General features: G+C 54.4%; 95 protein-coding genes, 4 tRNA genes and 2 pseudogenes (2 of these 101 running past the window's edge). 47 read left to right on the top strand and 54 right to left on the bottom strand.

Annotation, left to right across the window (positions count from 1 at the left end; all coding sequences use genetic code 11):
* Positions 1-369: the 5' portion of a DNA repair protein RadA gene (gene radA, locus HFD94_RS11930; RefSeq protein WP_010253610.1), read on the bottom strand. 1,014 nt of this gene lie to the left of the window's left edge; 369 of the gene's 1,383 nt are visible here — the first part of the coding sequence; it begins with the start codon at positions 367-369; its stop codon lies off the left edge, out of view.
* Positions 370-382: 13 nt separating this feature from the next.
* On the bottom strand, positions 383-1,360 hold the full coding sequence (gene serB / locus HFD94_RS11925; RefSeq protein ID WP_033770935.1) for a phosphoserine phosphatase: 978 nt from the start codon (positions 1,358-1,360) through the stop codon (positions 383-385).
* A 107-nt stretch (positions 1,361-1,467) separates the two neighbouring features.
* Here serB and HFD94_RS11920 point away from each other — a divergent pair, with 107 nt between their 5' ends.
* A complete protein-coding gene (locus tag HFD94_RS11920) occupies positions 1,468-2,118 on the top strand; it encodes a YtjB family periplasmic protein (protein WP_010253606.1) in 651 nt (216 codons plus the stop codon).
* Positions 2,119-2,543: 425 nt separating this feature from the next.
* Here HFD94_RS11920 and yjjG read toward each other — a convergent pair whose 3' ends face one another.
* From yjjG to HFD94_RS11905, 3 genes are read right to left on the bottom strand one after another with little or no spacing between them, the layout of a single operon-like run.
* The gene (gene yjjG, locus HFD94_RS11915) at positions 2,544-3,224 is read right to left on the bottom strand and encodes a pyrimidine 5'-nucleotidase (RefSeq protein WP_010671712.1); all 681 of its coding nucleotides are present in this window, start codon (positions 3,222-3,224) and stop codon (positions 2,544-2,546) included.
* A gap of 18 nt (positions 3,225-3,242) precedes the next feature.
* Positions 3,243-3,683: a ribosomal protein S18-alanine N-acetyltransferase gene (gene rimI, locus HFD94_RS11910; RefSeq protein WP_010671713.1), complete on the bottom strand. Its 441-nt coding sequence runs from the start codon at positions 3,681-3,683 to the stop codon at positions 3,243-3,245.
* Positions 3,655-4,065, bottom strand: a complete 411-nt coding sequence (locus HFD94_RS11905) for a DNA polymerase III subunit psi (RefSeq protein WP_022625367.1) — start codon at positions 4,063-4,065, stop codon at positions 3,655-3,657. Before HFD94_RS11905 ends, rimI begins: the two co-directional genes overlap by 29 nt.
* Before the next feature lie 106 nt (positions 4,066-4,171).
* On the opposite strand from HFD94_RS11905, the gene rsmC reads away from it, so the two are divergent.
* The 4 genes from rsmC to HFD94_RS11885 all read left to right on the top strand — a co-directional run bounded on the left by rsmC (position 4,172) and on the right by HFD94_RS11885 (position 5,673).
* Positions 4,172-5,203 (top strand): 16S rRNA (guanine(1207)-N(2))-methyltransferase RsmC, encoded by a 1,032-nt coding sequence (gene rsmC, locus HFD94_RS11900; RefSeq protein ID WP_060681682.1) that lies wholly within the window; start codon positions 4,172-4,174, stop codon positions 5,201-5,203.
* 151 nt (positions 5,204-5,354) lie between these two features.
* Positions 5,355-5,441: transfer RNA gene (locus tag HFD94_RS11895), tRNA-Leu, on the top strand.
* Positions 5,442-5,471: 30 nt separating this feature from the next.
* Positions 5,472-5,558: transfer RNA gene (locus HFD94_RS11890), tRNA-Leu, on the top strand.
* Between the two features lie 28 nt (positions 5,559-5,586).
* Positions 5,587-5,673, top strand: a tRNA-Leu gene (locus HFD94_RS11885).
* 161 nt (positions 5,674-5,834) lie between these two features.
* Here HFD94_RS11885 and HFD94_RS11880 read toward each other — a convergent pair.
* Positions 5,835-6,119, bottom strand: a complete 285-nt coding sequence (locus HFD94_RS11880; protein WP_010251467.1) for a DUF1435 domain-containing protein — start codon at positions 6,117-6,119, stop codon at positions 5,835-5,837.
* A gap of 231 nt (positions 6,120-6,350) precedes the next feature.
* Here HFD94_RS11880 and HFD94_RS11875 point away from each other — a divergent pair, with 231 nt between their 5' ends.
* The 3 genes from HFD94_RS11875 (at position 6,351) to HFD94_RS11865 (ending at position 8,995) form a co-directional block, all read left to right on the top strand.
* On the top strand, positions 6,351-7,448 hold the full coding sequence (locus tag HFD94_RS11875; RefSeq protein ID WP_010671715.1) for a diguanylate cyclase: 1,098 nt from the start codon (positions 6,351-6,353) through the stop codon (positions 7,446-7,448).
* Positions 7,449-7,641: 193 nt separating this feature from the next.
* The gene (fhuF, locus tag HFD94_RS11870) at positions 7,642-8,436 is read left to right on the top strand and encodes a siderophore-iron reductase FhuF (RefSeq protein ID WP_010251473.1); all 795 of its coding nucleotides are present in this window, start codon (positions 7,642-7,644) and stop codon (positions 8,434-8,436) included.
* Between the two features lie 94 nt (positions 8,437-8,530).
* Positions 8,531-8,995, top strand: coding sequence for a YbaK/EbsC family protein (locus HFD94_RS11865; RefSeq protein ID WP_010671716.1), 465 nt, complete (start codon positions 8,531-8,533; stop codon positions 8,993-8,995).
* 155 nt (positions 8,996-9,150) lie between these two features.
* Here the strand turns inward: HFD94_RS11865 and HFD94_RS11860 are convergent, their stop codons facing one another.
* From HFD94_RS11860 to HFD94_RS11850, 3 genes are all read right to left on the bottom strand, one after another.
* Positions 9,151-10,137, bottom strand: a complete 987-nt coding sequence (locus tag HFD94_RS11860; protein ID WP_033759807.1) for a nucleoside hydrolase — start codon at positions 10,135-10,137, stop codon at positions 9,151-9,153.
* Between the two features lie 11 nt (positions 10,138-10,148).
* Positions 10,149-11,171, bottom strand: a complete 1,023-nt coding sequence (locus HFD94_RS11855) for a LacI family DNA-binding transcriptional regulator (RefSeq protein ID WP_167433162.1) — start codon at positions 11,169-11,171, stop codon at positions 10,149-10,151.
* 86 nt (positions 11,172-11,257) lie between these two features.
* Complete coding sequence (locus tag HFD94_RS11850) at positions 11,258-12,646, bottom strand: MFS transporter (RefSeq protein ID WP_010251485.1); 1,389 nt, start codon at positions 12,644-12,646, stop codon at positions 11,258-11,260.
* A gap of 580 nt (positions 12,647-13,226) precedes the next feature.
* Here HFD94_RS11850 and HFD94_RS11845 point away from each other — a divergent pair.
* Entirely contained in the window at positions 13,227-13,781 is a 555-nt protein-coding gene (locus HFD94_RS11845; RefSeq protein ID WP_010671720.1) for a histidine phosphatase family protein, read from the top strand.
* Here the strand turns inward: HFD94_RS11845 and HFD94_RS11840 are convergent.
* Positions 13,763-14,728, bottom strand: coding sequence for a hypothetical protein (locus HFD94_RS11840; protein ID WP_033769593.1), 966 nt, complete (start codon positions 14,726-14,728; stop codon positions 13,763-13,765). The genes HFD94_RS11845 and HFD94_RS11840 overlap by 19 nt on opposite strands.
* A 504-nt stretch (positions 14,729-15,232) precedes the next feature.
* Here HFD94_RS11840 and HFD94_RS11835 point away from each other — a divergent pair.
* Entirely contained in the window at positions 15,233-16,246 is a 1,014-nt protein-coding gene (locus HFD94_RS11835) for a glycosyltransferase family 32 protein (RefSeq protein WP_122889254.1), read from the top strand.
* Here the strand turns inward: HFD94_RS11835 and HFD94_RS11830 are convergent.
* Positions 16,223-17,140, bottom strand: a complete 918-nt coding sequence (locus tag HFD94_RS11830; RefSeq protein WP_122889253.1) for a LysR family transcriptional regulator — start codon at positions 17,138-17,140, stop codon at positions 16,223-16,225. The two genes, HFD94_RS11835 and HFD94_RS11830, sit on opposite strands and share 24 nt — an antisense overlap.
* A gap of 102 nt (positions 17,141-17,242) precedes the next feature.
* Here HFD94_RS11830 and HFD94_RS11825 point away from each other — a divergent pair, with 102 nt between their 5' ends.
* From HFD94_RS11825 to HFD94_RS11815, 3 genes are all read left to right on the top strand, one after another.
* Positions 17,243-17,632 (top strand): tautomerase family protein, encoded by a 390-nt coding sequence (locus tag HFD94_RS11825; protein WP_010251498.1) that lies wholly within the window; start codon positions 17,243-17,245, stop codon positions 17,630-17,632.
* 221 nt (positions 17,633-17,853) lie between these two features.
* Entirely contained in the window at positions 17,854-20,145 is a 2,292-nt protein-coding gene (opgB, locus tag HFD94_RS11820) for a phosphatidylglycerol--membrane-oligosaccharide glycerophosphotransferase (RefSeq protein WP_033770928.1), read from the top strand.
* Positions 20,146-20,363: 218 nt separating this feature from the next.
* Positions 20,364-20,867: a hypothetical protein gene (locus HFD94_RS11815; protein WP_122889252.1), complete on the top strand. Its 504-nt coding sequence runs from the start codon at positions 20,364-20,366 to the stop codon at positions 20,865-20,867.
* Positions 20,868-20,883: 16 nt separating this feature from the next.
* Here the strand turns inward: HFD94_RS11815 and HFD94_RS11810 are convergent, their stop codons facing one another.
* The 3 genes from HFD94_RS11810 to HFD94_RS11800 all read right to left on the bottom strand — a co-directional run bounded on the left by HFD94_RS11810 (position 20,884) and on the right by HFD94_RS11800 (position 23,724).
* A complete protein-coding gene (locus HFD94_RS11810) occupies positions 20,884-21,597 on the bottom strand; it encodes a GNAT family N-acetyltransferase (RefSeq protein ID WP_064690547.1) in 714 nt (237 codons plus the stop codon).
* Positions 21,598-21,831: 234 nt separating this feature from the next.
* Positions 21,832-22,338: an RcnB family protein gene (locus HFD94_RS11805; protein ID WP_022625353.1), complete on the bottom strand. Its 507-nt coding sequence runs from the start codon at positions 22,336-22,338 to the stop codon at positions 21,832-21,834.
* Between the two features lie 132 nt (positions 22,339-22,470).
* Positions 22,471-23,724 carry a serine hydrolase gene (locus tag HFD94_RS11800; protein ID WP_167433161.1) on the bottom strand — a complete coding sequence of 418 codons (1,254 nt, stop codon included), beginning with the start codon at positions 23,722-23,724 and terminating at the stop codon, positions 22,471-22,473.
* Positions 23,725-23,964: 240 nt separating this feature from the next.
* Between HFD94_RS11800 and HFD94_RS11795 the strand changes: the two genes are divergently transcribed.
* The 10 genes and pseudogenes from HFD94_RS11795 to HFD94_RS11755 all read left to right on the top strand — a co-directional run bounded on the left by HFD94_RS11795 (position 23,965) and on the right by HFD94_RS11755 (position 34,470).
* Entirely contained in the window at positions 23,965-24,633 is a 669-nt protein-coding gene (locus HFD94_RS11795) for a YecA family protein (protein WP_010671734.1), read from the top strand.
* Between the two features lie 181 nt (positions 24,634-24,814).
* Positions 24,815-25,408: a transcriptional regulator UhpA gene (gene uhpA / locus HFD94_RS11790; RefSeq protein WP_010251517.1), complete on the top strand. Its 594-nt coding sequence runs from the start codon at positions 24,815-24,817 to the stop codon at positions 25,406-25,408.
* On the top strand, positions 25,405-26,904 hold the full coding sequence (gene uhpB, locus HFD94_RS11785) for a signal transduction histidine-protein kinase/phosphatase UhpB (RefSeq protein WP_167433160.1): 1,500 nt from the start codon (positions 25,405-25,407) through the stop codon (positions 26,902-26,904). The genes uhpA and uhpB overlap by 4 nt, the downstream gene beginning before the upstream one ends.
* Positions 26,905-26,913: 9 nt before the next feature.
* On the top strand, positions 26,914-28,242 hold the full coding sequence (locus HFD94_RS11780; RefSeq protein ID WP_167433159.1) for an MFS transporter: 1,329 nt from the start codon (positions 26,914-26,916) through the stop codon (positions 28,240-28,242).
* A gap of 152 nt (positions 28,243-28,394) precedes the next feature.
* Positions 28,395-29,786, top strand: a complete 1,392-nt coding sequence (gene uhpT, locus HFD94_RS11775; protein ID WP_010251526.1) for a hexose-6-phosphate:phosphate antiporter — start codon at positions 28,395-28,397, stop codon at positions 29,784-29,786.
* A gap of 276 nt (positions 29,787-30,062) precedes the next feature.
* Positions 30,063-30,248 (top strand): annotated as a pseudogene (locus HFD94_RS23120) (HTH domain-containing protein); the annotation flags it as partial.
* 126 nt (positions 30,249-30,374) lie between these two features.
* Positions 30,375-31,580 (top strand): PRD domain-containing protein, encoded by a 1,206-nt coding sequence (locus tag HFD94_RS11770; protein ID WP_229518688.1) that lies wholly within the window; start codon positions 30,375-30,377, stop codon positions 31,578-31,580.
* A gap of 18 nt (positions 31,581-31,598) precedes the next feature.
* Positions 31,599-32,072, top strand: a complete 474-nt coding sequence (locus HFD94_RS11765) for a PTS sugar transporter subunit IIA (protein ID WP_010251532.1) — start codon at positions 31,599-31,601, stop codon at positions 32,070-32,072.
* A gap of 107 nt (positions 32,073-32,179) precedes the next feature.
* Positions 32,180-33,595, top strand: coding sequence for a PTS fructose transporter subunit IIC (locus HFD94_RS11760; protein ID WP_167433158.1), 1,416 nt, complete (start codon positions 32,180-32,182; stop codon positions 33,593-33,595).
* Between the two features lie 14 nt (positions 33,596-33,609).
* Positions 33,610-34,470 carry a ketose-bisphosphate aldolase gene (locus tag HFD94_RS11755; protein ID WP_060681657.1) on the top strand — a complete coding sequence of 287 codons (861 nt, stop codon included), beginning with the start codon at positions 33,610-33,612 and terminating at the stop codon, positions 34,468-34,470.
* A gap of 138 nt (positions 34,471-34,608) precedes the next feature.
* Here the strand turns inward: HFD94_RS11755 and HFD94_RS11750 are convergent.
* The 5 genes and pseudogenes from HFD94_RS11750 to HFD94_RS11730 form a co-directional block, all read right to left on the bottom strand.
* Positions 34,609-34,885 (bottom strand): annotated as a pseudogene (locus tag HFD94_RS11750) (type II toxin-antitoxin system RelE/ParE family toxin).
* Between the two features lie 3 nt (positions 34,886-34,888).
* Entirely contained in the window at positions 34,889-35,137 is a 249-nt protein-coding gene (locus HFD94_RS11745; RefSeq protein WP_022625341.1) for a CopG family ribbon-helix-helix protein, read from the bottom strand.
* Positions 35,138-35,442: 305 nt separating this feature from the next.
* Positions 35,443-36,243, bottom strand: a complete 801-nt coding sequence (locus tag HFD94_RS11740) for a CDP-diacylglycerol diphosphatase (RefSeq protein WP_167433157.1) — start codon at positions 36,241-36,243, stop codon at positions 35,443-35,445.
* Complete coding sequence (locus tag HFD94_RS11735; protein WP_167433156.1) at positions 36,240-36,665, bottom strand: hypothetical protein; 426 nt, start codon at positions 36,663-36,665, stop codon at positions 36,240-36,242. The genes HFD94_RS11740 and HFD94_RS11735 overlap by 4 nt, the downstream gene beginning before the upstream one ends.
* 129 nt (positions 36,666-36,794) lie before the next feature.
* Positions 36,795-37,151, bottom strand: a complete 357-nt coding sequence (locus HFD94_RS11730) for a putative T6SS immunity periplasmic lipoprotein (RefSeq protein WP_062759409.1) — start codon at positions 37,149-37,151, stop codon at positions 36,795-36,797.
* A 753-nt stretch (positions 37,152-37,904) separates the two neighbouring features.
* On the opposite strand from HFD94_RS11730, the gene HFD94_RS11720 reads away from it, so the two are divergent.
* A complete protein-coding gene (locus HFD94_RS11720) occupies positions 37,905-38,597 on the top strand; it encodes a LuxR family transcriptional regulator (protein WP_022625337.1) in 693 nt (230 codons plus the stop codon).
* 14 nt (positions 38,598-38,611) lie between these two features.
* Here HFD94_RS11720 and HFD94_RS11715 read toward each other — a convergent pair whose 3' ends face one another.
* The 7 genes from HFD94_RS11715 to zorA1 form a co-directional block, all read right to left on the bottom strand.
* A complete protein-coding gene (locus HFD94_RS11715) occupies positions 38,612-39,250 on the bottom strand; it encodes an acyl-homoserine-lactone synthase (RefSeq protein WP_167433155.1) in 639 nt (212 codons plus the stop codon).
* Between the two features lie 1,521 nt (positions 39,251-40,771).
* A complete protein-coding gene (locus tag HFD94_RS11710) occupies positions 40,772-40,987 on the bottom strand; it encodes a tlde1 domain-containing protein (RefSeq protein WP_167433154.1) in 216 nt (71 codons plus the stop codon).
* A 47-nt stretch (positions 40,988-41,034) separates the two neighbouring features.
* Positions 41,035-41,364, bottom strand: coding sequence for an endoribonuclease SymE (gene symE / locus HFD94_RS11705; protein WP_033759760.1), 330 nt, complete (start codon positions 41,362-41,364; stop codon positions 41,035-41,037).
* Between the two features lie 421 nt (positions 41,365-41,785).
* The gene (gene zorD / locus HFD94_RS11700; protein ID WP_167433153.1) at positions 41,786-45,028 is read right to left on the bottom strand and encodes a type I Zorya anti-phage system protein ZorD; all 3,243 of its coding nucleotides are present in this window, start codon (positions 45,026-45,028) and stop codon (positions 41,786-41,788) included.
* Positions 45,028-46,710: a type I Zorya anti-phage system protein ZorC gene (gene zorC / locus HFD94_RS11695; protein WP_167433152.1), complete on the bottom strand. Its 1,683-nt coding sequence runs from the start codon at positions 46,708-46,710 to the stop codon at positions 45,028-45,030. Before zorC ends, zorD begins: the two co-directional genes overlap by 1 nt.
* Positions 46,707-47,447: a type I Zorya anti-phage system protein ZorB1 gene (gene zorB1, locus HFD94_RS11690; protein ID WP_167433151.1), complete on the bottom strand. Its 741-nt coding sequence runs from the start codon at positions 47,445-47,447 to the stop codon at positions 46,707-46,709. Before zorB1 ends, zorC begins: the two co-directional genes overlap by 4 nt.
* A 13-nt stretch (positions 47,448-47,460) precedes the next feature.
* A complete protein-coding gene (gene zorA1 / locus HFD94_RS11685; RefSeq protein ID WP_167433150.1) occupies positions 47,461-49,650 on the bottom strand; it encodes a type I Zorya anti-phage system protein ZorA1 in 2,190 nt (729 codons plus the stop codon).
* Between the two features lie 355 nt (positions 49,651-50,005).
* Between zorA1 and HFD94_RS11680 the strand changes: the two genes are divergently transcribed.
* From HFD94_RS11680 to HFD94_RS11660, 5 genes are read left to right on the top strand one after another with little or no spacing between them, the layout of a single operon-like run.
* Complete coding sequence (locus HFD94_RS11680; RefSeq protein ID WP_167433149.1) at positions 50,006-51,715, top strand: type I restriction-modification system subunit M; 1,710 nt, start codon at positions 50,006-50,008, stop codon at positions 51,713-51,715.
* On the top strand, positions 51,705-53,081 hold the full coding sequence (locus HFD94_RS11675) for a restriction endonuclease subunit S (protein WP_167433148.1): 1,377 nt from the start codon (positions 51,705-51,707) through the stop codon (positions 53,079-53,081). Before HFD94_RS11680 ends, HFD94_RS11675 begins: the two co-directional genes overlap by 11 nt.
* A complete protein-coding gene (locus HFD94_RS11670; RefSeq protein WP_167433147.1) occupies positions 53,074-54,261 on the top strand; it encodes a DUF4268 domain-containing protein in 1,188 nt (395 codons plus the stop codon). The genes HFD94_RS11675 and HFD94_RS11670 overlap by 8 nt, the downstream gene beginning before the upstream one ends.
* Complete coding sequence (locus HFD94_RS11665; protein ID WP_167433146.1) at positions 54,261-57,395, top strand: type I restriction endonuclease subunit R; 3,135 nt, start codon at positions 54,261-54,263, stop codon at positions 57,393-57,395. Before HFD94_RS11670 ends, HFD94_RS11665 begins: the two co-directional genes overlap by 1 nt.
* Positions 57,396-57,426: 31 nt before the next feature.
* Positions 57,427-58,500 (top strand): Shedu anti-phage system protein SduA domain-containing protein, encoded by a 1,074-nt coding sequence (locus HFD94_RS11660; protein ID WP_167433145.1) that lies wholly within the window; start codon positions 57,427-57,429, stop codon positions 58,498-58,500.
* Between the two features lie 209 nt (positions 58,501-58,709).
* Here HFD94_RS11660 and HFD94_RS11655 read toward each other — a convergent pair.
* The 4 genes from HFD94_RS11655 to HFD94_RS11640 form a co-directional block, all read right to left on the bottom strand.
* Positions 58,710-58,794 (bottom strand) — tRNA-Leu (locus HFD94_RS11655).
* Between the two features lie 211 nt (positions 58,795-59,005).
* A complete protein-coding gene (locus HFD94_RS11650; RefSeq protein WP_167433172.1) occupies positions 59,006-60,037 on the bottom strand; it encodes a DUF1176 domain-containing protein in 1,032 nt (343 codons plus the stop codon).
* Between the two features lie 149 nt (positions 60,038-60,186).
* Positions 60,187-60,573 carry a hypothetical protein gene (locus tag HFD94_RS11645; protein ID WP_158149597.1) on the bottom strand — a complete coding sequence of 129 codons (387 nt, stop codon included), beginning with the start codon at positions 60,571-60,573 and terminating at the stop codon, positions 60,187-60,189.
* A 29-nt stretch (positions 60,574-60,602) separates the two neighbouring features.
* Positions 60,603-61,064 (bottom strand): hypothetical protein, encoded by a 462-nt coding sequence (locus HFD94_RS11640; protein WP_167433144.1) that lies wholly within the window; start codon positions 61,062-61,064, stop codon positions 60,603-60,605.
* A 377-nt stretch (positions 61,065-61,441) separates the two neighbouring features.
* Here HFD94_RS11640 and HFD94_RS11635 point away from each other — a divergent pair, with 377 nt between their 5' ends.
* A complete protein-coding gene (locus HFD94_RS11635; protein WP_122889234.1) occupies positions 61,442-62,455 on the top strand; it encodes an HNH endonuclease domain-containing protein in 1,014 nt (337 codons plus the stop codon).
* The gene (locus HFD94_RS11630) at positions 62,452-63,120 is read left to right on the top strand and encodes a bifunctional 2-polyprenyl-6-hydroxyphenol methylase/3-demethylubiquinol 3-O-methyltransferase UbiG (RefSeq protein ID WP_122889233.1); all 669 of its coding nucleotides are present in this window, start codon (positions 62,452-62,454) and stop codon (positions 63,118-63,120) included. The genes HFD94_RS11635 and HFD94_RS11630 overlap by 4 nt, the downstream gene beginning before the upstream one ends.
* 104 nt (positions 63,121-63,224) lie before the next feature.
* Here HFD94_RS11630 and HFD94_RS11625 read toward each other — a convergent pair whose 3' ends face one another.
* Together HFD94_RS11625 and HFD94_RS11620 are read right to left on the bottom strand one after the other, a co-directional pair.
* The gene (locus HFD94_RS11625; protein ID WP_052271154.1) at positions 63,225-64,220 is read right to left on the bottom strand and encodes a YsnF/AvaK domain-containing protein; all 996 of its coding nucleotides are present in this window, start codon (positions 64,218-64,220) and stop codon (positions 63,225-63,227) included.
* A 16-nt stretch (positions 64,221-64,236) separates the two neighbouring features.
* Positions 64,237-64,638 (bottom strand): DUF2382 domain-containing protein, encoded by a 402-nt coding sequence (locus HFD94_RS11620; RefSeq protein WP_010251609.1) that lies wholly within the window; start codon positions 64,636-64,638, stop codon positions 64,237-64,239.
* Positions 64,639-65,182: 544 nt separating this feature from the next.
* Between HFD94_RS11620 and HFD94_RS11615 the strand changes: the two genes are divergently transcribed.
* The 3 genes from HFD94_RS11615 to HFD94_RS11605 all read left to right on the top strand — a co-directional run bounded on the left by HFD94_RS11615 (position 65,183) and on the right by HFD94_RS11605 (position 67,153).
* The gene (locus HFD94_RS11615) at positions 65,183-65,692 is read left to right on the top strand and encodes a DUF2501 domain-containing protein (RefSeq protein WP_122889232.1); all 510 of its coding nucleotides are present in this window, start codon (positions 65,183-65,185) and stop codon (positions 65,690-65,692) included.
* 132 nt (positions 65,693-65,824) lie between these two features.
* A complete protein-coding gene (locus HFD94_RS11610; RefSeq protein ID WP_010251615.1) occupies positions 65,825-66,460 on the top strand; it encodes a hypothetical protein in 636 nt (211 codons plus the stop codon).
* A gap of 24 nt (positions 66,461-66,484) precedes the next feature.
* Positions 66,485-67,153 carry a MarC family NAAT transporter gene (locus HFD94_RS11605; RefSeq protein ID WP_010671772.1) on the top strand — a complete coding sequence of 223 codons (669 nt, stop codon included), beginning with the start codon at positions 66,485-66,487 and terminating at the stop codon, positions 67,151-67,153.
* Between the two features lie 43 nt (positions 67,154-67,196).
* Here HFD94_RS11605 and HFD94_RS11600 read toward each other — a convergent pair whose 3' ends face one another.
* The 3 genes from HFD94_RS11600 to HFD94_RS11590 are packed head-to-tail and all read right to left on the bottom strand — an operon-like array spanning position 67,197 to position 70,998.
* Entirely contained in the window at positions 67,197-68,459 is a 1,263-nt protein-coding gene (locus HFD94_RS11600) for a cytochrome c (RefSeq protein ID WP_010671773.1), read from the bottom strand.
* A 4-nt stretch (positions 68,460-68,463) separates the two neighbouring features.
* Complete coding sequence (locus HFD94_RS11595) at positions 68,464-70,233, bottom strand: GMC family oxidoreductase (protein ID WP_122889231.1); 1,770 nt, start codon at positions 70,231-70,233, stop codon at positions 68,464-68,466.
* A gap of 36 nt (positions 70,234-70,269) precedes the next feature.
* Positions 70,270-70,998: a gluconate 2-dehydrogenase subunit 3 family protein gene (locus HFD94_RS11590; RefSeq protein ID WP_122889230.1), complete on the bottom strand. Its 729-nt coding sequence runs from the start codon at positions 70,996-70,998 to the stop codon at positions 70,270-70,272.
* Positions 70,999-71,687: 689 nt separating this feature from the next.
* Between HFD94_RS11590 and HFD94_RS11585 the strand changes: the two genes are divergently transcribed.
* The 3 genes from HFD94_RS11585 to HFD94_RS11575 all read left to right on the top strand — a co-directional run bounded on the left by HFD94_RS11585 (position 71,688) and on the right by HFD94_RS11575 (position 76,188).
* Positions 71,688-73,259: an ABC transporter substrate-binding protein gene (locus tag HFD94_RS11585; protein ID WP_122889229.1), complete on the top strand. Its 1,572-nt coding sequence runs from the start codon at positions 71,688-71,690 to the stop codon at positions 73,257-73,259.
* A gap of 119 nt (positions 73,260-73,378) precedes the next feature.
* The gene (locus tag HFD94_RS11580) at positions 73,379-74,881 is read left to right on the top strand and encodes a helicase HerA-like C-terminal domain-containing protein (RefSeq protein ID WP_061703580.1); all 1,503 of its coding nucleotides are present in this window, start codon (positions 73,379-73,381) and stop codon (positions 74,879-74,881) included.
* Positions 74,882-74,907: 26 nt separating this feature from the next.
* On the top strand, positions 74,908-76,188 hold the full coding sequence (locus tag HFD94_RS11575) for a DUF445 domain-containing protein (protein ID WP_122889228.1): 1,281 nt from the start codon (positions 74,908-74,910) through the stop codon (positions 76,186-76,188).
* An 8-nt stretch (positions 76,189-76,196) separates the two neighbouring features.
* On the opposite strand, the gene HFD94_RS11570 is transcribed toward HFD94_RS11575, so the two are convergent.
* Positions 76,197-77,105: a LysR family transcriptional regulator gene (locus HFD94_RS11570; protein WP_167433143.1), complete on the bottom strand. Its 909-nt coding sequence runs from the start codon at positions 77,103-77,105 to the stop codon at positions 76,197-76,199.
* 101 nt (positions 77,106-77,206) lie between these two features.
* On the opposite strand from HFD94_RS11570, the gene HFD94_RS11565 reads away from it, so the two are divergent.
* Positions 77,207-77,842, top strand: coding sequence for an NADPH-dependent F420 reductase (locus HFD94_RS11565; RefSeq protein ID WP_122889227.1), 636 nt, complete (start codon positions 77,207-77,209; stop codon positions 77,840-77,842).
* Positions 77,843-77,990: 148 nt separating this feature from the next.
* Here the strand turns inward: HFD94_RS11565 and lptG are convergent, their stop codons facing one another.
* Both lptG and lptF read right to left on the bottom strand, forming a co-directional pair.
* Positions 77,991-79,067, bottom strand: a complete 1,077-nt coding sequence (gene lptG / locus HFD94_RS11560) for an LPS export ABC transporter permease LptG (protein ID WP_010251648.1) — start codon at positions 79,065-79,067, stop codon at positions 77,991-77,993.
* Positions 79,067-80,167, bottom strand: a complete 1,101-nt coding sequence (gene lptF / locus HFD94_RS11555; RefSeq protein WP_122889226.1) for an LPS export ABC transporter permease LptF — start codon at positions 80,165-80,167, stop codon at positions 79,067-79,069. The genes lptG and lptF overlap by 1 nt, the downstream gene beginning before the upstream one ends.
* Positions 80,168-80,435: 268 nt before the next feature.
* On the opposite strand from lptF, the gene pepA reads away from it, so the two are divergent.
* The 3 genes from pepA to HFD94_RS11540 all read left to right on the top strand — a co-directional run bounded on the left by pepA (position 80,436) and on the right by HFD94_RS11540 (position 85,332).
* The gene (pepA, locus tag HFD94_RS11550; RefSeq protein WP_010251654.1) at positions 80,436-81,947 is read left to right on the top strand and encodes a leucyl aminopeptidase; all 1,512 of its coding nucleotides are present in this window, start codon (positions 80,436-80,438) and stop codon (positions 81,945-81,947) included.
* Between the two features lie 65 nt (positions 81,948-82,012).
* Positions 82,013-82,471, top strand: a complete 459-nt coding sequence (locus HFD94_RS11545) for a DNA polymerase III subunit chi (protein WP_010251657.1) — start codon at positions 82,013-82,015, stop codon at positions 82,469-82,471.
* A 5-nt stretch (positions 82,472-82,476) separates the two neighbouring features.
* Positions 82,477-85,332 carry a valine--tRNA ligase gene (locus HFD94_RS11540; RefSeq protein ID WP_010671782.1) on the top strand — a complete coding sequence of 952 codons (2,856 nt, stop codon included), beginning with the start codon at positions 82,477-82,479 and terminating at the stop codon, positions 85,330-85,332.
* 51 nt (positions 85,333-85,383) lie between these two features.
* Here the strand turns inward: HFD94_RS11540 and HFD94_RS11535 are convergent, their stop codons facing one another.
* From HFD94_RS11535 to HFD94_RS11525, 3 genes are read right to left on the bottom strand one after another with little or no spacing between them, the layout of a single operon-like run.
* Positions 85,384-85,905 (bottom strand): hypothetical protein, encoded by a 522-nt coding sequence (locus HFD94_RS11535; RefSeq protein WP_122889225.1) that lies wholly within the window; start codon positions 85,903-85,905, stop codon positions 85,384-85,386.
* Positions 85,902-86,264 carry a tlde1 domain-containing protein gene (locus tag HFD94_RS11530; protein WP_010671784.1) on the bottom strand — a complete coding sequence of 121 codons (363 nt, stop codon included), beginning with the start codon at positions 86,262-86,264 and terminating at the stop codon, positions 85,902-85,904. Before HFD94_RS11530 ends, HFD94_RS11535 begins: the two co-directional genes overlap by 4 nt.
* Before the next feature lie 50 nt (positions 86,265-86,314).
* Entirely contained in the window at positions 86,315-86,794 is a 480-nt protein-coding gene (locus tag HFD94_RS11525; protein ID WP_010671785.1) for an Hcp family type VI secretion system effector, read from the bottom strand.
* A gap of 305 nt (positions 86,795-87,099) precedes the next feature.
* Between HFD94_RS11525 and HFD94_RS11520 the strand changes: the two genes are divergently transcribed.
* Entirely contained in the window at positions 87,100-87,600 is a 501-nt protein-coding gene (locus HFD94_RS11520; RefSeq protein WP_010671786.1) for a GNAT family N-acetyltransferase, read from the top strand.
* On the opposite strand, the gene HFD94_RS11515 is transcribed toward HFD94_RS11520, so the two are convergent.
* The 4 genes from HFD94_RS11515 to rraB all read right to left on the bottom strand — a co-directional run bounded on the left by HFD94_RS11515 (position 87,595) and on the right by rraB (position 91,322).
* Positions 87,595-88,380, bottom strand: a complete 786-nt coding sequence (locus HFD94_RS11515) for a histidine phosphatase family protein (protein ID WP_010251666.1) — start codon at positions 88,378-88,380, stop codon at positions 87,595-87,597. The genes HFD94_RS11520 and HFD94_RS11515 overlap by 6 nt on opposite strands.
* 10 nt (positions 88,381-88,390) lie before the next feature.
* A complete protein-coding gene (locus HFD94_RS11510; protein WP_122889222.1) occupies positions 88,391-89,719 on the bottom strand; it encodes a hypothetical protein in 1,329 nt (442 codons plus the stop codon).
* Positions 89,720-90,089: 370 nt separating this feature from the next.
* On the bottom strand, positions 90,090-90,851 hold the full coding sequence (locus HFD94_RS11505; RefSeq protein ID WP_010671789.1) for a tRNA-(ms[2]io[6]A)-hydroxylase: 762 nt from the start codon (positions 90,849-90,851) through the stop codon (positions 90,090-90,092).
* A 54-nt stretch (positions 90,852-90,905) separates the two neighbouring features.
* Entirely contained in the window at positions 90,906-91,322 is a 417-nt protein-coding gene (gene rraB, locus HFD94_RS11500; protein ID WP_010251675.1) for a ribonuclease E inhibitor RraB, read from the bottom strand.
* A gap of 160 nt (positions 91,323-91,482) precedes the next feature.
* Between rraB and argF the strand changes: the two genes are divergently transcribed.
* The 4 genes from argF (at position 91,483) to ridA (ending at position 94,678) form a co-directional block, all read left to right on the top strand.
* A complete protein-coding gene (gene argF / locus HFD94_RS11495) occupies positions 91,483-92,490 on the top strand; it encodes an ornithine carbamoyltransferase (RefSeq protein ID WP_167433142.1) in 1,008 nt (335 codons plus the stop codon).
* A 316-nt stretch (positions 92,491-92,806) separates the two neighbouring features.
* Positions 92,807-93,742: an aspartate carbamoyltransferase gene (gene pyrB, locus HFD94_RS11490; RefSeq protein ID WP_010251681.1), complete on the top strand. Its 936-nt coding sequence runs from the start codon at positions 92,807-92,809 to the stop codon at positions 93,740-93,742.
* A gap of 12 nt (positions 93,743-93,754) precedes the next feature.
* A complete protein-coding gene (pyrI, locus tag HFD94_RS11485; RefSeq protein ID WP_010251684.1) occupies positions 93,755-94,219 on the top strand; it encodes an aspartate carbamoyltransferase regulatory subunit in 465 nt (154 codons plus the stop codon).
* Between the two features lie 72 nt (positions 94,220-94,291).
* Positions 94,292-94,678: a 2-iminobutanoate/2-iminopropanoate deaminase gene (gene ridA, locus HFD94_RS11480; protein WP_010251687.1), complete on the top strand. Its 387-nt coding sequence runs from the start codon at positions 94,292-94,294 to the stop codon at positions 94,676-94,678.
* A gap of 76 nt (positions 94,679-94,754) precedes the next feature.
* On the opposite strand, the gene lplT is transcribed toward ridA, so the two are convergent.
* The 8 genes from lplT to HFD94_RS11440 form a co-directional block, all read right to left on the bottom strand.
* Complete coding sequence (lplT, locus tag HFD94_RS11475) at positions 94,755-95,945, bottom strand: lysophospholipid transporter LplT (RefSeq protein ID WP_010251689.1); 1,191 nt, start codon at positions 95,943-95,945, stop codon at positions 94,755-94,757.
* Positions 95,942-98,092 carry a bifunctional acyl-ACP--phospholipid O-acyltransferase/long-chain-fatty-acid--ACP ligase gene (gene aas / locus HFD94_RS11470; protein ID WP_167433141.1) on the bottom strand — a complete coding sequence of 717 codons (2,151 nt, stop codon included), beginning with the start codon at positions 98,090-98,092 and terminating at the stop codon, positions 95,942-95,944. The genes lplT and aas overlap by 4 nt, the downstream gene beginning before the upstream one ends.
* A 90-nt stretch (positions 98,093-98,182) precedes the next feature.
* Positions 98,183-99,568, bottom strand: a complete 1,386-nt coding sequence (locus HFD94_RS11465) for an efflux transporter outer membrane subunit (RefSeq protein WP_167433140.1) — start codon at positions 99,566-99,568, stop codon at positions 98,183-98,185.
* Positions 99,569-99,571: 3 nt separating this feature from the next.
* Entirely contained in the window at positions 99,572-102,673 is a 3,102-nt protein-coding gene (locus HFD94_RS11460) for a multidrug efflux RND transporter permease subunit (RefSeq protein ID WP_167433139.1), read from the bottom strand.
* Positions 102,670-105,897 (bottom strand): efflux RND transporter permease subunit, encoded by a 3,228-nt coding sequence (locus HFD94_RS11455; RefSeq protein WP_167433138.1) that lies wholly within the window; start codon positions 105,895-105,897, stop codon positions 102,670-102,672. The genes HFD94_RS11460 and HFD94_RS11455 overlap by 4 nt, the downstream gene beginning before the upstream one ends.
* Entirely contained in the window at positions 105,894-107,105 is a 1,212-nt protein-coding gene (locus HFD94_RS11450; protein ID WP_132499330.1) for an efflux RND transporter periplasmic adaptor subunit, read from the bottom strand. The genes HFD94_RS11455 and HFD94_RS11450 overlap by 4 nt, the downstream gene beginning before the upstream one ends.
* A 420-nt stretch (positions 107,106-107,525) precedes the next feature.
* Positions 107,526-109,265 carry a penicillin-binding transpeptidase domain-containing protein gene (locus tag HFD94_RS11445; protein WP_010251720.1) on the bottom strand — a complete coding sequence of 580 codons (1,740 nt, stop codon included), beginning with the start codon at positions 109,263-109,265 and terminating at the stop codon, positions 107,526-107,528.
* A gap of 279 nt (positions 109,266-109,544) precedes the next feature.
* Positions 109,545-111,818, bottom strand: coding sequence for a molybdopterin guanine dinucleotide-containing S/N-oxide reductase (locus HFD94_RS11440; protein ID WP_010251724.1), 2,274 nt, complete (start codon positions 111,816-111,818; stop codon positions 109,545-109,547).
* Positions 111,819-112,008: 190 nt separating this feature from the next.
* Between HFD94_RS11440 and galR the strand changes: the two genes are divergently transcribed.
* A complete protein-coding gene (gene galR, locus HFD94_RS11435; protein ID WP_010251726.1) occupies positions 112,009-113,010 on the top strand; it encodes an HTH-type transcriptional regulator GalR in 1,002 nt (333 codons plus the stop codon).
* 33 nt (positions 113,011-113,043) lie between these two features.
* Here the strand turns inward: galR and HFD94_RS11430 are convergent, their stop codons facing one another.
* Positions 113,044-115,343, bottom strand: the 3' portion of a protein-coding gene (locus HFD94_RS11430; RefSeq protein WP_122889215.1) for a family 20 glycosylhydrolase. 85 nt of this gene lie beyond the right edge of the window; 2,300 of the gene's 2,385 nt are visible here — the last part of the coding sequence; its start codon lies beyond the right edge, outside the window; the stop codon is at positions 113,044-113,046.

Raw genomic sequence — 115,343 nt, 5'->3', positions numbered from 1 at the left:
CATCCCCTCTGACAACCGGCACATCACCTGCAGCAGCAGCGTGGATTTGCCTGCGCCGGGGCTGCCGCCAATCAGAATGGCGCTGCCCGGCACCACCCCGCCGCCCAGCACCCGGTCAAACTCTTTGAAGCTGGTCGAGAAGCGCGGTAACGCCTCCAGGCTGATTTCAGAGAGCTTCTGCACCCGGCTGGTTCCGGCGCTGCCAGCATAGCCACTCAGGCGCTCGTTACGCGCAGCCGCGGGCGAGGCGGCAATGCGCACCTCGGTGATGGTGTTCCAGGCGTGACAGGCGCTGCACTGCCCCTGCCAGCGTGGGTAATCTGCGCCACATTCGTTACAGACAAATGCGCGTTTTGCCGCTTTGGCCAAATCAATACCTCAGTTAACGCTCTTCGTGGATCAGGCTGCCGGTGAGGATGCAGAACACCCCCATTAAATCGGCATGGCGAATGGTGACCGCAGTCTGCTCATTCACCTTAGGTTTAGCATGGAACGCAATGCCCAGCGCTGAGGCTTTGATCATCAGCAGGTCATTGGCACCATCGCCGATCGCCACCGTCTGTTCCGGCGCGATGTCAAAACGCTGCGCCAGCTTCTTCAGGGTATCGGCTTTGTATTGTGCGTCGACAATCGGTCCCAGCACGTTGCCGGTCAGTTTGCCGTCGCGAATTTCGAGTTCATTAGCCACCACCGCCGACAGATGCAGCTTGTCGCGCAGGTATTCGGCGTAGTAGGTAAAGCCGCCAGACGCGATGGCAACCTGCCAGCCCAGCGCCTGCAGCTTCTGCGTCAGGGTGGTTAAGCCAGGCATCAGCGGCAGGGCATCACGCACCTGTTTCAGAATATTGGCGTCCGCGCCCTGCAGCGTGGCCACGCGCTGACGCAGGCTGGCGGTGAAGTCGAGTTCGCCGCGCATCGCACGTTCCGTGACTTCCGCCACCTGCTCGCCGCAGCCCGCCAGTTTTGCAATCTCGTCGATGCACTCGATCTGAATCGCGGTGGAGTCCATATCCATCACCAGCAGGCCTGGCGTTTTGAGATGCGGGATTTTGCCCAGCGGCGCAACATCCAGTCCGGCGTCGTGCGCCAGCTTGCTGGCAAACGGCGTCAGCGATCCCGCCAGGCGAATCACCTGATACTCATCGACGTTCCAGGCGCTGACGATCACCATGGCGGCACCCAGCTGGTGCTGGTAATCGGTCAGCCGCTGCTTATCCAGCCCGCGGCCATACAGCAGCCAGCCGGTACGGCCAGCGCGATAATCCAGCGGCATCACTTCATCACCGCTAAGAGAAAGGGGCAAACCCGGCCAGAGGGAGACATCGGCGGGAAGATCGCACCAGGTTAAACGATTTGGCATCAGAGCTCCTGTAGGGACAACAAAACCACGCAAGAGGCTACCTTGTCTGCGCCGCTTCTGGCAACATAATCTCCAGGCTTTCTGTTGTGATATGACCCGGATGATTAATGGCTAAAACCGCACTGAAATTTCGCTTACATCGTACCGTGATCGTTCTCATCTCGATGGCGCTGCTGGTCGTGCTGATGCAGGGCGCATCCTGGTTCAGCCTCGGCCATCAGGCGGCGCGTTCTGAACAGGTCGAGGAGCTGGCGCATACGCTGACCAGCCAGGTGGCGTTCAGCCTTAAGCCGTTGATGGACAACAGTGAAAATAACCGGACTCAGATAGAAGCCATTCTTAATCAGATGACGGCTAACAGCCGTATTCTGGATGCATCGGTCTATGACGGCGACGGCAGCCTGGTGGCGCACAGCGGTGAAAACATCAATGTCCGCGATCGGCTGGCGCTCGACGGCCAGCGCGCGGGCAGCTATTTCAACCATCAGATTGTGCAGCCGCTGGCCGGAAACGAGGGTCCGCTGGGCTTTTTGCGCGTGACGCTGGATACCCACGTGCTGGTCACCGACTCACATCAGGTCGATAACACCACCAATATTCTGCGTCTGATGATGCTGCTGGCGCTGGCAATTGGCATTATTCTCTCACGCACCCTGCTGCGCCACCGCCGCACCCGCTGGCAGCAGTCGCCTTTCCTGCTCACCGCCAGTACACCGGTGAAAGAGGATCGGGATGAGGACGACGAGAAGAAAGAGTAACGCTCCGGCTGCGGTAAAGATAAAACAAGAAAGGCCCGCTATGCGGTAATGCCAGTCAGTTAAGATTAGATTTGTAAAGGCTGTCACGGTCAAACGTGGCAGCTTTTTTTTTATGGGCGAGCGAGCCTCAGTGCGGGCCAGCGCAGGCTGGTGCCGGGCAGGGGCAGGCAATCCGCAGCGCTGAACAGAATGAGTCTGCCAGGAGAGCCCGCAGGACGCGGGCGAAAGGCGGGGCGGCACAGGATGTGCCATCCCCGGCGGTCCGTCAGGCAGAGGAATGAAGTGAAGGAACCGCGCAGCGGCGCGAGGACCGCCAGCCCCTGCCCGGCACCAGACTGCGTTATCACCTGTCGCTTAACTGACTGACATTACCGCTGTGCGGGCCTTTTTTATGGGAAAGATGCTGATTTGCGAGGCGTCTTGCGTTAGCCGATGAGCAGCGCTTCCAGCTCGCCCAGCGATTTGACCTGCCAGGTGGGCTTAATATGTTCCGGCAATGGCCGGGTGCCATGATCGAGCCAGCAGGTTTTAATACCGGCATTCATGCCGCCCAGAATGTCTGACTCTGGCGTATCACCCACCATCAGCACCCGCTCACGATCCGGGTTGCCCATCAGATTCAGTGCGTAATCAAAAATCTCTGGCGCCGGTTTTGGCTGGCCGACCTGCTCGGAGATTACCAGCGCCGAGAAGTAATCACGGAAACCGGTGCGCTCCAGACGCGTCTGCTGCAGCGCAGTAAAACCGTTGGTGATGATGCCCATTTTCACCCGGCCATGCAGCTGATTCATCAGGCTGACCGCGCCCGGCAGCGGCGTGCAGATCTCTCCCATTGCGCTGAGGAAGCCGCTGTTGAGGATCTCCGGCGCAACGCTGAGCTTTTCGCTCCAGTGATTGAAACGCTGAGTCTGCAGCTGTAACGCGGAGATAGCACCGTTCTGATAATCGACCCACAGCGGCTTGTTTATCGCCTGATAATCGCTGTAATCCTGGTCGGTGAACTGCACGTCATAACCGGCGAACAGGCGCTGCAAACCGGCATAGGCGTCGAAATGAAAAAGGGTATCGTCGGCATCAAACAGGATGCAATCCCAGTTATCAATCATTAAAGCTCCTTAACACCGCTACGGCGTCAGTGCCATGAGAATGGCATCTTCACGGCCGCTGGCGGTGGGATAATAGTTGGGGCGACGACTGACCTGATTGAATCCAAGCTGCTCATAGAGCGCGATGGCGGGCAGGTTCGAGGCGCGCACTTCCAGCCACAGCGTCAGTACGTCGCGTTTGATCAACTCATCGATCAGATGCTGCAACAGCTGGCGGCCCAATCCCCGGCGCTGAAAAGCGGGATCGACCGCGATGTTAAACAGCGAGGCTTCGTCTAGTACCACCTGCGTAATCGCAAAGGCGGCCATTTGGCCGTCAACGTCGAGACGTAAATTGATAAAGCGCTCGCCCTGATTGCTGGCAAACGTCTTTTCACTCCAGGGAAACGCGTGGCTACGACACTCAATGGCGAAGGCCTGCGCCAGATCGTCAGGGGTGAGTAAAGAGATGGCTGTCATGGTTACACATCTGTTGCCAGAGCGCGCGTTTGGCGACGCCGCTGCTGATCAGTTCATTGAAAGAGGCGCTGGTTAATGCCACGCCATTGAAAGTCTGTTCGCTCTCTACGCCGAGCAGCCAGCCCGCGCAGTTCAGCGTCTCCGGCAGCATTTGCAGCTGATCCGGTGTCACGGTCATTACCTGAGCGGGTTGCAGATTGAGGGCATGCAGCACATCGCGCATCAGCGGTTCATGCAAACCGGGGGGCGCGTCAGCGACAATAATTAACTGCGTGTCCGGTGCCAGCGTGACGGCAATTTCGCCCTGAAGCACGCGCGGGCGGCGCAGTTGGTACTGCGTAATTCCCATTTGCTGTAAAAGCCAGTCGCGCCTGGACGTCATGGTGTTACCTGTTCTGCTGCCTGAATGCGACGCTATGCTAGCAAACCCATCGAACATGCGCCAACAAACCACTATAATCCCCGCTCAGATCTTACAGGAGCCCTACATGTCTGCTTTTACCCCGGCCAGCGAAGTCATTCTGCGCCACAGTGATGAATTTACCGCCCGCCATGTTTTATTTGCTGGCGATCTGCAGGATGACCTGCCCGCTCAGCTGGAAACCGCCTCGTCGCGCGTTCACACCCAGCAATATCATCACTGGCAAAACCTGAGCCGCCGTATGGGCGAGCAGGCGCGTTACGGAATGGTTGCGCAGGCCGAAGATGTGCAGGGCTGCGATACCCTGGTCTACTTCTGGACCAAGAATAAGCCGGAAGTGCAGTTCCAGCTGCAGAACCTGCTGTCGCTGCTGCCGGTGGGCTGCGACGTGTTCGTGGTCGGTGAAAACCGCAGCGGCGTGCGCAGCGCCGAAGGCATGATGGAGTCGTGGGTGAAGCTGGAGAAGATCGACAGCGCGCGTCGCTGTGGTCTCTACCACGGTCGCCTCGACAAACAGCCTGAATTCGATGCCAGCACCTTTGGTCACCAGTATCAGCTTAATGGTCTGACGATTCATACCCTGCCTGGCGTCTTCAGCCGTGACGGTCTGGATAGCGGCAGCGCCCTGCTGCTGTCGACCTTTACCCCGCACACCAAAGGTAAAGTGCTGGATATGGGCTGTGGCGCGGGCGTGATTGCCGCCTCGCTGCCTGCCCGTTCGCCTAAAGTGCGTCTGTGGCTGTGTGACGTGCATGCAGCGGCGATTGAAGCGAGTAAAGCGACGCTGGCCGCCAATGGCATCGAGGGCGAAGTCTTCGCCAGCAACGTCTTCTCTGACGTAACCGGTCGTTTCGACATGATTATCTCTAATCCGCCCTTCCATGAAGGCACTCAGACCAGCCTCGACGCCGCACAGGCGCTGATTCGTGGTGCGGTGAAGCACCTGAATACCGGCGGCGAACTGCGTATCGTTGCCAACACCTTCCTGCCCTACCCGCAGGCGCTGGATGAAGCCTTCGGCAGCCATGAAGTCATCGCGCAAACCGGCCGCTTTAAAGTTTACCGTGCCGTCTATGGTCGCGGTGCCAAAACGCGCTAAGGGTTTTTCCTGCCGTTAACTGCTTTGCCGGGCTGAAAACGTTGCTTTTTACAGCGATCGTTTCAGCCCGACGAAATAGTTGTTGACGCAAAGAGTAAAATCTCTAGAATGCGCCTCCGTGGTTGTAACATTCTCAAGGTGTTACGGGTATGCGAAGGTGGCGGAATTGGTAGACGCGCTAGCTTCAGGTGTTAGTGTCCTAACGGACGTGAGGGTTCAAGTCCCTCTCTTCGCACCAAAATCACAAGTTTCATATCGCGAGCACTGCGCGAAGGTGGCGGAATTGGTAGACGCGCTAGCTTCAGGTGTTAGTGTCTTAACGGACGTGAGGGTTCAAGTCCCTCTCTTCGCACCATTGCGGTGATATGAACAGACAACTCGATGCGAAGGTGGCGGAATTGGTAGACGCGCTAGCTTCAGGTGTTAGTGTCTTAACGGACGTGAGGGTTCAAGTCCCTCTCTTCGCACCAACGTTGTCATCTTCAGGCCTTTCCCGCTCATCTCTTCTGTTCCCCTGCGGTTTCGCTTTACCCCCTGCTCGTTTTACCTTTTCCAGTTGTTCTGTTTTCCGGTCGCTTTATCTTTTCCAGCCGCTTTACCCCGTGCGCCGGTTGTACCCACTCCGCTTATGTTAATTCAGATGAAAATTCACAGAGACAGCCGCCAGTCCGCCCGCTAACGCCAGACAGGATGGCAGCAGCAGATAGTGACGCAGCCGCTGGTTAAACAGCATCACGACAGTCAGCAGCAGCGCAACCGTCATCACCATCCGCCACTGGCTGAAGCTCGGTTCCCATAAGGCGAACAGCGGCAGCGCAATGCACGGCAGCAACACGCCCCACGCACTATCCAGCTTTTTACCCAGTGCCCAACTGACTCCCCACAGGCCGCAGGCCGCGATAATCGCTATCCCCATGACACAAACCTCAAATGATAAGCATTCCCATTATCATATGACAGTTTTGCCTGCACTGCAGCCTGTTTTTGTCACGCCCGGCAACGAAGATGACAGACCAGTTGGAAAATGCTAGATTGCGGCCGATAACACCTTTAATAACAGCAACAGCAATAATTTGCTCATTGTCTGGCAGAACCTGATTTTGCCGGCGTGCGCTTTGGTATTTCAGGGTCGTCACGAGTACTTATAATGAAATTACAATCCTATGAAGAGCTGAAGCAGAGTAAATACCGGCTTTCAGTGATGCTTTTCCTGTTTCTGAATATCGCCGTTTCGCTATTTCATCTGCTGCCAATAATGAGCAGTGAGCAAAGTGAGACGACCCTGCCGGTAATGAGTGTCGCGGCCTTTAGCGGCATTATGTTAATTTCCCTTTTAATATGGCCTAAAGTAAAACTTCCCCTGTTAAATCCTGTGGCGCTGCTGCTGGGAATGCTCTGGGCCTGGCATATTAATTATCGCTTTCATCAGGTGTTCTATTTTGATGGGGGCTTTCTTATTATCAGTTTGATCAGTGTGTTATTTATCAGTGCCATCGCCCTGAGCGATTATCTGGGGGCTTTTTGTCTGCATGTCACGCCACCGGTGCTCACCGTATTGCTGCTCGACAATGCACAGCACCTGCCGCTGATCCTGCTGACCATTACGCTGCCGCTGATTGGTTTCTCACTACAGCATCTGATGCGCCGCCGTGCCGACAACTTTACTCTGCGCCTGATGCATCAGCTCTACGAAGAGAAAGAGACATTCAGCGACCTCAGCATGCTCGACCCGCTGACCGGGCTTTATAACCGTCGTGGTCTTAAGAACCGGCTGGATAATATTCTGGAAAACCATGCTGGCAGCCACTATGTGCTGCTGCTGGATATCGATCACTTTAAGTCTTATAACGACAATTACGGGCATGCGATGGGCGATCAGGCGCTGGCGCGGGTCTCTGTCGCGATTCGTGATGCGGTGCGTTCACGCGATGTTGTCACCCGCTATGGCGGCGAAGAGTTTCTGGTATTGATGACCAATGTGAACAGTTCCATCGCCATGAAACTGGCAGAGCGAATCCGTCAGTACGTGCTGGATTTAGAAATCCCCCATCTTTTCAATGAAACCGTTTCAACCCACGTCACCATCAGTGCCGGCATCGCGCCTATTTATGATAATGAATTTGACCTGGCGGTCGCCAATGCTGACAGCGCATTATATGTGGCTAAAAATCAGGGCCGGAATACCATTCTCGCCTGGGAAGATTTACCCCGAAAACAGCATCACGCCGCCAGTGAACATGCCTAATTAAACGTAACGCCATCGGTAATAACGGAGGCTTCGGCGCGATATGCCCGGCTCTCTGCTGCTCTGTCCGATCGGATAACTGACCTCAAACCCGCCGTTTTCCCACCCGCAACGACGATTTTTTACACGACTTGTAGAGTTAATCAATAACGATTATCATTTGCTTTCTTATCTACACTTTTCGCGAGTCGTCATGGCAACCGTTTCAGCTCAGGAACAGCGTTTTAACGCTCAGTCGATGATCTTCCGGCAGAATGACCGTCCACTGGCGGAAAGTCTGCATGAGCGGCTGCAACAACAGCGCAGCTATCTGCTTGAATCGACGAAGCTCAGCCAGCCTGCTCCGCGCGACACGCTGACCCTCGCCGCCTGGTCACAATCAGAAGCCTTTACCCCAATTATTCAGCGCTACAGCGATTATCTCTATCGCGATCATCCTGATGCGGTTCGTGAAGCGAAACCGGTGCTGTCACTCTGGGCGCAATGGTATTTTGGCCTGCTGCTGCCAACACTGATCATGGCATTGTTGCAGGAGTCGCGTGCGCTGGACTGCTCGCCAGAGCATATCCGCGTCGGTTTTCATGAGAATGGTCATCCGGCCACTTTCTGGATCGATGTGCAGGAGGATGAAGAAGCGCGCTACCTTAACCCTCAGCAGCGTATCGATCGGCTGATTCAGCAGCATCTGATCCCGGTGGTTAATGGTATTACGCAGCATGGTGATATCAACGCCCGACTCATCTGGAACAATATGGGCTACTCATTCCAGTGGTTCCTGGGTGAACTGAAAAGCCAGATCGATGAGTCGCTGGTGCTGCAACTGGAGCAGGCGCTGTTCTTCAACCAGCGGCTGCTGGATGGCAGCGAAAATCCGCTCTACCGCACCATGATCCCACGTAATGGTGAACTGGTCCGTCGCAGCTGCTGCCAGCGTTATCGCATTCCCGATGTCGAACAATGCGGCAACTGCACCCTGAGCGGCAGCTAAACAGACTTAATTACGCTGAATTCTCCGTTTATCTCGTTTACAGGCACTGAGGCTTGTGGCAATTTTTACGCCTTCGATCAGCCTGGAGAGAAAGATGAGCCTGGAGTCCGTGCGCCAGTTCTTCGCCGAACACGCCCCTGAAATTGAAATTATTGAACTGGCCGAAAGCACTGCGACGGTCGGGATGGCTGCCCGCGCCCATGGCGTGACGCCAGGAGAGATTGCCAAAACCCTGTCACTGAAAGTGAAAAACGACGTGGTGCTGATTGTGACACGAGGCGATGCCCGGCTGGATAATCGCAAGCTGAAAGCGGCGCTGGGGGCGAAAGCGCGAATGCTGAGCGTGGACGAGGTGATTAACTGGACCGGCCATCCGGTGGGCGGCGTCTGTCCTTTCGGTCTTGAGAATCCGCTGACCGTTTACTGTGATGTTTCACTGCGCAGTTTCGAGGAAGTCCTGCCCGCCGCCGGCGCTATCCACAGCGCCGTTCGCATTACCCCACAGCTGATGGCTGAACTGACTAACGCCCGCTGGGTCGATGTGTGCGAAGCAATGTAATGCCGGGTATCAGCTCACACAAGCCCTGCACCTTCTGCCCGCGTCCTGATGCGGCTGACAAACTGACGGATACCGTCAGCGTTTGATGGCCACCGCGCCCTTCTGGAAACCGATCCGCTGCCGCCAGCACGCGGGCGAGTTAATCGCCCACGACATCAGGATTTCAGGCGCTTAAATGCCTGTTCAATAATCGATAACAGCAGCGTGTTATCGACACGATGCAGCACATGTACCGATGCGCCGCACTGCTCAGGCACGCCGACAGTGAGCCGAAGGGGCTGACGATAACGCCAGCTTTTGCCGCGCGTCGCACCGGGACGCAGTTCGATATCCACCCGGTAATCGATGCCTGAAGCGACCCGCTGATTCAGCAACCAGGCGACCACCAGCGCATCGTGGATCCAGCATCCCGCCAGCTGCCGGGTCGCCATCGAATAGTCGATCCACGGACGCAGCGTGTCGCGCACAAATTCGGTCAGTGGATGATCGACGGCGGTCAGGCGGGTCAAATCCTGCTGGGTCAGCAGCGTCTGCGTGGTGACATCCATCGGAACCAGCGTTACTGCTGCACCACTGTGCAGCACCTGATGGGCCGCTTCCGGATCCAGTCCAAAATTGGTATCTTTGATATAATCATCCAGCGTAAACACGCCGCCCATGATGACAATTTCTGCCACAGCGTCGGCCATGGCGGGATAGCGCTGCATTGCCAGCGCCACATTCGTCAGCGGGCCAATCGCCACCAGGGTAATCTCGCCCGGATTGTCGCAAATCAGTTTGCCGATAGCGTCAGCAGCATCAAACGCATCCGCCGCGACATCCGCTGGCTGGCGCACGCCCTGCCACATCTTACCCAGTGCAAGCTGATTGACCCGGTTATCCAGCGTCTCGCGCCACGGCGCAGGATCTTCCTGTAGCGCCTGCGTCGCACCCTGGATTACCGGGATAGATAATCCCAGCCGGACGATCAGATCTTTGGCGACGCGCGCGCCGACTTCACATGGCGTGTTACCGGCCACGGTGGTGATCAATTCCAGCGACAGTGCAGGTGAAGCTAAGGCCAGCGCAATCGCCAGCCCATCATCGGTGTTGGCACCCGCGATACCGTTGCCGGGATCGCAGTCAATAATAATTCTTTTCATATTTTTATAGGCTAACTCTGGCTTTGCGGCTCACAGCCGCAGGATTCACCGATTTCAAGGTAGTGTGGAAACTCCCTTAATTGCGCTTCGCTCTGTCCCTCTTTCAGCATATGAATCGCAGAGCGAGCCATCTCACGCAGTGGCTGGCGCACGGTCGTTAATGTCGGGACGTGAAACGACGAGTGATTGGTACCGTTAAAACAGACCAGCGCCACATCCTGCGGCACACGAATCTGATGTTCGGAAAAGGCGCGAAGCGCGCCAATCGCCTGACCTTCGTTGCTGGTAAACAGCGCACGAGGCACACGACCCCGGGCGATCATGGTTTGTGCCGCAGCGTATCCGCCCTGTGGGGTGTAGCTGGCGGGAAACATCAGCGATTCATCAATCGGCAGCCCGCGATCCTGCATGGCATCACGCCAGCCCTGAATACGATCCTGCGCGTTAAGCATATCGACCGGGCCGCTGATTATGCCGACCTGCTGATAACCATGACTCAAGAGATGTGCCGTCACCTGCCAGGCGGCCTGACGCTCATTGACCCGCAGCATGTTAACGCCCGGCTGAGGCTCAACCCGCTCCAGCATGACCAGTGGCGTACCGCTGGCTTTAATCAGGTCAATGTAAGGATGGCGATCGACGCTGTTGTAAAAGAGTCCATCGACCTGCCGATTCAGCAGTCCCTGAATTAACTCCAGTTCGCGCTTGCGGTCATCACCTGCATCACCCAGCAGCATGACGTGGCCGTGATTCATCGACTCCTGCAACAACACGTGCGCCATTGACGCCACAAAAGGATTGCCGATGTTGGGCACCACCAGTCCGAAGGTTTTGGTGTTGCCGGATGCCAGTGCGCGTGCTGCCGCATTTGGCCGGTAACCGGTGGCTTTAATCGCCTCCAGTACCCGCTGACGGGTCGCCTCGGCGACCGGACGAGGCCCGTTATTGATGACATAACTGACAACTGCCACTGAGGTGCCTGCCGCTTTCGCAACTTCACTGCGGGTCACTTTTCCCGTTAACGACTTAGGCACATCACGTTCCTCCATAAAAAAACAGGCCGCTTTACACGGCCTGCTGCTTTTCGCGCTATCCTGGCAGATGGCATCCTCAGGCAAAGCTAGATGGCATCTTCAGGCAGATTGAGATCCCGCCCTCGCGTTTCAGGCGCGACAAAGGTGGTAAAGAACCCAATTGCGGCCATCGCCGAGAAATAAACCGCAATCGGCCACCAGTGACCGGTATAAGAAAGCATAGCAGCGGCAATAAGTGGTGCGGTTCCGCCGGACAAAATGGAACCCAGTTCTTTAGCCACTGCCATTTTGGTGTAGCGATGATGAACGCCGAACATCTCCACGCCCCATGCCGCCTGCACACCAAAAATACCCAGCGACGCCAGCGCCATACCGACCACGATAACCGGGATCACCAGCATCGGTTCACGCGTGTCGAGCAGCGTAAAGGCGGGCCAGGCGTAGAACATCAGTAACAGACAGAACACGCGATAAACCACCCGGCGACCAAAGCGGTCAGAGAGCCAGCCCGCTAAAGGAATGATCAGGAAACCCAGCAACGACGCGAGGAACACCGCAGTGGTTGGTACGGACTTGTCGACCATCAGCACCTTCGCGACGTAACCGACGATGAAGCCCTGCGCCAGATAGGAGGGGCCATTTTCGCCGATACGCAGGCCAACCATGGTCCAGAAGGCACGGGTACGCTGGAAGAAAGGCCGCTGATCCACCACCGGAGCGGCCAGTACGCCTGCGCGTTCCGCTTCCATCTCCGCTTTTCTGCGCTCAAACACCGGCGTTTCGCGCAGATGACGTCGAATCCACAAGGCAACCAGCGCAATCAGTGCACTGCTGAGGAACGGAATACGCCAGCCCCACTCCAGCAGGCTCTGCTGATCCATTTGTACCACCAGCAACCAGACCAGCGAAGCCAGCAGTGTGCCGCTGTTAGAACCCAGCGCGATCACGGAGGAGATCAGTCCGCGACGCTCTGTGGGCGCATATTCACCCAGCATCACCGTGCCGCCCGATAACTCCGCGCCAGCGCCGAAACCCTGCGTAAAGCGCAGCAGAACCAGACAGGCAGGAGCCCAGACGCCAATAGAGGCATAGCTCGGGATTAAGCCGATCAACGTCGTGGAAGCGCCCATCAGAATGATGGTGGAGATCATCACCACCTTTCGGCCTTTGCGGTCACCGAGCCAGCCGAAAAAGAGTGCGCCGATAGGCCGGGCAACAAAGCCGACTGACCAGGTAGCAAAGCTGGAGAGCAGTGCCATGGCAGGGGTTGATTCCGGAAAGAAGACGTCGCCGAAGATAATACCGGCCGCCAGACCATAGAGCGCGAAATCCGCGTACTCCATTGCCGTTCCGAGCCAGCATGAGAAAGTGGCGCGCCAGAAATCTTTGCGGCCTGAAGGGGTGTTAAACCGCTCATCGGCGGCTGAAGTGGATGACAGTGATGCCTGCTGATTAACGGAGTTGTGTGCCGTCATAACCCTATCCCTGAATGAGTATGCAGATCGATAAACGCCCGTCCATGGGTCGATTCCCTGATAAAAGCGGAAATTCCCCGGTGACGACGTTCAGTTGACTAACCATGATGAAAGGTTAAAGGATTCCCTGGTGTTGGAATCTTGTTCTTCGCCCCATTTCGCCGGTGTATTTTTCACCGGTCGCTTAAACTTAGCGAATGTAACTTAACAATCGATGGGCCTACTGTGCATCGGGCACCGTGAGCAATCACTGGGAACCTAGTGTATCTACGCGCGTAGATAAATCAATAGATCCTGATGAAAATTATTAGTAAAACTTCACTATCACATCCCGTCATCACGCATTTTTAGCGCAAATTCAGCCAGTTACCCGCAACACATCGCCTGAAAAAAATTACCATCGACTATAAGTTACCATTTTCTCTTATGATTAAGCGTTATAAGACTAATTAAAATCCTTTCATCGGGCTCTGTTGTCGCACACGCCTGTGACCATGAGATGACAGGTGTATTTATTCTGAAAAATCGCTGTAAGCGCAGACAATACGTTACCCTGACAAAAAGGGCGGACAGAGATGCTATGAAAATTATCCTGATGCGACACGGTAAACCTGACCACCAGGCTGCGGGTCGCCAGAGCGTGCAGGCACTGGCAGACTGGTGCGAAGCCTACGATCTGTCACAGGTTAGTGACGGACCGCCGCCGCGCAGCATCGAAATTGCCCGTCAGGCTACGTTTATTGTCTGCAGTCCCCTGCCCCGCGCGCAATCCTCCCTGAGCCAGCTCGGTCTGCAGCCCCATGAGGTTGATGCCGTGTTCAGCGAAGTCGCCGTGCCACTGCTGCGAACCGGCGCGGTGCAGCTGCCTACCCTGTGCTGGCTGGCCCTGTTGCGGCTATTGTGGTTCTGCGGGTATGCGGGTGAAGCGGAGTCGCTGCAACATGCGCGCAGCCGCGCCTCCGCGGCGGCAGAGAAGCTGATCGATCACTCACGGCATGGCACGGTGCTGCTGCTGGGTCACGGCATCATGAACAAGATGATTGCGCGCGAATTACGTAAACGCGGCTGGCAGGCGGAGAAGCACGCCAGCAGCCGCCACTGGAGTTCCGCGATCTATCATCGTCCGTTTATCTGACCGATTGGAAAATAACCCAGCACCTCACAGCCCGTTCCGACACGCGGCGTAGCAATCACTTTACGCTGCGCCAGATCGATCACGCTCAGCGTGCCATCATCCTGATTGGCAATCAGCAGCTGTTGCCTGTCTGGCGTAAAACAGCCGTCCATCGGCATGTTACCTACCCGGATGTCGCCCAGCGGATTCAGCAGATCGTCAAACAGCGTCACCAGCGGTTCCTGATCCCCTATCGCCACCAGCTGCTCGCCATCGGCGCTGAAGCGTACCACCTGACAGGGCCGCTCATGACCCGGCAGCGTCAGGCGCTGGCGAATGCGGTGGCTTTGCCGATCGATCACATAGAGCAACGGTGCATCAGCGGCGCTGGCGACCAGATAGGGGTGCTTCGGAGAGGCAGCGATGCCCGCAATCGGACCGGGCAGCAGGATGGTGTCGATGACCCGCCCCTCTGCTTCACAGAGATCCACCACGGTGATGGTCGCATCCTCTTCGTTATCGGTGAACAGCTTGCGGCCGCTGGGTGACAGCGTCAGGCGATGCGCGTTGTGAGAAGGAATTGGAATGATTTTTTCCACTTTGTCGCTCTGCGGATCGATCACCGCCACTGCGGCACTCTGCTCACAGCAGAGATAGACTTTGCCATCGCGGCCCAGCTGCCCGCTGTGGGGTGCCCGCAGCGGCGACAGATCGATAAAGCCGCTGATCTCCCGACGCTGTAAATCGATAATCGCCACTTTGTGACCCGGATGCGGGTTATTACCATGAACGCCGTCGCCAAAAATGGGTACATAGGCTTTACCCCAGGGGGCCAGCATCAGGAGTTCATGCGGCCGCGGTGGAAAAGCGTTCAGTTCCCGCTCGACCGCGAAGGTTTCCGGATTAAGAAACAGGACGCGATTGCCCTGCTTATCAACCGCCAGTAACCCGTAAGATTCACTCTGCATGCGCGCTCCTTTCTCAGTAAGTTCTTCTTAAGCGTAGACAATCCTCTTCAGGCTGTCTGATTCCGCGGATTGATGAGCCGGGCTTACACCACCAGTTAAGTACAATAGCCACTGTTCCTGTGGCCCGGGCCGCAGGATAATGCGCAGGTTAAGAATAATATTCAGATATTCCTTAACTGCGTTTATTCCCGCATTTAAATAAATGATTAACAGTGACGACATTATTATTTTCATAACGTGACCGGATTATTTCCGTATTATCCTAAAGTCAAAAAAAGACATAGCTAATGTTTAAATAATGTTTTATTAAAAAGGTGCAGTGCAATTAAACAGCCGTGAGGAAACTATCGCGCGCTCCAGCACTGCGTCGCCACCAGGGAAAACTATTCATTAATTCCCGCACTCATCGGGATTGCAGCCAGTTTGCAATGTCGGCCGTTCCCGCCGTTGGCGGAACGGGCAGAGCCTGCACTATGACGGGAAAATAAAAATAACAGGTGTACCATGACTTCACATCGCCAACGTCCAGCGCATAAAATCTGGCGTAACTGGAAAAGAATATCGTTCAGTAGCCAGATGTTATGGAATAGAAAACAGCAGAGACTCTGTCAGGCACCGGAATATGATCCGGGTCAGGAAGATAATGTCGTATTGATCGCACAGCAGAAAGATCTGCCGGAGATTCCAAAAATCGTCTGGATGGTCTGGCATAACGATCACCTGCCTGCCTCAATGGCGCTGAATATCAGTAAAATCCGGCGGGACAACCCCGACCACCAGGTTTATCTGATTACGCAGCGCACCCTGTCGCAATGGCTGCCCGATCTTAACTTTATCTCTTCCGATCTGACGCTGGCACATAAAAGTGAAATCATCCGGCTTGAGCTGATTCACCGTTATGGCGGCATCGGCATCGATTGCAGCACATTGCTGTTTGAGAATCTCGCCTGGGTGCATCGCGTTCACGAAGCACGGTCAATGGATCTCATTGGTTACTATGGTGAGCAATCGACGCTGAATCTGCTTGCGCCGGTCACCGAGAGCTGGTTTCTTGCTGCCGCCCCGCAAAATCCGTTTATCCGCGAATGGCTGAAACAGCTGGCGCCGGTTAAAAACGTCGGTATCCGCAACTATTTCCATGAGCTGAAGAAGCGTGATGATTTTCCGCTGATTGTGCAGAATATGGAGAATCCGTCTCGTCAGCTCCTGTCGCTGGCGCAGCAGGTTGCGATGCGGGAATACCGGCGGGCGAATCTCTATCTGCGTAAAAGTGAAGCCAGCGCCTGGTTCTATCAGCGCCTGCATGCCGACAGCAGCAGCGCCTTTGCGCAGTCTGTGATGTTTCAGCAGCGGCCACAGACGCCGCCACCCATTATAAAATTAACCGGCAACGAGCGGCTGCATCTCGACTTCAATCTGCGGCTTGGTTTATATAACCGCAGCAGCCTGATTGGCGAGATGATGCACACCACGCCACCTGCGCTGGCATTGCCTTCAACGGTCAAAGCGCGCGCGTAGCCAGTGTGTAAACGTGGTGACCGCGCGGGGCACCTGCGCCGCCCAGGGTCGTACGATCCACAGGCGGGCGGCAAAGGCCTCAACCGGCTGCCACGCAGGCAACACCTGCTGCAATGACCCTGCTGCCAGCGCCTCCCGGGCGCTGAAATCGGGCAGCATAGCGATCCCTAACCCCTGCAGGGCCGCATCGCGTATCGACTCGCTGTTGTTAGTGGCAAAGCAGCCCTGAATCCGTATCTGGACCTGTTCGCTATCCGCGGAGGTGGTAAATCGCCAGCGCGGTGATTCGACGCCGCGTGGATAGTAAAGGCAGTTATGCTGCGCCAGATCCTGCGGCGACTGCGGTATCCCCTGTTCGTTGAGATAGGCGGGTGATGCCACCAGTAATGTCCGCGTGTCACACAGCGGCAGTGCCACGTGGGTTTCCGGCAGGGTGTCGCTGTGTCGAATGGCCAGATCAAATCCCTCGCTGCTCAGCGACACAATGCGGTCAGTCACATCCAGTTGCAGACGCACCTGCGGATAATCACGCAGAAACTCACCGATAATCGGCACCAGTTGCTGACGGGCAAACGCCACCGGTGCGGTAATGCGCACCAGGCCACGCACCGGCCCGGCGGTGTCCCGCACGCTGAAAAAACTCTGTTCGATGCGGGCAAAAGGCTCGCGTAGCTCCTCCACCAGCTTCTCACCGGCAGAGGTCAGCCGCACGCTGCGCGTAGTGCGTTGTACCAGCAACACACCGGCCATCTCCTCCAGCTCTTTGATTTTCTGACTCATCGCCGCCTTGCTGACGTCGAGCCGCTCTGCCGCGCGGGTAAAACTGCCCTGCTCTGCCAGTACGGTCAGCCAGTGCAGATGATCCCACAGCGTATCCGTTTTCATCTCTTTCATCTTGATTGTTCACTATAGTGAATAATCATTTCAGGCTACGCGCTTTTTCCCGCCGGATAAAGGGGTCACCATAGGGTTCTTAATCACCGGGAGGAATCCGCTATGCCACTGCTGCAATTTGATGTTATCCAGGGTCGTTCAGAATCAGAGCTTCGTACACTGCTGGATGCGGCACACCGCGCCGTGCTCACGGCCTTTAAGGTGCCGGAACGCGATCGCTACCAGATTGTTCAGGAAAACAAGCGCTATCAGATGGTGTTCCAGGATACCGGACTGGGATTCAGTCGTAGCGATAATCTGGTGATGGTGCGGGTCTATACCAGCCCACGCAGCAGTGAACAGAAACAGCTGTTTATGGCCGAGCTGGCGCGTGAGCTGCGTGAGCATTGTGGTGTGCAGGGCAACGATTTAATGATCAGCTTTATCACCAATGACAAAGGTGACTGGAGTTTTGCCGACGGCGAAGCACAATATCTCACCGGCAAACTCTGAAAATCGCCCTGACTTCTGCTCTGCTGACGGTGCGCGCCAGCCACCGTCACGCCTGATAACCTCACTTCTGAAATGACAATAAACCAATCTGCTCTTCACCGCACAAATCGGGCCGGATATGTTGCAGCCGGATTACAGCCAATATAGATTGTCGAAAAACCATCCCCCGAAGGTGGCCGGTTGCGTGAAGCCTCGCGTAGCCCTGAAGAGAGGATTTGCCGTTGTCCGAATTGGTGTCCGTCGCGTTGTTTCTGGCCGCTATTGCAATCTATTCCTGTAAAGCCGGGCGTAACAAATTCTGGTTTATTGTCGTTCTTATTCTGCTGGTACTTTTCGTTGTGCTGAACGCCACCCTCTATGCCAGCAACTATTTTACCGGTGACGGCATCAACGATGCGGTGCTTTATACCCTGACCAATAGCCTGACCGGCGCGGGCGTCAGTAAATATGTGGTGCCCGCGATTGGCCTGATCATCGTGCTGTTTCTGCTGTTCTGCCTGCTGTCGTGGATTCTGCGGCGGCGTAAGCGTCCGCATCACATGGGCTGGTCGCTGCTGGCCGCCGCCTGTGCACTCGGCTCGGTGCAGACCACCCCGGCCTTTCGCCAGGTCGCGACCCTGATTGTGTCGCATACCCAACTGGCAGATTCTGACTTCGACAACTTCTATAAAGTGCCGCGTAATCGCATTGAACAGCCGCACCTCAACGTGGTTTATATCTATGGTGAAAGCTTAGAGCGCACCTATTTTGACCCTATCGCCTTTCCCGGCTTAGCGCCGGAACTGAGCCGGCAGAAAGAGCAGAGCATCGACTTCAGCGAAACCGAACAGCTGCCAGGTACCGATTACACCATTGCGGGCATGGTCGCCTCACAGTGTGGCATTCCGCTGTTTGCCCCATTTGATGGCAATGCGTCCGCGTCGCTCTCCAGCTTCTATCCTCAGAACGTCTGTCTGGGCGACATCCTGAAAAACTCCGGCTACCAGAACTGGTTTATTCAGGGTGCCGATCTGCGTTTCGCCGGGAAAGATGTCTTCCTGAAATCACACGGTTTTGATCCCGCTAACCTTTATGGTTCGCAGGAGCTGAAAAGCCGCGTCGCCGATCCCACCTACCGTAATAACTGGGGTTATTACGACGATACGGTAATGGATGAGGTGTTTGAGAAGTATCAGGAACTCTCTCAGGCCGGTAAACCTTTTGCGCTGTTTACGCTGACCGTCGACACCCATCATCCTGACGGATTTATCTCACGCAGCTGCGATCGCAGGAGCTACAGCATTGAGGGCAAACCGAATCAGTCATTCAGTGCGGTCGCCTGCTCGCAGGAGCATGTGGCGCGCCTGATTGCGCGCATTAAAGCGTCGCCGTGGTTCAAAAACACCGTGATTGTGGTGAGCTCGGATCATCTGGCGATGAACAACACTGCGCATCCGTGGCTGGTCAAACAGCCTCGTCGCAATCTTTTCATGGTGATCCGTGGTGACAAGCCGCAGGCGGAATTGATGGAGGCGAAGCGCAGCACGCTGGATAACGGCGCCACGCTGCTCGATATTCTCGGCGGCGATAACGCGATTGGCCTGGGCCGCAGCAGCCTCTCATCGCTTTCACTCTCCACCCAGTTCGACGATATGAAGAGTAAGGTGGCGAGCTGGAAGCCCGACATTATCCAGCTGTGGAACTTCCCGAAGAAGATAGACAACTTCACGGTGGATCAGGCGAAGAATATCTTCAGCTTCTCGGGGACCACCTTCAAATTGCCGATTCTGTTCCGCATCAGTGATAAGCACGTTGAGCCGATGCCGGAGGGGGAATATTCGGCACCGCTGCGCTATCAGCTGGCGGATTTCGCCTCAGCCGATAAATTCCTCTGGGTGGATCGCTGTTTTAAAATGGCGCGACTCTGGCAGCCTTCGCTGGCACTCTCCGGCGATCTCTGTGTGGCGATGGGACAGCTCGGCGGCACGCCGTCGGTGACGCATGTCGACAAACCGCAGTGGAAAGGCAAAGTCCGTTTCCCCGAGGGCGCTATCAGCGATGCGCGTTACCAGCAGAACCTCGCGCAGATCCGTATTGAAGATAACAACATTCGCTACAGCGCCGATAGCTTCAGGCTTGACGTGCCTGGCGCACCGGAGAGTGTTAAAAGCTTCAGCGGCATCTCACGGCCAGAGAGCTGGGGACGCTGGTCTAACGCTAATCTCGCGCCCGAGGTTCATATCGACTATATCGATGCGCTGCCCGCGAAGTTCGATCTGGTGATCACCGCGCGTGCGTATGGCCCCAACGCGCACCGGGCGATTCCGGTGCGGGTCGGCGATCAGCAGCAACTGCTGTCACTGAGTGAAGAGATATCGACACATACCCTGCATTTTGATAACCCAGGCGCCAGCCATCGTCTGGTTATTGCACCGCCTGAACCGCAGCTGAGTAACACCGGCAATATCACCGGTCAGGATCCGCGCAAACTGGGCATCGGCATGGTTGAAATTAAAATCGTGCCACAGCCCTGACGCCCGCTTTTCTCTTTCCGACTCTGCGGATTTCCGCAGAGTCGCCTCATCCTGCCATCAGCTAAATGTTGCGAGACAGCCCGCACTCTGCTGCACGTTACTTGTTGTACTAATTGATATTTTTCGGCGAGACGCGCAAAATATAACCGGCTTAGTGGCGATACGTCTTTTGCCTGTCATGATGCCGTTATCGCTGAAGTGCACAGGGAGGTGTCGTGATGACAAGCACAATGATGAGTACCCACAAAGCCTTTAAAGCGCTGCAACAGGCAGGGATCGACGATCAGCAAGCGGAGGCGATGGTGGAGGTGTTTACTGATATGCAGCAGAGGCAGCCAGGCGGACAGATTGGAAAGCAACTCGGTCAGATTCAGACCAAAGCCAACCATATAGACATTCGGCTCGGCCAGCTTACAACCAAAGTCGATCAGATAGATGGGCAGCTTGGTCAGCTCACAACAAAAGTACATCAGATAGACGAGCGGCTTGGCCATGTTGAAAGAAAAACGGACAAACTGGCCATCCGTTTTAATCAGTTAGAAGCCAAGGTGGATAAGCTGGATGTCGCTCTCAGTGAAATGAATTTCCGATTAACTTCGGCTGTGGACAGCCTCAGAAATGACGTTGTTACTCTGACCACCGATATGCGCTGGATCAAACGGTTATCTATTCTCATGACCACCACCCTGCTGGCGGCGGTCCTGAAAGATATTGTAATGTGATCCCGTTATCACCCGGTCAGAGTCTGTCGCGCAGCGCCTCCAGCTTTTCGCGCTGCTGACCGTCGGCGGTAAAGTTCTCCTCCGCCAGCCAGCGCTTCAGGCCCTTTTTCACCTGCGGCCATTCGCTATCGATAAGCGAGAACCAGCTGGTGTCACGTGAACGCCCTTTGTAGATGATTGCCTGACGGAAATCGCCTTCATAACGAAAACCGAGACGTGCCGCTGCCTTACGGGAAGGGGCATTACAGCTATCGCATTTCCATTCATAGCGGCGATAACCCAGCGTCTCAAAGGCGTAACGCATCAGCAGGAAATGCGCCTCCGTTGCCATGCGGGTCTGCTTCAGCCGGGCCGAAAACATGACATGCCCGACTTCCATCACGCCATGTTCCGGCTGGATGCGCATTAACGACAGGCTGCCTACTGCCTGGTCGGTGGCGAGATCGATCACGGCAAAATGCAGCGGATCACGACTCATTTCAAGCTGTGCGGCATACGCCTGCCATGCCGGACGTTCGGTAAAGGGACCGGCAGGCAGGTAAGTCCAGTCACGCCCATCTTCAGCCAGCGCCCATGCCTCAAACAGTGCCTCAGCATGACGCGCCACACTGAACGGCTCCAGCCGACAAACTTCGCCAGTAAAAACCTGATGCTGGGGCAGAGGTCGGGGCTGCCAGTCTGGCATTGGCTCACCGACCGGCTGTCCGAACTGATTGGTATGTTGTGACATGTTGTCTCCTGGCTACAGATAGAGGTCAGTAGATTGCCACGATGCTGGCGGATTATGCACCTGGATTATTAGAAAAGGGTTATTCCGGCGCAGGCCGATGGCGGCTGTTGAAGCATCACATGAGGAGTCGTAGGAGAGGCAGAGCAGGAACAATCGCGGCGGGCAGGTGAAATTTCTGCTGGGAGCTAAAAAAAAGCCGGTCATCACGACCGGCTGATTTTAACCGCGCTTATTTTAACCGCGGAAGAAGATATCGCCCGATTTACCCATGACGATTTTGCCGGTGTCATTAGTAATAAGAATGTAATTGGCGTTGATATAGGCCCAGTGGGTGTTTTCCTGCGGAGCAGGCAGATTACGCTTTTGCCACTCATTGATGGTGTACGTTTTATCGGTGTACTTCTCTGGCACTGTGTCACCGATTTGATACTGTTTGTAGTCGATGATGATGGTGCTGAGGTCGTAATTAGGGTGCGCGCCGTTGGAAGGTGCTGGCGTGGTCGGCGTAATACCATCATTAGATTGTGAGCTGGTCGGCGCCTGGCTTTGCGCGGCACCGGCATCCGGCTGAACGCTGCCCGTATCAGGCGTAGCGGGCTGCGCATCCGGATTAGCAGGCTGAATCTGCGGCGGTGGCGGAACGGTATCCGTTGCTTCGCCAGCGGCTTGTACAGCGGGGATCAGGCTCAGCGAGCCAACCAGTAATCCCATTGATAAAAGTACACGTTGAGTCCTGCGCATAATGATTTCCACGTTGAATTTTGACAGTCAGGCTAAAGACAATGTTTATCGCACTTCAGTTCCGGCGCACTGACGCTATGTGTAAGGAAAAACAGCGCTATTCACTTTACTGCACACAGGCCAGGTAGCGGATCACTGTCCGACCACTTTATCCTGAGTTGCCAGATCGACCAACAACGCAATGCCTAAATAGTTACTCCAGTTAAAGCCGTTCTGCAGCACCACAATCGCATTGCCGTTACGTTTATCGTAGCCGATAAAACTGGCATAGCCGCCGATATAGCCCACCTGATAGGTGATCTGCTGCCCTTCGAAAGTGTCGGTCACCCAGGCGATATTCTGCGCCTGCGCGCCCTGCTGATACCACGCCTGATCTACCGCCGCGAAAGCCCGGTCCCGCGCAGCATCACCGGTAGCGCTGAGATGTGCGCGCAAATAAACACTCAGATCGCGCGCATTACTGTAGAGACTGGCCGCGGCCACCATGTTGCCGTGAAAATGCCAGTCAGGCGTCAGCGTGCCGCGGCGAATAAATTTCGGCTGATCGCCTGCATGGCCCAGCGCACGCAGCGGATAGCCCGCCAGCGTTTCCGGTACAAAACTGCTTTGGTTCATCTTTAACGGTGTGAAGATAAGCTGCGACGCCAGCGTCTGAATGTCCTGATGAAAACGCGTGCGCAAGATATAACCGAGCAGCGCATAGCCGAGGTTGGAGTAGTGTGGCATGCGTACCGCAGGTGCAGAGAAGTCCGCCAGATAACTCAGCAGCTTGTCGCTATCAAGATTGCCATAGAAGTTCTCGCCGGTGTCCAGATAACGTACGAACTGCTGCAGCATCGTCAGATCCATATCCTGTCGCGGCAGACCCGAGGTGTGCGTTACCAGCTGCAGCAGCGTGATGCGCTGCGCGTCAGCGCTGAGGCGAACGCCTTCCGGCAGAAGATCGGCCAGTGTATCGCTCCAGCGCAGCTTACCCTGATCAACCAGCTGGATAATCACTTCTGCCGTCACGCCTTTACTCAGCGATCCCAGCGCAAACAGGGTATCGGGCGTGATCGGATAGCGATGCACACGATCGGTGACGCCAAAAGAGTAATAGCGGGTCGGGCCACCGCGATGAATGACCGCAATGCTGATGCCGGGAACCTGCTTCTGTTGCATGTAATGCTGCACGATGTCGTCGACATTTTCATGAAAGGTGGCGTGTGTCAGATAAACGCGGTCGCCCACCGGGGCGGAGGTTTGCGACAGGGTTCCACATCCCGCCAGCAGGAAGATAAAGGCTGGCATGAATCGCGTCATTAATCTGCTGATCCACTGGCCGCCAGGGGTCAGCCGTGCAAGGGAGACTGCAACAGCCGGCCTGCCAGTAAATCCATTTTTCATATATTAATCATTAACTTATTATTATTTAACACGCAACTGTCTGGCTGGAGCGCAAAAATGTACCATAAAGTGCTGTGGGCTATCGCCTGCACAACGGGATGAAAGTGGTGCTAAACGCGGTTTAATCACCGCAGCATGCCCGAACAGGGTTAGCTGTGTTGCAGTCCACAAGGGTGTACACTGCTGCGGTTTTAAGGCTCAACGCCGCTGAAATTTTTGAAATGCCCGGGAGGCAACCGCATGAAAGAAGGCCCACTGTCCGAAAAAGAGCTGCAATGGCTGGAAGATATGCTGGAAAAATATGGCAGCGAAGCATCGATTATTGATGTCTCCGAGCTCGACGGCCTGCTGACTGCCGTACTCTCCGGTCCCGTCACCGTCGAGCCAAGCCAGTGGCTGGTGGCACTGTGGGGTGGCGAGAAGCAGATCCCAAAATGGAGCAACGAGCGTGAAATGACGCGCTTTATGTCGCTTTGCTTCCAGCATATGAATGATGTGGCTGACCGCTTATCTGAATTCCCTGAGCAGTTCGAACCGCTTTTTGGCATCCGTGAAATGGAAGGTCTGGAATTTACCGTGGTGGAAGAGTGGTGCTTCGGCTACATGCGCGGTGTCGCGCTGACCGACTGGACTGCCCTGCCGCAGGACCTGCAACCCGCGCTGGACGCCATCGCTCTGCACGGCGTGGAAGAGAATCTTGAAAAGATCGATGCCATGACGCCGGACGAGATGGAAGCCAGCATTGAAGCTATACGTCCTGCTGCGCTGGCGCTGCACGATCACTGGATCTCCCAGCCAGAAGCGATCCCCGTTCCCCAGAAGCCTGTCGCGGCAGAGAAACTGCCCGGCCGCAACGATCCCTGCCCGTGCGGCAGCGGCAAAAAATATAAGCAGTGCTGTCTGCACTGATCGGCTCCTTAGCCTCACGATCTGCCGGGCGGCGATTCAGCCCGGCATGCTTCTCTCACGATCCACGACAGTTTGACCTGCATCATTCTACCCACTCCCTGACCTGAATAGACTGCTCACGACTTGAACAGCTTCGTGCTTATCGCTAAGGTAAGCGCGATTTTACCCGCCAGGAATAAACATGATCACCATCGCGCTTATTGACGATCACCTTATCGTCCGCTCCGGCTTTGCCCAGTTGCTGGGCCTGGAATCGGATTTCCAGGTCGTAGCGGAATTTGGTTCTGGCCGTGAGGCGCTGGCAGGTTTACCGGGCCGGGGCGTTCAGGTCTGTATCTGCGATATTTCGATGCCGGATCTCTCCGGTCTGGAGTTGCTGAGCAAGCTGCCGACGGGCCTGGCCACCATCATGCTGTCAGTCCATGACAGTCCGGCCCTGGTGGAGCAGGCGCTTAATGCCGGTGCGCGTGGATTCCTCTCTAAACGCTGTCGTCCCGATGAACTGATCGCGGCGGTGCGCACGGTCTCCACAGGCGGCTGTTATCTGACACCAGAGATTGCGATCAAGCTGGCCGCTGGTCGGCAGGACCCGCTGACCCGACGCGAACGTCAGGTGGCGGAAAAACTGTCACAGGGCATGGCGGTAAAGGAAATTGCCGTTGAGCTGGCGCTGTCACCGAAAACCGTACATGTCCACCGCGCGAATCTGATGGAGAAGCTCGGCGTCAGCAATGATGTGGAGCTGGCGCGCCGCATGTTTGATGGCTGGCAATGAGCCCCTGTGTTTCGCGGCTGATCTCCATTGTCGCCAGCTTTTTCATCTTCTCGGCGGCCTGGTTCTGCCTGTGGAGTATCAGCCTGCACCTGGTGGAACGCCCGGAGCTGGCGGTGCTGCTATTCCCGTTTGGCCTGCGTCTGGGGCTGATGCTGCAATGTCCACGCACTTACTGGCCGGTGTTGCTGGCAGCTGAGTGGATCATGCTGATCTGGCTGGCGAAGGTGGTCGCGCTGGCGCATCTGCCGCTGTTAATGGCGGGCAGTGTACTGACGCTGCTGCCGGTGGCGCTGATCTCCCATTACCGCCATCAGCGTGACTGGCGCACGCTGCTGAGCCAGGGCGCGGCTCTGATCGCCGCAGCGCTGCTGCAGTCCCTGGCGTGGGCGGGACAGCAGGAGATGCTGAACGCCCTGCTGTTGACGCTCACCGGTGGTCTGACGCTGGCCCCGACCTGCCTGGTCATCTGGCACTACCTCACCAGCACCCGCTGGCAGCCGCTGGGACCGGCGCTGGTCTCGCAACCGGTCAACTGGCGCGCCCGGCATCTTATCTGGTATCTGCTGCTGTTTGTCATCAGTCTGTGGTTGCAGCTTGGCCTGCCCGCTGAACTGTCGCGCTTTACGCCATTCTGTCTGGCGCTGCCGATTATTGCGCTGGCCTGGCACTACGGCTGGCAGGGTGCGCTGATCGCGACGCTGATGAACGCAATCGCGCTGATCGCCAGCCAGACCTGGCACGATCATCCGGTCGATCTTCTGCTTTCGCTACTGGCACAAAGCCTGACCGGCCTGCTGCTGGGTGCCGGTATTCAGCGGCTGCGCGAGCTGAATCAGTCGCTGCAGAGTGAGCTGGCACGCAACCGACGCCTGGCGGAACGGCTGGTCGAGACAGAAGAGAACGTGCGCCAGGAGGTGGCACGCGAACTGCACGATGATATCGGTCAGACGATTACGGCAATCCGCACCCAGGCGGGCATTGTGCAGCGCCTGGCGCCGGAGAATGGCCGGGTGATCCAGAGCGGCGTCCATATTGAGCAGCTCTCTCTTGGCGTCTACGATTCAGTGCGGCGACTGCTGGGACGTCTGCGACCCCGTCAGCTAGATGACCTGTCACTTGAACAGGCAGTTCGCTCCCTGATGCGTGAGATGGAGCTGGAGGATTGCGGCATCGTCAGTCACCTTGAGTGGCGTATTGATGAGACGCTGCTGAGCGAAGCGCAGCGCGTCACGCTGTTTCGCGTCTGTCAGGAGGGGCTGAACAACATTGTGAAACACGCCAGCGCCAGCGCCGTGATGCTCAAAGGCTGGCAACAGAATGGTCGCGTTTTGCTGGTGATTGAAGATGATGGCTGCGGTCTGCCGCCAGGTTCCGGTCAGCAGAGCTTTGGTCTGGTCGGGATGCGCGAACGCGTGAGTGCGCTGGGCGGATCGCTGACTATCTCCTGCACCCATGGAACCCGCGTCAGCGTGCATCTGCCGCTGCGTATGGCCTGAGGAACCACCGTGTTTAACTTTCTGAAAACGCCCGCTAACGCCGCTCCGCTGCAGGACAAAAGTGAGATTGACAGCCGCTATCGCTACTGGCGACGGCACATCATGTCGACCATCTGGATCGGCTATGCCCTGTTCTACTTTACCCGCAAAAGCTTCAACGCGGCAGCGCCGGAAGTGATCGCCAGCGGCGTGATGATGCGCACCGATATCGGCCTGCTGGCGACGCTATTTTACATCACCTACGGCCTGTCGAAGTTCTTCTCCGGCATCGTCAGTGACCGCTCCAACGCCCGTTACTTTATGGGGCTGGGGCTGATCGCTACCGGCGTGGTCAATATCCTGTTTGGCTTCTCGACCTCACTGTGGGCCTTTGCGCTGCTGTGGACCATCAACGCCTTTTTCCAGGGCTGGGGCGCGCCGGTCTGCGCGCGCCTGCTGACCAGTTGGTATTCACGTAACGAGCGCGGCGGCTGGTGGGCATTATGGAACACCGCGCACAACGTTGGCGGTGCGGTTATCCCGATCGTTATCGGCGCAGTGGCGCTGCACTATGGCTGGCGAATCGGAATGATGATTGCGGGCGGTTTAGCGATTCTCGCCGGACTGTTTCTCTGCTGGCGTCTGCGCGACCGGCCTCAGACTGTCGGCCTGCCCGCGGTAGGCGACTGGCGACAGGATGAGATGGAGATGGCGCAGCAGCAGGAAGGCGCAGGTCTGAGTCGCAAAGCGATCCTGACCCGCTACGTGCTATTCAACCCCTATATCTGGCTGCTGTCGTTGTGTTACGTGCTGGTCTATGTGGTTCGCGCGGCGCTCAATGACTGGGGAAATCTCTACATCTCCGACACGCTGGGGGTAGATCTGGTCACGGCCAACTCGGTAATCACCCTGTTTGAGCTGGGCGGTGTGATAGGCGCACTGGTCGCGGGCTGGGGCTCGGACAAGCTGTTTAACGGCAACCGTGGCCCGATGAACCTGATTTTTGCAGCCGGGATTTTGCTTTCCGTCGGCTCACTGTGGCTGATGCCCTTTACCAGTTATGTGATGCAGGCAGCCTGCTTTTTTACTACCGGTTTCTTTGTCTTTGGCCCGCAGATGCTGATCGGCATGGCGGCAGCCGAGTGTTCCCATAAAGATGCGGCAGGCGCGGCAACCGGCTTCGTCGGCCTTTTCGCCTATCTTGGCGCGTCACTCTCCGGCTGGCCGCTGGCGTGGGTTATCGACGTCTGGCACTGGAGCGGCTTCTTTGCGGTGATTGCCACGGCGGCGGGGATATCCGCCCTGCTGCTGCTGCCGTTTTTAAATGCTCAGGCACCGCGGCCCCTGCCTGAAGCGTGATACGCCTCTCCTTTTTGCCCCGAGTGGGGCAAAACTAAGAAATTTTCCTGGTTTCGCCTGGATGCTGTCTCAGGCCAGTCTGGCGGCAGGTTTTTACAATGCCAGCCATTCGCTGCCTATTGCAGCTATTCCAACCAGGAGAATCCCCTTCCATGCTGGCATTCCTCAAACAGGTGCGCAGACCGACGCTGGATCTGCCCATCGAACTGCGGCGCAAGATGTGGTTCAAGCCGTTTATGCAGTCCTATCTGGTGGTCTTTATCGGCTACCTGACCATGTATCTGATCCGCAAAAACTTCAATATCGCGCAGAACGATATGATCACCACCTACGGACTGAGCATGACGCAGCTGGGGATGATCGGTCTGGGCTTCTCCATCACCTATGGCGTCGGTAAAACCCTGGTCTCCTATTATGCTGACGGCAAAAACACCAAGCAGTTCCTGCCGTTTATGCTGATCCTCTCGGCCATCTGTATGCTGGGTTTCAGCGCCAGCATGGGCACCGGATCCGTCAGCCTGTTCCTGATGATCGCCTTCTATGCCTTAAGCGGATTCTTCCAGAGTACCGGCGGCTCCTGTAGTTACTCCACCATCACCAAATGGACGCCGCGCCGCAAACGGGGTACTTATCTTGGCATGTGGAATATCTCCCACAACCTCGGCGGTGCCGGTGCGGCGGGCGTTGCGCTGTTTGGCGCCAATGTGCTGTTCAACGGCCACGTAATTGGGATGTTTATCTTCCCGTCTATTATCGCGCTGATTGTTGGTTTTATCGGCCTGCGCTACGGCAGCGACTCTCCGGAGTCTTATGGCCTGGGCAAGGCCGAAGAGCTGTTTGACGAAGAGCTGAGCGATGAGGACAAAGAAGCTGAAGATGAGTCGATGACCAAATGGCAGATCTTTGTCGAGTACGTACTGAAGAACAAGGTGATCTGGCTGCTCTGCTTCGCCAACATCTTCCTCTATGTGGTGCGCATCGGGATCGATCAGTGGTCAACGGTTTACGCCTTCCAGGAGCTGAAGCTCTCTAAAGAGGTGGCGATTCAGGGCTTTACCCTGTTTGAAGTCGGCGCACTGGTGGGCACACTGATGTGGGGCTGGTTATCCGATCTGGCCAATGGCCGCCGTGCGCTGGTCGCCTGCGTCGCGTTAGCGCTGATTATTGCCACGCTCGGGATCTATCAGCATGCCAGCAACCAGTATGTCTATCTGGCGTCGCTGTTCGCCCTGGGCTTCCTGGTCTTTGGCCCGCAGCTGTTAATCGGCGTCGCCGCGGTCGGCTTTGTGCCGAAAAAAGCGATTGGCGCAGCGGATGGTATCAAAGGCACTTTCGCCTATCTGATTGGTGACAGCTTCGCCAAACTGGGCCTGGGCATGATTGCCGACGGCACGCCGATATTTGGCCTGACCGGCTGGGCGGGCACCTTTGCCGCACTGGATGCCGCCGCCATCGCCTGTATCTGCCTGATGGCGCTGGTTGCGGTGATGGAAGAGCGTAAGATTCGCCGCGAGAAACGGCTACAGCGTTTGAAGATGGCGTAAAGATAAAATCTGGCCCGGCGTAAGCCGGGCTTTCCCGCCAGGTTCTGCCCTCAGCCATTGATGTAGCCCCACCAATCTGATCACTGCCAGTCAGCCCGCCAAACCCTCCCATCCCCTTTCACTTATTCTTTCACCTCGTCCCCGATTATTTAAGAAATTCACTGTCAGGTGGTCAGCCTGACCTCCAGGTTGTGGCCATGTTTTAATATTTACATGGCATAGTGCCTTTGCTTAGATGATAACTGACAAGGCGAATAACAGATTAAGCGGAACCTGATGATGATGAAGGCGCTGACTGAACGGCAACTGACGATTATGCGACAGCTTATTTCTCATAACAGTTATGTGAGCCTGCACGCTATTTCAGAAAAAACGTCTATTACACCCAGAACTCTACGCCGCGATATTGCAGACATTAACGAAAAACTTTCTGACCAGGGAATCAATCTCAGCGGAAAAAGTGGGAGAGGGATCACAATTAAATTCGCTGATGCGCAGTCGGAAATAGCCGCGCGCCGGATTTTCTCTGTCGAGGTGGATGATTTCAGCAGCAACTTCAGGATGCTGAAAATAGCATCGGATTTATTAATGCTTTCACCAAAAAGTTCCTCCATCAGTGAACTGGCGGATAAATATTTTATCAGCCGCGCCTCGATAGTGAATGATTTAAAAACATTAGAAGCATGGTTACATCAGTTTGATTTAACCTTATTAAAAAGCCGTGTCGGAACCAGCATAAAAGGCAGTGACCATAATATTCGCATGGCGATGAAAGCGCTGGTGTTAAAATCGATTTATAACCGTCAGGACATGATGGAAAGCCGTCTGGATGAAAGCACGCTGCAGGAGCTTTCAGAGAAGTTTGGTCAGCAGGCTGTCCATTTTACCCTGCAATTAATTAATTTTATTGAACAGCAACTGCAATATACGATAAGCGATCCTTACTACATCAATTTATTTACGCATATTCTGGTGCTGATCCACCGCAGTCACTCGCCGATGCACAGGACCGACGCCCGCGCGGTGTCGATGAACCGGGTCAGCGACCATCACGCCTGGCAGGTGTCACTGGCGGTGATAGAGCGCATTGAGACCGCCTACAACACGGTACTGGTGGCCGAGGAGTCTCACTCCATCTATCAGTATCTGGTCTCCTCCGGTAAGGCGGGTGGTGAGTCACCACAGCACGATGACTCGCTGATTTCGGAACGTGAAACCCGCTTTGCTGAGGCGCTGATCGCCCGGGTGGCGCAGCGCATCAACATTGAAATCACCACCGACCAGAACCTGCAGGCGTCATTGTCCTCGCATATCAAGCCGATGCTGAACCGCCTCAGATATCACATTCGGATTAAAAATCCGCTGCTGCATGATATCCAGACCGAGCTGGGTACGGTGTTCGCCGCCGTTAAAGCGGTAATCAGCCAGCTGACGCAGGAGTACAGCCTGGATGAAATCAGTGACGATGAGGTGGCTTATCTGACGGTGCATATTCAGGCAGCCATCGAAAACAGCATCAAGGTAAAACGGGTCTTGCTGGTCTGCTCCAGCGGTCTGGGCACCTCGCAGCTGCTTTACGGACGGATTATCCGCGCCTTTCCCGACTGGAAGATTATCGACATCGTGCCAGGGAAAAATATCGCTGACTCCCTGAAACGACATGAGTGTGACGTGGTGATTTCCACCATCCGGCTGGAACCGCTGGAAAAACCGGTGGTGTATGTCTCGGCCCTGTTCTCGGCGAAAGATATCGCACGGGTAACAGAATGTCTGGTATCGAATTCGATTAATTAATGATAATGGAGAAGCAAAATGACGACAGCCGTGGCTATTAACGAAGTATTAAAAGAAGAGTGCATTATTCTCGATGTCGATTGCCAGACCAAAGAGCAGATTATTTCTCAACTGACCGACCTGCTCTGCCAGACCGGGGCCGTCACCGATAAAGTCGCTTTCCTTAAAGATGTTTATCTGCGTGAGGAATTAGGCTCCACCGGATTTGAAAATCATATTGCTATTCCGCACGGTAAATCTGCGGCCGTCGCCAAAACCCGCATTGCCGTGGGTCGTTTACGCCAGGATATTCCGTGGGAGACCATCGACGGCACTAAAGTCCGGCTGGTTATTCTGTTCGCAGTAAAAGAGTCCGATAAAGATGTGGGCCATATCAAAATGCTCGCCAAAATATCCATTGCGTTAGGCGATGAGGATGTTGTCGAGCAATTACTTAATGTCCCGCATCGCGAAGAGATGTTTCATTTACTGTTATCCCGATCGGGAGCCTGAATAAACCGGAGAGCAGCATGAATTAAAAAATAAAGGAGGTATTCCAGGTTGTAGCCATCCCTTCAGACCGAAAAACATAAATATAAAATTTTCACTGGAGAACATTTATGAACATTATTGCCATTACCGCCTGTCCTACAGGTGTCGCCCACACCTACCTTGCCGAAAGTAATTTAAAAAAAGCGGCTAAAAAACTGGGCCTGAATGTATTAGTTGAAACCCAGGGCGCGATTGAAAGCGAATATATTTTCAGCGAAGACGATATTCATCGGGCGGACGTCGTGTTAATCGCCGCAGATAAAAAAGTTGAGATGGCACGCTTCCAGCATAAAAACGTGATTGAGGTGCCCGTTACCCGTGCCGCGAAGGACGCTGAAGGCCTGTTAAACGCCATTGTTAACGGCGAACTGGCTCCGAGGCTGGTAGACGCTGCGCCGCAGGCCAGTGCATCTGAACCGGCTAACAGTGCCCGTGAGGCGTCCGGTTCCCGTTCCTGGATTTCAGAGATTTATGTGCACCTGATCACCGGCGTGAACCTGATGATCCCGTTTGTGGTGGCGGGCGGCATTCTGATCGCACTGAGTTTTTCATTCGGGATTACGGCGGCCACACCAGGGGACGCTAATTTCAGCCCGATAGCGAAGATGCTCTCTGACATCGGTGGCGGTTCGGCCTTTGCCCTGATGCTACCGATTCTGGCGCTGGGGATCAGCCAGTCTGTCAGCGGCAAAGCGGGCATCGTGGCGGGCGCCGTGGGTGGGATGATGGCGATCCACACCGGCTCCGGCTTTCTCGGCGCGCTGATTGCCGGCTTCCTGGCCGGATACATCACGCTGCTGATCAATAACCATATCCATCTGCCCAAAGCGGTCGCCGGACTGAAACCTATTTTAATCGTGCCTCTGTTAAGCGTGCTGCTGACCGGCGCACTAATGGCGCTGCTGATTGGTGAGCCGATCAAAATGCTGCTCGGCTGGCTGACCGACTTCCTCAGTTCGCTGGGTAACACCAATGCGGCCATTCTCGGCCTGCTGTTCGGCATGATGGTGGCCTTTGATATGGGTGGCCCGCTGAATAAAACCGTCTGTATGTTTGCGATTGGCCTGATGTCGAGCGGGGTCTACGGGCCGATTGCCGCCTGTATGGCGGCGGGCATGGTGCCACCACTGGGCATCGCGCTGGCAACCACCCTCTTCCGCCGCAAATTTACCGAGCAGGAGCGCGAGACCGGCAAGGTCACCTACATCCTCGGTCTGTCATTTATTACCGAAGGCGCGATCCCATACGCGGTCGCCGATCCGCTGCGCGTCATCCCGGCCATCGTGGCGGGCTCCGGATTAGCGGGCGCCCTGTCAATGATGCTGGGCTGTGCTTCCCGCGCTCCGCACGGCGGCATTTTCGTCATCTTCATTCCTAACGTGATCAGCAATGTCATGGGTTATCTGTTTGCGATTGCCGCAGGCAGTTTGCTGACAGCGCTGATCCTGCTGTTCCTGAAAAAAGATATCTCCGTTCCTGCATAACAAGGATAAAACCTATGCTTTACAACATGAAAGATCTGCTCAGCGTTGCCCGACAGCATCAGTTTGGCGTTGGCGCGTTTAACATCGCCAGCGCGGAGTTTGGACGTGTGGCGGTTGAGACTGCCGAGAGACTGGATTCACCGCTGATTCTGGAGATCCATCCTGAAGAGATGGCCTTTACCGGCCCGGAATTTATCGGCTATCTGCGGACGCTGGCGATTCAGGCGCGCGTGCCGGTGGTGATCCATCTGGACCATGGCCGCTCGCTGGAAGAGGTGATGAAAGCGATCTACGCCGGTTTTACCTCGGTAATGATTGATGCCTCTTCTCATCCTTTTGAGCAGAACATTGCGCTGACGAAGAAGATTGTCGAGATAGCGCACACGATTAATGTCTCTGTGGAAGCGGAGCTGGGCACCATCGGTGTGGCGGAAGGCAGCGGCGAAGGCGGCAGTAACGAGATTCTCTATACCGATCCGCAGCAGGCCGAGACCTTTGTGCGCGAGACCGGCACCGACACGCTGGCGGTCGCCATCGGCACTTCGCATGGCCTCTATCCCAAAGGGAAGCAGCCGAAGCTGGATATCGAGCGCCTGCAGCAGATCCGTAAGGTGGTTGATATCCCGCTGGTGCTGCATGGCGGTTCGGGCAACAAAGACAGCGAGGTCGCGGAATCGATCCGTTATGGCGTCGGTAAAATCAATATCTCCAGTGATATGAAGAAGGCGTTCTTCGTGGCGCTGGAGCAGGAACTGAAGCTTGGGAGTCACGAGCCTAATTCCCTCTTTGTTAAACCGATGCAGGCGGCGAGTGAAGTGGTCGCGGCGAAGATGGCGCTGTTTAGTTCGGTGGGGAAAGCGGCGTTGTATCGGTAAGGGGTTGGTGGGGGGATTGGTTGCGAGTTGAGTATGGGAAAGGCACTGATGGATCGGTGTCTTTTTTGGGTTTTGAGAAGTGAGCTTTAAATAAGTATCAGGTCAGTAAGCAACAGCCATCAATGAAAAGAGATCTGCTCATCGCTCTTCTTTTGTATGCCAGAGATCCACGATGTAGATGGCATTATCACGAAGTTCGTAGTGAATCTCGTAGTCATCCAGTATCACCTTTCGAACTTCCCGAGGTTCATATCGAACCTGCTGTATGCCGATTGCTGGGTGTGCCTTGAGGCCAGCACTGCCGGTTATCAGGCGGTCTAAGACATCATCAGCATGCTGGCGGCTGTACTGAAGAGCAAAACGGTAGATGCGTTCCAGGTCATCCTGAGCTTTAAGCCGTCCAGTAAATTTCCATTTATCAGCTTTTCTTTAAACGATTACCAAATTCAACAAGGTCAGAGTGACTTACTACACGCCCGGCATCTACATCGGCAAGACCAGCCTGAATGCTCTGATGACGCCGTTCCCTTTCAGCCAGCATGGTGGTCAACGCTTCCTTGATGATCCAGCTTTTAGAACGATCCAGCTCCACAGCCAGATTTTCTACAGCATTAGCCAAATCGGTGGGTATTTGTGCGCTAATGGTCTGTTTTGTAAGAGAACCCATAGTGATCACCTCTTTTAATAACAGTTAATAACTTTTATTAAGTCTAACTTGGGTTTGTCTATAAAAACATCAGAGCTTATTTTGCGGGCAGCATCCTGAGGTTTGTTTCGCACTAATTGTCACCTATGGACTGGTCTGATAAATGACTATGCGATCTCACTATATTGGGCGGACACGAACCTGTTTCAATGTTTACGAAACCGATGGACGGGCGATCGTCCTCGTCAGTCGGGTTCTTGCTGGCAGAGCATTTGATTACAGCAGAGTGGCTGGGTCGGTGAAGGATTAAGGGTGATAAGGTTTAGTTACTTCCCGACTGCAACGTCAGCTGGCGGCGCTGAAAGAATAGCGCAGCGTTTATCCAGCAGCGACTCAACGGAAGCCCGATTGCCCTTATCCCAGCCGCGCCGGGTAGTTAGCAGGATAAACCCTTTCTCTCCCGAAAACGTCGCCGGAATGAGCGCCACACCAGACTCTGCCAGCTGCGGCGGCGACAGCCGGAAATGGCGTGCTACGGAGGAGACAGGATAGATCCCCATCGCCGTCGGCTGCATAACGCGACGGACGTAGTAGGTGTGGTTCAGCAATCGGTCGGGCAAGGGTCGCCAGTCATTATTAATAAAGGGGCGCTCGGCCTGAAGCTGGCGATAGACATCTTCCCGCAGGCAGGTCAGATGAATATGCAGTTGATTCTGGCTGCGGCCATAAGCGGAATTCAGCGCCATGCCGAGGCGATCCTCAGGCACTTTAGCGCCATAGGCCGCCATCAGACGATAACGCATTAACCAGGCGTAGCCGAAATAATCGGGACGTCCGGGGCGCGACAGCGCAATGCTCTCAATGCCGGACATCGCCACCGTAGGCACCAGAATAAAGTGCAGCCTGTGGCGAGGATTCTGGATGATGCTGTAGCCCTGCGTGTTGTCCTGCGGCAGATAGATTTGCTGGCAGGGAGCCGGATCGCGACGATAGTGATAGTTATTCATGCAGAGGTCATGCGTGACCGTCCACAGCGCGTCAGAGCGAGCGCATCCCGCCAGCAGCAGCACGATGACCAGCGACAGAGAACGGCATCGCCACAACAATTTCCCGTTCAGGCTACTCAATTATTCAGAACCCTGGTCAGCTCAACCTCATGGGTTGTGGGATTAAAGTACAGATAGAACTGATCCCCATCCAACTGATCAGGCCTTGCCCATATTTCCTTCTCGCCCAGACTGCGATTTTGCTTCATGTATCCCAGCTTTTCGAGATAAGCCTGCAGCGATGCAGTATCTGTAGCCCCCTTAAATATGATGCTATTTGAAGGTGAGTAACCGTCGCCAGGGTGCGCTTCAAAATAGTAGTTGTCCGTTATACGCGGCGCGTTTTCAATGTCCTTGTCTGTCAGTGTGTGATAGCTGAAGAAGTCATTTTCTTTATAGACAGTCGTTTCATCAGAGCCCGATGCAACAAGCCAGACAAACAAGCCAATGAGAATGAGGACGGTGGCAGCCACAAGTGCGGACCACTTAAACAGGTTTTTCATTGCCTCGCCCCCATGAATAAGAGTGATGTCCCATCATTGGTAACTACCTTAACTACCGCAGATGTGAAGTCGTTAAGCCTGGCCTGATGACATGCGTGCGTTTATGAGAATCAAAGGGCCGTTATGCCCCTATTCTTTTGGATAAGAAAAATCAGCAGTGACTAAATGCGACGCTGATTTATCAGATTGAACATCATAGGCGAAATAGTAACGATCTCCAGTTGTGAACTTAAATCCAAACACAGGAAGGCACTCACCTTTTGGAATATAAACAGGTTTGTCATCAAAAACCTTGTGAAGGGAGTTGCTTTTATCGCTGTTGATTTGAATGGCAGTAATCCTTTCTTGTGGCTCCAGTGGCGACACCACACAAACTTGCTTGTCTTTGATAAATGCCGTTGTAGATTCGCGCTCCACCATTCGGTCGCCAGGCCCAGGGCATCCCGTTAAGAGAAATACGACACCCAGCATCATCATGTTTTTCATGATTAACGCCCCTTCCCTGTTACGATTTTCTGAGAAAGCGTGGGGACATCCTGCAACATATCATTGCCCCTGTACATCCCCATGCCCCTGGCCTCTGATAGAAAAACCACTTATCAATCCCATAAACCAGTAGTAACCAATAGTGAGCTAAAATAGAGGCTTGCTGTTCAGGAGAGTAATCAGATTACCGGCCTACTTACACGACCTGATGTGCCTCCTGCTGATTAACACTCGCTTGTCATCACCTATATGGCCAGTGAAAGCGCAGACGTTAAGCCGGCTGCAGGGTTGACCTGAACGTTTGCCATCAGGCCCTATGTCCGAAACCCACAGGGGTTAGCGCAGCAGAACTGACGACCCGGTAACGCCGGGGAGCCGAAGGGGAGCATAAGCATCAGGATTTAAAAACCGTCAGCAGTCAGATACTGACTCGGTGTCTGTTTAATTACGCCTGCCAGCATGATTTTTGTTATGAAAAATGCTGCTGTCGGTTCACTCCAGTCAGCAATAACTTAAAATCGCGAATCATTATTCGAATGTTCCTGCTGTCCCCGCAGATTTTTGTGAATCCCGATAATTCATCTGTAGTCTTGTAAGCTGGTCTTTCCATCCGTTTTGTAAAGCAAAAATATCCAGGATATTGCTGGCAGATGTGATTTGCACTGTCCTTTAACTGGTTTAAAATACGATTAGCAACAGCTAACGAAGCGGATTATACTGGTTTATCCACTCATCCCGGAGGTAGAAACTGACGTGAAGGATACATACTACAATGATACAAGAATCAATTTGTTAATCCAGAATGAACTGAATGCATTCTTTGAGGATTACAAGGGTATTATCTATGCCTACGCCATTATGAACAAGAAAGACCCTTCACAGATGCGTATTATTAATAACAACCCTGAGTGGTTCGATATATACCTTGAAAGAAAGTATCAGTTTATTGATCCTGTCATCATTCAGAGTTTACGTTGTGTTGAAGATTTTTTTTGGGAAAACAACGTCATTCTGTCAGGCGGCTACAATCTCACGCGAATTTTCAATGAAAGTTTTCAATATAATATTTTCCAGGGGCAGACATTCCCTCTGCATGACTACCTGAACAACCTGGCTTTGCTATCCATTATCAGTCAGAAAGATTCTGGTATTGACATGGAAAAAAATCGTTCGAAAATAGTTAGTTTTCTTATTAAATTGCATCAGAAAACGCTTAACTTATACAGTCAACACCATCAGAAAAAGAACGTTTTTTTGTCACCGCGTGAGCGCCAAATACTTAAGTGGGTCGGCGCCGGGAAAACATACGCCGAAGTTGCGGTCATTTTATCTATTGCGGAACGCACCGTAAAATTTCATATGGGCAACGTCATGAAAAAGCTCGGAGTGAATAACGCCACACATGCGGTAAAACTAGGGACGGAGCTCCGGCTGCTGGACAACTGAGTCAACATTACTGGTTAAAGATGGCGTAAATGCCGGGACATCTCACGAAGCCAGCCACTGGCTTTGTCCCTGGTGATAATATCTTCCACGATGCTCATGCTGGCAGGCATGAAAATGTAGTAGATAACTTCCCCTTTTTCAGAAAGGCCTTTCTGAATAACTTCTATTTTCCAGTTCGCATGGCGAAATATTGCATACATGCCGCGACTTGCCACAGCGTACATCCCCCGATAGTTTCTCTTCATGCAATAAAAAATCATTGCAAGGAATAATACTTTACTGGCGGGCAAGCCATGCAGGCCTGCAGAATCACGTCTTTCTTTATCTAAAAACAGCCGGCTAATCTCACAACAGGGGATATCTGTGGGGAGACCACTTATACCCTCGAAATATTCATGAAAAATTTCGCTCATCATCGTCGGCTGTGTCGAATCTATAAACCGTGCACCACATAGCAACTTCCCGTTATGCATGCCCAGCAGGTAAGTCGTATTTTCGTTGTCAAATTGATCCTTTTCCATGCCGTCAATACATTCGACTTTCCAGTCGAGCCTCTCACGAAATGTTTTTTTTCTGAGCCGGTAGAGTTCGGTTGATAATTCTGGCGGAAATTCATCGTAATCACGCAAAAAAAACTCAATAGCAGAATTCATTCATTCATTCCTGATAATCACACATGGGAACCATTACCCCTGTCTTTTAAGACAGCTTTTATTACACCTGCGCAGACCCTATACTTAAAAAAGTACCTGACCACCGGGCACTCACCATGCTTAGCGGTCAGGAGGTCAAAGACCAAGTCAACACCAGGGAAAACCCACCCGCGATTATCTGATATTTCAGGTACCGGGTACAGAGTGCAATAAGCGCTCAAACGATAATTATATTAAAATACGAAAAACATCAATTAACTATAGTTTAATTATTGCCCTTTATAATTTTAAGGGGCAAGCTTTCCTGTTGCATTGACTAAAGCAACTATTATCTAATCTGTGATACAGGTTAACCGGGGGTTTCCCCGTCTGACACTTATCAGTTGCTGAAGACATGGCCACCAAACTGTTCAGCCGTTATACGAAGCCCCTCACTATTATCGTTACAGATACCGCCAGCAGTGAGTAACGGCCGACGTTTTTGATGTTAAGCGTTCCGTAGGTTCTTGGCTGGCTATCTCCCGCCTCCCTCGCGGAACTGCCTTAATGAGGTTGGTGCAGGTTTTCCGTCAGAGCGTAAGTGATCGCGCTTACTCACTGCAGTGATTAAACGCACCGATAATGTTTCCGCTCCACCGAATCTGAAGGCATTTTCATTGCCGAAAATTAACTTACCTTTGTCAACAATGTAAAACAGCCCGGCGGACAGAACAGACACATCATTCAGGCATACCACATCACCACACTCTATCATGGCTTTTAATTGTTCCTTTGACCGCTCTCCGTGTCTGGAAAGCGTTCCGGCAAGGGGATACCTGGATTGTGGTTTGATATTGACGTTATAGCGCTGGTGATGTCAGCGATCATCAAACTGGTAGTCCTGTCCGGCGTGGCGCCATGCAGCAAAAGGGCTTATGATACGTTCAAACGATTCCGGCGAAAGATTATTCCTCGACAGACAAATAAGACGGTTTTCTGGCAGGCTCAATCCCGTATAAACATCCCTGTGTTTTCTCTTTCATTCCCAGGGGGATAATCGGACTGCAGGAAAGTAAATTAAACAATCAGGCAACGAAAATCCGATGTCCCGGTGGTGGATACACCAGAAAACAGTGAGCAGGTTACAATGCAACTCAATCAATTGCGCATGCACGTATTTTTTGGCAAGAAAATCTAAGAGTTAGCCGTACATGTTATAATAATTTAATGCACAATGTGAGCGAATTTACATGATTCAATTTATAAGTAATTTTTTTACTTCTGCCAGAGCTAATTCACATCTTATAAAATCATTGCTTAGTGTTAAGTCGCTTCTCAATGACTCTGACTATAATCTGATAACCGATGAGCGTTATCATTGTACAGATCACTAATAGCGCAATCCCCACGAAACCCTCAATATCGCGTTGATTAAATAGCTTTGCTAACTCTGTCCAAAACTGCTGCTCTCCTTGTGTCGATGGATCTGACGGTCTTACCAGAAGGAACGTCATTACAAACAAAGATACTGCGATAAGGATTCTAAACCCCGCTGGGACACGTTTTGCTTCCATTTAAAACCACCTCAATTGTGCCAAAAGACATTAGTCCATTACGTAATTTCACTTGTGAAGTAGAGAGTAATGCTTGCCGAATAGCGATGAAATCAGTTCTGTGTTGCAAAGTGATACAACCTAAAGATACACCAAGAGGCCCGCGAGGATGTAGTCTGAAATTCCCTCGCTCTACTTTACGCATCCTGATAGTTAACCGCTCCCGATACGATGTCGGGAGCGGTTTTACACTCAGACGACTTTCTGTTTACCGGCAATAACCTGAATAAACTCCTGAACCTGCTTTTGTTTCCGCGCCGACAACTTGCATACCTGGCGCAGAGACTGCATCAGTTCGCTCTCCTGCCGGGCGGTGAGCACAATACAACCTTCCATTACCTTTACATCTACTGCTGTGCCAGTGGCAAAACCGGCAGCTTCCAGCCATTGTCCTTTCATGGTGATGGCGGGTATCCGGCTGTAATCCGGATAGCGGCTTGCATAGCTAACGGTTAATTTCCGGTTATTTGCTGGCGAGACTTCTGGTTCAGACAGTTGTGCAATAGAATGGGCGTCAGTCATGATTACTATTCCCTATAAATAGTGATTGTGATTAGCGGCGCGGGTGTGTTGGCGCACATCCGCACCGCGCTAAATACCTGTATATATCATCAGGAAAGAGAAGAAAGTCCAGCTAAAAACAGAGTGAAATAAGTAAGTTATAAAATCATTTTAATATAAAGCGTAAGTTTTTTCTGGCAGGAAATAATAATAAGCGCACCAGAAAGGTGCGCAAAGAAAACAACAATAAGAATTTTTTTACACGGAGATTTTTTAACTGTACTGACTGCACATTTGGATTTAATTTTTTCTAGCAACGCTAGCAACGCTAGCAACGCTAGCGACGCTGTAGACAGCCTATCAGATTTTAAATACTTTTCATCGATTAATGCGCGAAGTAAAAGCTACAAATTACCATTTATTCGATTACTGAAAAGTACAGCTACGCCCCTTTTAAAACGTTCTCAAAATCTGCACTATTCAAGTCAGGAGTAGCGCAGAGCATATCCCTGGCTAATGCCCGACGACGCTGAAGGAGTTCGTCTAGTGTTTCTTCGAATGTTTTTATTTCAGAATCCCTAACCGTCGGGTAATAGACAAAAACCTCTTTAGTTTGTCCAATTCGGTACGCCCTGTCAGTTGCCTGATCTTCCTTAGCTGGATTCCAGCAGCGCGTGAAATGAATAACATGGTTAGCTTTCTGGACGTTAACCCCAAATCCAACTGCGACTGTAGAGAGAATAATTACACCAAAACCCGGCTGGGACTGGAAATCATCAATCAATCGTTGGCGACTATATTGGCTCTGACTTTTAGTACTGGTGTCGCCATTGATGATAACCGGACGGAAGCCAAACCGCTGCTGAATCGCATGCTGTATCTCGCGTTGTAGGTCTCGTAGTTCAGTGAAAATAATCACCTTGTCTTTACTGGTGTGCTTAATTTCATCAAGCGTTTTCAACATCCAGTTAAGCTTTGGTGACCCTTCCCTATAGCGAGGCTCTGGGTTAACAACTGCTGGATGCGCACAAATGAGCTTGAGTCGATGTAATAACCCTAACATCCCTGTACCAGCCTGTTGCATACCCTCACTTAACGCTTGTTGCTGTTGCCAGGTGGCGATAGAGGAAAGATACAACTGCTTTTGAGGTCCGCAAAATTTTAGCTGTTTACAGTTTGTCACTTCAATTTTTTGCGGCAGATCACGTGCAACCTCTTCTTTGGTTCGGCGTAAAGTCTGTGGTTCTATCAGCGCCCGCAGGCTTTCCAGCCGTTCCGTATCGCGGCCATCTTCGTTCTCGATGGGGCGAACATAATGTTTACCAAATTCATTTAGTGCCCCTAACAATCCTGGCTGGGCAAAATCAAATAAGCTCCACAGGTCGACAAGTGTGTTTTCGACAGGCGTTCCTGTGCATGCCACTTTAAACCTGGCTTGTACCGCGTTGGCCGCATGTGTAATTAAAGCAGCTGGGTTTTTTATTTTTTGTGCCTCGTCGCACACCATAATGGACCACGGCTGGCGTGCCAGAGAAAACTCCTGGTCGCGAAGCATTTCGTAGGTTGTCAGTATGATTTTCGCCTCACCCTGCCAGCCAGGTTTAAGCAGGTTTTTGATCCCCTGAGACTGCAGATGAGCAGGGATAGTCTGTTTGGGATATTTCACCGCTTTAATGGTCTCGCCATACAATTTCAATACCGGTATTCCTGCGGTATAGAAGAAATTGTCCAGTTCACGTTCCCAGTTATCTAAAAGAGAGACTGGAGCAACAATGAGACTTGGCGGTTCTTGCGGGAATTTTTCAATGAACCATACCAGAAAGCTCAGAATTTGCAGCGTTTTCCCAAGCCCCATATCATCTGCCAGCAGGCAACCTGCGGTTTCCTCCGGAGAGCGAAGGAAGAGTTGCTGGAGCCAGGCTACGCCTTCACGCTGATGGTCCTTGAGCCGAATATGCTCTTTAAGGCTCAGAGGAATTTCAGGTTCTGAATGACGCGCATTGAGAAGTGAATTGCGGCGCTGTTTAATGTAGGCCGCTTCTTCAATATTCTGCTCAATTTTGAGTACGGCTCGGGCTTCTTGATCGGCAATGTTTCCCTGGGATTCATTTGCCGTATTCTGTTGTTTTTCCCAGTTTTTACTGAAGATTTTAGCGGTATCCAGCGGTAATTGACTGTCATTCCATGGCGCGGTGACATGCGTTTCACCAGCAGCTTCTGCCAGAGTAATTCTCTCCTGCAGTTCACCAAAGTGGTGAAGGTTTTCAGGTTGCCAGCCAGCCAGTGTTTCGACTGAAAACGCGGAGAAATCGATGTCATCAGGAAGCCAGTCTTCACTCTGCGCTTTGGTCAGCCAGGGAGAAGAGATTTTTTCAAATTCACCGATGCCAATCACGCGATCGCCATATTTCGCAATATCCAGCACATCGCTAAATTCTTTTCCTTCAATTTCTTGCTGCCAGCGAGTTAGAAGGGCCTGGCAATCGTGCCACTGCTGTTCAGTGAACCGACTTAATTCCAGCTCATAACCATGCCATGACCCTGCAGGCATCTGTGCAGCGAAGCTGATACCCAGAGCCTGAACAAATTTATCCAGCTCCCATGGGGCGGAGAAGAGGAATGACACCTCCGGTTGTGGTACTGGCGAGACCGGCTCCAGAACTAACGTTATATCCTCTATTTTTTGCTCATCATTTTGGCGAGGCTGAAGCTTGAAATGATGAAAGAAAATCCTGGCATCAAACAGCGCCTGTTCATGTTCTTCAGGGGCAATAACACCGGCGGCATCTTCACCAAGGAAGGTATAAGGGTTGCGAACAAAGGAAAGCGCTTCACTTCCGGCCACTCGACGGCCTGGGATCGAGTGTATTGAATTCAGGACTTCTTTCACTTCGGGAGGGATGATGACGTGGCTGAGTTCGCCATTCTCGCCGGGGATACGATAGCTATCGTGAACCTGCGAATTCTTGTCAAAACTGCCCAGCCAGTTAGCAGGCTGGTCCTCGAAATGGGGCTCAATTTCGATAACAGCAGTATCGGCAACCGTTGCTTTACGCAGCCGTAATGACAATGAAGTTGGTTTGACGACATGCGTTTTTTCTAAATAATCATCAAATTTTGCGGCTGCTTGCTTCGCACATTTGCGGATAGCGGCCCATCCCAACTGGTTAGTGGTTTCACCAGGAGTCTGATTTTGCTGTGCACTGAGTTGTTCTGTTGCCTGTATGAGTGCCCAGTTTTGCCGCGATAACAGGGATTGCTGATTTTCATGGGTTAAAATGGCACCGGTACGACTGAAACGGATCGGCTTGCGGGCTGGAAGCGTGGCCCATTCAGCAATCCAGACGCGAAAATCGCTATCGCTTAACGCACCTCGTGAACTCAGACTTGCGCGTAAAGGCAGTACGTCAGGTACACCGATAAGAGGCAGGCTGCTGGCATGTTCCTTATCCTCCAGCAGGCGATATAGTGCGTCCCAACTCAACAACCACCGGTCTGTAAGTGATATCAGATAGTCTTCTTCAGCCAGTTGTTCAAGCCAGGATGCCAATGCCCAAAGCTGCGAATTATCAACCAACAATAGCGGAAAGCTGAGTCCGTTTTCCTCAACCTGGTATTGATTCTTTAGGTGGCGTTCTATCTGCTGACGGTTTCCCGCCAGTTTACTTAACAGACGTTTCAGCATTATTTGATCCAATAACGATGTGGTTCTTTTGTCACAGGCGCAAAACCTAGTCGTAACAATTCTCTTTCTATTGCGTCATCAGGCATTTTAAGCTGTACGGACAGCACTCCGCCTTTTTGTCGATTATCGCTGACGATACATGAAGCATCTTCAACCAGATGCTGTATAGCTGTATCTCGCAATGGGTTGATGATTTTGATGTCGGACATAGAGGCGGGAGAGGACGCTTTTTTATCGACAAACTTGACGGGTTCTTCTGCCATCCACCGAATGCCCAACTTGCGTAGCTCATCGTCGTATTTCAACATCCAGCCGGTTATACGGACTTTGTTATATCCTTCAGCACGAGGTGCATGGGGCAGCCTGAGCGCGCAGCGTCCCTGATCTTTTAAATGAATATTGATATCAAGCGTGCGTGATTCAGGATTAAACGGCGAGTGACCTATTCGATAGGCATACATCGCATTACCTGTCCCGGAAAACTCAACGAACAGATAATCGTTGATCTGCATAATCATGGCGTTATCAAAGCTGCGTCCGCCTCGTAAGTAACTCAAACGTCCCTTATTCTCTTCGCGGAATTTCACGAAATCGCTGCCCCGATCTTGCCAGGCATCAGGTCCCATGACGATACGGGTAAATCCCATCTGGTTAGCGAAACGCAGCCAATAGTGCAATCGTGCCTGATCAACATCGCCATTACCCCGCAGCAATTCAAAGAAATGCATCAGATCTTGTTTAGCCAGCCAGCCCCGGACCATCGCAGCCACTGGCTCAGAGACATACTGATGCCATTTATTCTGCTGGCTTTTTAGTTGCGGATTATCCCAGTATTCCAGCGCGGCCTGCTTCAAAGCTGAATGAGCCTGATCACGATATATAGAATGGTAATAGCGAGTCAGGATCGCAGTTATGATGTCATCACGGAAACGTACCCACTGGGCAGCCAGGCCTAACAACCAGCTAATTTTGTCCAGAAACTGGGGATCGTCGAGCGTGTCCAGTTGCGCCAAAAGCACTGTGAAAATACGTTTCCACAACCAACTGCTATCAGGAATTTGCGCGATTTTTTCTAATGATGAGAGTGAATTGTTATCCCCCGCAAGTAACTGTCTGGAGATCACGCCTCCTGCCTGAGGAGTAAAAATATCGTGATAAAACTCAATGGTTTTCATCCACGATTTTTCTCGTCGTATAGCTGCTTTCACCACCAGGTAACCCTGAGCTATATGATTACGCAGTATGCACCAGTGTGGATTTGTCTCAGGTGATGGGTTCTGGTAAGCAAAATAGCTTGAACAGAGTGCGGCCCAGTCTCGGCGTTTTAGGGTTTTAGTTTCAAGCCGCTTTTTGATTGCATTGTTTACTTCAGGGAAAAACGCATCATCCTCAAGCAGTATTGGCCGATCTGGATATGATGGGTCATTATCGGCGAGCCCATAAAACACCATCCGCCACTCTCGCTCTGTTAGTTCTTGTGCAAGGCGAAGGCGACGCAGGGCCGCCAGCCGCATTTCTTGCGGCGGTGAAGGGATTTTATCTGCCTTATCAAAACGCTTTTCCATGTCGAGAGCAGCGGAGGCCAGCGCTTGGAAATCGTTATGCAGATAATGGTCATCCCGTTGTCCGGAAGAGAGTCTCGAGGCAATGCGTTGAGAAAGAGAACTTAGTGCAGGCGTCATAGTGGCATTACCAGCTGGCAAACTTCTTTATTAACCACCGAAGGGAAATCTAACTCATTGAGTCCATCACGTTTATCCTTAAGCCCAAAGAACTGCATGCGTAACTCAACACGGCGGCTAGCTTCCTTGCTCTCTTTCGCATTATTAAACGAAACGCCACCTGCCAGAAAAAGCTTACGAATCTGGATTTGCTGCTCTGTAGAAATGCTGTTTTGCAGAGGACTGCGGCTATCAAGCAAACTGCACATAACCCACTCAGAGCGCTGAAGGGAAAGATGTAAGTTGTAAAGATACGAACCATCGGTATCGGTAAATCCTTCAATGACGATCTGCTTAAACCACTTCTTGCCTTCTTCACTATCAGCTGCATCCAGCACCAGGGGGACGACATCCTGCAACGCTTTTTGCCCTTCAGCGTTAAGGAAAAACCGGTTGTGATCGAAACGACCTGCCTCGCCGAAGCTGATACGGTTATCGTGGCAGTCGACCACGATGGTTTTGTTCACATTTCGGGCATGAAGCTCAAGGCGTTCACATAATCTGGCGATATCCTTTCCCCTGACTTTTTCCCCTTCCTCCGCACGTTGAATACGCTGTGTGACAGAACTCAATGACGCTACCATAACCACCAAAAACAATACCATCATGGCCGTCATCAAATCGGCATAGGAGATCCAGAAGGGTTTCTCTGCTTCATCGCTGCGGCGTTTCTTAACGCCAAATGCATTTCCAAACATCAGCTGTCACCCCTTAGGCACGAACGCGTGACAGGACATCATCAAGCTCGCTGACGCTCTCTCCAATCTGTTCAACAGAACCCGCGAGCAGAGTAGAGGCCTTCGCCATTTCGACGTCCAGTTTACCCAGCGTTTTATCCAGGCTGCGCAAAACACCTTCAGAGAAGTCTTCAAACCCTTTCCCGAGCACATCACTGACATTTTCCATAAAAGCCTGTGCTTCACGGTTATAGCCCTGCAGACGCTCGCCATGTAGCTGAAGATCGGCGATGAATTTGTTGCGGGTGGTTTGTTCAGACTGCGTATTTGCGGCGAGCAGCTCCAGCATGGCAATGGATTTGCTAACAGCTTCCCGGTTGTTACGATAATCAGCCACAACAGAAGTAAGTTCGCTGGTGGCAAGGGAGAGTGATGAACCGGCCGATTGCGCTTTATTCAACACGTCAGCGGTAAGGTGGTTTGCTTCCGACACCCGATCACCTGCATGTTCAAAGCGTTCGGCAGCCAGACGCATTTTGTCCGCGCCGTTTTGCATATCCTGAATTTGTCGGTTGGTTAGTTCTGCGAGCAAGCGAAGTGTTTCTGTCGTTCCCTGATGCTGGTTGGCAACAGTATCGATCAGTTGTTTAATCTGATCGTCTACATCACTCATCACACGTTGCGTCTGTTCGTGCAGTGACTGCTGATTCGCTTGCTGAGTCGCTGAAATCTGTTGCTGACCCTTATCAATCTGCCCAAACAGGCTACCCATTTGTTCAGTAAGCGACTCGACAGAGGCTGCCATTTTTTCCATTGTGGCGCTTTGTCCCTGCTGCACTGAATTCTGAATGGCTTGAATAAAGGCGGTCATATGTTCTGCCTGGGCTTTTTCTCGCGCCTCACTATCAGCGAACATTTTTTCCAGTTGGCGAGCCATTCGTTCACCGGCACCTTCACCTTCCGCGCCAATTTTAGCCACCGAGGCCTGAAGGCTGGTGAGCATGTCATTCATGCCAGCCTGCATAGCTTGCTGGCCAGTTTTCATCTCTGATAACAGTTGCTCAATGAGCTGCGCGCTGCCCTGGCGGGAATCATCGCTCACCTGACGCATGTCCTGTAATAACGTGGCAAAACCGGTTTGCATTGTTTGAATAGCGCCAACGGTTTGCCCCATCATGTCGTTCAGGTTTGTAAACTGCTGACCAAAGGTGGTATCAAGTTTCGCCATAAATGCGGTCAGCACATCCTGGAGCATATTCTGTACCATGCCACTTTGATCGCCGCTGGCGGTCTGAACTGCACCCGCGATTTTTTCCAGCGGTGACTTTAGACTATTTTCAATTGCGCCACTGACCTGGTCGGCAAACTGTGCACCTGATTCGCGGTAGGTGTTGCTTAATGTATTCGCCAGGCGTTCATTTTCAACTTTCTGGCTCTCGGCGAGGTGCAGCAGCATATCGCGAAGATCGGTGACCAGACTCTCTTTCAGATGACGCGCCTGGGTTGCGCTTTCGTTGCTGGACTTTACCAGTGAGGCGAGATATTCCTCACCTACGCCGCTGATATAGAGCTTGTCGATGGAAGCGGTAAACTTTTCCAGATGTTTGTAGCATTTCGCCAGAGAGAACTTCTCCAGCCAAGTGACTAAAATGGAAGCGAAAATCGCGACGGCAGAGCCGAGGAAGGCGTATAGCACATCGTGCAGCAGGTTATTGACGCTGCTGGTGACCTGCTCCGGCGTGCTGGGGTCAAAGTGATTCAGGCCAATCATTAGTCCATAGAATGTCCCGATAATCCCCATGCCAGTAAGTATACCGGGAAGATGTTTAAAAAACTCGGTGTTGAGTGGAATATCCACCAGCTGCTGCTCAGAGAAAAAGCTTGCGCTTGGGGCAGTAGCGCGAATTTTGACAATTTTTTCTTCACTACCGACCAGCTCATATTGCGGGTGAAGAGAGTCAGCAAACTCGTTCCAGGCATGTTTTAGCTCGGGCTGTACAAATAAACTTTTCAGATGCTGAAGTTGATCTTCAGGTTCATTGTTTTCAACGTTATTAACTGACTGAGTATATTTTTTCAGACGTTTAACAATCACAACTGATTTGAAAAGATAAAAGATCATAAAACAGATAAAAGAAACAAAGACCAGACTGATGACAGTTAGTGGCACCATATAAGGTTGCACAGATGTTAGCGCCAATAAAATGGAATTAAGCCAGGACATAGTTTTACCTGTTAGATAAAAAAGACGACAGGATAACCATCGGCAACATTTTGATTACCTTTAATCAAAATCGACGCGCGGCTACCCACTTTTAACATTCTTCAAATTTATCGTTTCGATGCCACAGGACTGGCCTGGATGCTCAAAGAATGAGCTGGGTTGCAAGTCACAAGGGCTGAAGTCGCATACGGAACGGCGGTTTAGTTTCCTATTATTCACCTCTCAAATGCAAACTTCTTTATGCGGTGGCGTTTGTAATGATTGTCGTTCCGGGTATCATTTTGCGAACTGCATTCCAAATCTGCATTTGTAATAAGCGTGACTGCTTTTCGCTACGATCTACCCCGAGGATTTCATGAACAACCCTGAACGACAGTTTCTTACTGAGCTGGATAACAAATTCTGGAAGGCGGCTGACAAGCTGCGCGCCAACATGGATGCCGCCAACTACAAGCATGTGGTACTGGGGCTCATCTTCCTGAAGTATGTTTCAGATGCCTTTGAGGCTCGCCAGCAAGAGCTGATCACCCTGTTTCGAGATGTCGGCAATCCTGACAACATTTATGCCATGTCGCGCGATGATTTCGATTCTGATGAAGAATATGCCCAGGCTATCCGGGACGAGCTGGAAATTGAAGATTACTACACCGAGAAAAATGTTTTCTGGGTACCGAAAGCTGCCCGTTGGGAAATGCTGAAAAACAAAGCCATGCTGCCGACCGGCACGGTACTGTGGGTGGATGAAACGACCGGGCAGGAGGTCAAGCTGCGTTCTGTTTCCTGGTTGGTGGACAATGCGCTGGATGAAATTGAAAAAACCAACCTGAAATTAAAAGGTATTCTGAACCGCATCAGTCAGTACCAACTGGGCAATGAAGTGCTGACTGGTCTGATTAACACCTTCTCTGATGCTAACTTCAGCAACCCGGAATACAACGGTGAGAAACTCAGCTTAAAAAGCAAAGATATTCTCGGCCACGTTTACGAATATTTTCTCGGGCAGTTTGCGCTGGCGGAAGGCAAACAGGGGGGCCAGTACTATACCCCTAAAAGTATCGTGACCCTGATTGTCGAAATGCTGCAGCCCTACAACGGGCGCGTGTATGACCCGGCGATGGGTTCTGGCGGGTTCTTCGTCTCCAGCGACCGCTTTATTGAAGAGCACGCCGGCGAGAAGAACTACAACGCCGCCGAGCAGAAGCGCAATATTTCCGTTTACGGCCAGGAATCCAATCCAACCACCTGGAAGCTGGCGGCGATGAATATGGCCATTCGCGGCATTGACTTTAATTTTGGTGCCAAAAACGCTGATACCCTGCTGGACGATCAACACCCGGATCTGCGCGCCGACTTTGTGATGGCCAACCCGCCATTCAACATGAAAGAGTGGTGGAACGCGAAGCTGGAAAACGACGTACGCTGGAAATATGGTACTCCACCGCAGGGCAACGCCAACTTCGCCTGGATGCAGCACATGATCCATCACCTTGCGCCGAAAGGCTCGATGGCGCTGCTGCTGGCCAACGGTTCGATGAGTTCTAACACCAACAACGAAGGTGAAATCCGTCGTAACCTCATCGAAGCGGATCTGGTGGAATGTATGGTGGCGCTGCCAGGACAGCTGTTTACCAATACTCAGATCCCGGCCTGTATCTGGTTCCTGACCAAAGATAAATCAGGCGGCAACGGTAAAGCTCACCGTAAAGGCGAAGTGCTGTTTATCGACGCACGCCAGATAGGCTATATGAAAGACCGCGTGCTGCGTGATTTCACCCGCGAGGACATTGCCAAAATTGCTGATACCTTCCACTCCTGGCAGATGGATAAAGATTACGAAGATGAGGCCGGGTTCTGCTTCTCAGCAACGATTGAAGATATCCAGAAAAACGATTTTTTGCTGACCCCGGGGCGCTATGTCGGCGCTGCCGAGCAGGAAGAAGATGGCGAACCCTTTGCCGAGAAGATGGCCCGACTGACTGCGCAGCTTAAAGAGCAACTCGAAGAGAGTTCGAAGCTGGAAGCGCAGATTAAGGTGAATCTGGGGAGGCTGGGTTATGAGTTCTAAGTTTCGTAAAGTCAAATTAAAGGATATTACAACTTTTAAATATGGGAAAACCATTAGGAAGCAAGATATCCAATCCTACGGTGAATACCCTGTTTTTAGTGGTTATCAAGTAGTGGGTTATCTTCCTGACTATATGTATAAAGAAGAGCAGCTCATAATAGTATGCCGAGGCGCGGGGGGCACTGGTGACATAAAAATGAGTCCCAGCTTTTGCTCCATTACAAACCTGGCAATCATTATAAGCTGTGATGAAACAGTTATTGATAAAGGTTATCTATACTGGAAATTGCTTTTTTCTGATACTTACTCACTAAGAACGGGTTCCGCTCAACCTCAAATAACAATTAATAGTCTAGAATCCTTTGAGATTGAGATTGAAACTGATGTGAGTAGACAACGAAAGATAGCATCAGAATTATTTGATATAAATAATAAAATAAGAAACAACTTTGTTATAAACCAAATTCTCGAACAAATGGCGCAAGCCCTGTTCAAAAGCTGGTTTGTTGATTTTGAACCGGTAAAAGAAAAAATAGCTGTGCTGGAAGCGGGCGGCTCACAGGAGGACGCGACGCTTGCGGCTATGACGGCGATCTCCGGAAAAGATGATGATGCTCTGGTGGTTTTTGAGCATGAGCATCCTGAGCAATATGCTGTGTTAAAAGCCACGGCAGAACTGTTTCCGTCTGCGATGCAGGATAGTGAACTAGGGGAAATCCCAATGGGGTGGAATGTCTTACCATTAGAAAGTGCAACCTCATTGATAATTGACCATAGAGGAAAAACACCAAAAAAACTCGGGGGCGACTGGTCAGAAGACGGTTATCCAGCAATATCTGCAAAAAACATAAAAAATGGTCGATTAGTACGACATGACGCCATTAAATATGTTGATGCAGAGCTATATACAAAGTGGATGAGAAATGTGCTTCTTTCTGGTGATATTTTGATGACCTCAGAAGCTCCACTCGGTGAGTTACTATACTTAGCAAAGAATTCTAATTATTTATTAAGTCAGAGGCTCTACGGAATTCGAGCCGATAATAATATTGTATCGGGTTGCTATCTTTATTTATGGTTGCAAAGCGCTCGCGTCAAAGACGATATCAATGGTCGAGCTACAGGTTCTACTGTGGTTGGAATTCGTCAATCCGAGCTGAAGAAAGTAAACGTTATGGCTCCCAAAAAGGCTTTGATTGAGTCATTTTCTAGTTTGGCAGCTTACTATTTGGCAAAGATTGAGTCTAATGAGAAGGAAAACATCGTACTTGAAAATCTCCGAGACACCCTTCTCCCCAAACTCCTCTCTGGCGAAATCACCCTGCCAGAAGCCGAGCAGGCAGTAAGAGAGGTGGAGAGTGTATAAAGTCGATACACCCACTAACAGCCTGCACTCCCTACAGGAAGTCTCTTTCAGCAGCCTGGGTTTTACCGAGAGGGGCAATCTGCAGGAATGGCTGGCGCAGAATCCACAAGCGCTAACTCGCGATAATGATGATGAGCTGCTGATTATACAGAAAGAATTCGCCGGATTTGACGATACCAAAGAGCGCCTTGACCTGCTGGCTCTAGACAAAAAAGGTAATCTGGTGATCATTGAGAACAAGCTTGATGATTCTGGTCGCGACGTTGTCTGGCAAGCGCTCAAATATGCCGGGTATTGTGCCAATGTGCGCAAAGAGCAAATTCTGCAGATCTTCCAGCTTTATCTGGATAAATACGAGCCAGAGGAAAATCGTCCGGCGGCAGAAGTGCTTGCTGAATTCCTCGAATATGAAACGCTGGATGAAGTTTTAATCAACCAGAGCCGTACACAGCGAATCATCATGGTTGCGGCCAGCTTTAGCAAAGAGGTGACCAATACCGCTCTGTGGCTGATGCAGTTTGGTCTGCGTGTACAGTGCTTTAAGGTTAAACCTTATAAATTTAATGACGATGTATTCGTTGATATCCGCCAGGTGATTCCTACGCCAGAAGCTGAATCCTACATGATCGGCATGGCGCAAAAAGAGGCGGAAGAACAATCTGTTAGCGGCGGGGTGAAACCCGTTCAACTGATGCGAAAAGCCTTCTGGACAAGGATGCTGGAGCGCCTCAAATCCAGCACCTGTAACTTATATAACAATATCAGTCCATCCACCGATCATTGGCTTAGTGCAGGTTCTGGTATTAGCGCCGTATCCTATAGCCTGATTTTCAGTAAAAAAGAGATTCGGGTTGAGCTGTGGATTGCCAAAGCCTCCGCAGAGAGCAATACCTTTGCTTTTAACTGGCTGCTTGAGCGCAAAGAGGTAATTGAAAACGCGTTTGGCCATGCGCTTAAATGGGATCCTTTGCAGGGTAAAAAATCGTGTCGGATTTCCTATGCCAGCCCGGCTATCAGCCTTGATGAAGCTAACTGGCCTGAAATGATCGACTGGCTGCTGGTAAACCTTACGGCGTTTGAAAAAGCATTCGCTCCCTTTATTGCTCCACTGAATATGGCGCTCAAAGAGATTTCAAACGCGCCGGAAGAAATGGAAGAAACCGAGACAGAGGAAGCCTGATGCTGAGCGAAGACGATTTAGAACAGCAAAGCCTGCAATGGTTTGCTGAATTGGGCTGGGAAGTACTGCACGGACCAGATATTGCGCCTGATGGCAGTAATCCGCTGCGTGCTTCGTTCCACGATGTGTTTTTACGTCCAGTGTTACTGGAGCAGTTGCAAAAGATTAACCCACACCTCCCGGTTGCCGTGCTGGATGAAGTGATACTACGTATCGCTCATGCGCAAAGTCCGGATCTGGTCGTCAGTAACAAAACCTTTCATCACCTGCTGCTAGACGGTGTGCCGGTGCAATACAAGCAGGACGATAAAGTTATCCACGATAAAGCACTACTGATGGACTTTAACCAGCCGAAGAATAACCGCTTTACGGTGGTCAATCAGGTTGCTATCCAGGGAACGAAGCAAGTACGTCGCCCGGATGTCATCAGTTATATCAACGGCCTGCCAGTAGCGGTAATCGAGTTAAAGAGTCCAGTTGATGCCAATGCCGATATCTGGGCAGCATTCAATCAGCTTCAGACCTACAAAAACGAACTCAGCGACCTGTTTATCTGCAACGAAGCGCTTGTGGTCAGCGACGGTTATAACGCCCGTATTGGCTCTCTTACCGCGAACGAAGAGCGCTTCCTGCCGTGGAAAACGTTGACCAATGAAGACGACAAACCGCTATTTGAGTGGCAGCTAGAAACGGTTATTAAAGGGTTTTTTAACCGTGAACTACTGCTCGACTACATTCGTTATTTCATTCTGTATGAAAGCGATGGCAAACGACTGATTAAAAAGATTGCCGCTTACCACCAATTCCATGCAGTGCGTGAAGCAGTGGCAGCGACAATTGTAGCCTCTACTGGTAAATACGTACCGCTACGCAGCAACATCACGCCAGGCAGTAAAAAAGCGGGCGTAGTCTGGCATACGCAAGGTTCAGGTAAGAGTATTTCGATGTGCTGCTACGCTGGTAAACTGCTGCAACAGGCGGAAATGAACAACCCGACCATCGTGGTAGTAACTGACCGTAACGATCTCGACGGACAACTTTTTGCCACGTTCTGCCAGGCGCAAGATTTGCTTAAGCAACAACCGCTACAGGCGAACGATCGCGACCAGCTCCGCGAGATGCTTAATGCCCGCGAATCTGGCGGAATTATTTTTACCACCGTGCAAAAATTTGCTCCGCTGGACGACGAACAAACTCATCCGGCGCTCAATCTACGCGGTAATATCGTCGTCATTTCCGATGAAGCTCACCGCAGCCAGTATGGCCTTAACGCCACGCTGAATCGGGAAACGGGCGCCTATAAGTACGGTTACGCTAAACATATGCGCGATGCGTTACCCAATGCATCGTTTATGGGCTTTACCGGAACACCGGTATCTTCCGAGGATAAAGACACCCGCGCAGTGTTTGGTGATTACGTCTCTATCTACGATATTCAGGATGCTGTGGAAGATGGCGCAACTGTGCCTATCTACTATGAATCACGTCTGGCAAAACTTGACCTCAACCATGAAGAGCTGGAAACACTGTCTAATCAGGTGGATGAGCTAGTCGAAGACGAAGAGACCGATCAGAAAGAGAAAACCAAAGGCGACTGGAGCCGCCTGGAAAAACTGGTAGGCTCTGAACCGCGCATTAATCAGGTGGCTGCCGATTTAGTTCAGCATTTTGAGGCCCGTAACGCAACGATGAATGGCAAAGCAATGATTGTTGCCATGAGCCGTGATATTTGCGTTAAGCTGTATGATGCGCTGGTGGATCTACGCCCGGAATGGCACAGCGATGATGTTGAGAAGGGTGAAATCAAAATCATCATGACCGGCTCAGCTTCCGATAAAGTAAATCTCCAGCCTCACATCTATAATAAGCAGACTAAAAAACGCCTTGAAGCACGGTTTAAAGATCTTTACGATCCGCTAAAGCTGGTGATTGTGCGCGATATGTGGCTTACCGGGTTTGATGCACCATGCTGTCATACCATGTATATCGACAAGCCGATGCGCGGGCATAACCTGATGCAGGCTATTGCACGCGTCAACCGCGTCTTTAAGGATAAACCAGGCGGTTTGGTGGTGGATTACATCGGTATCGCCAATGAACTAAAACAGGCATTGAAAATCTATACCGATTCTAAAGGCAAGGGACAGACGACTGTCGATGCCCGTGAAGCTTTCGCTATTCTGCTGGAAAAGCTGGATGTAATTCATGGGATGTTTGCTAAAACACCCACCGATGCCGGGTTTGATTACACCGGTTTTGCAGAGATGCCCCAACGATTTTTACTCAAAGCCGCAGACTACGTGCTGGGCCTTGATGACGGTAAAAAGCGCTTTTTTGATGTTGTGCTGGCAATGAACAAAGCATGGTCACTATGCAGCACACTGGATGAAGCTCAATCTCTACAGAAAGAGATAGCATTTTTGTCTGCGGTGAAAGTGGCAATAATCAAGCTGACAACAACCGACAAGAAATTCAGTCAGTCAGAGAAAAATACGCTACTCGGTAAAATTCTCGATAACGCTATTGTTGCGAACGGGGTAGATGATGTGTTCGCACTGGCAGGTCTGGGAAAGCCAAATATCGGATTGTTGTCAGACGAGTTTCTGGAAGAAGTGCGTGAAATGCCGCAGCGCAATCTGGCAGTGGAACTGTTGGAGAAACTGCTAAATGACGGCATTCATGCCCGTACTAAAAACAACGTGGTGCAGGAGAAGAAATACTCAGATCGCCTGAAAGCCGTGCTGCTCAAATACAACAACCGCGCCATTGAAACTGCCCAGGTCATTGAAGAACTGATCCAGATGGCAAAAGAGTTTCAGGAAGCAATGGCGCGTGATGAGTCGCTGGGGCTAAACCCGGACGAAATTGCATTCTACGATGCACTGGCGGAAAACGAGAGTGCAGTGCGAGAACTGGGTGATGATGTTCTTAAGAAACTGGCTATCGAGGTTACGTTGAAACTTCGTAAATCAACGACCGTTGACTGGCAGGTTCGGGAAAGCGTACGGGCGAGATTACGGATTCTGGTACGTCAGACGCTGCGTAAGTATAAGTATCCGCCTGACAAAACACCCTATGCCGTTGAACTGATACTGAAACAAGCTGAAGTCGTATCGAACAGCTGGACTAATTAGGCAGTGCTATTTAATCCAATATGGAGGCGCAATGAAGGTAAGTGATTTTATTTTCCAATTCAAAATAAATGGTTTTTCGGGAGAGGATGCACTATGTCGCACCCGAATATTTGCTAATAATAATAACCTATTTGCGTTACTAACGGACTTAGGTGATAAAAGCGGCCCAACCAGTGTAACTAATTCTGTAGAATATATCCGCGAACAGCTAATCGACAAGGGCTTTATAGATGAAAACACAGTTATCATCGAGCATTATGAAGAACATTTTTCAGGTTATGGTACTTTTGATATTGTTACCTTCGACAAAAAAAATTATCCGTCATGGAAAAAAACAACATTAAACAAAACACAGGCACTGTTTAGTTGTTCTCATGAGGAATTACTTGACAAGACATTAAAAAATAAAAGGCTTTTTAAACAAATAGAAAACCTTCATAATAAGATCTATCCTTTCACAAAAAAAACTCATGTTGAAGATAGCAATGTAATTACTAAACGACTCCAATTAGCAGAGAATTCTATAAAAAAGGACGAAATATTAGACTTCATTCATTCAGCCCCAAGTGAACGTGAGCTGGCTAATTTTTTAAAAAGAGACTTGTCTTTTTTTGCAAAATATTACGCACAACCAACTGAGGAATATATTATCATACCGGAACTAAGCGTTGCTGATGGTTTTGTTGATTATGTTCTTCTGTCTGGTCGTTCACGAATGGATGTTACTTTCATAGAAATAAAAGGTGCAAACTTTAACCTTATGAACCAATCTGGTTATAGTAATTTGTCGCAGAAGACAAATGAGGCAATACAACAAGTAAGAGATAGAATAACCGCTGTTTATCGAGATTATCCTAAATATAGAAATTATTTCCATGAAGTTAGAGAAAGCATTGAAAATAAAAGTTACTTTAAAACTTCATTGGTTGGCCCCAGAGGTAAGTTGTCCGTCGACCCCGATAAAGATATAAATATCAGAAGTGTTGTGATTGCTGGTCGCTCTATCAATGATCTTGAAGAAAGTAAGCAGCGCCATAATGTAGAGGTCACTTCGTCTCCACCTATCAGGTTAGAAAGCTGGGATAGTTTAATCAATAAATATTAGGTAGCCTGTTTCAGATTCATTTATCCGTTAAAATGGTAATAGGGAGACATGATGATAGAATCAGAATTCATAAATGGTTATTTTAGCGTAAACGAATTTATGTAGATTGGCTCCTAATAATTTTTTTGAAAAAAATGCCACAAAGAGCTTTGTGTCATAAATCCCAGACACAAAAAAAGCCGCCCTTGAGCGACTTTAATTTCCATACCTGGTGCCGAAGGCCGGAATCGAACCGGCACGCCTCGCGGCGGTTGATTTTGAATCAACTGCGTCTACCGATTTCGCCACTTCGGCACTGAAGGGTATGCGGAAAACGTTGAGGATTATACCGTTACCCCCTGTTTCCGCAACCCTTATCGGCAGGCAGAGGTGCAACTGCTGAAAAAAACGTCTTTTGGGTTCTCAGGTTCACCTGCCTACATCCTTGTCAGAAATTACTCTCTCACCCTCGCCCGCTGTAAAGCAGTCGCTTCAGCCATCATGTTTCACTGGCATATCAAAAGCTCTAACCCGAAACAGCCTTAACATCCGTTACCAGCGTAGGCAAATCCCAGGTTCCGCCCGCATGTATATAACGGCACATGCCGGTCCCGCCGTCGTAGCTTTTGCGGAAAGCCTTGCCGTCCCATACCCAGCTCTCCTGGCTCATGCAGTCGCCGATGCCGCGCCCTTTCTGCACACTGGTAATCTCGCCCTTGTCATAATCCGACCCGGAAATGGTCACCAGCTCAGGCTTGCCTTTGAGTTGGTTATCAATGACCCAGTAGCCATATCCTTCGTTATAGGCGGCTCGCCAGCAGAGCGCTGAAAGCAAAGCATGGCTGTCGTCCAGTGGCGTAAGTGTGAGTCCATCGGTTTCCGGATCGCTGTTTTCTGCAGGTGAATACAGGCTGTCGCACGTGTCATCGTCATTATGATTGACCGTTGAAAGCAGTCGGGTTTTCAGCGCGTCCATTTCCGGAGCGGTCAGCAAACGGGGTTCGCCGCTGAGGGTTTTCGCTGCCTGAATAACCGGTGCGGGTACAGCCTTAGCTACACTGCTTTCCGGCTTATTGCCCTTTTTGGTGAGCGCACCTGGCGTGCCGATACGGCCCTGTACGTCGTCCGCTTTCAGCAGCACGGCATAAGCGCCCTCGCCGGAAAGCAGGAAAGGCTTTGTTCCGCCTTTAAATTCGACTTTACCGTTACCTTTGACGGCACTGATTACCGCAGAGGTCTGGCTGGCCGAAAGCCGCCAGTTGTCATCAGCCGCGACAAGATCACCTGCTGATTTCCCGTCTATCCACAGCGTCAGCTTTTCCGCCGGTTTGCTGTCATCTTCGGTGTCGCCCAGCGTCGCCTCTCCCACTGTCTCCGTTCCAGGTCCAGCGGCACGGGTGAGCAGGATGGAGCCGGATGGATCCTCTTCTTTGGCATAACCCGCAATGCGACAGGTCAGGGTGTTATCACAGACAACTTCCCAGTCTTTGTGCTCAAGCGTTTTTCCGCTCTGGGCGGCCTGAGCCGACAGGGAGAGCGTCGCCAGCACGAAAAGCATCGGTTTACAGTTCACTTTATTCCCTCAGGTTGTATTTCTGATATCAGCACAGGTATCACTCTTTCACCATCGGTGTGAAGGAACCCAAAGCTATTGTTAATCGCCGCCAGGCTTTGAAAAAAGGCTACGCCCCGTCCTGGGCGATGCGCCTATCGTGTAACTCTCTCTTTTTTGTTAAGCGCTTCAACCAGCACGCTATGCAGCTGGCCGACAGAGAGATCGCGGATGACAGGCGCAGGAATACCGCGCAGTCGTCTGCAAAGATAAACAATGCCAAAAAAATCGATGCCTTCACTATGGAAAAGATATTCGTTTTCTTTCAGAGAGAACGCCTTCCTGAAACCACCTTCTTCTGCAGAAAAGCTCACGCCGAAAACTTTTTCGGCCTCCTCCAGCAATTCAACACCATCATCGCCGGTAATCCCCAGATCCTTTTCCAGCCAGGTATTTTCATCGATTATTTCACGTCTGCATCCTGAAAAATCGCGGACAAAAGCGATAACGTCCGCCATTGAGGGTTCCATATCATTGCTCATGCTAAAGCGCTCCGCGCTATCCTGCCAATTTACAGTCGCCCTAATGTCATTTCCTGCACCTCGGACGCTGGATTGGCCTCTTTCACGGCGGCAAGAAAACCGGCAAAATCCCGATTAAAAAGGGTGTAGTTGTTCAGGACTCTGAACTCCCTTTCGGTGCTATAAGACCCGGTGACATAACGAACCAGCCATACCCGGCGACTGCTGACTTCAGTTCCGGTGACTTTTATCCTGATAATATTTTCCAGCGGAACTTTGCAAAGTGTTTCGCCTTCACGCTGCTGATACAGGAAGTCGCTGTCATAGTAATAATCTTCCGTGTTCATGCCCAATTTTTTCAATATCGGAGTGTTAGCCGATATCTTTTTCATCTCGCCAGGAGAAGGAGGGAGCCCTTTTTTAAAGGGCAAAGGCTTGAAGCAATACCAGATGAGCAAAATGAAGAAAGCTAACGACAGCAGTGAGAAAATAAAATAAACAAACTGATGCATTTAAATGAACCGACCTGTTCGGATAGCTCCTGATTATATCGAAGAAGATATGACGCCGTTATCCGTTTTTACCGCACTGCCCGATCATCTTTCAGTGCAGTACGATCTGTCTGACGAGTGCCAGTTCCAGACAGCGCTGCGCACCTGCCGCACAACTGAGTTGCCTGAATAAATCCGGCTATGGCCCAACGTTTTAGCCTGAGCATCCTCCCTCTACTAACCTCTCAAGCTGATGTTGTCTTGATTGTCTTACAGCGCCTGTTCGCCCTTAGAAACGCCCAAACTCCTCCCCACCTTTACGGTTTACATTTACCGGCATTTGTTATGTGATCCTGTTACGTGATTTTTTCGAGCTGTCTCGCAAAACAGGATCCTGCATGCGCTTTTACCAGGCCGATCCCCGCCTTGAAAACTACTGGCGCGGCGTTATCCTTTTTGGCAAAAATGTCGCCTCCTATAAATTTGCGCTTGCTCATGCGCTTTATGACCTGAAGCAGCCGGACAACGACCTGATTACGCTGGAAGCGCTGGCCGTGCCTTTTGTGCGGCATTTGTGTGCCCACCTGCGCCATGCACCAAAGCAGATCACCAGCAAAAGCAGCGAGTTTCTGGAGGCATGCAGACAATTCAACGCAGGCGAAATCAGCGAAGAGCAGTTAATTGCTATTACCGTTAAGCGCGGGTTCGCTAACGTCATCGATGCTTTTCATAATGTGAATCACGCCGAGATCGACAAACGCTTTTTCCTGGATGAACGGCGAAGCCATAAAGGCATTAGGCTTACGGATAACTTTTATCAGCTGACGGAAAACGAACAGTTTGCCAGTCTGAAAGCGGAAACGGATGCCAGATGGCGGCTGGTAGAAGAAGCCTGGGCGATGAACGTTTCACATAACCTGATTGCGGTTGATTATGACGATAATGACAAGATGCTTTTCAGTCGCCAGAGCGGTCGGCGCGTCACCATTACCAGCTGCCGCAGCAGCCTGAACGGCTACCAGAAAGGCCGGTGCTTTTACTGCTTCCGTGCCATTGGCGTGACGGGTGGCGAAGAGAACCTGGCGGATGTCGATCACTTTCTGCCGCTGATGCTCAGCGAGCAAATCGGCAACCTCAACGGCGTCTGGAATCTGGTGCTGGCCTGCCAGACCTGTAATCGCGGTGCCCAGGGTAAATTTGCACGTATTCCCTCAATAACACTTTTGCAGCGACTGCATGATCGAAACGAATACTTTATTAACAGTCATCTGCCACTGCGGGAGACGTTAATCCGCCAGACCGGCGCAACGCCGATGCTGCGGCACCGCTTCCTGCAAAACAGCTGGGATACGGCAAAATTTTCTCTGCTCCACGAATGGCAGCCAGCGGCACAGGGAGACAGCCTGTTTTGAACAATGAAGATTATTACCGGCAGAACGCTCAGCGGTTTTTTACCGATACGGTAAGCGTGGATATGTCTGCGCTTTACCCGCCTTTTATTGACTGCCTGCCGCCGGGTGCTCGCATTCTCGATGCAGGCTGCGGTTCAGGCCGTGACGTTAAAGCCTTCAGCGAAATGGGTTTTATCGTCGAAGCCTTTGATGCCTCGGCGGAGCTGGTTGCGCTGGCCCGCCAGTTATCCGGAAAGCCTGTAGAACAGATGCGCTTTCAGGATGTTGATGCGGTTGAAAGATATGACGGTATCTGGTGCTGCGCCTCGCTGCTGCATGTTTCCGAAGCTGAACTACCCGGCGTCATGACAAAACTGGCCATGGCGCTGAAGCCTTGCGGCGTAGGGTATCTCTCTTTTAAATATGGCCGCGGCGAACGGGAAAAGGACGGACGCAGATTCACAGATATGGATGTGGCTGGATTACAGAAACTCATAGATGGGGTAAACACACTCGGCGGTGACATTCTGACTACAAATAAGATAGGGATAAAAAGAGAGGCTGGCTCTGAGGGCATAATGGGGAACAGGTTCGCTATTGAAACAGAAAAAACCTGGCAGACCGGTGATGTACGAGCGGGACGCGGCGACGAAGTCTGGCTGAATGCGATTATCAGGAAAAAATAACGCAAAAGAGCCAACCTCTCGGTTGGCCCCTTCTTGCATCTTGCATGCTCAGCATCGGGCATCAGCGGTGCCCATCAGCGCCTGTTGTTGTCAGGATAAGCGCCTCAATGCGAGTGGTCGTGCAGTTTGTTCCCGACCTTATCCTTCACTTCGCTGGCTTTCTCACTCACCTTCTCAGTCAGGCTCTCTTTGTGGTCACGGTTATGTGCACCTGGTGACTGCGTGCCTGCTGCGGCGGTCGCAGGTTTTACCCCTGCGGTTGTACCCGGCAGTTCGCGCTCCAGACCACCTCGTGCATGGTCGATATCCACTTCCTGACGACGCACCGTGTCGTTAATCGTCTCGGTACGATCGCTGCCGTCGGTACGTACCACTACTTCTTCTTTCACGTGGGTCGTTTTGTTGATTACCGGCTGCTCATGGGTCTCAGCGACCTCGACGGTTTTCTCGGACCAGTCCACTTCACCAGCCAGCGCGGGTTCATTCACCGAACGGCGGAAGATGTCAGCGTGCTGCTCATGCAGCGAGATGTCTTCAGATACGGTATCGGTCACGGTATAGCGGCGTACGCGGGTGGAGCCTTCGCTCACCAGACGTTTACCTACTTCCACCTGCTCTTCGGCAAGACGCAGAATGTCAGCTTCGCTCTCATCACCGGTCAGTGAGGTGCGTCGCGGTTCAACCTGGCGGTCGTTGGTCTCACCGGCAAACTGCTTGCCTGCCGTCGTCGGGTTGATGCCCGGCGCGGTGGTGCCATTCTCAACTGAGCTTTGCATACGTGACGGAACGTCCACCGAGTCATGAGAATGGAGAATGGTCATGGCGCGAGCCAGCTTCTCCTCTTCGGTGCGGATGGTCAGCACTACGCCGCCCTTGTCCATCGCTCTGGTGTAAACATCGGCCTGCTCTTTATCAACGGAGTGACCAAACAGACGCTGCCAGATGCTTGGATGGCGGATAGAGTGTCCTTCCTCCTGTAAACGTTCTCCACTGATAAGACTGATGTCCCGATCAGAAAAGCCTGCTTTCACGAGATTTCTTTTCGCGGCCTCTGCCTGATTTGCAGAATCGAACAGTGTTACGATTTTTTCATGTGCCATGATAGGTTCCTCTCTGTTAGCTAATTTGATCGTCATCTCTTTCAACGTTCACCTGCTGCTCACGTCGGGTCACCACTTCCTGAAAAGGAACATTCTCCTGCACTTTTCGGATGTGGATCTCCTCTTTAAGCACCAGCTTTCTGACGATTTGGATTTCTTCCTCTACTACCGGGACAATCAGTACACCGTTCTCTTCCCTGATTTCGGGCATCGTTTCAACGGGTTGCGCTTTCGCTACATGCTCAACCTCAACCTTCTCCCGGTTAAGCAGTGTACTGATGACCTCGTCATGCTCAGTTGTGGAACGGGTAACACGGACATGTCCATCCACAATCTTTTGCTTCGTCAGGGCTATTTGCTCTTCAGCGAGTTTAAGCGTGACCTCTGCATTATTATTGTGCTCTGGCTGTCCAGCCATAATATCGCTCCCGTTAAATTAAATATCTGCCACAACTGCCTGACACAGTGATTAAGCATGAACACTCTGGCTGATTTCGCAAGCCGGAATAATAAAAAATTCCGCTAACTCAATTTAATTACGGTACAAAAAACCGCATCAAAAAACAGCAATCTGGCTTAAATCACCGCTACGATAAAAATAAAAAATAACTAAAATACATTAAGTTATATTAAGATGATTTCGCAGGTAAATATTACCAGACCAGACGCAAGCGCTTAGAAAACACGCTATAAGCAAAGCGGTAACTTTAATTTAAACCAGGACGATTCCTGATAAACATCGTGAGGATATTAAATAATGTTTCCGCGGGATGTGCTTATTACTGCCTTCAGTTAATCACTTCACAGAATAATAACACCCACAAGCATCTGAATATTTTATCGCTCTTATTACAGAAGATTCCCAAAGTGCTATTTAAGACGCTTTTTATAAAAGGAAGTCAGGAACTTTCTGCCCGTCAGCCTTTCTTAGGAAAACTGAATAAGCACATACCGAGGTTGAAATGAAGCAAGCACAACGCAGTGCGTGGGGATGGGGACTGGCGGCACTTCTGGTCGCAGGCAGTGCATCAGCGGCAAGCTGGCAGGATCAGCTGAGCAGTGCAGCATCGCAGCTCAGCCAGCAGAACAATGGCAGCACCACCGGCACCACGCAGCAGAATGGCGGCATGTCGCTTTCTACCATTACCAGCATGCTGGGCGGCGGCGATAAAGCGGTCAGCGCCAACAGCATGACCAACGCCGCCGGTGTGATGCAGTACTGTGTCGAACATAACGTGGTGAAAAACAATGTGCAGTCGGTCAAAGATCAGGTGCTGAGCAAGCTCGGTCTGAACACCACCACCTCGCAGGAACAGAAAACCGACTACACCCAGGGCGTGGCCGGTCTGCTGAATACCGGTAACGGCCAGCAGTTGAATCTGCAAAGCCTGAGCAACTCGCCGATGGGTGAGAAGCTGAAAACCAAAGCCTGTGACGTGGTGCTGAAGCAGGGCAAAAACTTTATCTCCTGATCTCCTTCCCTTCTCTCTCCCCTCTCTGCTCTGAGGGGAGCGTTAAACGCCCCCCATGCTGTGACGCCTGACATTCCCTTAACCTGGGGTTGAGCGCTATAGTGTTGTTTTGATTTCTACAGGACAGCACGCATGAAAGGCATCAACATCGCACTTTACTTCGACCCCGATCAGATTCAGGCCTGCGTTCACGAACAGGACGACAGCTATGTCACCAAAAAATTCGAGTATGACGATGGCGTGATTGAAGAGATCTACCAGTGGCTGGAGCAGTACGAACCCAAACGTACTCACATCTGCGTGATTGAAAACGAAACCGCCGAGCTGCTGGCCGATGAGCTGGTCGACAGCGGCTTTCGCGTCCACCAGGTCACCATGCATCAGCTGCTGAGCTGGTTCGCTACCGAGCCGCCTTCCACGCCAGACGGCACGCCAATGCGCGCCATGCTGCGCTTCCTGGAAGATGAACATCCGCGTGAATATGAGTCGCGCACGCCACAGACCGAAGCGCTGATGGAGATGTTCGACGAGCTGGACGCGCTGGAGATGGTGGATGACGCCGACGATGAAGACGCGCTGCCAGGCGATCTGCTGCGCGCCATGAAGAAGCACAAAATCACCGCCAGCGCTGCGGCCCAGCGTCTGCTGCCGGACATCAACGAGCGTATCCGCGAACATCTGATGCAGTATCCCGAACTGATGACGCCTGAAATCCTGCAGGACTTCTTCCCTGAACTGCTTGAGGCGCTGGAGCGTCCGAAGCACTAATCACCACGGAAAAGGCGATTTGTCATGCTGGAGTTAATTAAAGCAGTCAGCCTGGGGCTGGTGGTGATCCTGCCGCTCGCCAATCCACTCACCACCGTGGCGCTGTTCCTGGGGCTGGCGGGTGAGATGAACTTCCAGGAGCGCAACCGACAGGCGCGCCAGGCTTCAATCTATGTCTTCGCCATCATGATGGTGGCGTGGTATGCGGGCAGCGCGGTGCTGAATACCTTCGGCATCTCCATTCCTGGCCTGCGCATGGCGGGCGGCCTGATCGTCGCTTTTATCGGTTTTCGGATGCTGTTTCCGGCTAAACCTGCCGGCCATTCTGTCGAAGCAAAGCAGAAACTGGATGAGCTGGATGAAGCCAAAGAGCCGGTGAATATCGCCTTTGTGCCGCTGGCGATGCCGAGTACGGCCGGGCCGGGTACCATTGCGATGATCATCTCCTCTGCCTCGACGGTAAGAAGCGGCGTCGACTTTCCGGCCTGGGTCATCACCGTCGCGCCAGTGCTGATCTTCCTGCTGGTGAGTCTGATCCTGTGGATTTCACTGCGCAGTTCGGGTGCCATCATGAAGCTGGTGGGTAAAAGCGGCATTGAGGCGATATCGCGCCTGATGGGATTTTTACTGGTCTGTATGGGCGTGCAGTTTATCATTAACGGCGTGCTGGAAGTGGTGCGCACCTTTCACTAATCCGGGATTTCCCCTCTCCTGACGGGCAGAGGGGAAAGCTCGATTACTTCAGCGTTTTACGCACTTCAGCAACCTGATCTTTGCTCACCGCTGGCGCGGTGTTGCTCCAGCCCTGACGAATAAAGGTCGCCAGCTGCGCCACCTCTTCATCACTCAGACGCTGACCAAAGCCTGGCATCGCCAGTTTCGACGGGGCCTTCGCAGTGGAAGGCTGCTGTGCGCCGGCCAGGATGGTGTGGATCAGACCGGTTGGATCCTTGGCATTGACGATCGTCGCCTGATCCAGCTCCGGGAAGATCCCCGGGGCGCCTTTGCCGGTCACGAAGTGACAGGCACCGCAGTTATCCAGATAGAGACGCTCGCCTTCGCTCAGGTTCTTCGCCGCGGTCAGCTTCGCTTCCGTTGCCTGCTGCGCCTGCACGTTGTACGCCTGCAATGGCGGGTTGCCGCCCAGGAACTTCAGGTAGGCCGCGATGGCTTTCAGATCGGCGTCGGTCATGTGTGAGCTGCTGTGCTCAATCACCGAGGTCATCTCGCCGCCCACCGCCGCTTTATCGTTACGGCCGGTCTGCAGGTAGTCCACCACTTCCTGCTCGCTCCAGCGTGGCAGGCCACGCAGTGACGGCACATCCCAGTTATTCAGGCTGCCGCCTGCCAGGAATTTATCGTCACCGCTATCCAGCGCTTTCTCGTTCATGCCCAGACCGCGCGGCGTATGGCAGCTGCCGCAGTGGCCCAGACTCTCCACGATATAGGCACCGCGGTTAACCTCTTCAGAAGCGCCACCAATCGGCTGGAACGGCTTATCCGAGGCGAACGCCCAGTTCCAGAAACGCATGCCCCAGCGCTGGCTGAACGGGAAGCTCAGATCGGTTTCCGGCGGCTGTTCTGCACTTGGCTGCACGCCTTTCATGAAGTAGACGTAAAGCGCGTGGATGTCGGCATCACTGATTTTGGCGTAATCAGGATAAGGCATCGCCGGATAGAGATGCGAACCGTCCGGTAATACCCCTTTGCGCACCGCGTCAGAGAACTGCTGCTCGCTGTAGTTGCCGATGCCGTGCTGCTTATCGGGCGTGATGTTGGTGGAGAAGATGGTGCCAAGGTTCGACTCAATCGCCAGCCCGCCGGAATAGTCAGGCTTGCCAGGCAGTGAGTGGCACGCCATGCAGTCGCCCAGCCGCGAGAGATATTCGCCCTGCTTAATCAGTTGCGCTTCATCTTCGGCGTGAACTGGCAGCGCAAATCCGCTGGCTAACAGCACCGCGTTGGCAAAGATAAAAGATTTCAGTTTCAGCTTATTCATGCGCTTATGCCTGTACCAGTGGGCCGGGATTTTTCAGATACTGATCTTTGATCGCCTGTGCCGCCATCAGGGTGATCGCACCGATGGTATCGGTCGGGTTCGCCTGGAAGTTCTGCGGGAAAGCGTTACCGCCCGGCACAAAGACGTTATGCACGTCCCAGCTCTGCAGATACTTGTTCAGCGCCGAGGTTTTCGGGTTATCGCCCATTACGGCACCGCCCACGTTGTGGGTAGAGACATATTTGGTCAGATCGAAATCCGCGCCCATTGGCAGGAAGCTCATGCTCATGCTGTCAGGGTTCAGCTCTTTCGCGATATTGCCGACGATGCCTTTCAGGTGCTGCTGAAGTTTCAGCTCATTCTCTTTCCAGTTGAAGGTCATGCGCAGCAGTGGCAGGCCACGGTGATCGTTGTAGTTCGGATCGAGATCCAGATAGATATCGCGGTAAGACTGACAGGTGGTGGTGATGCTGATCTTCATCGAATGACCGTACCACTCCTCCAGACCTTCCTTGTATCCCATGCCCCAGGTCGGCGTGCCTTTTGGCAGCGCGGTGCTGATCGGCGTACCGGTCGCCTGTGAGCTGTGGATCTTCGCGCCACCCAGGAAGCCGAGTGATGGGCCGTCGAAGTTGCCTGGCGAGATGTCGTTGAACATCTGGCCGGTCGCGCCCGCCGTAGCGTACGGATTGAAGTTTTTATCTTTGAAGAACAGCGTCGCGCCGCCGTTGGACAGGAACGCGTAGTTACGCCCTACCACACCTTCTTCGGTAATCGGGTTGTAAGGCTTGCCGATGCCGGAGAGCAGCATCAGACGCACGTTGTAGAGCTGGAAGCTGCTCAGCACCACGATTTTCGCTGGCTGGAAGCACTCGTTGCCCTGTGCATCGATGTAGATCACGCCTTTTGCGGTTTTCTTATCATCGTTCAGCACGACCTTGATCACTTCCGCATTCACTTCATAGGAGAAGTTCGGCATACGCTTCAGTGAATCCATTACGGCGGTCTGCGGCGACGCTTTGGAGTAGTTCAGGCAGGGATATTTACTGCAGTAGCCGCAGTAGTTGCACGGCGCGATCTGGTTGCCGTACGGGTTTTTCCACGCACGCGACACACAGGCCGACGGGTTCGGGAACGGATGGTAACCGAGTTTGGTCGCCACCTCTTTGAACATCACGTTGTTCAGCGTGTCATCCAGCGCAGGCAGCGGATAAGGCTCAGAACGCGGGCCTTCAAACGGATCGCCGCCTTCCAGAATTTTGCCGCGCAGGTTGCCGGTGTTACCCGACTGGCCGCAAATCAGTTCGAATTTATAGTAGTAAGGTTCGATCTCTTCCCAGTTGAACGGGAAGTCCATCACCCGCATATCATCCTGCAGAATGCCCGGCTTGTAAGCCTCGTCGACATAGGTCTTCAGTTTGATATCGGTTGGTGTCGGACGGATCAGTACCGCCGTCCAGTGCAGACCGGAACCGCCTACGCCGGTGCCCGGTGCAAACGCACCCCATTTACGGGTTGGCAATGCCGTCTGGCTGCTGTTGTAGCGGACGGTGACCGCCACTTCGGCGGGGGTGGCAAACACTTTATTGCGCACCGCATAGGCGTATTCATCCGCCGGTTTCGGGTAGGCGAACTCGTCATAATCGCGATCGCCGCCGCGCTCAAGGGCGCGCACATCCAGACCTGCCAGTGCCAGCTCGATGCTCATCAGCGAGCCTGCCCAGCCGAGGCCGCAGACCACGACGTCGACTTCTTTTTTAGTAACCTGTGCCATGATAATCCTGTTTCAAATACCTGATGTGGACGCGCCCTACGCGCGTTCGCCCTTCACACTGACCGGACCCAGCGGATAAGGAACGTTGTGCTGTTTCACCCATTCGGTGAAGCTGGCACGCGCGCCGGGGAAGCCGATGGCGATCCAGGCTTTCATGCCTTTATTACCGCCGTACATCGGGTCAGCAAGGTAGCCATGCTTGGTATCGGAAAGCAGCTGGCTGAAGAGATGCGCAGGCTTAAGATCGGCTTCGCCCAGTGCAGCAAAGTCGATCTCGTTTTTGTTTACCTGGGTCAGCACCGCATCTTTCTCTTCCAGCGTCAGCGCATGAAACGCTTTCTGATGGGTGTTCTGCGACCACTGATTAATCAGCCGGATACCGGTCTGATACATCTGCTGTGGGCGGAACGGGATCTGGTAACCCATGGTTGCGGGCGCCTGCGTATTGAACGGCCCCTGCATGTAGATTTCGCTGCCAAACGCTTCGCTGTGCAGCTGCTGATCGATAAAGATCGGCACGTTAGTTTCCAGCGCGCCCGGCGCTTTGCCTTTGCCGCCTGCCGGAATCAAACGGTCAGTGGCGGCCAGGATAAACTGCCACTCATCGGCACTAAAAAAGATCGGTTTGTAATCGGCTAACTCCGGTGCGGCCATCTCTGCCGCCTGTGCCGCAGTAATGCCTTTGAAGACCAGTTCACTTAATGGCAACGCCAGCAGTGAACCGAGCAAAAATTTACGCCTGGTGGTGGGTTTTTCTAAAAGCATATCCGCACGACTCTCATCTGCTAAATACCCGCTTTATTTGTTATGAAGCTGAAAGGCTGAGTGCAGGCGGAAAATTCCCCGCAGAGATCAACGCACGCGGCACAGACGACGGCAGAACAGACAAGGGCAGGTAGAATTATGGTTCGGTGACTAACGGAACTTATCGGTTAATAACCTGGCAATCTTAGGGATATAAATATGTCTGGATGTAAAAATTGAATTTAAGATGTGTCTTAGTAAAAGTTTATCATGGTGTTGCGAAAGGGTTGCGGAGAGGTAAAAGATTTACAGCGCGGGAATCGGGGGTAAAACCGCATAAACATCGGGTATTTAACTCTTTTAACGCAGGAATGAGGGTTATTATTTTCGCTCTGTCATCATCACGCCAGATAACCGATAAAAAAATATCATACTTCCATACAAGAGAATGATTCTCACCGTTAACACTATAGTGACTTTGATAGTCATACAATCAGACTGTGCGCAATTTGTGATCGGCTGAGTAAAACCGGCTTTATTCCGCCCGCTGTAAAATGACAATAAAATAATTACTGACCGTCATTATCTTATTTTGTCTCTTTGCCTGAATGACTACGCTAATAATTGTGCAAAGCTCATAAGAAACCCGCATTTGGAGATTATCCGGCGCCCGATAGAGTAGAGCTATCAACGACTCAGGATAACCCTCCATGCGAAAAACACTCTTGTCCCTGTTTACGGCTCTGGCACTGGTTCACCCGGCACACGCCGCCACGCCTGGCGACACGCTGGTAATTGCCGTTCCGCTTGATGGCATCATCAGTTTCGACCCGGCGGAAAGTTTTGAGACCGTCAGCAACAGTAGCCTGCGCAATATCTACCAGACGCTGCTGGAGCCGGATCATCAGAATCCGCAGCAGCTCTCGCCGCTGGCTGCCACGCGCTGGCAGGCAGGCAAAACGCCTCATAGCCTGGTGTTTGATCTTAATCCGCAGGCCCGCTTCGCCAGTGGTCATCCCGTGACCGCACAGGATGTGGTCTTCTCATTAACCCGTGCAGTAAAACTCAATAAAGCGCCCTCTTTTATTCTGGGTGAATTTGGCTGGACGCCAGAAAACATCGATCAGCAGTTCACGGTAATTAATGACCACCAGCTTGAACTGCGCTGGCCAGCGGAGATCGGCAGCGATCTGGCGCTGCGCCTGCTGACCGCGCCAGTCTCCTCCATCGTCGACAGCAAACTGGCGCAGCAGCACGCCAGCAACAACGATTACGGCAATAGCTGGCTGAAGGTGCACTCCGCCGGCAGCGCCGCCTATGCCATCAAACAGTTTGTCCCGCTGCAGGCGCTGGTGCTGGAAGCCAATCCCAACAGCATCCGGAAGCCGCATCTGAAGCGGGTATTGCTGAAAGGTGTGGCCGATCCGGGCAGCCGCCGTCTGCTGATCCAGCAGGGTGATGTGGATGTCGCCTATCAGCTCGGCCCGGATCAGATTACCGCGCTGAAGAACACCGCCAATGTGCGTATTGATGCCTTCCCTTCCAGCCTGGTTTACTACCTGGGCTTTAACACCCAAAGCCCGCAGCAACCGGCGCTGGGGAATCCGGCGTTGTGGCAGGCGGCGCGCTGGCTGGTTGACTATGACAGCCTGGCGAACCAGCTGCTGAAAGGTCAGTACCGCATTCATCAGAGCTTCCTGCCGGACGGCTTCGATGGTGCGCTGAACACGACACCATTCCATTACGATCTGAAAAAGGCGCAGGCGATACTGCAAAAAGGTGGCATCAAACCTGGCACCCATATCGCGCTGACGGTGGTGAACCAGCCACCTTACATTGATGTGGCGCAGGCACTGCAGGCCAGCTTTGCCAAAGCGGATGTGCAGCTTGATATCCAACCGGTGGCGGAATCGGAGCTGTGGAGCAAAATGCGCAGCCAGGACTTCCAGGCCATCTTTACTTACTGGGGCGCGGACTACATCGATCCCAATACCAATGCCAGCACCTTTGCCTATAACGTGCCGGGCGGCGGCAAAACCCTGGCGTGGCGCGTCGGCTGGACGATTCCGGAGCTGAGTGCACAGACCCGCGCCGCCGCCGGAGAGAGCGATGCGGTGAAACGTCGCAACCTCTACACCGGGCTGCAAACCCGCATCCAGCAGGATTCGCCGTTTGTCATGCTGTTACAGGGCGCAACCCAGGTGGCGGTGCGCAGCAACCTCAGTCACCTGCAGCAGGGCATCGGGGTCAGCCTGCTCAATTTTGAAGAGGTGCAGAAGTAAACCACTGTTGCAGGCCGCTGCTCTTCGGGCAGCGGCCTTTTTTTGGTGAATAGTTCTCCTCCTGTGCCGCTCCGGCTTGCTATCCTTCAGGCATAACCCAATGCCTGAGAGTGGAAATCATGACTTCCCCGCTACTGATTGCCCGTACGCCAGACGTCGAACTTCATCTGTTGCCGCAAATGGCCAACCGCCACGGCCTGATCACCGGCGCGACCGGCACCGGTAAAACCGTTACGCTGCAGAAACTGGCTGAATCGTTCTCCGCCAGCGGCGTGCCGGTCTTTATGGCTGACGTTAAAGGCGATTTGACCGGCGTGGCGATGGCTGGCCAGTCCAGCGAAAAACTGCAGGAGAGGCTGGCGAAAATCGGCGTCACCGACTGGCAGCCGCAGAGTAATCCGGTGGTGCTGTGGGATATCTTCGGCGAGAAAGGTCATCCGGTTCGCGCCACCGTCTCCGATCTCGGGCCGCTGCTGCTGGCGCGACTGCTGAATCTGAATGAGGTGCAGAGTGGCGTATTGCAGATTATTTTCCGCATCGCCGATGATCAGGGTTTGCTGCTGCTGGACTTCAAAGATCTGCGCGCCATGACCCAATACATCGGTGACAACGCCAAAAGCTTCCAGACCCACTACGGCAATATCAACAGCGCCTCGGTCGGCGCCATCCAGCGCGGGTTACTGACGCTGGAGCAACAGGGCGCGGAGCACTTCTTTGGTGAACCGATGCTGGATATTGCCGACTGGATGCGTGTCGACAGCAACGGCAAAGGCGTCATCAACATCCTCTCTGCTGAGAAGCTCTACCAGATGCCGAAACTCTACGCCACCAGCCTGCTGTGGCTGCTTTCGGAGCTTTATGAGCATCTGCCGGAAGCGGGCGATCTCGATCAGCCAAAGCTGGTGTTTTTCTTTGATGAGGCGCACCTGCTGTTTACCGACGCGCCGCCGGTGCTGCTGGAGAAAATAGAACAGGTCATGCGGCTGATCCGCTCCAAAGGGGTCGGCGTCTGGTTCGTCACCCAGAACCCGGCGGATATTCCCGATCGGGTGCTGGGCCAGCTCGGCAACCGCGTTCAGCACGCCCTGCGCGCCTTCACCCCCAAAGATCAGAAAGCGGTAAAAACCGCCGCCGATACCCTGCGCGCCAACCCAGCGTTTGACAGCGTCGAGGCGATTCAGGCGCTGGGCACCGGCGAAGCCCTGATCTCCTTCCTGGATACCAAAGGCAGCCCGTCGGTGGTAGAACGCGCCATGGTCATTGCGCCCGGCTCACGTATGGGTCCGGTCACAGGCGATGAACGCAACGGGCTGATCAACCATTCACCGCTCTATGGCAAATATGACAGCGAAGTTGATCGCGAATCGGCGTTTGAGAAGCTGCAAAAAGGGTTTCAGGCCGCCAGCGATCAGGCCAGTGCGCCCCCGGCGAAAGGCGACGACGTCGCGGTAGATAACGGCATTCTCGGCGGGCTGAAAGAGATCCTGTTTGGCCGAACCGGCCCGCGCGGCGGCAAGCACGATGGCGTGGTACAGACCATGGCGAAAAGCGCCACGCGCCAGATTACCAATCAGATCATCCGCGGCGTACTCGGCAGCCTGCTGGGTGGTCGTCGCCGATGAAACCGGCTCTCTGCTAAGATCAGGATATGGATAAACAACACGAACTGAAACGGACGAAACGTCTGGCGCTGCTGCTGTTACTGCTGGCTGCAATTACCTTTATCGTTACGCTTTTTCTGCCGCCCGGCTTCTGGGTCAGCGGCATAAAAGCGATTGCGGAAGCTGCGATGGTCGGCGCGCTGGCGGACTGGTTCGCGGTGGTCGCACTGTTCCGGCGCGTGCCGGTGCCCTTTATCTCGCGTCATACCGCCATCATTCCGCGCAACAAAGATCGTATCGGTGAAAACCTCGGTCGCTTTGTGCAGGAGAAGTTTCTTGATACCGACTCGCTGCTCAATCTGATTCGCCGTCACGATCCTTCCAACCTGCTGGCGCAATGGCTGAATGCGCCAGGCAATGCTGACCGCATCGGACGTCATCTGCTGCAGGTCATGCGCGGCTTCCTTGATCTGACCGATGATGCGCGGATCCAGACCTTCATGCGCCGCGCAGTACATCGCGCCATCGACAAGGTCGATCTCAGCCAGACCAGCGCCCTGCTGCTGGAGAGCCTGACGAAAAACAACCGTCATCAGGCGCTGCTGGACGCGGCAATCGAACAACTGCTGAAGCTGCTGCACAAGCCCAGTACCCGCGAGTTTATTGCCATGCAGCTGGTGCGCTGGCTCAAACGCGAGCATCCGATCAAAGCCAAAATGTTGCCGACCGAATGGCTGGGCGAGCACAGCGCCGAGCTGGTGGCAAACGCGGTCGATTCCCTGCTGGATGATGTGGCGCTGGATCAGGGCCATGAGCTACGCCTCGGCTTCAATCGGGCGGTCGACAAACTGATCGTTAAACTGCAGAACGACCCGGAGATGGCTGAACGTGCCGAGGAGATCAAAGGCTGGCTGAAAGAAGATGCCTCGTTTAACCGCTACATCGGCGAGCTGTGGAATGATATGCGCAACTGGCTCAAAGCGGATCTCAGCAGTGATGACTCACGGGTGCAGGAGAAAGTGCGCGGTGCAGCCTTGTGGCTGGGAGAAACCCTGGCGGCCGACCCGGCGCTGCGTGACTCGATGAATCAGCATCTTGAACAGGCCGCACGCAGCGTTGCGCCAGAGTTTGCTGGCTTCCTGACGCGCCACATCAGCGACACCGTGAAGAGCTGGGATGCACGCGACATGTCGCAGCAGATCGAACTCAATATCGGCAAAGACCTGCAGTTTATCCGCATCAACGGCACGCTGGTTGGCGGCACCATCGGGCTGATCCTCTACCTGTTGTCGCAGCTGCCCCAGTTACTCCCGCTGCTGAGCGGATAACCGCCTGGTTAGCCGGATTGGGGTGGATAGAGGCCAAACTCGGTGATAATGGCGCTAACAAAGCTGCGGATTCTCACCGTCTGGCGGCGACCCGCCGGGATCAGCACATGCATGGGTCGTGCTGGCCCGGCATAATCGGGCAGCACCTGGACCAGCCGGCCCTGTCTGATCTCTTCAGAGAGAATGGTAGCCGGCCCCAGAGTAATGCCATAACCCTCCAGCGCCGCATGCAGGAGCGCTTTCCAGTCATTCGACCGCATGCGCCCCTGCGGATGTACCTCTTCAACCTTACCGGCCTGGCTGAATACCCAGCGGCAGGGTTTTGATGGCGACCAGATGCCATAAACGAGACAGGCGTGGTTCACCAGCTCTGCTGGCGTGGCGGGAACACCGTGCCGCGCCAGATAGGCTGGCGACGCGCAGGCTATCAGCCGGTAGGGCTGCAGTGGATGGGCGATGATCGAACTGTCCGCCAGCGCACCAATCCGGATCACCACTTCATAACCCTCTTCAAACGGATCGACCAGCCGATCGCTGAGTTCAAGATCGACCTGCGTTTCCGGAAACCGGTCAAGATAGCGGGTCACAAACGGTGCCAGGCTAAAAGAACCAAACGTGACCGGGGCGCTGACCTTCAGCGTACCGGACGGCCGCTGCTGCATATCCAGCGCGATCGCATCCGCTTCCTGCACCTCTGCCAGCACGATTTTGCAGCGTTCGTAATAGTTGCGGCCCACATCCGTCAGGCTTTGTCGTCGGGTGGTGCGATGCAGAAGCAGCGTACCGAGATGCTTCTCCAGCATGGCGATATGCTTCGCCACCATCTGCGGTGAGATTTGCAAATGCCCGGCTGCGGCGGCAAACGAGCCCGATTCCGCGACGGTAACAAACACGTTCATGCTGGTAAGCCGATCCATGATTCCCTCCTGTTGGTTGTTTATATTGCGTCTGTTTGTCGATTTATTCACCTCCTGTTTTTAATTAAGGTCAGTGCGTGAAACTCATCGAGGAGAAACGTATGAAAATAGGCATTATCGGCGCAGGCTTTGTTGGCCGGGCGATTGCAAAACTGGCGATTCAGGCGGGACATCAGGTGATGCTCAGCAACTCGCGCGATCCACGAACGCTGTTCAGCCTGAAGCCGATGATTGGCTGTGAAACCGGCACCGCCACCGAGGCCGCAGAGTTCGGCGACGTGGCGGTGATTGCCGTGCCGCTCACGGCAACGGAACAACTTCCGGCCACAGAATTGCGGGGAAAAATCGTGCTTGATGCGGTCAATTACTATCCCGACCGCGATGGCGAAATTGAAGAGCTGCTCAATGGCCGCATCAGCACCAGTGAACGGCTTGCCCGCCTGCTTCCTGACAGCCGCGTCACCAAGGCATTCAATGCTATCCGCATGACCGATCTTGAAACGCAGGGCCTGCCGCCGGGCGATGCCAACCGGCAGGCGTTACCGCTGGCGGGGGATGATAGCGAAGGGAAAGCGACCGCCACGGCATTATATGAAGTTTTTGGATTTGATGCGGTGGATGCGGGAGCATTAGCGGAAGGCTGGCGTTTCGAGCGTGCGACGCCCGCCTATTGCGTAGCCCTGAACAGAGAGCAACTCACCAGGACACTGAAAGAGACGACCCGGCACTCCGCATAAACAGGGCATCAGCGCAGAATAAAGCCGCTGAAACCGCATCTTCCAGACGGAGACCAAACGTAAAGCGATGGAAGCCTGCCCTGAGCCTGAACACCGGTCACAAAAAAGGCCGCTTGCGCGGCCTTTTCTTTTACTGCATTCATTGCGCTTAGCGCCGCTTAATCAACATAAACATACTGATAGCGAAGAACGCAAAACTCGGCAGAATCGCCCCCAGAATCGGCGGCAGACCGTAAACCAGACTCAGCGGACCGAAAATCTGGTCCAGCACGTAGAACAGGAAACCAAAGCTGATACCGGTTACCACACGCACACCCATCGACACGCTACGCAGCGGACCAAAGATAAACGACAGCGCCATCAGCATCATCACCGCCACCGACAGCGGCTGGAAGATTTTGCTCCACATATTCAGCTGATAACGTCCCGATTCCTGGCCGCTCTGCTTCAGATATTTGCTGTAGCTATGCAGACCGCGAATCGATAACGCGTCAGGATCCAGCGCAACCACACCCAGCTTGTCCGGCGTCAGATTGGTTTTCCACTCGCCACTCAGACTCTGTGAACCGGTAATCTGCTTAGGATCGGTCAGGTTAGACTCATCAACCTGCGACAGTATCCAGCGCTTCTTAGCCGCATCCCAGGTCGCCGTCGCCGCGTAACGCACACTCTGCAGACGACGCTGATCGTTAAAGCTGTAGATGCTCACGCCATCAATTTCGTTGTCGCCTTTAATGCGCTCGATAAAGATAAAGCTATTGCCATCTTTCGCCCACAGACCGTTCTGCGTCGACACAAGTGCGCCACCGTAAAGCTGCTGCGCCCGGTAGTTACGCGCCATCTGCTCGCCCGAGGGCGCAACAAACTCGCCAATCGCCATGGTCAGCAACACCAGCGGAATCGCCGTTTTCATCACTGACAGCGCAACCTGCATGCGGGTAAAGCCCGCCGCCTGCATCACCACCAGTTCACTGCGCTGCGCCAGCGCGCCCAGTCCCAGCAGTGCGCCCAACAGAGCCGCCATCGGGAAAAAGATCTCAATATCTTTCGGTACGCTAAGAAGCGTGTAGTAACCGGCGCTCAGCGCGTTGTAGCTGCCCTGTCCGGTCTTGCGCAGCTGATCGACGAACTTGATGATGCCGGAAAGCGACACCAGCATGAACAGCGTCAGCATAATGGTATTGAAAATGGTTTTACCGATATAGCGGTCAAGTACGCGAAACATCAGACCGACCCTCCGCGGGTAAAGCGGGCGCGAATCCGACGCATCGGCACCGTATCCCACAGGTTAAGGAGCACCGCCAGCACCAGATAGCTGATATTCACCACCCACATCCAGAGCGCCGGATCGAGCCGCCCTTTCGCGCCGCTCGACTTCAGCGAGCTCTGCAACAGGAAGAAAATCAGATAGAGCATCATGGCGGGCAGCATCGACAGCACGCGCCCCTGACGTGGGTTCACCACGCTGAGCGGCACCACCATCAGCGCCATCACCAGCACCGAGAACACCAGCGTCAGACGCCAGTGCAGCTCGGCCTGAAACTCAGGTGTCTTATTCGCGAACAGGTCGGTCAGGCTTGCCTGTTCTGCATCGTTAGGATCGAGCGTTGCCGCTTTATAGCCTACGATGGCCTGATAATTGGTGAAGTCGGTGATACGGAAATCACGCAGCAGAGCGGTGCCCTCAAAACGGGTGCCTTTATCCAGCGTCACCACCTGCGAGCCATCTTTATGCTGCTCCATGTGACCGCTGTCAGCCAGCACCACCGACGGTCGCGCGTTACCCTTTGGCCGTAACTGCGCCAGGAACACGTTACCAAAGTTGTTGCCCTTCACATCCTCGACAAACAGTACGGCGCTGCCGTCACTGGAGGTCTGGAACTGTCCGGCGGCCATTGCTGCCGCGCCCGGGTTCGCTTTGGCGTTCTGCGTCACCTCATCCTGATAGCGGGATGACCATGGCCCCAGCCAGATGACGTTCACGGCCGCCACTATCGAGGTAAACAGCATCAGCACCATCGCTGCTTTCACCAGGACGGTCTTACTCAGGCCGCAGGCATGCATCACGGTAATTTCACTTTCCGTGTAGAGCCGCCCCAGCGTCATCAGGATCGCCAGAAACAGACTTAAGGGCAGTATAAGTTGTGCCATTTGAGGCACACCGAGTCCTAACAAGGTCAGAACGAGGTTTGTCGGCACTTCGCCATCCACCGCGGCACCCAGGATCCTGACTAACTTCTGACAAAAGAAGATGAGTAGCAGGATAAACAGGATAGCCAGCTGGCTTTTGAGCGTTTCCCGAACCAGATATCTAATGATGATCACGCTTAGTACGCCTGTGAAAACTTGTCTTTTTGCAGGAAAATCGCTAGTTTCAACGCTTATCAGCCATTTTTCTTCATCAATGGCCGTCGCCGTAGCTAAATTTGTATGAAAAACGCGTCCGGGTGGTGAAAAAACAACATCTTGTCACCCTGATTCATTATGACCTCCAGCAGCAGAATGTCATGCTGCGACGATGAATAAATGGGTCATGAGCGCGCTACATTCTAGCGGCAGCAGCGGCCGTTGTCTTTAAGATTCAGGAGAGTGCATGGAGTTCAGTGTAAAAAGCGGAAGCCCGGAAAAACAGCGCAGTGCCTGCATTGTCGTTGGCGTTTTCGAACCGCGTCGTCTGTCACCGATTGCCGAGCAACTGGATAAAATCAGCGACGGCTACATCAGCGCCCTGCTGCGCCGCGGCGAGCTGGAAGGAAAAGTGGGCCAGACACTGCTGCTGCATCATGTGCCAAATATCCTGTCCGAGCGTATTCTGCTGATTGGCTGCGGTAAAGAGCGTGAGCTGGATGAACGCCAGTACAAGCAGGTCATTCAGAAAACCATTAACACGCTCAACGACACCGGCTCAATGGAAGCGGTCTGCTTCCTGACCGAGCTGCATGTCAAAGGCCGCAACACCTACTGGAAAGTGCGTCAGGCAGTAGAGACCTCCAAAGAGGCGCTCTACAACTTTGACCAGCTGAAAAGTAACAAAGCGGAACCACGTCGTCCGCTGCGCAAGCTGGTCTTTAACGTGCCGACCCGCCGTGAACTGACCAGCGGCGAACGGGCGATCCAGCATGGATTAGCAGTCGCGGCCGGTATGAAAGCGGCTAAAGATCTCGGCAACATGCCACCTAATATCTGTAACGCCGCCTATCTGGCGTCACAGGCGCGTCAGCTGGCGGATGCCTTCAGCAAAAATGTCACCACCCGCGTCATCGGCGAACAGCAGATGAAAGAGCTGGGCATGAACGCCTATCTCGCTGTCGGGGCCGGTTCGCAAAACGAATCGCTGATGTCGGTAATTGAGTACAAAGGCAATCCGGATGCGGAAGCACGTCCGATTGTGCTGGTGGGCAAAGGGCTGACCTTTGACTCCGGCGGCATCTCCATCAAGCCTGCCGACAGCATGGACGAAATGAAGTATGACATGTGCGGCGCGGCCGCCGTCTATGGCGTGATGCGTATGGTGGCAGAGCTGAATCTGCCGCTGAACGTGGTTGGCGTGCTGGCGGGCTGTGAAAACATGCCGGATGGCCGGTCGATGCGTCCGGGCGACGTGCTGACCACCATGTCTGGCCAGACGGTTGAGGTGCTGAACACCGATGCCGAAGGCCGCCTGGTCCTGTGCGATGCGCTGACCTATGTTGAACGTTTCGATCCGGAAGTGGTGATTGACGTCGCGACGCTGACCGGTGCCTGCGTGATTGCGCTGGGTCATCACATCAGCGGCCTGCTGTCGAACCACAATCCGCTGGCGCATGAGCTGATCAGCGCCTCGGAGCAGTCAGGCGATCGCGCCTGGCGTCTGCCGATGGCGGATGAGTTCCAGGAGCAGCTGGAGTCCAACTTTGCCGATATGGCGAACATTGGTGGCCGTCCCGGCGGCGCGATTACCGCCGCCTGCTTCCTGGCACGCTTTGCCCGCAAATATAACTGGGCACACCTGGATATCGCCGGTACCGCCTGGCGCTCCGGCAAGGCCAAAGGCGCCACCGGACGTCCGGTGCCGATGCTGTCGCAATTTCTGTTGAATCGGGCAGGATTGAACGGCGACGATTAAGCGCCCTCTTTTCTGACAGCAAGGGCGGATATCATTCCGCCCTTGATCTTCTGATGAGCAAACCGATGAAAAACGCAACCTTCTACGTGCTGGAAACCGATGCAACGAGCGATGGCCTTAGCGCCGTTGAAGCGCTGGTGTGCAATCTGGCGGAAACACGCTGGCGGGCCGGAAAGCGGGTGTTGATCGCCTGCGAAGATGAACAGCAAGCCATTCGTCTCGACGAAGCGCTGTGGCAACGACCGGCAAACGCCTTCGTGCCGCATAACCTGGCGGGTGAAGGCCCGCGCTACGGTGCGCCGGTTGAGCTGGCATGGCCACAGCGTCGCGGCAGTTCACCGCGCGACCTGCTGATTAGCCTGCTGCCCCACTTCGCAGATTTTGCTACTGCTTTCCATGAAGTGATAGACTTCGTTCCTTACGAAGACACGCTCAAACAACTGGCGCGCGACCGCTATAAAGCGTATCGCAGCGTTGGATTCCAATTGAATACGGCAGCGCCACCACAGCCGCAAACGACATAGCAGAAATGGAAAAGACATATAACCCGCAAGATATCGAGCAGCCGCTTTACGAGCATTGGGAAAAGCAGGGCTACTTCAAACCGAATGGCGATACCAGCCAGGAAAGCTTTTGCATCATGATCCCGCCGCCGAACGTCACCGGTAGCTTGCACATGGGTCACGCCTTCCAGCAAACCATCATGGACACCATGATCCGTTACCAGCGCATGCAGGGGAAAAATACCCTGTGGCAGGCCGGTACTGACCACGCGGGCATCGCCACGCAGATGGTAGTTGAGCGCAAAATTGCGGCTGAAGAGGGCAAGACGCGCCAGGACTATGGCCGTGATGCGTTCATCGACAAAATCTGGCAGTGGAAAGCAGAGTCCGGCGGCACCATCACCCGCCAGATGCGCCGTCTGGGCAACTCCGTCGACTGGGAGCGCGAGCGCTTCACCATGGACGATGGCCTTTCCAACGCCGTGAAAGAGGTGTTTGTTCGCCTCTATAAAGAGAACCTGATCTACCGTGGCAAACGCCTGGTGAACTGGGATCCAAAACTGCGTACCGCAATCTCCGATTTGGAAGTGGAAAACCGCGAGAGCAAAGGCTCGATGTGGCATATCCGCTATCCACTGGCTGACGGCGCAAAAACCGCCGACGGCAAAGATTACCTGGTGGTCGCCACCACGCGTCCGGAAACCCTGCTGGGTGATACCGGCGTCGCCGTTAACCCGGAAGATCCACGTTACAAAGATCTGATCGGCAAATTTGTGATGCTGCCGCTGGTTGGCCGCCTGATCCCTATCGTTGGCGACGAACATGCCGACATGGAAAAAGGCACCGGCTGCGTCAAGATCACCCCGGCGCATGACTTCAACGACTATGAAGTCGGCCGTCGTCACAAACTGCCGATGATCAACATCCTGACCTTCGACGGCGATATCCGCGACCGTGCTCAGGTGTATGACACCAATGGCGAAGCCAGCGATGCCTGTTCCGATGAGATCCCGGCGGCTTTCCAGAACATGGAACGCTTCGCGGCGCGCAAAGCGATTGTTGCCGCTGTCGATGAACTCGGCCTGCTTGAAGAGATCAAACCCCACGATCTGACCGTGCCTTACGGCGACCGTGGCGGCGTGGTTATCGAGCCGATGCTGACTGACCAGTGGTATGTGCGTACCGCACCGCTGGCGAAAGTCGCGGTTGAAGCCGTTGAAAACGGCGACATCCAGTTTGTACCGAAGCAGTACGAAAACATGTACTTCTCCTGGATGCGCGATATTCAGGACTGGTGTATCTCCCGTCAGCTCTGGTGGGGTCACCGCATCCCGGCGTGGTATGACGACAACGGTAACGTCTATGTCGGTCGCACCGAAGACGAAGTGCGGGCTGAGAACAACCTGGCCGCCGACGTCGCGTTGCGTCAGGATGATGACGTGCTGGATACCTGGTTCTCCTCAGGTCTGTGGACCTTCTCCACCCTGGGCTGGCCGGAAAACACCGAAGCGCTGCGTACTTTCCATCCGACCAGCGTGCTGGTCAGCGGCTTCGACATCATCTTCTTCTGGATTGCCCGCATGATCATGCTGACCATGCACTTCATCAAAGATGAAAACGGCAAACCACAGGTACCGTTTAAAACCGTCTACATGACCGGTCTGATCCGTGATGAAGAAGGTCAGAAGATGTCGAAATCCAAGGGCAACGTGATTGACCCGCTGGATATGGTCGACGGCATTTCACTGGAAGCGCTGCTGGAAAAACGCACCGGCAACATGATGCAGCCACAGCTGGCGGAGAAAATCCGCAAACGTACCGAGAAGCAGTTCCCGGACGGCATCGAGCCATCAGGCACCGATGCGCTGCGTTTCACCCTGGCGGCGCTGGCCTCTACCGGTCGCGACATCAACTGGGACATGAAGCGACTGGAAGGCTATCGCAACTTCTGTAACAAGCTGTGGAACGCCAGCCGCTTTGTGCTGATGAACACCGAAGAGCAGGATTGCGGACAGAATGGCGGCGAAATGACGCTGTCGCTGGCAGATCGCTGGATCCTGACCGAGTTCAACAACACGGTGAAAGCGTACCGTGAAGCGCTGGATAGCTACCGTTTCGATATCGCGGCTAACCTGCTGTATGACTTCACCTGGAACCAGTTCTGCGACTGGTATCTGGAGCTGACCAAGCCGGTCATGAACAGCGGCAGTGAATCTGAACTGCGTGGCACCCGTCATACGCTGGTTCACGTACTGGAAGCGCTGCTGCGTCTGGCGCATCCGATCATTCCGTTTATCACTGAAACCATCTGGCAGCGCGTGAAGGGGCTGAAAAATATCAGCGACGACACCATCATGCTGCAGCCTTTCCCGCAGTACGATGCGGCGAAAGAAGATGCCGAAGCGAAAGCGGACATCGAGTGGATGAAGCAGGCGATCGTGGCGGTGCGTAATATCCGTGCCGAGATGAACATCGCACTGAGCAAGCCGCTGGATGTGCTGCTGCGTGACTGCTCGCCTGCGGCACTGCGTCGCGTTGAAGCTAACCGCAACTTCCTGTCGCGCCTGGCGCGTCTGGAAAGCCTGACCATTCTGCCTGCGGGCGAGAAAGGTCCGGTGTCTGTGACCAAACTGGTTGAAGGCGCAGAGCTGCTGATCCCGATGGCGGATCTGGTGGATAAAACCGCTGAGCTGGAGCGTCTGGCGAAAGAGCTGGTTAAGCTGGATGTGGAAATCGAGAAGATCGAGACCAAGCTGGCGAACGAAGGCTTTGTTTCGCGCGCCCCGGAAGCGGTGGTGGCGAAAGAGCGCGAACGCGTAGCGGACCTGCAACAATCAAAAGCAAAACTGATTGAACAGCAGGCGGTCATTGCGGCGCTCTGATTGATTCCTCGCGCTGAAAAAACCCCGCGCTCTCGCGCGGGGTTTTTTATATCATTTTTTCGATGACACCCTTCCCGTCCTTGTTTCAGCAGCAAGATGATCATGACTCTTTTCTAATACAGACAGGCATCTTTTTTCCGGGTCACTTTCTGACGTTAACTGAGTAAGCGCCGTGCGGGCTTTTAAAAAGTACGCATCTGTTTCATCCGGAGTCGGCTCAATAAATGGCATGCCGCATAGCTTATTAACATTGCCTTGATTAACGTATTTCATTACCGCGCCAGGATTTTCAGGTAAGGCATAGGCCATCGCGATGTCCAGACCTTCCTGAAAAGAGGTTGCGCCTAAGAATGGCGATCGATTAAGAATGGGGTAAAGTTCAATCCAGCGTGTCCGGCCCTGAGAAAGATATTCTGTTATCTTGTCATAATCAGCATCTGAAAGTGAACTGCTGTCGTTATTGCGGGATGCCGTAATCACTTTATCTGACAAAACATGTTCTGCAGAATTGAACCTTCCTGATGAACAGGAGACGGAAAACAATGCTAATAGCAAAATAATGAGCCATTTCATTTCACTATTAACTCCCTGTCGCCGCTATCCGCAATACTTTTTCTTACATTGAAAGACGCGACAATACAGCCATTCGAAGCGGTACCAAAGCCGTTATCTCCATGAATAAGAAATCCGGCGCGACCACACATATTGTTACCCGCATAAGGTATAAGACGGAGAACAAACCGTCCGGCTGTAGGATGCTTTGCCATAGGACTGGCAATCTTATACTTTCCTGCTGGCAAAGGACCTTTGTTCACCTCACATGCTAATGCAGGATCGTCTTTATATCCTTCAGCCCCGGCATATAACGCATCGAATTTATAGACACCATCTCGTGTAAAAGATCGCTTTCTGACGTCATAGACCCATGTCATACACGCTCCTTAAAATGACTCACAGAATTGCTGCGCCATTGATAGTTGAATTATGTGCGTTCCTTCCATGAATCGGAGTGCTGAATATTGCCATCACAGTATTTCCAGGTGATTTTTTCGTAGCGCAGCGTTACTGACTCAAGATGGTTCATATTTTCAATGGATTTGATGTTATGCATGAGTGGATTAACCGACACCACTTTCACTCCTTCAATGAACATATTGAAGTACTCCTCTTCCTGGCCAGCGTGATTAATACGGTACCATTTTATTTCAGCTGACCTGAGTGTTTGCCCGGAGGAGACTGCTTTATAGAGATAAGGGCTGGATGAGTCGAATTCTTTTTCGAATTCTAATGCACTATGAACACGCGTCCCTGTGAGTTTACCGGTGTGAGGATCGACCGGTATGCTCAAACCATGCATGAAACTAAGTACTTCAATACTTCCTTCTCGATGTTGGACGTCAACTGATCCTTTGATATCTGCGCCACCATCATCTTTCAGCCATAGGTAAGCTGGAATTGCCATGAAATCAATCCTTTAATTAGCGTTAAAGGTATTAACTTACAGGAGTAGCAGTCAGCATTTTTGATTCACATCAATTAAGACAAACAAATTGATTGTGAAGTAATCAGCACTATTAAGACCAGAAGATAGAAACAATTCCTTATTACTGAACATAGTAAGGTATAAATGATAAAACAGATTTTCAAGTGACATTAAAAAACATGACGCTTTTAAAGCCTCCCTGCATTGTCAGGAATATTGCTTTTACATGACGATAATGTTACTTCTGGTAAATGTCTAACCGATTTACATAGCTCAACTCCCACATGATTTCTGACTCTCAGCACCTCCAGGTGCGGCCGATTACTGCCGCCGATAATCCGCATATCGCCCAGGTGATCCGCGACGTTTCCGCGGAGTTCGGCCTGACGGCTGACAAGGGCTACACCGTTTCCGATCCGCAGCTCGACCAGCTGTTTGAGCTCTACAGTGCCGAACAGAGCGCCTACTGGATTGTTGAGTATCAGGGCAAGGTGGTCGGCGGCGGCGGTGTTGCGCCGCTCGCCTGCAGCGCGCCCGATATCTGCGAACTGCAAAAGATGTACTTTCTACCAGAGGTGCGCGGTCAGGGTCTGGCTCGCGAACTGGCGCTGCGGGCGATAGAACATGCACGCAGCCACGGTTTCCGTCGCTGCTATCTGGAAACCACCGCCAGCCTGACGCGGGCTATTAAACTTTATGAGTCACTCGGCTTTGAGCATATCGATAGCGCGATGGGCTGCACAGGCCATGTCGACTGCGAAGTGCGTATGTTGCGGAAGTTATAAGCCGCGCTCTACGTAACTCATATCGTTGATGGATTCAATCACGAACTCTCCGCTGTCGGTATAGCGCAGCCGGGTTACGCTCGCATTGTCCAGCGTCTGGTTTAACGACGTATCGCCAAGCGCCTGCAGTAGCGCTGTAATCGCCAGGCCATGCGTGACCACCAGAACGTTACCGCCGCCCTGCTGCCGGGCCTGCTGCGCTATCTCAGTCAGACTATCGACCATTCGCTTCGCAACCTGCTGGTAGCTTTCGGCCATGCCTGCTGATTTAATGCCTCTCAGTGCCGGCGTGCCTGACGCTTCCGCCTGCCGGATAGCGTCTATGATCCTGTCGACATGAACCTTGCCTTTGCCATAGGCCTCCATTAGCGCCGTATCGGATGCAAATCCCAACTGATGGGCGGCATCGTTCAACATATTATTATTCAGATCGCCCTCATACAGGCCAAAGCCCACTTCCCGCAATTCCCGGCGTTCGTTCAGCGGCAGCGGCGTTTTCCATGCCTGCATCACAAGCTGCGCGGTTTCTCTCGCTCTGCCAGCATCGCTGGACCAGACGGCGATAAACGGGATCGTCTGCAGACCGCGTCCCAGCTTTTGCGCCACCTCTACCCCCGCTGGCGTTAGCGGAGTATCTGCCCATCCCTGCGCGCGATGCACCGTGTTGAACATCGTTTTACCATGCCGCGTAACGTAGAGAGTGACATCGGCGGCAAAGGCTTCGCCTGCGACAGCCCCAACCACAATAAGAATCAGCAACGCTTTAAAAATTCTTTTCATCGTATTTTCCTTATCTGAACAGATTTAATTTATATTCAACCGCGATCTCTGCAGAAAGGCTGGGAGAACGCATATATTTCCCTTGCGCATTAAAAACCGGGGTTTCTTTATTATTCTTATATGACCAGCCATAACCGAATAGCGTAAAGACCGATAAATCCTTCAGGACCGGATGGGGTTCGATGAAGCGGTTTATGAGCGCGACTTCCCCCGAACGTATACGCGTATTACGATAATTAAACTGTCCATAGTTAATCTGAAATCCGCTAAAAATGCCTTTTGAAATTTCAAATTCCGTCTGCGACACCAGCGCCAGTTCTTTATCACGGGTATAATCTTTTCCGGCAGAGGTCAGGGCGTTGAAACGCCCACGGGTATTTTTTGTCAGCGGGCGCACATAATATCCCACCGCATTATGTTTGGGTGCCGAAGTCCAGGCGGCAGCGAATTTCTGTGTCCATCTGTCGTTAATCCAGTCTGCTTCACCGACATAGTGCCACGCGTGGTTATCGTACGATCTTTTGCTGGCCGCCATGCTTTTATAATTTTCCAGCCCCTGACTGCCATAAATTTGAGAGGACAAGCGCCAGTCCGGCGAGAGCGAATAATTCGCTTCGATAACATGACGCCGCTGGTAGGCTTCCGCTTCGCCAAATGCGTAGGCGAGACGTCCGCGATCACCGGTATAGCTCAGTGCGCCGGTATAGATCGCATTAATTTTTCGTCGGTCCTGGGTTTGCAGGGCAAGACTCTCCGGCGAGTCGTGGCGAAGCGTTTTGGTCACGTAAGCCAAATCCAGCCGTATCTTCTGCACGTTCAGCGCGCCGCTATAGCCTGAGTAACTGTTGCGTGACAAGCGGTCCGTGGTGGTCAGCACGCCGATGTTTTTTAACTCCTGCCAGCCCGCTTTTCCTTTAAATCCCGCATTCGCGTCCCCCAGCTTCACTTTCAGATAGCGTTCACCAAACTTGCTGAAGCCGTGCGCGTCAGCTTTTTGCTGATGACCGCCGCTGTCGTAAAGCAGGCCGCGCGTGGCAAAGTAGTCGCTGGCTCCCAGCCTGATCGCTCGGGTATAGGTTGCATCGAAACCCAGCCAGTCCCACTGATAGCCGGAAAGAAAATTCAGGCTTGCCGCCTGTCCCCAGGCATTATGAACAGCGGCAGGCTGCGCTTCATTTTCCTTGAGATACTTCCAGTGATTACGCAGTCTGAGATCGAGTTGCGAATCACGCAGGAAAGCATTGTCAGAGAACGATAATGCGTCGGAAAAGTCAGCCCATGCGCCAGGTGGCTGCAAAAACAGTAAAATAAATAACGGAATACCGCGCTTTCCCCTCATGTTAATGACTCCTTCCATTAAATGCTTATTAGCAAAACTGGCCGGGCGAAAAAAGTCGCTGATTCTTTTCCCCGGCTATAGCCGGTGCAAAAAAAAACCTGATTCACAACCCTCTCTGGCAAAGAGGCGTTATGAATCAGGTTTTGCTTGAAAAATAACAATCCTAATCCGGCAAGAACACTATAGTTATTCCGCAAAGAAAAAACAGAAGAGATAAAATATTTTGTGAGGGGTCACTCAAATTATATTTTTCGGAGGTAACGCGTTCATATTAGATTAACAGTTAATACTTATCTTTTTATTATTAATAAAATCAACCCGGTTCAATATAAAAAATAAACGGCCATCGTAAGAGCGCCGTTTACTCTAATCAGAACGCCGGTACGCCGCTGTGAAAGCGTAATTCGTTGTCGGGTTCGCTAATTAACCGCCCTTCTGTTGCCCCAATCACCTGCACCCGCGGCGTGATATCTCTGGTGGCAATCTGCGCCGCCAGGGTTAAATAGTCCTGATAATGCCGCGCCTCTGAGCGCAACAGCGACAGATAGAACTTCGCCAGTTCGTCATCAAGATAAGGTGCCAGACTGGCGAAACGCTCGCAGGAGCGCGCCTCGATGTAAGCGCCGCATATCAGCTTATCCACCAGCGTTTCCGGTTCATGGGTGGTGACTTCGCGCAGCAGCGATTTGGCATAGCGGCTGGAGGTGATCTTCTGATAGACCAGCCCGCGCGACTGCATAATTTCCCACACCTGATAGAAGTGATGCAGCTCCTCTTTAATCAGCAGCACCATCTTCTCCACCAGCTCATCCGCCCACGGCAGCGCATTGCGCACGATGATACGTTTTGTCAGGTTCTTATGGGCGTTGATAAAGTCGCTGTCGCCATCTTCGCGGAAGATAAAATCTTCATAAGGTTTCAGCCACGCCAGAATGGCGTCGCCACTGGGTTTGTCGGCAACATATTTGCGGATCAACCACACCGCGGTCTGCGCGGCTTTCAGTTCGCACACCAGATGGTCGGTTAACAGCAGGGTCAGATTTTCCGGCTTGCGCGCCTCATCAATCCAGGCCTGTGGCGTGCGGCAGTGCAGAAACTGATAGATAGGTTCAAGTAAGGGTGCGTAGTTCATGATGTTAAAACAGGTGGCAGGGGTGACAGGCGGAGAACTCTCCGCCCCGGCTACTTAGTGGCGAATACCATCATCATCTTCATCTTCGATGGCGTCGTCATCTTCATCTTCGGCATCGGGATCTTCAAAATAGGTGCCCCAGCCGTCGTAATCGACGTTGTACTTACCAATCAGGTTCACCAGCTGCTCAACCTGCACATCGATCAGTTCAGGCTTCAGGGCGGATTCGCTGATGATGTCGACGCACATCACGGTGGTGCCATCTTCCAGCTCCAGCTCTTCCGGCTCGGTCACTTCATAACCCAGCTTGAACGCATCAACGGCCGCTTTTTCCAGCGAATCAAAATTATTGCATGAGAGATGGTGCTCGATGGTATAGAGCGCATCAGGATCGCTGCCATCCTCCAGCAGCTCTTCAATAATCTGCCGCGTCTCTTCCTGCTGCTCTTCCAGTAATGCTTCATATGCCATGACGATATCCTCTCTGAGTTCGGCAATAATCAATTATTTTCCCATACTGCCCGTCGCGCCACTACACAAAACGAAAAGTTTATTAGCCCTGCACTTGAAAATGCATATTCATACGGTTAGATTGAATTTTAATTCACTTTAATGATTACCGGAGTGTTGTATGAGTCAGCTGTATCAGCGCCATTTCCTCAGGCTTCTGGATTTTACGCCCGCCGAAATTGATCATCTCCTCTCCCTTTCCGCTGAATTGAAACGCGCGAAAAAAAGCGCCCAGGAAGTGCAGCATCTGAAAGGTAAAAACATCGCGCTCATCTTCGAAAAAGACTCAACCCGTACCCGATGCTCTTTCGAAGTTGCCGCTTACGATCAGGGTGCAAACGTCACCTATCTTGGCCCGAGTGGCAGCCAGATCGGCCATAAAGAGTCGATGCGCGACACCGCGCGGGTGCTGGGCCGGATGTACGATGGCATTCAGTATCGCGGTTACGGTCAGGAACTGGTGGAAACGCTGGCGGAACATGCCGGTGTGCCAGTGTGGAACGGCCTGACCACCGAGTTTCATCCGACCCAGCTGCTGGCCGACCTGCTGACCATGCAGGAGCATCTGCCGGGCAAAAAACTCAGCGAGATGACGCTGGTTTATGTAGGTGATGCGCGCAACAACATGGGCAACACCATGCTGGAAGCCGCCGCACAGGTGGGGCTGGATCTGCGTCTGGTGGCACCGAAGAGCTGCTGGCCAGAGGAGCAACTGGTGGCGCAGTGCCGCGCAGCCGCGCAGCAGACCGGCGGGAAAATCACCCTCACCGAAGATATTGCCGACGGTGTGAAAGGCGCTGACTTTATCTACACCGATGTCTGGGTGTCGATGGGCGAAGCCAAAGCGGTGTGGGCCGAGCGTATCGCGCTGCTGCGTGACTATCAGGTGAACCGGGCGATGCTCGGTCTGACCGGCAACCCGCAGGTTAAATTCCTGCACTGTCTGCCCGCCTTCCACGACGACCAGACCACGCTGGGCCAGCAGATGGCGGAACAGTACGATCTGCCCAACGGCATGGAAGTGAGCAACGAGGTGTTTGAGTCACCACACAGCATTGTGTTCGACCAGGCTGAGAACCGGATGCACACGATTAAAGCGGTAATGGTGGCCACGCTGGGCCAGCGCTGATCGACCAGCACCGCGCAGCTGAGGACGCTGAGTCGCGTCTGCTCATACCGGCCTATTCATCCGCCTGATCTGGCCCGGTCTCTGATCGGCTAAGCAGGCGCAAACGTTTTCCTCTTGCTGACCCACCGCGAACGGGTATAATGCGGCCCAATTTGCCGGAGGAAATATGCTACAGCACAGCGGACAACTTGACGCTCAATCACGCCTGACCGCAGGCGGTGCTACTGTTTCTTTCGGTCATCGACCCGATCTTAAAAAAGCCCCTTAAGCAGGGGCTTTTTTTTGTCCGCAATCCGGCCGCGCAGAGGAGACAGCTATGGCTAACCCGCTATATCGCAAGCACATTATTTCAATCAACGACCTCAGTCGTGAAGAGCTGGAACTGGCGCTACACACCGCCGCGAAGCTTAAAGCCCATCCGCAGCCGGAACTGCTCAAGCACAAGGTTATCGCCAGCTGCTTCTTTGAGGCGTCGACCCGTACCCGCCTGTCGTTTGAAACCGCCATTCATCGCCTTGGCGCGTCAGCGGTGGGCTTTGCTGACGGCAGTAATACGTCGCTGGGCAAAAAAGGCGAAACCCTGGCCGACACCATTTCAGTGATTAGCACCTACGTCGATGCGATCGTGATGCGTCACCCGCAGGAAGGCGCGGCGCGGCTGGCGACCGAGTTCTCCGGCGGCATCCCGATTCTCAACGCCGGTGACGGCGCGAACCAGCATCCGACCCAGACGCTGCTTGATCTCTTTACCATTCAGGAGACGCAGAGCCGTCTTAATCAGCTGAATGTGGCGATGGTCGGCGACCTGAAGTATGGCCGCACCGTCCACTCCCTGACCCAGGCGCTGGCGAAGTTTGACGGCAACCGCTTCTTCTTTATCGCGCCCGATGCGCTGGCGATGCCGGCCTATATCACCGACATGCTGGATGAGAAGAATATCAGCTGGTCACGTCACGACAGCTTTGAAGAGGTGATGCCGCAGCTCGATATCCTCTATATGACGCGGGTGCAGAAAGAGCGGCTCGATCCGTCAGAATATGCCAACGTCAAAGCGCAATTCATTCTGCGCGCTGCCGATCTCGCTACGGCGCGCGACAATATGAAGGTACTGCACCCGCTGCCGCGCATCGATGAAATCACCACCGATGTCGATAAAACCCCGTATGCCTGGTATTTCCAGCAGGCGGGTAACGGCATCTATGCGCGCCAGGCTCTGCTGGCACTGGTTTTAAACAGCGAACTCGCCCTGTAAGGAGATACCCCCATGACGCAGGACAACAAACTGCAGGTCGAAGCGATCAAACGCGGCACGGTCATCGACCATATTCCGGCGCAGATCGGCTTTAAATTGCTCTCTCTGTTCCGGCTGACCGAAACCGATCAGCGGATTACCATTGGCCTGAATCTGCCATCGGGCGAGATGGGCCGCAAAGATCTGATCAAGATTGAGAACACCTTTCTCACCGACGATCAGGTGAATCAGCTGGCGGTCTATGCGCCCCATGCCACGGTCAACCGCATCGACGACTATGAAGTGGTCGCGAAGATCGCCCCGACGCTGCCGGACCACGTTGAACGGGTGCTGACCTGCCCGAACAGCAACTGCATCAGCCGCAGCGAGCCGGTCTTCTCCAGCTTTGCCGTGAAGCAGCGCGCCGACGATGTGCATCTGAAGTGCAAATATTGCGAAAAAGAGTTCGCCCGCCATGTGGTGCTGGGTCACTGGTAATCGCCCTGCCCGACCTTATAATGGGCAACACCGGCGGCATCGCCGCCTGACGACGTAATCAAAGGAGCAATGATGTCTCGTGAAATCAGTACTGAAAAAGCCCCTGCCGCTATCGGCCCCTATGTTCAGGGTGTCGATCTGGGCAGCATGATCATCACCTCTGGCCAGATCCCGGTGGATCCGGCGACCGGCCAGGTGGCGGATGACGTTGCCGCACAGGCGCGTCAGTCACTGGAAAATGTGAAGGCGATTGTTGAAGCAGCGGGTCTGAAGGTCGGCGACATCGTGAAGACCACGGTGTTCGTAAAGGATTTAAATGACTTCGCCACGGTCAATGCGGCTTATGAGGCGTTTTTCACCGAGCATGAAGCGCACTTCCCGGCGCGTTCCTGTGTCGAAGTGGCGCGTCTGCCAAAAGATGTGAAGATCGAAATCGAAGCGATTGCCCTTCGTCGCTAATCTACGTTGTTAACATCTATTGTTAACGAGGGCGCCCGCCTCTCTCCGGCTATCCCGGAGAGAGGCGGTGAATCGCTTAACGCTTAGCCGGACGCCACAGCCACAGCAGCGCTATCGCCAGCGCAAACAGCACGCCAAAACCGACGCCCGTCGCCACCGCAGGTGCACCCGCCTTGATCGCCAGCGTATAGAGCCCCAGCATGATCAGCATGGCGCTGTTCTCACCCAGATTCTGCACCGCAATCGCATTACCTGAACCGACGCTCTCTTTGCCCCGCGCCTGCAGCAGTGCATTCAGCGGCACCACAAAGAAACCGCCCAGCGCGCCAATCAGCATCAGCACCAGATAGGCATTCAGCAGAGAATGCTGCAGCGCGAAGACGACGACCATCACACCAATCAGCACACCGGCTGGCATACAGCGACGCACCGTTTCAAGCGTCACCAGCTTCGCCGCCGCCGCCGCCCCAATCACAATCCCGATCGCCACCATGGCATTCAGGGTCGTTGGCGTGGTGTTGTCACTGATGCCCAGCGCCACCGGCACCCACAGCACCAGCAGAAAACGCAGCGTCACGCCTGCGCCCCAGAACAGGCTGGTGCCGAGCAGCGAGAAGCGCGTCTCCGCATCACGCCATAGCAGCGCGGCAGCACTGAAAAAACTGCGTACCATCATACCCAGCTGCCAGCTCTGACCAGGACGCGCCGCCTGCAGTTTCGGGATAAACAGGTTGGCCACCACGGCAATGCCGTAGGTCAGTGCACAGATCCCGAGCGCCGCCAGCAGATGCCAGTCAGCCAGCATCCCACCCGCCACTGAGCCGAGCAGAATGGCGGCGATGGTCGATCCCTCCATCAGCCCGTTGGCTTTCACCAGCTTCTCGCCGTGAGTGATCTCACCGAGGATGCCATATTTAGCCGGAGAGTAAGCGGCTGCGCCCGCGCCCACCAGGGTATATCCGAGGAAGGGGTTGAAGCCGAAGCAGATCACCAGCGCGCCCAGCAGCTTCAGGCTGTTGGCGAGCATCATCACCCGCCCTTTTGCCATGCTGTCCGCGACCTGACCGACAAACGGTGCCAGCAGAATGTAGGCTGCGACAAAGAGCATCTGCAGCACCGGCTGACTCCAGTCGGGATAGAACTGGCTTTTCAGCACGGCCAGCGTGGCAAACAGCAGCGCGTTATCGCCGAAGGCCGAAAAGAACTGGGCGATAATCACGGCGATCATGCCGCGTGACATCAGCGGCGCATTACGATCAAGGCTCATGCCTGCTCCTCTTCCGCCATTTTTTTCAGCGTGACGTAATCGGGTTTACCGCTGCCCAGCTGCGGCAACTGCTTCATCACCCGGATATCACGCGGCAGCGCCAGTTCTGGCGCACCCAGCTCGCGGGCCGCATTCTGCAGGCTGTCGCGCGCCAGTTCAGCGTCGGTGGTGAACAGCACCAGCGCCTCACCACGCTGACCATCCGGGCGCAGCGAGGCGGCATGTTGTTTGTCCGGCGACGCTTTCAGAGCGATCTGCTCGACGATCTCCAGCGACACCATCTCACCGGCAATCTTCGCAAAGCGTTTGGCACGTCCCTGAATCTGGCAGAAACCGCCGTCATCAAAGCTGACGATATCACCCGTGTCATACCAGCCCGCTTCCTGATTGCCTTCGCCATCGTCGGCGACCGGCACTTCCAGCACGCCTGGATTCTCAACCCGCAGATAGCCCTTCATCACGTTCGGTCCGCGCAGTTGCAGCCGTCCGCCCTGCTCAATGCCCGGCACCGACATCAGCCGCGAATCCATGCCCGGCAGAATGCGTCCGACGGTGTGCGCCTTCGCCGCCATCGGCACGTTAATCGCGACCACTGGCGCGCATTCGGTTACGCCGTAGCCTTCAAGAATGCGAATGCCATACTTCTCCATGTAGAGCTGACGGGTGTTCTCCTGCAGCTTCTCCGCCCCCGCCACCACATAGCGCAGGCGGGCAAAATCATAGGGCGCGGCAAAGCGCGCGTAGTTGCCGAGGAAGGTCGAGGTGCCAAACAGCACGGTGCAGTTGCGGTCATAGACCAGCTCCGGCACGATGCGATAGTGCAGCGGGCTGGGATAGAGGAACACCTGCGCGCCGGTCATCAGCGGCGTAAACAGCCCGACGGTCAGACCAAACGCATGGAACAGCGGCAGCGCCGACATAAAGCGGTCGCGCGGGGTGAAGTCGGCGATGGTGCGGATCTGTTCAACGTTCGCCAGCAGGCTTTTATGCGAATGCACCACCCCTTTAGGATTGCCTTCCGAGCCGGAGGTAAACAGTACCATCGCGGCGTCTTCCGGCTGCTGGGGCAGCTGTGCGCGATGCGGCATCAGCAGATGGGCGACGATCCACAGTTTGTCCTTACTGGTCACGGTATCTTTCAGATCTTCCAGATAGATCCACTGCACATCATCGAGCCCCTGTGGCAGATGCCACAGGTTGCCTTTGTCCAGGAACTGGCGCGACGTGAAGACCGTTTTGATCTGCGCGGCGGTCAGTGCCGCCCGCATGCCGTTCACGCCCGCCGTATAGTTGAGCATCGCCGGAACACGTCCGCGCAGGGATGCCCCGAAAATCGCCGCCGCCGTGACGGTGGTATTGGGCAGCAGCAGTCCTACCACTTCGCGCGGCTGGCTGTAGCGCTCCAGAATACGGCCCACGCCCAGCGCCTTCTTCAGCAGTCCGTTGTAGCTGTCGGGTTTGAAATTGACATCTTCGATGCAGCGCTTAAACGCGCCATAACGCGTACGCGCCGCCAGAAATGCCTCAAACAGGGTTTCACGCGGACGCACCGCCATGCGCGCTTCCATCATCACATGATGCAGATGCTCACCGGCCAGCACGCGCCGATCGCGCGCCCGTTTCGCCTCCGGCATCGGAATGCGGGTGGCGGGCAGAATCGTCAGGGTGATGCGCGGGAACAGGCGACGTTTAAACACGCCCGCCAGACGACCAAACGGCGTGTACTCTGCGCCTTCAATGCGCATCGGCACCACATTCGCGCCCGAACGCGCCGCGACAAAACCCGCCCCGCTGTAGATCTTCATCAGCGATCCGGTGACGGTAATACGTCCTTCCGGGAAGATCACCACCGGACGGCCACTGTCGATCAGCCTGACCAGCTGTTTGAGCGCCATGGGTTTGGTGGGATCGAGCGGCACATAGTCGATAAAGGGTTTAACCAGCCGCATAAACCAGCTTTCGCTGATGGTCGAATAGACCGCATAGACCGGCTTAATCGGCAAAAATAGCGCCAGCAATATGCCGTCGAGAAACGACATATGGTTCGGCGTGATCAATACCTTCTGCTTATGCAGTTCGGCGACGTCGCCACGCAGTTCGACCCGCCATAACAGGCGAAATATCAGGCGCAATAGTGTGAAAACCATGCCGGCTCCTTAGCATCGTGAAAATAGCCCCTCACGATGCAGGATTTGACGCGGTTCGACAACAGAATTATCGGTAACCTGACGCCGCCTTCAGGGTGCCTGCCAGCCACCGCCGAGTGCCGCAATCAGCGCCACACTGCTGACCCACTGCGTGCTCTGCAGCGTCAGCAAACTCTGTTGCGCACTCAGGCGGCTGTTTTCGGTGGTCGCCACATCCAGATACGTAATAATGCCCGCCTCATACTGCAAACGCGTCACCCGCGCCGAGGTCTGCGCCGCGTCGGTGGCGCGCTGCTGCGCGGCGATCTCACCCTGCAGCGTGTTCAGCTCCACCAGCTTATCTTCCACCTCCTGCATTGCGGTCAGCACCGTCTGACGATAGGTCGCAACGCTGGCATCCCAGCCCGCTCGTGCCTGATCGACCTGTGCTGCGGTCGCACCAAAATCCAGCAGCGTGCCGCTCAGCTCCGGCCCCAGCGACCAGACGCGGTTCGGCAGCGAGAAGAGCGAATGCAGCACGGAAGAACTGACGCCACCGCTGGCGCTCAGGGTCAGGTCGGGATAGTAACCGGCCACCGCCACGCCCACCGCAGCATTGGCCGCGGCCATGTTACGTTCGGCGTAAGCAATGTCGGGACGGCGCTGCAACAGCTCGCCCGGCAGGGCTGCCGGAATCGCGGGCAGCGTGGCCGTCAGCGGCGCGGCGGTCAGGCTGAATTCAGCGGGTGCTTTGCCGATCAGCAGCGCAATGGCGTGCTCCATCTGCGCGCGCTGCCACTGATAATCCTGCGCCGAGGCGCTGGCGCTCTCCCGCTGCAGCTGCGCCTGAGCCAGGGTGGCACGCGACGCGGTGCCCGCCTGATACTGGCTGGTAATCACTTTCAGATAGCGCTGATAAGCATCAACGCTCTGCTGATAGAGCGCGATTTTCTGATCCATGATGCGCAGCTGGAAATAGTCCTGCGCCAGCTCAGACTGGGCGCTCAGGGTGATATTGGCCAGTTCCGCCGCGCTGGCCGAGGCGCTGGCGCGGTTCTCCTCCAGCGTGCGTCGCAGTTTGCCCCACAGGTCCAGCTCCCAGCTGGCACTCAGCTCCGCCTGATGGCTGCTGCTGGTGGTGCGAACGCTGCTGTCAGTCGCGTGGCTGCCGCTGCGCGTCACGCTGCCGTCATAGCCCAGCGAGGGAAACAGCGCCGCACGTGACTCACTCGCCAGCGCCTGTGCCTGCCGGTACTGCGCGGCATAATTCGCCACGTTCTGGTTCGAGATGCTCACCTGGTTCAGCAGCCCGCTCAGGGTGGCGTCGTGATAAACCGCCCACCATTCGCCTTTACTTTGCGCATCAAGCGGCGTCGCCTGCTGCCAGCCTCTGGCCTCTTTATAGTGGACCGGCACAGACACCGCGGGGCGCTGATAGTCGGGACCGACGCTACAGCCGCTCAGCAGCATCACAACAAAGGGGATAAGCGGTTTCATGGATCAGGATTCCGTAGGGCGCAGACGACGCCATTGACGTTGAGTGGCACGGCCCAGACGATCGAGCCAAAGATAAACAACCGGCGTGGTAAACAGCGTCAGCAGCTGGCTGAGCGCCAGTCCGCCCGCGATAGCGATGCCCAGCGGGCTGCGCAGATCGGCATCACCGCCGCTGCCCAGCGCCAGCGGCAACGCGCCGAAAAAGGCGGCCAGCGTGGTCATCATGATGGGCCGGAAGCGCATCAGGCACGCCTGGGTGATCGCCTGCTGTGGCGACATGCCCTGCCGCCGTTCCGCATCGATGGCGAAATCGATCATCATGATGGCGTTCTTTTTCACGATGCCGATCAGCAGGATAATGCCAATCAGCGCGATTACCGTGAGCTGCGTGCCGGTCAGCAGCAGCAGTAACAGCGCGCCGACGCCCGCTGACGGCAGGGTCGAAAGAATGGTCAGTGGATGGATGTAGCTCTCATAGAGCACGCCGAGCACGAGATAGACCGCCGCCAGCGCCGCCAGAATCAGCCACGGCATGGTCGCGGTCAGCTGAGAAAAGGCGGCGGCGGTGCCGGCAAAACCGGCATGAAGGGTCGACGGCAGGCCCAGCTTCGCCATCGCCTGTTTTATCAGTTCCTGCGCCTGTTCCAGTGACACTCCCTCGTTGAGATTAAACGCCAGGGTGCTGGTCGCGGCCTGGCCCTGATGCGCCACCGACAGCGGCGCGTTGCCGCCGCTGAAGCGGGCAAAGGCGGAGAGCGGCACGCGGTCACCGCTGTCGTTAATCACATAAAGCTGCTGCAGCGTCTCAGGATTGGCGGTGTCGCTATCCTGCAGTGACATCACCACGTGATACTGATTCAGAGTGTGATAGAGCGTGGCGATCTGCCGCTGGCTGAACGCATTGTTCAGCAGCGTATCCAGCATGTTCACGTTGACGCCCAGCCGGGTGGCGCGATCACGATCGATGTTCAGCTCTACCTCCTGGCCGCCGGTCTGTGAATCGGAGTCCACGCTGTTAAGCTCGGGGATCGCCGCCAGCGCCGCCTGCACTTTCGGCGTCCAGGTGCGCAGCAGATCGAGATCGTCCGCCTGCAGGCTGTACTGATACGTGGCGTTGGCGCTGCGTCCGCCAATGTGCAGGTCCTGCGCCGCCATCAGGAACATCTGCGCCCCGGCGATGTGACTGGTTTTGCGCGTCAGCCGGTTGGCCACCTCGGTGGCGGTCGCATCGCGCTGATCAAAATCTTTAAGCCGCACAAAGAAGTTGGCGCTGTTGCGGGAGCCAAACATCCCGCTGCCCATCGACGACATCACACTCTCTACCGCCGGGTCTTCCTGAATGATCTGCGTGAACATCAGCATTTTCGGCTTCATCGCCTGGAACGAGATGTTCTGATCGGCGCGCAGCGCACCCATCAGCAGCCCGGTATCCTGATTGGGGAAGAAGCCCTTCTGCACCACGGCGAAGAGAAAAACATTCAGTAGTACGGTCAGCAGCAGGCTGAGCAGCGTCAGTTTCTGATGGCGCATCACCCAGGCCAGCCCGCGCCCGTAGGCGGCCAGCAGGCGATTCAGCTGGTTTTCAATCAACTGATAAAGCGGATGCGGCCGCTGGCTGACGGGCGGCTTTGGTTTCAGCAGGCGGGCGCAGAGCATCGGCGTCAGGCTCAGCGAAACAAACAGCGAGATCAGCAGCGACACGGTGAGCGTCACGGCGAATTCGCGGAACAGCCGCCCGACAATGCTGCCCATCAGCAGGATCGGGATGAACACCGCGATCAGCGACACGGTCATCGACAGCACGGTAAAGCTCACCTCCTGCGCCCCGCGCAGCGCCGCCCGCAGCGGGCTCAGCCCGCGCTCAATGTGACGGGTGATGTTCTCCAGCACCACAATCGCATCATCCACCACGAAGCCGGTGGCGATAATCAGCGCCATCAGCGACAGGTTATCCAGGCTGTATCCCAGCAGATACATCACCGCGCAGGTGCCGATCAGCGACACCGGCAGTGCCAGCGCCGGAATGATCACCGCCTGCAGATTGCGCAGAAAAATAAACACTACCGCAATCACCAGCAGCACCGCGATCAGCAGCGTCTCTTCGGTGTCATACAGCGAGGCGCGCACGCCAGGCGAACGGTCAACCACCACCTTCAGCTGGCTGTCAGCGGGCAGACTCTTTTCCAGCTGCGGCAACTGCGCTTTTATCGCGTCGATGGTTTCCAGCATGTTGGCACCCGCCTGACGTTTGATACCGATCATCACCGCCGGTGTGGCATTCAGAAACCCTGCCTGATAGCGATCTTCCACCGAGTCATAGACCGTGGCGACGTCACGCAAGCGCACCGCGTTGCCCTGCTGATAAGTGATGATCAGATCGCGGTAGCTGGCCGCCTTCTCCAGCTGGCCGTTGCTGTCCACCAGCCACGACTGGTCACTGCCCTGTAAGATCCCTTTAGGCAGATTGGTAGTGCTGTTGGCGACGGCGGCACGCACCGTCTCCAGCGAGATGCCGTAATGGGTCAGCTTCAGCGGCTGCAGATCAATCCGCACCGCCGGTAAGGCGCTGCCCATCAGCGACACTTCGCCGACGCCCTGTACCTGCCCCATCGCCTGTTCGATTTTGCTCTCCGCCAGATCGTAGAGCTCGCCTGGCGTGCGGGTGGCAGAGGTCAGCGCCAGCATCACTATTGGCGCGTCTGACGGGTTGGCTTTGCGATAGGTCGGCAGCGAGGCCATTGCGCTGGGCAGCAGGCTGCGCGCCGCGTTGATTGCCGCCTGAACGTCGCGCGCCGCGCCATTGATATCGCGGTCCAGTTCAAACTGCAGGATGATGCTGCTGGAGCCCTGCGAGCTGCTGGAGGTCATCTCACTGATACCGGCAATCTGCCCCAGCGAACGTTCCAGCGGCGTAGCGACCGTCGCCGCCATGGTTTCCGGGCTGGCGCCTGCCAGGCTGGCGCTGACCATGATGGTGGGGAAATCGACCTGCGGCAGTGGTGCTACCGGCAGCAGCCGGTAGCCCAGCGCGCCGAGCAGCAGGATCGCCAGCGTCAGCAGCAGCGTCGCCACCGGACGAAAGATAAACAGCCGGGTCAGATTCATTGCCCGCTCCGCGCCCGCTGCTGACGGCGTTTCACCCAGGCGTGGCCGCGCTGCGCCAGCCCATCAAACAGGAGGTAGATGACCGGCGTGGAGAAGAGTGTCAGCACCTGACTGACAATCAGCCCGCCGACAATCACCAGCCCCAGCGGCTGACGCAGCTCTGCCCCGGAGCCGGAGGCCAGCATCAGCGGCAGCGCACCCAGCAGCGCCGCCATCGTCGTCATCAGAATCGGGCGGAAGCGCAGCAGGCAGGCCTGATGAATCGCGTCGCGCGCGCTGAGCTGCTGATGGTGTTCCGCCTCCAGCGCGAAGTCGATCATCATGATGGCGTTCTTTTTCACGATGCCGATCAGCAGTATCACCCCAATCAGCGCAATCAGGCTGAATTCGGTGCCCGCCAGCAGCAGCGTCAGCAACGCGCCCACCGCCGCCGACGGCAGCGTAGAGAGGATGGTCACCGGATGGATAAAGCTTTCGTAGAGGATGCCGAGCACCACATACATGGTGATCAGCGCCGCCAGAATCAGCCACAGCGTGTTGCCGGTGGCGCTCTGAAACGCCGAGGTTTCCCCCTGATAACGCAGCGTGGTGCTCTCCGGCAGATGCAGCTGCTGCCGTACTTCCGCGATCGCCCGCTGTCCATCCTCCAGCGAATAGCCCGGATTAAGGTTGAAGGAGATCATCACCGCCGGAAACTGATTCAGCCGCATGTGCATCAGCGAACCGGTGCGCTGGTGGATGGTGGCGATAGAAGTGAGTTTGACCATGCCGCTGCTGGTCGGGCTGGCGCTGGTGTCAGAGGCTGAAGTGGACGTCGACGAAGACGAAGACGTTGACGAAGACGTTGACGTTGATGAAGCCGTGCTGGTGGATGACGACGCCGAACTGCTGCTGCCGGACGATTGCAGCCAGACATCATCAAACGACGCCGGACCCTGCTGGTATGCCGGAGCCACTTCCAGCACCACCCGATACTGATTCGACTGGGTGAAGATGGTCGAGACCAGCCGCTGACCAAAGGCGTTATAGAGCGCGGTGTCCACATCCGAGGCAGTAATGCCGAAGCGCGCCGCTTTATCGCGGTTCAGCTCAACGTAAGAGACGCGCCCCTGATCCTGCAGGTTACTCACCACGCCATTAAACTCGGGCCGCTGCTGCAATGCCGCCACCAGTTTCGGCGACTCGCTGACCAGATTTTCGCTGTCGGCATCATCGAGGGTGAACTGATACTGACTCGGCGAGACCTGATCGTTGACGGTGAGATCCTGCGCCGGTTGCAGATAGAGCCGGATGCCCGCCACATCGGCGGTCGCCTGTTGCAGTTGTTTAATCACCTCACCCGCTTTCACATCACGCGAGCCAAACGGCTTAAGGTTGATCTGTAACCGCCCGCTGTTAAGGCTGGTGTTGGTGCCGTCGATGCCGATCGTCGATGAGACGCTCTCCACCGCCGGGTTTTTCAGGATCCGCGCCGACAACGCCTGCTGCCGCGTTGCCATGGCGTTAAACGAGACATCCTGCGAGGCGACGGTAATGCCCTGAATCAGCCCGGTATCCTGGGTCGGGAAGAAGCCTTTCGGCACCATTATGTAGAGCAGCGCCGTCAGCCCGAAGGTGGCCAGCGCCACCAGCAGCGTCAGTTTCTGATGGTTCAGTACCACGGTCAGCAGCCGATCATAACCGCGCACCAGGGCATCAAACAGTTCGCCGCCCTTGCGGGCAAACGTCGACTGCTGTTCTGGCGGAATGTGGCGCAGCAGATACGCGCACAGCATCGGTGTCAGGGTCAGCGATACCAGCATTGACACCAGAATCGCCACCGCCAGGGTAATCGCAAACTCCCGGAACAGTCGCCCGACTACATCGCCCATAAACAGCAGCGGGATCAGCACCGCAATCAGGGAAAAGGTCAGCGAGATAATGGTGAAGCCAATCTGCCGGGAGCCTTTCAGTGCCGCTTCCATCGGCGACTCACCCTGCTCCAGCCGCCGGGAGATGTTCTCGACCACCACGATGGCGTCATCAATGACAAAACCGGTGGCGATAGTCAGCGCCATCAGCGACAGATTATTCAGGCTGAAGCCCGCCAGATACATCACACCAAAGGTGCCGACCAGCGACAGCGGCACTGCCACGCTCGGGATCAGCGTGGCAGCAACGTTGCGCAGAAACAGGAAAGTCACCATCACCACCAGCGCAATCGACAGCATCAGCTCAAACTGGACGTCGCTGATCGAGGCGCGAATGGTCTGGGTGCGATCGGAGAGAATGGTCATCTTCACCCCCTCCGGCAGTGCCGCCTGCAGCGCGGGGAGCTGCGCCTTGATGTTGTCCACCACCTGGATCACGTTCGCGCCCGGCTGACGCTGCACGCTGATTACAATCGCGGGCTGGTTGTTGGCCCACGCCGACTGGAAGCTGTTTTCCGGGCCCTGTTCAATGTGGGCGATATCTTTCAGGCGCAGCGCCGCGCCATTCTCATAGCTGAGGATGAGGTTGCCGTACTCGGTTGCGGTGCGCAGCTGGTCGTTGGCGTCAATGGTCACCGAATGATATTTCCCGTCAAAGCCGCCTTTGGAGCCATTGACGTTGCTGTTGCCAATCAGCGTATTTACCGCCTCCAGCGTCAGATGATGCGCCGCCAGCGCCTGAGGATTCATCTGCACCCGAATCGCCGGCTGGTGGCCGCCCGCCAGCGTCACCATCCCGACGCCGGAGATCTGCGACAGCTTCAGCGCCACCCGGGTGTTGACCAGATCCTGCACCGCGGTCAACGGCAGCGTGCTGGAGCTCGCCGCCAGCGTCACCACCGCGCTGTCCGCCGGATTGACCTTTTTGTAGGTCGGCGGATTGGGCAGGTCGTCGGGCAGCAGGTTATTCGCCGCATTGATCGCTGCCTGCACCTCCTGCTCGGCGACATCCAGCGACAGATCGAGGCTAAACTTCAGGGTAATGATCGAGGAGCCGCTGGCACTGGTGGAGCTCATCTGGCTCAGCCCCGCCATCTGCCCTAACTGGCGCTCCAGCGGTGAGGTGACCGACGATGCCATCACATCCGGGCTGGCACCCGGATAGAGCGTGGTGACCTGAATGATCGGATAGTCGACCTGCGGCAGCGCCGAGGTTGAGAGGAATTTCCAGGCAAAAATGCCGGCGATCAGCACGCCGACCATCAGCAGAATGGTGGCGACCGGACGCAGAATAAACAGGCGCGACGGGTTCATTTCGACACAGCACCCGCAGCGGCGGGCGTCTCATCAGCCAGCGACACTTTGCTGCCGCTGGTCAGACGATCGATCCCTTCCGTCACCAGCCGATCGCCCGGCGAAACACCGCTGAGGATCGCCTGCTGATCGTCTCCGAAAGCGGGACCGGTGGTAACCGCTTTGCGCGTAACGCTGTGATCCTGATTGATCACAAAGACAAAACTGCCGTCGCTGCTCAGCTGCAGCGCCTGGGCCGGGATCACCGTCGCGCCTTTCAGCACCCGGGTCTGCAGCCGCAGATTCACAAACTGATTGGCAAACAGCGACTCATCCTGGTTAGCGAACACCGCTTTCAGCGCCACGGTGCCGGTGGCGGTGTCGATCTGGTTGCTGATGAACTTCACTTCGCCGCTGCCGAGCTGATGCTGGTTGTCCTGATCATACAGCGTGGCGGGCAGGCTCTGTCCCTGATGCAGCACGCTGACCAGCGTCGGGATTTCGCTTTGTGGCACGCTAAAGGTCACGGCGGCGGGCTGCATCTGGGTAATAGTCACCAGGCCGGTGCTGCTGGCACTCTGAACCATGTTGCCGGGATCGACCTGACGCAGGCCGACGCGCCCGCTGATCGGGGCGGTGATCCGGGCATATTCAATGCTGAGTTTCGCACTGGCGATCTGCGCCTGATCGGCGGCGACGGCACCGCGATACTGCCCGACGGTGGCAATCTGGCTGTCCAGATCCTGACGCGCCAGTGCATCCTGCGCCGCCAGTTTGCGGTAGCGCGCCAGCGTCAGCTCCGCACTTTTCAGCAGCGCCTGGTTTTCGCTGAGTTCGCCCTGATACTGGTTCAGCGTGGCCTGAAAGCTGCGCGGATCGATCTGCGCCAGCAGCTGCCCGGCGCTGACTTTCTGCCCCTCAGTAAAGAAAACCTGCTCCAGCTGGCCGTCAACGCGGCTGGTCACCGTGACGCTGGCGTTGGGGATGACCGTGCCGAGCGCATTCAGCCACACCGGCACATCCGCCGTGCTGGCGACACCGCTGTGAACCAGCGTCGCCCCTCCGCCCATCATGCCATGCGCACCCGGTCTGCCCGACGGCATCCCCTCGCCCGGCCCGTGACCTGCCGCCAGCAGACGCCAGATAACCCCAGCGACAATCGCCGCCACCAGCAACAGGAGCAGCCATTTAAGCCCAAAGGAACGCGTGGGGCGAGAAAGGTGAGTCATCGTCGAACTCTTCAGATAAGCAAAAAAAGAAATCCCGGAACGTGCGGAATGCGGCAGTGAGCGGCGGCGAGCAAAAAAGCGCCAGGCTTCACGGCGGCCATTATCAGTGAAAGGCGACGCGCCTTTCTATTGGCAAACTGTCAGGGTTTCGTTAAGAACGATGTTGATTTAGCGGGGGTTTTTACAGCGGTAACGGCAGGCTCAGGCGAGCAGGCAAAAAAAACCCACGCATCTGCGTGGGTCGGTGTAATAACAGGGTCTCACTGCCGAAGCGGTGTTGTTTTCACACCCATCAATACCTCTGGGACTGCTATCCTCGCACTGATTGACCGCGCGGAGACAGCAGGAAAACGCAACCGAATTCGGGGAAGTGCAACGAGGTGTGAATATCCTTCACGCCTCGCTTACACTCTGATTTGTCTAAGATTTATCTGAAGGAGTGGCCGCCGGTTTGGTGTAGATGGCATCCGGTGCAATATTCATGTGTTTCAGTACCGGTCCCATGATATTGCCGAACACCGGCGCAGCAACCGAGCCACCGAAGTGATCGCCCGCCGTCGGATGGTTGATCATCACCACCAGCGCCACTTCAGGATGGCTGGCGGGAGCGAGACCGGCGGTGTAGTTGACGTAGCCGCCATCATACTTGCCGCTGGTGCCCATTTTTTCCGCCGTACCGGTTTTGGTTGCCAGACGGTAGCCCGGCACCGCGGCTTTCAGCCCGGTTCCGCCCGGCAGGACGTCACTCTCCAGCATGTGCACCACCTCTTTCACCGTTTCCGGGTTGGCGACCTGGCGTCCCATGACCGGTGGCGTAACGCGGGTGATCGACAGCGGACGGTAAATGCCATAGGAGCCGAGCGTGGCGTATTCGCGGGCAATCTGCAGCGGCGTCACACGCAGGCCATAGCCAAAGGAGAAGGTGGCCCGCTCGATATCTGCCCAGCGGGTGCGGTGCAATGGAAAGTAGCCGACGCTTTCGCCGGTCAGCCCTAAGCCGGTCGGTTTGCCAAGGCCGAACGCATGATAGGTGTTGACCAGCGCTTCGGCGGGCATTGCCAGCGCGAGGTGTGACACGCCGATGTCGCTCGATTTTTGCAGAATGCCGGTCATGGTCAGGCGCGGCCAGTGGCCGACGTCGCGGATCAGGTGGCCGTTAACGCTGTAAGGCGTGGTGTCGATCACCGAATCCGGGCGCACCAGGTGGCGCTCCAGCGCTTCCATCACCACTAACGGTTTGACGGTCGATCCCGGTTCGTAGCTGTCATTGATGGCAGAGTTACGCATCTGCGCGGGCGTTGCCCCTTCATAGTTGTTGGGGTTGAACGACGGATAGGAGGCCATCGCCAGAATCTCGCCGGTGTCGATTTTCACCAGCACGGCCGCACCCGAGTCCGCCTTGTTGATCAGTACGCCGTCGCGCAGTTTGCTGTAGAGCGTGTACTGGTCATATTTGTCGATGCTGAGCTGTACCGTCGGCGGCTGGGTCGGCGGCTGATAGTTGATCATCGCGATGATATTGCCCGCGGCATCCTGCCGATAGACCTCTTTGCCCGGCTCGCCCTGCAATACTTTATCAAAGCCCTTTTCCAGTCCATTCAGGCCGACGTTATCCGCCCCGACGATGCCGATCAGCGGCGCAGAGGCCTCGCTCATCGGATAGAAACGGCTGTCGTCATAGACTTCGCTGATGCCTTTCAGCTTCAGCTCTTTAATATCTTTGGCGATGCCCAGCTCGACTTTACGCCCCAGATAGAGGAAGCGACGTTTCGGGTTGGCGGTGATCTGCGCCGCCAGCTCTTCGGGACGGGTGTTAAGCGCCGCCGCCAGATAGGCCCATTTGGCACTGGTAAAATCGGGGTTGCTCTCCAGCACACGCTGCGGATCGGCAATCACGTCGCGCGACGGGACGCTGAGCGCCAGCGCTTCACCGTTACGATCCAGCAGCGTGCCGCGACTGGTCGGCAGCGTCACGGTACGCAGCGATCGCTGATCCGCTTCGTGCTCCAGCATCGGCTGATTCAGGAACTGCAGGTCCGCGACGCGCGCCAGCAGCACCACCAGACAGGTCGTGACACCCAGGCAGATCAGTCGGAAACGAAAAGGGTTAAACGGCGCTTTTATCTGGTCTTTTCCCAGTAGTTTTTTAATCCGGGGCATGGCATTCCGCTGCGCAAAATAAAGAGAAAGGGGCTGGTGCCAGCAGTTATAAAGAAAGCGCTGGCCGTATAACAGGAAAACTGTGTATCAGTTCGTTATCGGCAGCCGATTTCTGGCAAAAAAAAACCTGCGCATCTGCGCAGGTTGGTGTAATCAAGAAAATCTATTGATGTTCACCCATCAATACCTCTGGGACCCTGAATGTAGCAAGAGGGATCGATCGGCTGCCATCTCTCAAACGCAACAGTTACCGGCAAAATGTAACCAGCCATGAGATCCTTACGCTATTGTGCAATCCTGATGTTTTTTGATTTCCACCAGGCAGCTCATGGCGTTTGGCCCCTGCGTCAGCGACGAGGTGCCGATGTCGAGCGTCAGCACGTTGGGGTTACCCGCGCGATCGTGCGGCTGCCACGCCTTGCCAAAGCCGGGATCAAACCAGGCGCCGGTGGCGATAATCACTACGCCCTGCGTCACGCCATCGGTGATCCGCACGCCCGCCAGCATCACGCCGCGTGCGTTGCTCACCTCTATCTCGTCGCCCTCCACCAGCCCGCGCGCGGCCGCATCCTGCGGATGCATGTAGAGCGTTTCGTGTCCGGCGGTTTTATTGCCCTGCACCGTTTCTGTCGCATCCAGCTGACTGTGTAACCGGTCGGAAGGCTGAATCGAGATCATGTGCAGCGGATAGTCGCGGCTGACCGGCGAACCGAGCCACTCCTGCGGTTCACGCCATTCCGGATGGCCGGCGAAATCGTCCAGCTGGTAGTCTGCAATGGTCTGGCTGAAGAGCTCGATTTTGCCGCTGGCGGTTTTAATCGGATTGGCCTGCGGATCGGCACGGAAATCATCCATAAACTGATAGGGTTTGCCCCCTTCGGGGATCTCCACAAAGCCGCGCTGCCAGAACTCCTCAAACGACGGGAAATCGATGCCTTTACGCTGATGCGCGGTCGCACACTGCTGATAAAGATGGGCGATCCACTGCATCTCGTTGCGCCCTTCGGTGAAGGTATCGCGGTAGCCGAGGCGCTCCGCCAGGTCAGCAAAAATATCGAAGTCGTTGCGCGCCTGATGCTGCGGTTTAATCGCCTGATGCATCGCCAGCACAAAGCGGTCGCGTGAGGAGCCGCCGATGTCATTGCGCTCCAGCGTGGTGGTCGCAGGCAGCACAATGTCCGCCATCTGCGCGGCGGGTGTCCAGACGATATCCTGCACCACGACCGTATCGGGCCGCTGCCAGCCCTCCACCAGCCGGTTGAGCTGCTGGTGATGATGGAAAGGATTGCCGCCCGCCCAGTGCACCATGTGAATGTCGGGATAGTGCAGGGTTTCGCCCTGGAAGCGGTAAGGCTGGCCGGGATTGAGCAGCATATCGCTGATCCGCGCCACCGGAATCGACAGCCCGGAAGGATTGGGGCCGGTGCTCATCATCGGAGCCGGACCTTCCTGGCGCGGGTTGCCGACGCTGTTCATCGAACCGTGACCAAAAGAGAAACCGGCGCCCGGCAGGCCTGGCTGGCCGAGCATCGACGACAGCGCAATCATCATCCAGTAAGGCTGCTCGCCGCGATGGGCGCGCTGAACGGAATAGGAGCAGGTAATAAAGCTGCGCTTGCCGGTGAGCTGCTGCGCCAGCTGCACAATGCGATCGGCCGGGATGCCGGTGATACGGCTGGCCCAGCCGGCGGTTTTCGCCACGCCGTCGGTTTCGCCCAGCAGATAGGCGCGCAGCTGCGGCCAGCCGGTGCAGTGGCTGGCGAGAAACGCTTCGTCAACTGCACCGCGCTGGGTGATCTCATGTCCCAGCGCCAGCATCAGCGCCACGTCGGTGTTGGGGCGAATCGGAATCCACTCGGCGTTAACAAATTCCGGGCAGTCATCACGCATCGGGCTGATGTTGATCACCGGCGTGCCTTTGGCCGCCAGCTGCATCAGCGCCGGTTTCAGGCTGTGCTGCCCTGCGCCCCCCGAGGCGACCTGGGCGTTTTTCAGCGCCAGCCCACCAAAGGCGACAAAAATTTCGGCATGTTCCACCACCTGCGGCCATTCGGTGACGCGCCCGGTCAGCGGCATGTAGGTGCCAATCACATAGGGCAGGAAGAACTGCGCGGCGCCCCAGCTGTAGTTACCCTGCTGATCAACACCGCCGCCGCCCTGAAAGTAGAAGCGACGAATCAGGGTGCGGGCATGGTTAACACGTCCGGCCGATGACCAGCCGTAGGAGCCGTTGAAAATGCCCGATGCGCCATAGCGCTCGCGAATGCGGCGATTCTCCTCCGCCACCAGATCCAGTGCGGTTTCCCAGTCGACGGCAACAAAATCCTCCCGGCCACGCAGCGTACGGTCGCTTTTTTCGCGTGACTTCAGCCACGAGCGCCGCACCATCGGCTGACGAATGCGTTTGTCGGAATAGACCAGTTCAGGAATGGTGTGGATCATCGGTGACGGATCGGCATCGGCGAAGAAAGGTTCGCAGCCAATCAGGCGATCGTTTTCAGTAACGGCGGTAAAGGCGCCCCAGTGCGCCAGATGTGGCACTTTGGTTTTCATCGTTGTTTTTCACGGTAGCCAGGTGGGAGATTGAGCATAGCATGGTGCGACGCCTCAGCAGAAGACGTGCAGCAGTGACCGTTTTTACCCCTTTTTGCGACGACGCTGGCATTCTGTCGGGTTGATGTGTCCGCCCTTTTCCGTAACACTGATGCGATGTGTAAACGTTTTCCCCAAAGCAGGTCAACGCATGGCTACCATAAAGGATGTTGCGCGACTGGCTGGCGTTTCTGTCGCCACAGTCTCCCGTGTAATCAATAATTCTCCCAAAGCCAGCGACAGCTCCCGACAGGCCGTAGGTCAGGCGATGGAGCAGCTTCAGTATCACCCGAATGCCAACGCACGTGCGCTGGCGCAGCAATCGACCGAAACGCTCGGCCTGATTGTCGGTGACGTCTCCGATCCCTTTTTTGGCGCAATGGTTAAAGCCGTGGATGAGGTTGCAGGTGACACCGGTAACTTTTTGCTGATTGGTAACGGTTACCATAATGAGCAAAAAGAGCGGCAGGCGATTGAACAACTGATGCGTCACCGCTGCGCGGCGCTGGTGGTTCACGCCAAGAAAATCCCCGATGCAGAACTGGAAGTGCTGATGAAGCAGGTGCCTGGCATGGTGCTGCTGAACCGGCTGATAAAAGGCTTTGAAAAGCGCTGTATCGCGCTCGACGATCGCTACGGCGCCTGGCTGGCAACCCGTCATCTGATCCAGCTTGGCCACCAGAATATCGCCTTTATCTGCTCGACCCACACTATCTCCGATGCAGAAGATCGCCTGCAGGGTTACTACGATGCGCTGAAAGAACATGGCCTGCCGTGCAGCGATCGGCTGGTCACCTGGGGTGAACCGGATGAAGTGGGCGGTGAGCAGGCGATGACGGAACTGCTGGGTCGCGGCAAGAATTTCACCGCCGTCGCCTGCTACAACGACTCAATGGCCGCCGGCGCGCTGGCGGTGCTGAGCGATAACGGTGTTCGGGTGCCGGAAGAGATGTCGCTGATCGGCTTCGATGATGTGCTGGTTTCGCGCTATGTGCGACCGCGCCTCACCACCATCCGCTATCCGATTGTCACCATGGCGCAGCAGGCGGCCCAGCTGGCGCTGGCGCTGGCCAACAATCAGCCGCTGCCGGAAGTGACCCACATGTTCAGCCCGACCCTGGTGCGCCGCCACTCGGTCAGCGGCCCGGCCTGAGGACGCTATGGCCGGTTTATCCGGCCGCAGCGTTTACTGAAAGGCGCGCAGCAGCGTCTCCAGCGGCCTGACCAGCGCAATCACTGTTTCATCCTGTACCTCTGCGGCGGCATCCAGTGTCGCACGCATCTCCGCCACTTCACTGGCACCAAATGCCTGATTGCGAACGTAAGCATTAACCAGCGCGAGGCCCATGGTGCTCAGCTCATCAATCTGCTGCACGCTCTGTGCCAGCGGCTTCAGCGTTGCACTGGCGTTAATGATCGGCAGCACCGCGCTGGTGTTAGCCTGCCAGCGCTGCAGCGGCGCGCGAACCGCAGAGGCGGCAGCCGGATTATTACGATTGGCGATTAACACGGCGACCTGCTGCTCCAGCTGACGTACCGCCTCACTCTCAGCGGGCAGTACATCTGCCAGCCGGTTCAGGGGTTCATGGTAGTCGTAATGGCCCGCCTGAAACTTGAGATGCTGGCGCGTGTAGTATTGCGCCGGTTCCAGCACCTCGGCCAGTACCCGCAGTGGGGCGATGTCATGCCCACTGGCCAGCCGCATCATCTGCTGCTCCGTCTGCGCGTGTTGCAGCGTTCCGACCGACACGCTGCTCCAGCGATCCATCGCCGCCAGCCGCGAATACATCGAGTCGGTATTGGTGACATCCTGTGCCGACCATAACCGCTCGGCCACCACGAAGGCGCGCGGCCACAGTTTGGTATCAATAATCTGGCTGTTGATGTTTTCCGCCCACAGCGCCGCCTCGCCACCCAGCAGATTTTGCTGCACCTGCTCAGGTGCGGGCAGCGCGGGCGCGATGCCCGCAGGCGTCTGCGCCAGCCGTTGACCGCTGGTGGGATAACGCACGTTGCCTACCTCTGCATAACCTTTAAGAGCGTTCTGTTGCAGCGTGAACACCGGCTGGAACGGCCCCATCCAGCTATCCACGCTAAACCGCACCTGCTGCGTCGAGAGCCAGTTAATCTGACTGACCATCCGGCGGGCTTTGCCATCGAAGTCGATAAAACCGCGCCAGCCTGCTTCTCCCTGTATCAGCGTAAAGCTGCCCTTCACCGGGCTGCCTTTCAGCCGCGGCATGGTGAATGACCAGCTCTGCGCCTGGTCGCCTGGCCGCAGACGATCCTGGCCGTTGAGGCCCTGTGGCGTGACCTCATTGCGGTAGTGATAGCTGGCAGGCTGAGGCTGATCGAGGTAGAAACCGGTGGAGAGGATGCCGCGGTAGTTCTCTTTTGCCAGCGCGCTCAGCGCATCCTGACCCTGCCACGACTGGATCAGAATGCTGCGCGGCAGATCGGGATGGGCAATCTCATCCCAGCCCACCATCTGACGGTGATGGGCTTCCAGGATCTTCTCTACCCGCTGATTGAAATATGCCTGAAGCGCATGGGCATCTTTCAGATCGTGATCGCGCATAAACTGCTGGATAGCAGGCGAGTCGTTCCACTGTGTCGGATCCACCTCGTCGCCGCCAATGTGCAGCCAGGGGTCGGGGAAGATCGCCGCCATCTCACCCGCCAGCGTGTCGATCACCTGATAAACCTGTTCGTTGCTGGGATCGAGCAGCGGTTTAAAGACGCCCCAGCCGCGCTCCATCTGCCAGGGGCCGGGTGCGCTAATCAGCTCTGGCATCGCCACCGCCAGCGCGGACGCATGTCCCGGCATATCCAGCTCGGGCACCACACGCACCCCGCGATCGGTGGCATATTTCACGATCTCCCGCATCTGCTGCTGGCTGTAATAGTTGCCATCGCTGGCTTTCTGCTGCAGCTGGGGATAGTGGCTGGAGGCGAAGCGCCAGCCCTGATCGTCAGTAAGATGCCAGAGAAAGACGTTCATGCGCGCGGCGGCGATGCCGTCGATCTGACGTTTAAGCGTCTCCACCGGCATAAAGTGACGCGCCGTGTCGATCAGCACGCCGCGCCACGGAAAGCGCGGATGATCGTGGATGGTGACGTAAGGAATGGTTGTCCCCTGTGCGCCGTTTTGTATCAGCTGCAGCAGGGTTTCCATGCCGCGCATCGCGCCGAAACGGCTGGGCGCGGTTAACAGGACGCCGTCGCCATCGACCTGCAACTGATAGCTCTCATCGCTATCAGGCAGCGGCTGCGGATCCACCGCCTTCGCAATGACGATGCGGATAGTCGGTGCTGCTATCGGCTGGGTGGCGGGCAACAGCGGCCAGCCGGTCTGATTACTGATCCGCTCCAGCCAGCGCGCTTCAGCACCCGCCAGATGATCGCCAGAGATTTGCAGCGTCAGCTGCGGCGTCAGGGTAAGCGTGCCGCCGCTGGCGGGCTGTTCCACCTGTTGCGGCCAGGGCA

Source organism: Pantoea sp. EKM20T (assembly GCF_011800485.1).
GTDB classification, from domain to species: Bacteria; Pseudomonadota; Gammaproteobacteria; order Enterobacterales; family Enterobacteriaceae; genus Pantoea; species Pantoea agglomerans.
The sequence above is the reverse complement of the archived record's forward strand: the minus strand, read 5'-3'. Positions and strand labels throughout refer to the sequence as shown.

Coding starts and splice junctions, on each gene's coding strand:
- aas (WP_167433141.1), bottom strand. CDS start 98,092: ATGGTTTTCACACTATTGCGCCTGATATTTCGCCTGTTATGGCGGGTC.
- HFD94_RS11840 (WP_033769593.1), bottom strand. CDS start 14,728: ATGCAGAGTGAATCTTACGGGTTACTGGCGGTTGATAAGCAGGGCAAT.
- HFD94_RS11680 (WP_167433149.1), top strand. CDS start 50,006: ATGAACAACCCTGAACGACAGTTTCTTACTGAGCTGGATAACAAATTC.
- rraB (WP_010251675.1), bottom strand. CDS start 91,322: ATGGCATATGAAGCATTACTGGAAGAGCAGCAGGAAGAGACGCGGCAG.
- zorB1 (WP_167433151.1), bottom strand. CDS start 47,447: ATGTTTGGAAATGCATTTGGCGTTAAGAAACGCCGCAGCGATGAAGCA.
- HFD94_RS11710 (WP_167433154.1), bottom strand. CDS start 40,987: ATGCGTAAAGTAGAGCGAGGGAATTTCAGACTACATCCTCGCGGGCCT.
- HFD94_RS11565 (WP_122889227.1), top strand. CDS start 77,207: ATGAAAATAGGCATTATCGGCGCAGGCTTTGTTGGCCGGGCGATTGCA.
- HFD94_RS11600 (WP_010671773.1), bottom strand. CDS start 68,459: ATGAATAAGCTGAAACTGAAATCTTTTATCTTTGCCAACGCGGTGCTG.
- HFD94_RS11545 (WP_010251657.1), top strand. CDS start 82,013: ATGAAAAACGCAACCTTCTACGTGCTGGAAACCGATGCAACGAGCGAT.
- HFD94_RS11510 (WP_122889222.1), bottom strand. CDS start 89,719: ATGAGGGGAAAGCGCGGTATTCCGTTATTTATTTTACTGTTTTTGCAG.
- rsmC (WP_060681682.1), top strand. CDS start 4,172: ATGTCTGCTTTTACCCCGGCCAGCGAAGTCATTCTGCGCCACAGTGAT.
- argF (WP_167433142.1), top strand. CDS start 91,483: ATGAGTCAGCTGTATCAGCGCCATTTCCTCAGGCTTCTGGATTTTACG.
- symE (WP_033759760.1), bottom strand. CDS start 41,364: ATGACTGACGCCCATTCTATTGCACAACTGTCTGAACCAGAAGTCTCG.
- HFD94_RS11620 (WP_010251609.1), bottom strand. CDS start 64,638: ATGGCTGGACAGCCAGAGCACAATAATAATGCAGAGGTCACGCTTAAA.
- HFD94_RS11805 (WP_022625353.1), bottom strand. CDS start 22,338: ATGCGCAGGACTCAACGTGTACTTTTATCAATGGGATTACTGGTTGGC.
- HFD94_RS11815 (WP_122889252.1), top strand. CDS start 20,364: ATGACAAGCACAATGATGAGTACCCACAAAGCCTTTAAAGCGCTGCAA.
- yjjG (WP_010671712.1), bottom strand. CDS start 3,224: ATGATTGATAACTGGGATTGCATCCTGTTTGATGCCGACGATACCCTT.
- pyrI (WP_010251684.1), top strand. CDS start 93,755: ATGACGCAGGACAACAAACTGCAGGTCGAAGCGATCAAACGCGGCACG.
- HFD94_RS11585 (WP_122889229.1), top strand. CDS start 71,688: ATGCGAAAAACACTCTTGTCCCTGTTTACGGCTCTGGCACTGGTTCAC.
- zorC (WP_167433152.1), bottom strand. CDS start 46,710: ATGACGCCTGCACTAAGTTCTCTTTCTCAACGCATTGCCTCGAGACTC.
- HFD94_RS11465 (WP_167433140.1), bottom strand. CDS start 99,568: ATGAAACCGCTTATCCCCTTTGTTGTGATGCTGCTGAGCGGCTGTAGC.
- HFD94_RS11450 (WP_132499330.1), bottom strand. CDS start 107,105: ATGACTCACCTTTCTCGCCCCACGCGTTCCTTTGGGCTTAAATGGCTG.
- HFD94_RS11735 (WP_167433156.1), bottom strand. CDS start 36,665: ATGAAAAACCTGTTTAAGTGGTCCGCACTTGTGGCTGCCACCGTCCTC.
- HFD94_RS11880 (WP_010251467.1), bottom strand. CDS start 6,119: ATGGGGATAGCGATTATCGCGGCCTGCGGCCTGTGGGGAGTCAGTTGG.
- HFD94_RS11570 (WP_167433143.1), bottom strand. CDS start 77,105: ATGGATCGGCTTACCAGCATGAACGTGTTTGTTACCGTCGCGGAATCG.
- HFD94_RS11850 (WP_010251485.1), bottom strand. CDS start 12,646: ATGACGGCACACAACTCCGTTAATCAGCAGGCATCACTGTCATCCACT.
- HFD94_RS11660 (WP_167433145.1), top strand. CDS start 57,427: ATGAAGGTAAGTGATTTTATTTTCCAATTCAAAATAAATGGTTTTTCG.
- HFD94_RS11650 (WP_167433172.1), bottom strand. CDS start 60,037: ATGCTTTTCGTGCTGGCGACGCTCTCCCTGTCGGCTCAGGCCGCCCAG.
- HFD94_RS11590 (WP_122889230.1), bottom strand. CDS start 70,998: ATGCTTTTAGAAAAACCCACCACCAGGCGTAAATTTTTGCTCGGTTCA.
- HFD94_RS11440 (WP_010251724.1), bottom strand. CDS start 111,818: ATGAAAACCAAAGTGCCACATCTGGCGCACTGGGGCGCCTTTACCGCC.
- HFD94_RS11760 (WP_167433158.1), top strand. CDS start 32,180: ATGAACATTATTGCCATTACCGCCTGTCCTACAGGTGTCGCCCACACC.
- HFD94_RS11845 (WP_010671720.1), top strand. CDS start 13,227: ATGAAAATTATCCTGATGCGACACGGTAAACCTGACCACCAGGCTGCG.
- HFD94_RS11835 (WP_122889254.1), top strand. CDS start 15,233: ATGACTTCACATCGCCAACGTCCAGCGCATAAAATCTGGCGTAACTGG.
- HFD94_RS11535 (WP_122889225.1), bottom strand. CDS start 85,905: ATGAAATGGCTCATTATTTTGCTATTAGCATTGTTTTCCGTCTCCTGT.
- HFD94_RS11745 (WP_022625341.1), bottom strand. CDS start 35,137: ATGGGTTCTCTTACAAAACAGACCATTAGCGCACAAATACCCACCGAT.
- lptG (WP_010251648.1), bottom strand. CDS start 79,067: ATGTTTCGCGTACTTGACCGCTATATCGGTAAAACCATTTTCAATACC.
- HFD94_RS11605 (WP_010671772.1), top strand. CDS start 66,485: ATGCTGGAGTTAATTAAAGCAGTCAGCCTGGGGCTGGTGGTGATCCTG.
- HFD94_RS11675 (WP_167433148.1), top strand. CDS start 51,705: ATGAGTTCTAAGTTTCGTAAAGTCAAATTAAAGGATATTACAACTTTT.
- HFD94_RS11905 (WP_022625367.1), bottom strand. CDS start 4,065: ATGACGTCCAGGCGCGACTGGCTTTTACAGCAAATGGGAATTACGCAG.
- HFD94_RS11520 (WP_010671786.1), top strand. CDS start 87,100: ATGATTTCTGACTCTCAGCACCTCCAGGTGCGGCCGATTACTGCCGCC.
- fhuF (WP_010251473.1), top strand. CDS start 7,642: ATGGCAACCGTTTCAGCTCAGGAACAGCGTTTTAACGCTCAGTCGATG.
- HFD94_RS11640 (WP_167433144.1), bottom strand. CDS start 61,064: ATGCATCAGTTTGTTTATTTTATTTTCTCACTGCTGTCGTTAGCTTTC.
- rimI (WP_010671713.1), bottom strand. CDS start 3,683: ATGACAGCCATCTCTTTACTCACCCCTGACGATCTGGCGCAGGCCTTC.
- HFD94_RS11505 (WP_010671789.1), bottom strand. CDS start 90,851: ATGAACTACGCACCCTTACTTGAACCTATCTATCAGTTTCTGCACTGC.
- HFD94_RS11595 (WP_122889231.1), bottom strand. CDS start 70,233: ATGGCACAGGTTACTAAAAAAGAAGTCGACGTCGTGGTCTGCGGCCTC.
- HFD94_RS11625 (WP_052271154.1), bottom strand. CDS start 64,220: ATGGCACATGAAAAAATCGTAACACTGTTCGATTCTGCAAATCAGGCA.
- serB (WP_033770935.1), bottom strand. CDS start 1,360: ATGCCAAATCGTTTAACCTGGTGCGATCTTCCCGCCGATGTCTCCCTC.
- pyrB (WP_010251681.1), top strand. CDS start 92,807: ATGGCTAACCCGCTATATCGCAAGCACATTATTTCAATCAACGACCTC.
- HFD94_RS11830 (WP_122889253.1), bottom strand. CDS start 17,140: ATGAAAGAGATGAAAACGGATACGCTGTGGGATCATCTGCACTGGCTG.
- HFD94_RS11875 (WP_010671715.1), top strand. CDS start 6,351: ATGAAATTACAATCCTATGAAGAGCTGAAGCAGAGTAAATACCGGCTT.
- HFD94_RS11860 (WP_033759807.1), bottom strand. CDS start 10,137: ATGAAAAGAATTATTATTGACTGCGATCCCGGCAACGGTATCGCGGGT.
- HFD94_RS11525 (WP_010671785.1), bottom strand. CDS start 86,794: ATGGCAATTCCAGCTTACCTATGGCTGAAAGATGATGGTGGCGCAGAT.
- uhpB (WP_167433160.1), top strand. CDS start 25,405: ATGAGCCCCTGTGTTTCGCGGCTGATCTCCATTGTCGCCAGCTTTTTC.
- HFD94_RS11865 (WP_010671716.1), top strand. CDS start 8,531: ATGAGCCTGGAGTCCGTGCGCCAGTTCTTCGCCGAACACGCCCCTGAA.
- ridA (WP_010251687.1), top strand. CDS start 94,292: ATGTCTCGTGAAATCAGTACTGAAAAAGCCCCTGCCGCTATCGGCCCC.
- HFD94_RS11795 (WP_010671734.1), top strand. CDS start 23,965: ATGAAAGAAGGCCCACTGTCCGAAAAAGAGCTGCAATGGCTGGAAGAT.
- HFD94_RS11580 (WP_061703580.1), top strand. CDS start 73,379: ATGACTTCCCCGCTACTGATTGCCCGTACGCCAGACGTCGAACTTCAT.
- HFD94_RS11755 (WP_060681657.1), top strand. CDS start 33,610: ATGCTTTACAACATGAAAGATCTGCTCAGCGTTGCCCGACAGCATCAG.
- uhpT (WP_010251526.1), top strand. CDS start 28,395: ATGCTGGCATTCCTCAAACAGGTGCGCAGACCGACGCTGGATCTGCCC.
- pepA (WP_010251654.1), top strand. CDS start 80,436: ATGGAGTTCAGTGTAAAAAGCGGAAGCCCGGAAAAACAGCGCAGTGCC.
- HFD94_RS11765 (WP_010251532.1), top strand. CDS start 31,599: ATGACGACAGCCGTGGCTATTAACGAAGTATTAAAAGAAGAGTGCATT.
- HFD94_RS11800 (WP_167433161.1), bottom strand. CDS start 23,724: ATGAAAAATGGATTTACTGGCAGGCCGGCTGTTGCAGTCTCCCTTGCA.
- HFD94_RS11575 (WP_122889228.1), top strand. CDS start 74,908: ATGGATAAACAACACGAACTGAAACGGACGAAACGTCTGGCGCTGCTG.
- lplT (WP_010251689.1), bottom strand. CDS start 95,945: ATGAGCCTTGATCGTAATGCGCCGCTGATGTCACGCGGCATGATCGCC.
- HFD94_RS11445 (WP_010251720.1), bottom strand. CDS start 109,265: ATGCCCCGGATTAAAAAACTACTGGGAAAAGACCAGATAAAAGCGCCG.
- HFD94_RS11665 (WP_167433146.1), top strand. CDS start 54,261: ATGCTGAGCGAAGACGATTTAGAACAGCAAAGCCTGCAATGGTTTGCT.
- HFD94_RS11730 (WP_062759409.1), bottom strand. CDS start 37,151: ATGAAAAACATGATGATGCTGGGTGTCGTATTTCTCTTAACGGGATGC.
- HFD94_RS11515 (WP_010251666.1), bottom strand. CDS start 88,380: ATGAAAAGAATTTTTAAAGCGTTGCTGATTCTTATTGTGGTTGGGGCT.
- HFD94_RS11715 (WP_167433155.1), bottom strand. CDS start 39,250: ATGAATTCTGCTATTGAGTTTTTTTTGCGTGATTACGATGAATTTCCG.
- HFD94_RS11540 (WP_010671782.1), top strand. CDS start 82,477: ATGGAAAAGACATATAACCCGCAAGATATCGAGCAGCCGCTTTACGAG.
- zorD (WP_167433153.1), bottom strand. CDS start 45,028: ATGCTGAAACGTCTGTTAAGTAAACTGGCGGGAAACCGTCAGCAGATA.
- HFD94_RS11810 (WP_064690547.1), bottom strand. CDS start 21,597: ATGTCACAACATACCAATCAGTTCGGACAGCCGGTCGGTGAGCCAATG.
- HFD94_RS11635 (WP_122889234.1), top strand. CDS start 61,442: ATGCGCTTTTACCAGGCCGATCCCCGCCTTGAAAACTACTGGCGCGGC.
- HFD94_RS11645 (WP_158149597.1), bottom strand. CDS start 60,573: ATGAGCAATGATATGGAACCCTCAATGGCGGACGTTATCGCTTTTGTC.
- HFD94_RS11615 (WP_122889232.1), top strand. CDS start 65,183: ATGAAGCAAGCACAACGCAGTGCGTGGGGATGGGGACTGGCGGCACTT.
- HFD94_RS11825 (WP_010251498.1), top strand. CDS start 17,243: ATGCCACTGCTGCAATTTGATGTTATCCAGGGTCGTTCAGAATCAGAG.
- HFD94_RS11460 (WP_167433139.1), bottom strand. CDS start 102,673: ATGAATCTGACCCGGCTGTTTATCTTTCGTCCGGTGGCGACGCTGCTG.
- zorA1 (WP_167433150.1), bottom strand. CDS start 49,650: ATGTCCTGGCTTAATTCCATTTTATTGGCGCTAACATCTGTGCAACCT.
- HFD94_RS11920 (WP_010253606.1), top strand. CDS start 1,468: ATGGCTAAAACCGCACTGAAATTTCGCTTACATCGTACCGTGATCGTT.
- HFD94_RS11455 (WP_167433138.1), bottom strand. CDS start 105,897: ATGAACCCGTCGCGCCTGTTTATTCTGCGTCCGGTCGCCACCATTCTG.
- HFD94_RS11610 (WP_010251615.1), top strand. CDS start 65,825: ATGAAAGGCATCAACATCGCACTTTACTTCGACCCCGATCAGATTCAG.
- HFD94_RS11530 (WP_010671784.1), bottom strand. CDS start 86,264: ATGACATGGGTCTATGACGTCAGAAAGCGATCTTTTACACGAGATGGT.
- galR (WP_010251726.1), top strand. CDS start 112,009: ATGGCTACCATAAAGGATGTTGCGCGACTGGCTGGCGTTTCTGTCGCC.
- HFD94_RS11770 (WP_229518688.1), top strand. CDS start 30,375: ATGCTTTCACCAAAAAGTTCCTCCATCAGTGAACTGGCGGATAAATAT.
- uhpA (WP_010251517.1), top strand. CDS start 24,815: ATGATCACCATCGCGCTTATTGACGATCACCTTATCGTCCGCTCCGGC.